The sequence below is a fragment of the Methylotetracoccus oryzae genome, assembly GCF_006175985.1.
Classification (GTDB): domain Bacteria; phylum Pseudomonadota; class Gammaproteobacteria; order Methylococcales; family Methylococcaceae; genus Methylotetracoccus; species Methylotetracoccus oryzae.
Genome location: NZ_SRSH01000006.1, coordinates 1 through 115343, shown reverse-complemented (window position 1 = coordinate 115343; position 115343 = coordinate 1). Strand labels below are relative to the sequence as shown.

102 protein-coding genes and 2 pseudogenes (1 of these 104 running past the window's edge) are annotated in these 115343 nt (G+C 63.7%); 45 read left to right on the top strand and 59 right to left on the bottom strand.

Annotated features, from left to right (window positions below; translation table 11 throughout):
* A protein-coding gene (gene hflD / locus BWR02_RS07905) for a high frequency lysogenization protein HflD (protein ID WP_139557211.1) crosses the window boundary here: on the top strand, positions 1-247 show its final stretch. Its footprint begins 374 nt before the window's first position; 247 of the gene's 621 nt are visible here — the last part of the coding sequence; the start codon falls outside the window, past its left edge; it ends in the stop codon at positions 245-247.
* 28 nt (positions 248-275) lie between these two features.
* On the opposite strand, the gene BWR02_RS07900 is transcribed toward hflD, so the two are convergent.
* On the bottom strand, positions 276-653 hold the full coding sequence (locus BWR02_RS07900; RefSeq protein WP_139557210.1) for a 4a-hydroxytetrahydrobiopterin dehydratase: 378 nt from the start codon (positions 651-653) through the stop codon (positions 276-278).
* Positions 654-810: 157 nt separating this feature from the next.
* On the opposite strand from BWR02_RS07900, the gene BWR02_RS07895 reads away from it, so the two are divergent.
* Positions 811-1071: a hypothetical protein gene (locus tag BWR02_RS07895; RefSeq protein ID WP_139557209.1), complete on the top strand. Its 261-nt coding sequence runs from the start codon at positions 811-813 to the stop codon at positions 1069-1071.
* Positions 1072-1123: 52 nt separating this feature from the next.
* Here BWR02_RS07895 and BWR02_RS07890 read toward each other — a convergent pair whose 3' ends face one another.
* Entirely contained in the window at positions 1124-1345 is a 222-nt protein-coding gene (locus tag BWR02_RS07890) for a CstA-like transporter-associated (seleno)protein (protein WP_139557208.1), read from the bottom strand.
* A gap of 318 nt (positions 1346-1663) precedes the next feature.
* Here BWR02_RS07890 and BWR02_RS07885 point away from each other — a divergent pair, with 318 nt between their 5' ends.
* On the top strand, positions 1664-1855 hold the full coding sequence (locus BWR02_RS07885) for a hypothetical protein (RefSeq protein WP_139557207.1): 192 nt from the start codon (positions 1664-1666) through the stop codon (positions 1853-1855).
* 40 nt (positions 1856-1895) lie between these two features.
* Here the strand turns inward: BWR02_RS07885 and BWR02_RS07880 are convergent, their stop codons facing one another.
* The 5 genes from BWR02_RS07880 to orn form a co-directional block, all read right to left on the bottom strand.
* Positions 1896-3116 (bottom strand): ABC transporter permease, encoded by a 1221-nt coding sequence (locus BWR02_RS07880; protein WP_236102034.1) that lies wholly within the window; start codon positions 3114-3116, stop codon positions 1896-1898.
* On the bottom strand, positions 3113-3814 hold the full coding sequence (locus BWR02_RS07875; protein WP_139557206.1) for an ABC transporter ATP-binding protein: 702 nt from the start codon (positions 3812-3814) through the stop codon (positions 3113-3115). The genes BWR02_RS07880 and BWR02_RS07875 overlap by 4 nt, the downstream gene beginning before the upstream one ends.
* 2 nt (positions 3815-3816) lie before the next feature.
* On the bottom strand, positions 3817-4971 hold the full coding sequence (locus BWR02_RS07870) for an efflux RND transporter periplasmic adaptor subunit (RefSeq protein WP_139557205.1): 1155 nt from the start codon (positions 4969-4971) through the stop codon (positions 3817-3819).
* Positions 4972-5177: 206 nt separating this feature from the next.
* Positions 5178-5471: a zinc ribbon domain-containing protein gene (locus BWR02_RS07865; RefSeq protein WP_139557204.1), complete on the bottom strand. Its 294-nt coding sequence runs from the start codon at positions 5469-5471 to the stop codon at positions 5178-5180.
* Between the two features lie 217 nt (positions 5472-5688).
* A complete protein-coding gene (orn, locus tag BWR02_RS07860; protein ID WP_139557301.1) occupies positions 5689-6234 on the bottom strand; it encodes an oligoribonuclease in 546 nt (181 codons plus the stop codon).
* A gap of 130 nt (positions 6235-6364) precedes the next feature.
* Between orn and BWR02_RS07855 the strand changes: the two genes are divergently transcribed.
* The 5 genes from BWR02_RS07855 to BWR02_RS07835 all read left to right on the top strand — a co-directional run bounded on the left by BWR02_RS07855 (position 6365) and on the right by BWR02_RS07835 (position 13271).
* The gene (locus tag BWR02_RS07855) at positions 6365-7606 is read left to right on the top strand and encodes a M48 family metallopeptidase (RefSeq protein ID WP_139557203.1); all 1242 of its coding nucleotides are present in this window, start codon (positions 6365-6367) and stop codon (positions 7604-7606) included.
* Between the two features lie 26 nt (positions 7607-7632).
* Complete coding sequence (gene rsgA / locus BWR02_RS07850) at positions 7633-8574, top strand: ribosome small subunit-dependent GTPase A (RefSeq protein ID WP_236102032.1); 942 nt, start codon at positions 7633-7635, stop codon at positions 8572-8574.
* A gap of 453 nt (positions 8575-9027) precedes the next feature.
* Complete coding sequence (locus tag BWR02_RS07845; RefSeq protein WP_139557202.1) at positions 9028-9726, top strand: hypothetical protein; 699 nt, start codon at positions 9028-9030, stop codon at positions 9724-9726.
* Between the two features lie 681 nt (positions 9727-10407).
* The gene (locus tag BWR02_RS07840; protein WP_139557201.1) at positions 10408-11091 is read left to right on the top strand and encodes a hypothetical protein; all 684 of its coding nucleotides are present in this window, start codon (positions 10408-10410) and stop codon (positions 11089-11091) included.
* 107 nt (positions 11092-11198) lie between these two features.
* Positions 11199-13271: a hypothetical protein gene (locus BWR02_RS07835; protein WP_139557200.1), complete on the top strand. Its 2073-nt coding sequence runs from the start codon at positions 11199-11201 to the stop codon at positions 13269-13271.
* 183 nt (positions 13272-13454) lie between these two features.
* Here BWR02_RS07835 and BWR02_RS20830 read toward each other — a convergent pair whose 3' ends face one another.
* The 5 genes from BWR02_RS20830 to gcvP form a co-directional block, all read right to left on the bottom strand.
* Positions 13455-17573, bottom strand: a complete 4119-nt coding sequence (locus tag BWR02_RS20830; RefSeq protein WP_162560069.1) for a hypothetical protein — start codon at positions 17571-17573, stop codon at positions 13455-13457.
* Between the two features lie 113 nt (positions 17574-17686).
* Positions 17687-20287: a bifunctional diguanylate cyclase/phosphodiesterase gene (locus tag BWR02_RS07825; protein ID WP_139557199.1), complete on the bottom strand. Its 2601-nt coding sequence runs from the start codon at positions 20285-20287 to the stop codon at positions 17687-17689.
* A gap of 243 nt (positions 20288-20530) precedes the next feature.
* Positions 20531-20785, bottom strand: coding sequence for an SWEET family sugar transporter (locus tag BWR02_RS07820; RefSeq protein WP_139557198.1), 255 nt, complete (start codon positions 20783-20785; stop codon positions 20531-20533).
* Between the two features lie 93 nt (positions 20786-20878).
* Entirely contained in the window at positions 20879-22993 is a 2115-nt protein-coding gene (locus BWR02_RS07815; protein WP_139557197.1) for a polysaccharide deacetylase family protein, read from the bottom strand.
* Between the two features lie 130 nt (positions 22994-23123).
* Positions 23124-26027, bottom strand: coding sequence for an aminomethyl-transferring glycine dehydrogenase (gene gcvP, locus BWR02_RS07810; RefSeq protein ID WP_139557196.1), 2904 nt, complete (start codon positions 26025-26027; stop codon positions 23124-23126).
* A gap of 196 nt (positions 26028-26223) precedes the next feature.
* On the opposite strand from gcvP, the gene BWR02_RS07805 reads away from it, so the two are divergent.
* A complete protein-coding gene (locus tag BWR02_RS07805) occupies positions 26224-26658 on the top strand; it encodes an NUDIX domain-containing protein (protein WP_139557299.1) in 435 nt (144 codons plus the stop codon).
* 28 nt (positions 26659-26686) lie between these two features.
* Positions 26687-27121, top strand: a complete 435-nt coding sequence (locus BWR02_RS07800) for an arsenate-mycothiol transferase ArsC (protein ID WP_139557195.1) — start codon at positions 26687-26689, stop codon at positions 27119-27121.
* A gap of 87 nt (positions 27122-27208) precedes the next feature.
* On the opposite strand, the gene BWR02_RS07795 is transcribed toward BWR02_RS07800, so the two are convergent.
* Positions 27209-27910, bottom strand: coding sequence for a phosphoadenylyl-sulfate reductase (locus BWR02_RS07795; protein WP_139557194.1), 702 nt, complete (start codon positions 27908-27910; stop codon positions 27209-27211).
* A gap of 431 nt (positions 27911-28341) precedes the next feature.
* Positions 28342-28587, bottom strand: a complete 246-nt coding sequence (locus BWR02_RS07790; RefSeq protein ID WP_139557193.1) for a hypothetical protein — start codon at positions 28585-28587, stop codon at positions 28342-28344.
* A gap of 384 nt (positions 28588-28971) precedes the next feature.
* Here BWR02_RS07790 and BWR02_RS07785 point away from each other — a divergent pair, with 384 nt between their 5' ends.
* Together BWR02_RS07785 and BWR02_RS07780 are read left to right on the top strand one after the other, a co-directional pair.
* The gene (locus BWR02_RS07785; RefSeq protein WP_139557192.1) at positions 28972-30171 is read left to right on the top strand and encodes an FG-GAP repeat domain-containing protein; all 1200 of its coding nucleotides are present in this window, start codon (positions 28972-28974) and stop codon (positions 30169-30171) included.
* Between the two features lie 91 nt (positions 30172-30262).
* Complete coding sequence (locus BWR02_RS07780; RefSeq protein WP_139557191.1) at positions 30263-31141, top strand: aldo/keto reductase family protein; 879 nt, start codon at positions 30263-30265, stop codon at positions 31139-31141.
* A gap of 84 nt (positions 31142-31225) precedes the next feature.
* Here the strand turns inward: BWR02_RS07780 and BWR02_RS07775 are convergent, their stop codons facing one another.
* On the bottom strand, positions 31226-31852 hold the full coding sequence (locus BWR02_RS07775) for a Crp/Fnr family transcriptional regulator (RefSeq protein WP_139557190.1): 627 nt from the start codon (positions 31850-31852) through the stop codon (positions 31226-31228).
* Between the two features lie 103 nt (positions 31853-31955).
* Positions 31956-32582 carry a Crp/Fnr family transcriptional regulator gene (locus BWR02_RS07770; protein WP_139557189.1) on the bottom strand — a complete coding sequence of 209 codons (627 nt, stop codon included), beginning with the start codon at positions 32580-32582 and terminating at the stop codon, positions 31956-31958.
* A 400-nt stretch (positions 32583-32982) separates the two neighbouring features.
* Here BWR02_RS07770 and BWR02_RS07765 point away from each other — a divergent pair, with 400 nt between their 5' ends.
* The 5 genes from BWR02_RS07765 to BWR02_RS07750 all read left to right on the top strand — a co-directional run bounded on the left by BWR02_RS07765 (position 32983) and on the right by BWR02_RS07750 (position 36027).
* Entirely contained in the window at positions 32983-33228 is a 246-nt protein-coding gene (locus BWR02_RS07765) for a hypothetical protein (protein WP_139557188.1), read from the top strand.
* Positions 33229-33288: 60 nt separating this feature from the next.
* Positions 33289-33564: a hypothetical protein gene (locus BWR02_RS07760; protein ID WP_139557187.1), complete on the top strand. Its 276-nt coding sequence runs from the start codon at positions 33289-33291 to the stop codon at positions 33562-33564.
* A gap of 329 nt (positions 33565-33893) precedes the next feature.
* Positions 33894-34043 carry a hypothetical protein gene (locus BWR02_RS20825; RefSeq protein ID WP_162560068.1) on the top strand — a complete coding sequence of 50 codons (150 nt, stop codon included), beginning with the start codon at positions 33894-33896 and terminating at the stop codon, positions 34041-34043.
* Positions 34044-34164: 121 nt separating this feature from the next.
* Positions 34165-35415, top strand: a complete 1251-nt coding sequence (locus BWR02_RS07755) for an SIR2 family protein (RefSeq protein ID WP_139557186.1) — start codon at positions 34165-34167, stop codon at positions 35413-35415.
* Positions 35416-35550: 135 nt separating this feature from the next.
* A complete protein-coding gene (locus BWR02_RS07750) occupies positions 35551-36027 on the top strand; it encodes an ecotin (RefSeq protein ID WP_139557185.1) in 477 nt (158 codons plus the stop codon).
* 115 nt (positions 36028-36142) lie between these two features.
* On the opposite strand, the gene BWR02_RS07745 is transcribed toward BWR02_RS07750, so the two are convergent.
* From BWR02_RS07745 to BWR02_RS07730, 4 genes are all read right to left on the bottom strand, one after another.
* Positions 36143-37705, bottom strand: coding sequence for an Ig domain-containing protein (locus tag BWR02_RS07745; protein ID WP_162560067.1), 1563 nt, complete (start codon positions 37703-37705; stop codon positions 36143-36145).
* A gap of 451 nt (positions 37706-38156) precedes the next feature.
* Positions 38157-38789 carry a glutathione S-transferase family protein gene (locus tag BWR02_RS07740; RefSeq protein ID WP_139557183.1) on the bottom strand — a complete coding sequence of 211 codons (633 nt, stop codon included), beginning with the start codon at positions 38787-38789 and terminating at the stop codon, positions 38157-38159.
* A gap of 49 nt (positions 38790-38838) precedes the next feature.
* A complete protein-coding gene (locus BWR02_RS21445; RefSeq protein WP_268921404.1) occupies positions 38839-39303 on the bottom strand; it encodes an SOUL family heme-binding protein in 465 nt (154 codons plus the stop codon).
* A gap of 12 nt (positions 39304-39315) precedes the next feature.
* Positions 39316-40098 carry a class I SAM-dependent methyltransferase gene (locus BWR02_RS07730; protein ID WP_139557182.1) on the bottom strand — a complete coding sequence of 261 codons (783 nt, stop codon included), beginning with the start codon at positions 40096-40098 and terminating at the stop codon, positions 39316-39318.
* Between the two features lie 671 nt (positions 40099-40769).
* Between BWR02_RS07730 and BWR02_RS07725 the strand changes: the two genes are divergently transcribed.
* Entirely contained in the window at positions 40770-41546 is a 777-nt protein-coding gene (locus BWR02_RS07725; protein WP_139557181.1) for a DJ-1/PfpI family protein, read from the top strand.
* Positions 41547-41745: 199 nt separating this feature from the next.
* Here the strand turns inward: BWR02_RS07725 and BWR02_RS07720 are convergent, their stop codons facing one another.
* Positions 41746-42987 carry an ATP-binding protein gene (locus BWR02_RS07720; RefSeq protein ID WP_139557180.1) on the bottom strand — a complete coding sequence of 414 codons (1242 nt, stop codon included), beginning with the start codon at positions 42985-42987 and terminating at the stop codon, positions 41746-41748.
* Between the two features lie 747 nt (positions 42988-43734).
* Between BWR02_RS07720 and BWR02_RS07715 the strand changes: the two genes are divergently transcribed.
* On the top strand, positions 43735-44469 hold the full coding sequence (locus BWR02_RS07715) for a sulfite exporter TauE/SafE family protein (RefSeq protein ID WP_139557179.1): 735 nt from the start codon (positions 43735-43737) through the stop codon (positions 44467-44469).
* Positions 44470-44867: 398 nt separating this feature from the next.
* On the opposite strand, the gene BWR02_RS07710 is transcribed toward BWR02_RS07715, so the two are convergent.
* The 5 genes and pseudogenes from BWR02_RS07710 to BWR02_RS07685 all read right to left on the bottom strand — a co-directional run bounded on the left by BWR02_RS07710 (position 44868) and on the right by BWR02_RS07685 (position 52450).
* Positions 44868-46424: a class I adenylate-forming enzyme family protein gene (locus BWR02_RS07710; protein ID WP_139557178.1), complete on the bottom strand. Its 1557-nt coding sequence runs from the start codon at positions 46422-46424 to the stop codon at positions 44868-44870.
* A 210-nt stretch (positions 46425-46634) separates the two neighbouring features.
* Positions 46635-47600 (bottom strand): hypothetical protein, encoded by a 966-nt coding sequence (locus BWR02_RS07705; RefSeq protein WP_139557177.1) that lies wholly within the window; start codon positions 47598-47600, stop codon positions 46635-46637.
* Positions 47601-47846: 246 nt separating this feature from the next.
* Entirely contained in the window at positions 47847-48236 is a 390-nt protein-coding gene (locus BWR02_RS07700; protein ID WP_139557176.1) for a hypothetical protein, read from the bottom strand.
* 1197 nt (positions 48237-49433) lie between these two features.
* Positions 49434-49571: pseudogene (locus BWR02_RS21535) on the bottom strand (helix-turn-helix domain-containing protein); the annotation flags it as partial.
* 827 nt (positions 49572-50398) lie between these two features.
* The gene (locus tag BWR02_RS07685) at positions 50399-52450 is read right to left on the bottom strand and encodes a copper amine oxidase (RefSeq protein WP_139557175.1); all 2052 of its coding nucleotides are present in this window, start codon (positions 52448-52450) and stop codon (positions 50399-50401) included.
* Between the two features lie 399 nt (positions 52451-52849).
* Between BWR02_RS07685 and BWR02_RS07680 the strand changes: the two genes are divergently transcribed.
* Together BWR02_RS07680 and BWR02_RS07675 are read left to right on the top strand one after the other, a co-directional pair.
* Positions 52850-54229, top strand: coding sequence for a sigma-54 dependent transcriptional regulator (locus BWR02_RS07680; protein ID WP_162560066.1), 1380 nt, complete (start codon positions 52850-52852; stop codon positions 54227-54229).
* Positions 54230-54984: 755 nt separating this feature from the next.
* Positions 54985-55428: a hypothetical protein gene (locus BWR02_RS07675; RefSeq protein WP_139557173.1), complete on the top strand. Its 444-nt coding sequence runs from the start codon at positions 54985-54987 to the stop codon at positions 55426-55428.
* A gap of 112 nt (positions 55429-55540) precedes the next feature.
* On the opposite strand, the gene BWR02_RS07670 is transcribed toward BWR02_RS07675, so the two are convergent.
* Entirely contained in the window at positions 55541-55930 is a 390-nt protein-coding gene (locus BWR02_RS07670; protein WP_162560065.1) for a hypothetical protein, read from the bottom strand.
* A 56-nt stretch (positions 55931-55986) separates the two neighbouring features.
* On the opposite strand from BWR02_RS07670, the gene BWR02_RS21760 reads away from it, so the two are divergent.
* Entirely contained in the window at positions 55987-56205 is a 219-nt protein-coding gene (locus BWR02_RS21760; protein ID WP_521615333.1) for a winged helix-turn-helix domain-containing protein, read from the top strand.
* A gap of 249 nt (positions 56206-56454) precedes the next feature.
* On the opposite strand, the gene BWR02_RS07660 is transcribed toward BWR02_RS21760, so the two are convergent.
* The 5 genes from BWR02_RS07660 to pap all read right to left on the bottom strand — a co-directional run bounded on the left by BWR02_RS07660 (position 56455) and on the right by pap (position 62276).
* Positions 56455-57873: a mechanosensitive ion channel domain-containing protein gene (locus BWR02_RS07660; RefSeq protein ID WP_139557170.1), complete on the bottom strand. Its 1419-nt coding sequence runs from the start codon at positions 57871-57873 to the stop codon at positions 56455-56457.
* A 16-nt stretch (positions 57874-57889) separates the two neighbouring features.
* A complete protein-coding gene (locus tag BWR02_RS07655; protein WP_139557169.1) occupies positions 57890-58132 on the bottom strand; it encodes a hypothetical protein in 243 nt (80 codons plus the stop codon).
* A gap of 68 nt (positions 58133-58200) precedes the next feature.
* A complete protein-coding gene (gene rsmG, locus BWR02_RS07650; RefSeq protein WP_236102030.1) occupies positions 58201-58845 on the bottom strand; it encodes a 16S rRNA (guanine(527)-N(7))-methyltransferase RsmG in 645 nt (214 codons plus the stop codon).
* Positions 58842-60716, bottom strand: a complete 1875-nt coding sequence (gene mnmG, locus BWR02_RS07645; protein ID WP_139557168.1) for a tRNA uridine-5-carboxymethylaminomethyl(34) synthesis enzyme MnmG — start codon at positions 60714-60716, stop codon at positions 58842-58844. Before mnmG ends, rsmG begins: the two co-directional genes overlap by 4 nt.
* Before the next feature lie 87 nt (positions 60717-60803).
* On the bottom strand, positions 60804-62276 hold the full coding sequence (pap, locus tag BWR02_RS07640; protein ID WP_139557167.1) for a polyphosphate:AMP phosphotransferase: 1473 nt from the start codon (positions 62274-62276) through the stop codon (positions 60804-60806).
* A gap of 307 nt (positions 62277-62583) precedes the next feature.
* Here pap and BWR02_RS07635 point away from each other — a divergent pair, with 307 nt between their 5' ends.
* Together BWR02_RS07635 and BWR02_RS07630 are read left to right on the top strand one after the other, a co-directional pair.
* Positions 62584-63513: an SPFH domain-containing protein gene (locus BWR02_RS07635; RefSeq protein WP_139557166.1), complete on the top strand. Its 930-nt coding sequence runs from the start codon at positions 62584-62586 to the stop codon at positions 63511-63513.
* Positions 63510-63992, top strand: a complete 483-nt coding sequence (locus tag BWR02_RS07630; protein WP_139557165.1) for an NfeD family protein — start codon at positions 63510-63512, stop codon at positions 63990-63992. The genes BWR02_RS07635 and BWR02_RS07630 overlap by 4 nt, the downstream gene beginning before the upstream one ends.
* Positions 63993-64056: 64 nt before the next feature.
* Here BWR02_RS07630 and BWR02_RS07625 read toward each other — a convergent pair whose 3' ends face one another.
* Positions 64057-64398: an HvfA family oxazolone/thioamide-modified RiPP metallophore gene (locus BWR02_RS07625; RefSeq protein WP_139557164.1), complete on the bottom strand. Its 342-nt coding sequence runs from the start codon at positions 64396-64398 to the stop codon at positions 64057-64059.
* Positions 64399-64646: 248 nt separating this feature from the next.
* On the opposite strand from BWR02_RS07625, the gene clpB reads away from it, so the two are divergent.
* The 9 genes from clpB to BWR02_RS07580 all read left to right on the top strand — a co-directional run bounded on the left by clpB (position 64647) and on the right by BWR02_RS07580 (position 75466).
* Positions 64647-67226, top strand: a complete 2580-nt coding sequence (gene clpB, locus BWR02_RS07620) for an ATP-dependent chaperone ClpB (protein ID WP_139557163.1) — start codon at positions 64647-64649, stop codon at positions 67224-67226.
* Between the two features lie 121 nt (positions 67227-67347).
* Entirely contained in the window at positions 67348-68040 is a 693-nt protein-coding gene (gene phoB / locus BWR02_RS07615; protein ID WP_139557162.1) for a phosphate regulon transcriptional regulator PhoB, read from the top strand.
* Positions 68041-68047: 7 nt separating this feature from the next.
* The gene (gene phoR / locus BWR02_RS07610; RefSeq protein WP_139557161.1) at positions 68048-69448 is read left to right on the top strand and encodes a phosphate regulon sensor histidine kinase PhoR; all 1401 of its coding nucleotides are present in this window, start codon (positions 68048-68050) and stop codon (positions 69446-69448) included.
* Positions 69449-69591: 143 nt separating this feature from the next.
* On the top strand, positions 69592-70878 hold the full coding sequence (locus BWR02_RS07605; RefSeq protein ID WP_236102028.1) for an OmpA family protein: 1287 nt from the start codon (positions 69592-69594) through the stop codon (positions 70876-70878).
* A gap of 174 nt (positions 70879-71052) precedes the next feature.
* Complete coding sequence (locus BWR02_RS07600) at positions 71053-72153, top strand: substrate-binding domain-containing protein (RefSeq protein ID WP_139557160.1); 1101 nt, start codon at positions 71053-71055, stop codon at positions 72151-72153.
* Between the two features lie 4 nt (positions 72154-72157).
* Positions 72158-72655 carry a DUF1499 domain-containing protein gene (locus BWR02_RS07595; protein WP_139557159.1) on the top strand — a complete coding sequence of 166 codons (498 nt, stop codon included), beginning with the start codon at positions 72158-72160 and terminating at the stop codon, positions 72653-72655.
* Between the two features lie 17 nt (positions 72656-72672).
* A complete protein-coding gene (gene nadC / locus BWR02_RS07590; RefSeq protein WP_236102026.1) occupies positions 72673-73521 on the top strand; it encodes a carboxylating nicotinate-nucleotide diphosphorylase in 849 nt (282 codons plus the stop codon).
* Positions 73522-73596: 75 nt separating this feature from the next.
* Positions 73597-74373, top strand: coding sequence for an exodeoxyribonuclease III (gene xth / locus BWR02_RS07585; protein ID WP_139557158.1), 777 nt, complete (start codon positions 73597-73599; stop codon positions 74371-74373).
* Positions 74374-74449: 76 nt separating this feature from the next.
* A complete protein-coding gene (locus BWR02_RS07580; RefSeq protein ID WP_139557157.1) occupies positions 74450-75466 on the top strand; it encodes an isocitrate/isopropylmalate dehydrogenase family protein in 1017 nt (338 codons plus the stop codon).
* Between the two features lie 21 nt (positions 75467-75487).
* On the opposite strand, the gene BWR02_RS07575 is transcribed toward BWR02_RS07580, so the two are convergent.
* Positions 75488-77701: a primosomal protein N' gene (locus tag BWR02_RS07575; RefSeq protein ID WP_139557156.1), complete on the bottom strand. Its 2214-nt coding sequence runs from the start codon at positions 77699-77701 to the stop codon at positions 75488-75490.
* 399 nt (positions 77702-78100) lie between these two features.
* On the opposite strand from BWR02_RS07575, the gene BWR02_RS07570 reads away from it, so the two are divergent.
* Positions 78101-78646, top strand: coding sequence for an HNH endonuclease (locus BWR02_RS07570; RefSeq protein WP_236102024.1), 546 nt, complete (start codon positions 78101-78103; stop codon positions 78644-78646).
* A gap of 38 nt (positions 78647-78684) precedes the next feature.
* Here BWR02_RS07570 and BWR02_RS07565 read toward each other — a convergent pair whose 3' ends face one another.
* The 3 genes from BWR02_RS07565 to gap are packed head-to-tail and all read right to left on the bottom strand — an operon-like array spanning position 78685 to position 82234.
* Positions 78685-79683, bottom strand: a complete 999-nt coding sequence (locus BWR02_RS07565; RefSeq protein ID WP_139557154.1) for a class 1 fructose-bisphosphatase — start codon at positions 79681-79683, stop codon at positions 78685-78687.
* Between the two features lie 32 nt (positions 79684-79715).
* The gene (gene pyk, locus BWR02_RS07560) at positions 79716-81212 is read right to left on the bottom strand and encodes a pyruvate kinase (RefSeq protein WP_236102022.1); all 1497 of its coding nucleotides are present in this window, start codon (positions 81210-81212) and stop codon (positions 79716-79718) included.
* Between the two features lie 8 nt (positions 81213-81220).
* Complete coding sequence (gene gap, locus BWR02_RS07555; RefSeq protein WP_139557153.1) at positions 81221-82234, bottom strand: type I glyceraldehyde-3-phosphate dehydrogenase; 1014 nt, start codon at positions 82232-82234, stop codon at positions 81221-81223.
* Positions 82235-82623: 389 nt separating this feature from the next.
* On the opposite strand from gap, the gene BWR02_RS07550 reads away from it, so the two are divergent.
* Positions 82624-84960 (top strand): Lon protease family protein, encoded by a 2337-nt coding sequence (locus BWR02_RS07550; protein WP_139557152.1) that lies wholly within the window; start codon positions 82624-82626, stop codon positions 84958-84960.
* Between the two features lie 19 nt (positions 84961-84979).
* Here the strand turns inward: BWR02_RS07550 and rpiA are convergent, their stop codons facing one another.
* From rpiA to BWR02_RS07535, 3 genes are all read right to left on the bottom strand, one after another.
* Positions 84980-85657 carry a ribose-5-phosphate isomerase RpiA gene (gene rpiA, locus BWR02_RS07545; RefSeq protein WP_139557151.1) on the bottom strand — a complete coding sequence of 226 codons (678 nt, stop codon included), beginning with the start codon at positions 85655-85657 and terminating at the stop codon, positions 84980-84982.
* Positions 85658-85839: 182 nt separating this feature from the next.
* Positions 85840-86895: a transaldolase family protein gene (locus BWR02_RS07540; protein ID WP_139557150.1), complete on the bottom strand. Its 1056-nt coding sequence runs from the start codon at positions 86893-86895 to the stop codon at positions 85840-85842.
* A 124-nt stretch (positions 86896-87019) separates the two neighbouring features.
* The gene (locus tag BWR02_RS07535) at positions 87020-87763 is read right to left on the bottom strand and encodes an aldolase (RefSeq protein ID WP_139557149.1); all 744 of its coding nucleotides are present in this window, start codon (positions 87761-87763) and stop codon (positions 87020-87022) included.
* 397 nt (positions 87764-88160) lie between these two features.
* On the opposite strand from BWR02_RS07535, the gene petA reads away from it, so the two are divergent.
* From petA to dhaL, 4 genes are all read left to right on the top strand, one after another.
* Entirely contained in the window at positions 88161-88757 is a 597-nt protein-coding gene (gene petA / locus BWR02_RS07530; RefSeq protein ID WP_139557148.1) for a ubiquinol-cytochrome c reductase iron-sulfur subunit, read from the top strand.
* Positions 88757-90142 (top strand): cytochrome b, encoded by a 1386-nt coding sequence (locus tag BWR02_RS07525; RefSeq protein WP_139557147.1) that lies wholly within the window; start codon positions 88757-88759, stop codon positions 90140-90142. Before petA ends, BWR02_RS07525 begins: the two co-directional genes overlap by 1 nt.
* A 57-nt stretch (positions 90143-90199) precedes the next feature.
* Complete coding sequence (locus tag BWR02_RS07520; RefSeq protein ID WP_139557146.1) at positions 90200-90922, top strand: cytochrome c1; 723 nt, start codon at positions 90200-90202, stop codon at positions 90920-90922.
* A gap of 117 nt (positions 90923-91039) precedes the next feature.
* Positions 91040-91672, top strand: coding sequence for a dihydroxyacetone kinase subunit DhaL (gene dhaL, locus BWR02_RS07515; RefSeq protein WP_139557145.1), 633 nt, complete (start codon positions 91040-91042; stop codon positions 91670-91672).
* Between the two features lie 6 nt (positions 91673-91678).
* Here dhaL and BWR02_RS07510 read toward each other — a convergent pair whose 3' ends face one another.
* The 5 genes from BWR02_RS07510 to BWR02_RS07490 all read right to left on the bottom strand — a co-directional run bounded on the left by BWR02_RS07510 (position 91679) and on the right by BWR02_RS07490 (position 97540).
* A complete protein-coding gene (locus BWR02_RS07510; RefSeq protein ID WP_139557144.1) occupies positions 91679-93700 on the bottom strand; it encodes a sensor domain-containing diguanylate cyclase in 2022 nt (673 codons plus the stop codon).
* 83 nt (positions 93701-93783) lie between these two features.
* Positions 93784-94773, bottom strand: a complete 990-nt coding sequence (gene dhaK / locus BWR02_RS07505; protein ID WP_139557143.1) for a dihydroxyacetone kinase subunit DhaK — start codon at positions 94771-94773, stop codon at positions 93784-93786.
* 131 nt (positions 94774-94904) lie between these two features.
* Complete coding sequence (locus tag BWR02_RS07500) at positions 94905-95669, bottom strand: glycosyltransferase family 2 protein (RefSeq protein ID WP_139557142.1); 765 nt, start codon at positions 95667-95669, stop codon at positions 94905-94907.
* On the bottom strand, positions 95666-96451 hold the full coding sequence (locus tag BWR02_RS07495; protein ID WP_139557141.1) for a lysophospholipid acyltransferase family protein: 786 nt from the start codon (positions 96449-96451) through the stop codon (positions 95666-95668). The genes BWR02_RS07500 and BWR02_RS07495 overlap by 4 nt, the downstream gene beginning before the upstream one ends.
* Positions 96452-96829: 378 nt before the next feature.
* Positions 96830-97540 (bottom strand): hypothetical protein, encoded by a 711-nt coding sequence (locus BWR02_RS07490; protein WP_139557140.1) that lies wholly within the window; start codon positions 97538-97540, stop codon positions 96830-96832.
* A 374-nt stretch (positions 97541-97914) separates the two neighbouring features.
* On the opposite strand from BWR02_RS07490, the gene BWR02_RS07485 reads away from it, so the two are divergent.
* Positions 97915-99267 (top strand): AMP-binding protein, encoded by a 1353-nt coding sequence (locus BWR02_RS07485; RefSeq protein ID WP_139557139.1) that lies wholly within the window; start codon positions 97915-97917, stop codon positions 99265-99267.
* Positions 99268-99273: 6 nt separating this feature from the next.
* On the opposite strand, the gene fabG is transcribed toward BWR02_RS07485, so the two are convergent.
* The 13 genes from fabG to BWR02_RS07420 form a co-directional block, all read right to left on the bottom strand.
* On the bottom strand, positions 99274-100005 hold the full coding sequence (fabG, locus tag BWR02_RS07480) for a 3-oxoacyl-ACP reductase FabG (protein ID WP_139557138.1): 732 nt from the start codon (positions 100003-100005) through the stop codon (positions 99274-99276).
* Positions 99998-100441, bottom strand: coding sequence for a hotdog family protein (locus BWR02_RS07475; protein WP_139557137.1), 444 nt, complete (start codon positions 100439-100441; stop codon positions 99998-100000). The genes fabG and BWR02_RS07475 overlap by 8 nt, the downstream gene beginning before the upstream one ends.
* Positions 100438-101229: a beta-ketoacyl synthase chain length factor gene (locus BWR02_RS07470; RefSeq protein ID WP_139557136.1), complete on the bottom strand. Its 792-nt coding sequence runs from the start codon at positions 101227-101229 to the stop codon at positions 100438-100440. The genes BWR02_RS07475 and BWR02_RS07470 overlap by 4 nt, the downstream gene beginning before the upstream one ends.
* Positions 101226-102407: a beta-ketoacyl-[acyl-carrier-protein] synthase family protein gene (locus BWR02_RS07465; protein ID WP_139557135.1), complete on the bottom strand. Its 1182-nt coding sequence runs from the start codon at positions 102405-102407 to the stop codon at positions 101226-101228. The genes BWR02_RS07470 and BWR02_RS07465 overlap by 4 nt, the downstream gene beginning before the upstream one ends.
* A gap of 308 nt (positions 102408-102715) precedes the next feature.
* The gene (locus BWR02_RS07460; RefSeq protein ID WP_139557134.1) at positions 102716-103309 is read right to left on the bottom strand and encodes a LolA-related protein; all 594 of its coding nucleotides are present in this window, start codon (positions 103307-103309) and stop codon (positions 102716-102718) included.
* Positions 103296-104183: a lysophospholipid acyltransferase family protein gene (locus tag BWR02_RS07455; protein WP_139557133.1), complete on the bottom strand. Its 888-nt coding sequence runs from the start codon at positions 104181-104183 to the stop codon at positions 103296-103298. The genes BWR02_RS07460 and BWR02_RS07455 overlap by 14 nt, the downstream gene beginning before the upstream one ends.
* A gap of 28 nt (positions 104184-104211) precedes the next feature.
* Positions 104212-104538, bottom strand: a complete 327-nt coding sequence (locus BWR02_RS07450; RefSeq protein ID WP_139557132.1) for a 3-hydroxyacyl-ACP dehydratase FabZ family protein — start codon at positions 104536-104538, stop codon at positions 104212-104214.
* Between the two features lie 69 nt (positions 104539-104607).
* Positions 104608-104868 (bottom strand): ApeE family acyl carrier protein, encoded by a 261-nt coding sequence (locus BWR02_RS07445; protein WP_129884951.1) that lies wholly within the window; start codon positions 104866-104868, stop codon positions 104608-104610.
* Positions 104869-104931: 63 nt separating this feature from the next.
* Complete coding sequence (locus BWR02_RS07440) at positions 104932-105972, bottom strand: chorismate transformation FkbO/Hyg5 family protein (protein ID WP_139557131.1); 1041 nt, start codon at positions 105970-105972, stop codon at positions 104932-104934.
* On the bottom strand, positions 105953-107338 hold the full coding sequence (locus tag BWR02_RS07435; protein WP_139557130.1) for an NAD(P)/FAD-dependent oxidoreductase: 1386 nt from the start codon (positions 107336-107338) through the stop codon (positions 105953-105955). The genes BWR02_RS07440 and BWR02_RS07435 overlap by 20 nt, the downstream gene beginning before the upstream one ends.
* Before the next feature lie 90 nt (positions 107339-107428).
* Positions 107429-108037, bottom strand: a complete 609-nt coding sequence (locus BWR02_RS07430) for a hypothetical protein (protein ID WP_139557129.1) — start codon at positions 108035-108037, stop codon at positions 107429-107431.
* Positions 108038-108250: 213 nt separating this feature from the next.
* Positions 108251-108811, bottom strand: coding sequence for a DUF3124 domain-containing protein (locus BWR02_RS07425; protein ID WP_162560064.1), 561 nt, complete (start codon positions 108809-108811; stop codon positions 108251-108253).
* Positions 108812-109272: 461 nt separating this feature from the next.
* The gene (locus BWR02_RS07420) at positions 109273-110796 is read right to left on the bottom strand and encodes a hypothetical protein (RefSeq protein ID WP_139557127.1); all 1524 of its coding nucleotides are present in this window, start codon (positions 110794-110796) and stop codon (positions 109273-109275) included.
* Positions 110797-111752: 956 nt separating this feature from the next.
* Between BWR02_RS07420 and BWR02_RS07415 the strand changes: the two genes are divergently transcribed.
* The 5 genes and pseudogenes from BWR02_RS07415 (at position 111753) to BWR02_RS07395 (ending at position 115079) form a co-directional block, all read left to right on the top strand.
* Positions 111753-112382, top strand: coding sequence for a FecR domain-containing protein (locus BWR02_RS07415; protein WP_139557126.1), 630 nt, complete (start codon positions 111753-111755; stop codon positions 112380-112382).
* Between the two features lie 120 nt (positions 112383-112502).
* Positions 112503-113000: a hypothetical protein gene (locus BWR02_RS07410; protein ID WP_139557125.1), complete on the top strand. Its 498-nt coding sequence runs from the start codon at positions 112503-112505 to the stop codon at positions 112998-113000.
* 63 nt (positions 113001-113063) lie between these two features.
* A complete protein-coding gene (locus tag BWR02_RS07405) occupies positions 113064-113975 on the top strand; it encodes a HAMP domain-containing protein (protein ID WP_139557124.1) in 912 nt (303 codons plus the stop codon).
* Positions 113891-114139: pseudogene (locus BWR02_RS21635) on the top strand (diguanylate cyclase domain-containing protein); the annotation flags it as partial. The gene BWR02_RS07405 and the pseudogene BWR02_RS21635, both read left to right, overlap by 85 nt.
* A gap of 28 nt (positions 114140-114167) precedes the next feature.
* Positions 114168-115079, top strand: a complete 912-nt coding sequence (locus BWR02_RS07395) for an EAL domain-containing protein (RefSeq protein ID WP_139557123.1) — start codon at positions 114168-114170, stop codon at positions 115077-115079.
* Between the two features lie 49 nt (positions 115080-115128).
* Here the strand turns inward: BWR02_RS07395 and BWR02_RS21250 are convergent.
* The coding region (locus tag BWR02_RS21250) for a hypothetical protein (RefSeq protein ID WP_236102020.1) at positions 115129-115343 on the bottom strand (215 nt) is incomplete at its 5' end.

Sequence of the window (115343 nt, the reverse complement as noted above, 5' to 3'; positions counted from 1 at the left end):
CGAGGTGCTGGCCGAACTGGCGGAGCTCTACCAGAAGACCATCAGCGAGATGCGGCCCAGGGTCGTGGTGATGGGCGAGGAACGCCACCTGCGCAATACGGCCAACGCCAACCGCATCCGCGCCTTGCTGCTGGCCGGGATCCGTTCGGTCGTACTGTGGCGCCAGTGCGGCGGCAGCCGCTGGAAAATCCTGTTGTCGCGGAGCAGCTTCCAGCGAACTGCGCGTTGGTTGCTGAAGGACCTTTAGGCACCGCCGCTTCGCCCGACGCTGCCGGTCAGTCGTATTTGACGTACTTGAACCGCGGATCGTCCGGCGTTCCCTCGAAAATGCCGCCGCTGTCCTCGCGGGCATGCCACTGGACGATTTCCTCGATCTTGCGCGCCAGCGCGAAGTCCTTGTCGGTGATACCTTTAGCCGAATGCGTCACCAGCTTGACGATGACGAAGGCATAGGACACCGTCAGATCCGGATGGTGCCACGCGGCCTCGGCCAGGTGACCCACCGTGTTGACGACCATCAGCGTCGCCTTCCAGCCGCTCGTGCGGTATTTGCGCCGGATCCAGCCGTTCTCGTAGGTCCAGTGCGGCAGTTCCTCCGCCAGACGCTGCTGAATCTCGGAATCGCTGTACGTTTTCGGCTGCTCTGTAGTCATGACGCGCTTCTCCTCCTCAGATTCCGGTTACCGTCCCATCCGCCGAGCCGCTCTTTCCGCAAAACGACGACCCGCCTTTACACCGAGCGCCGGTGAGCGCTAAATAAGACGGGCCGCATTCCGACTGCGGCATGTACCATCGACGGAGGACATCATCATGGACATCAACGACGAAATCGCCAAACTGCGTGACGGGCTGCTGCAACAGCGCGACGAGCTGCTGGTGCAACTGAATCTGGCCAAACTCGAAACCAAGGACGAATGGGAGGCTATCGAGTCGAAACTGGAACAGTGGCAACTGCATGCGAAGGGCGCTCTGGAAGAAGCCAAGGATGCGTCCGAAGACATCCACGCGAGTCTGAGCCTGCTCGGCGACGAGATCAAGGCCGCCTACGAGCGGATCAAGAACCGTCTCTAAACCGCTGCTGCCCTGGACGGACATGCGAGACGGGGCGCGTGGCCGACCCCAGTCAGCAGCACCGGTTGATGCCGTCCCACTTGCGCTGCGTGCGCTGCCGGAAGAACTCGCTGCGACTCAACGGCTGACCGCCCTGAGCGGCATGATGCGCCTGCCAGTGGCGAACGTACACCACATAGGCCCGATCTTCGGACAGCCATCGCGCGGCACGATGCACCGCCGCAGTTGCACGCCTTACGCTCCTAATCCACCGGCTCAGCGTCGCTCTGATCATCGCGGGAGTCTAGACCAGCGATATCGCGGGCCACAAGTATCCGCCGCTCCGTCTCCCGGCCAGTGCCGCGACATCGGCGCTGTGGTGGAACCCTGAGCGCCATCAGGCCATCGAAATACGCAGGGGATAACGATGGGGGCGACGCAGACACCGCCAGCTTCAAACCGACTCGCCGCGGTCCTGCGCGGACAGTGTTGCCGTCGGGAACCGGCTTTTCGGCTGCAGCCATCGGAAGCGCCGATCAAGCGCGACAAACCCCGTGCCGGACCGGTTCGACGCACCGGCGATCAATCACCCACCAGCGAGTGAAATACGCGTATGTTCTGGCTCTTCAACTACTTTGCCCTGTTCCTGGCGGCGACCATCGGCATCGTCGTGTTCGACGACAACCCAACCGGCGTCTCGCCGCAGGAATGGGTGCTGTTCGCGGTGATGCTTTACGCGGCTGTCTCGTTCGTGAAGTGCTACCGGGAAATGGTGGGGCGCAGCGAGGAGCCGGATCGCGACTGAGCCCCCCGAACGCCCCGGACCTTGGCGCGACGGTGCCCCGTTACTGGTAGCGCAAGGCCTCGATCGGATTGAGATCCGCGGCCTTCCGGGCTGGATAGAACCCGAAAAAGATCCCGACCGCTGCCGCAACGGCAAAGGACAGTCCGATCGACCAGGGTGTGATCACGGTCGGCATCCCGAGCGCCGCCGCCAGTGCATGCGTGACGCCGATGCCGAGTCCCACGCCGATCAGGCTGCCGGCCAGCGATATGAACAGCGCCTCGAGCAGGAACTGCCACAGGATGTCCCGCCGCCGTGCACCCACGGCCACGCGGATGCCGATCTCGCGCGTCCGCTCGGTAACCGACACCAGCATGATGTTCATGATGCCGATCCCGCCGACCAGCAGCGAAACCGAGGCGATAGACCCCAGCATGATCGACATGATGCGCGTGCTGGCCGCCGCGGTCTCGGCCAGCGCGGTCAGGTTCCGTACCGTGAAGTCGTCTTCCTGACCCTCCCGGATCCGGTGGCGCTGTCGCAGCAGCTCATTGATCTCCCGCTCGGCCCGGACCATCGCGTCCTCGGACTTCGCCTGGGCGATGATGAAGCGCACGGTTCCCGGAAAGCGGTTGCCGAACAGCTTGCGCTGAGCGGTCGTCAGCGGAATGACGGCTGTATCGTCCTGATCCCGTCCATCGAGACTCTGACCTTTGGGCGCCAGGAGCCCGATCACCGTGAAAGGCACGTTCTTGATGCGTATCGTCTTGCCAACCGGCGACGCCGGTCCGAACAGATTCGTCGCCGCGGTCAGTCCCAGCAAGGCGACCCGGCTCGCGGACCGCACGTCGACTTCGGTGAACGGCACGCCCTCGGCCAGTTGCCATGCCCGTATCGTCAGAAATTCGGGCGTCGTGCCCGTCACCGAGGCGCTCCAGTTGTTCGGGCCGGAGACCATCTGCGCGGCTTCGATGACGGTCGGAGCGGCAGCCGCCACGCTCGGCAACTCGCCGATCGCTTCGGCATCGGCGCCGGTCAAGGTCGGAATCGTGCCGAAACCCATGCGCGTCCCGCCCGAGGTCGAGGCGCCCGACAGGATCACCAGCAGGTTGCTGCCCATCGAGGCGATCGCGCTGCTGACCATGGACTGAGCCCCTTGGCCGACCGCCAGCATCACGATCACCGCCGCAACGCCGATGATGATCCCGAGCATGGTCAGCGCGGTGCGGAGCCGGTTGGCTCGCAGCCCCCGCAGTGACTCGGCCGCCAGGGCGGCGATCACGCCAGCGGCTCCGTGGCGGTATCCTCGACGATCCGGCCGTCGCGAAAGCGGATGCGGCGGCGGGCATAGGCCGCGATATCCGCCTCGTGCGTCACGATGATCAGCGTGATGCCGTCTTCGGTGTTCAAGGTTCCAAACAGTCGCATGACATCGACGCTGGTTTCACTGTCGAGATTCCCCGTCGGCTCGTCAGCCAGCAGCAGGCGTGGCTGGTTGATCAAGGCCCGAGCAATCGCGACACGCTGCTGCTGCCCCCCGGACAGCTGGTTCGGGCGCCGCGCGCCATAACCTTGCAGGCCGACGCGCCCCAGCAGCTGCTCGGCGCGTCGATGGCGCTCGCGCCGCGGCACACCCGCGTACAACAGGGGCAGGGCGACGTTGTCGAGGACATCGATACGGGGCAATAGATTGAAGCTCTGGAAAACGAAGCCCAGCAGCCGCAGGCGCACCGCGGCCAGTTCGTCGACATCGAGTTCGGCGATGTTCCGGCCTTCCAGCACGTAGTCGCCGCTGCTCGGCGTGTCGAGACAGCCCAGGATGTTCATCAGCGTCGACTTGCCCGAGCCGGATGCGCCCATGATGGCGACGAAGTCACCCGCCGCAATCCGGAGGTCGACCCCATGCAGCACGGGGACTGGCGGGGCATCGCCCACAGGGTACGCCTTGGTGACGCCGACCAGCCGGATGAGGTCATCCACGCTCAGAACATCCGGGTGGGCATCCGGCCACCCGACCCGCTCTTGCGGTCCGCGCCGATCTCTTCGATCACGAGACCATCGCCCTCGCGCAGGTCACCGGAGACAAGCTCCGCTTCGCGCCCGCCGAAGATGCCGATCCGGACCGCGATGGGCACCGCCTTGCCATCGATCAGGCGATAGACGATACGTTCGTCTCCCTTCACGGCCGGTAGCGGCACGTCACCCGCCGTGCCGGGGCGAAAGCGCAACGCCGCAAGGGGCAGGCGCAAAGTGCCCTTCCGCTCGGCGATCCGTATCGTCGCGACGGCCGTCATGCCGGGCAACAGCAACCGCTCGGCATTGTCCACCGTGACGACGACGTCGTAGGTCACGACATTCTGCTGGATGGTCGGGTTCATCCGGATCTGCCGGACCACCCCGTCGAAGTTGCGCTCCGGGTAAGCGTCGACGGTGAAGCTCACGGACTGGCCTACCCTGACCCCGCCCACGTCCGCTTCGGCCAGGCTGGTATCGATCTGCATGCGCGTCAGATCCTGGGCGATCTGAAACAGCACGGGGGTCTGGAACGTCGCCGCGACGGTCTGGCCGACATCAACGTTGCGCGAGATCACGATCCCGGAAACGGGCGAGCGGATGACCGTGTAGTGCAGATTGGTCTCATCGAAAGCGACCTGCGCCCGCGCCCGTTCCAGTGTCGCACGGGCGACGTCGACGGTCTTCATGGCCGTGTCCAGCTCCGCCTCCGCGAGGAATTTCCGGGCCACCAAGGCCCGGGTGCGCTCGGCGTTGCTCTCCGCCAGACGCAGATCCGCCAACGCACTGGCGACATTCGCCCGGTTCTGGCGCAGCTGCGCCTCGATCAGTCGGGGGTCCAGCTCGGCAAGAACCTGTCCCTCCCTGACCCGGTCGTTGAAGTCGGCGTGCAGGCGCTGGATGCGCCCGGAGATCTGCGTGCCGACGTTGACGAGGACCACCGGATTCAAGGTCCCGTTCGCCGAGACGGTCTGAAAGACATCGCCCCGCGTGACGGGCTCGGTGCGGTAACGGAGCGCCTCGCCACGGTCCTCCTGCTGTCGTCCGGCATAGTAGGCCGCCGCCGAACACAGCACAGCGACCAGCAGCCAGGTAAGCGACCAGCCGCGCCGCGCGGCCTTCATGGGGCGCGCCGATACACCGCGCCGGAAATCGCGGCCGCTCCTTCAGCGGGTGAAGACACGAAGCTCAAATCCGGTGAATCAGCCATTGCATCGCCGGCTGTGGCGGCGTAATGCAGGATCGGAGCGGTGAGGCGGGACGGGCAACAGCCGTTGCTCGATTGGAAATGTCGGCACCGGGAACGTGAGCGACCGCGCTGCCGAGTACCTCAAAGGCCCAGCATGACAGCCAACATCAGCAAGCTCATGAAGACCGATACCGTCATCAACACGGCGCCTTGTGTCCGCCGTGCCGGATTCCGAAGACCCAGAAAGCCGAAAACGATCCCGACAGGGGGCAGGAACAAGGTCGCGGCAATCAGGCCGGCCATCATGCCGAAGCTCCAGGCACGCCCGGAATCGACCGGCACGCCGGCAACGGTCAATGGCTCGACCGGCCGCCGACAGGATGTACAGATCACGGCATCGTTCTTGAGCTTCTTTCCGCAGTACCGACAGAACATGCTGCTACCTCGATCCGGGTGCTGTCTCTTGCTTATTCATGGGTGGTGCGTTCGGGATCGTCGTCAGGCCGGACCCGGCACGAGGCGGCCGATGCCAGCTGCGCCGCGCGTCAACCCGAGCCATAACCCATCGTGAGTCGCCGCTGCGCAGCATACCGGAACCTCGAAAACCGCGCTATCGGTGTTCCGCACGGGCTTGGGGCTAACCCTCGCCGTGCTAGTAACGCAGAAAAACCTGCCGGTAGTACTTCAGCTCGGCTATCGATTCCAGGATGTCCTCGAGCGCCTCGTGGCTGCTGCTCTTGCGGAAACCGTCCGCAAGATGGGGCGCCCAGCGCTGCACCAATATCTTGATCGAGGACACATCGAGATTCCGGTAGTGGAAGTGCGCTTCCAGCGACGGCATGCAGCGCGCGAGGAAGCGCCGATCCTGGCAAATGCTGTTGCCGCACATGGGCGAAGCGCCCTGCGGCACCCAACGCGACAGGAAGTCGAGCGTCTTGCGCTCGGCCGAACTTTCGTTCTCGCGGCTCGCACGAACGCGCTCCAGCAATCCCGACTTTCCATGCTGACGCTGGTTCCAGTCATCCATGCAGGCCAGCGCGGACTCGTTCTGATGCACCGCCAGCACGGGGCCATTGGCGAGGATGTTCAGCTCCTGGTCCGTCACGACCGTGGCGATCTCGATGATGGCATCCCGCTGGGGATCCAGCCCGGTCATCTCCAGATCGATCCAGACGAGGTTTTGCGAGTGATAGGGCATGGCGGTGGTCAGCTCAAGATCCTGGAGCGTGGGTGCTGTCAGCACGAAAGACCGGGCGATCCGATGCTTGTCACGCATTCTACCAGAGGCTAACCTGTCCGACTTTACCGGTCTGCGTAGCGAACCTCATATGAATGGCTTCACTGTAATTTTTCTGGCCGCGCTGGCGGCGGCAGTCGCCATCGAGGCCTGGCTGATGCGGCGACACTTGGCGCATGTGCGCGCGCACCGCGGCGCGGTGCCCGCACCCTTCCGCGACCAGATTGCTCTGGAAGCCCATCAAAAGGCCGCGGACTACACGCTGGCCAAGGGGCGCGTCAGCCAGTGGTCCCGCTGGCTGAGCGCCGCCACTTTGCTGCTGTTCACGCTGGGCGGCGGGATCGAATGGCTGAGCTCCGTGTGGGTCGCGATGGCCGGCAGCGGGATCGTCGCGGGTATCGGTGTGATTTTGTCCACGCTGCTGCTGATGCACCTGATCGAACTGCCGGTTTCGGTCTATCAGACCTTCTCCGTGGAGCAGCGCTTCGGCTTCAATCGCACGACGCCGGCCCAGTACGCCAAGGACATGCTGATGCAGGCGGGTCTGTCGATCGCGCTGGGTGCGCCGCTGCTCGCGTTGATGCTGTGGGTCATGGACCGTACCGGCCCTTTGTGGTGGCTCTGGGCCTGGGCCATTCTGATGGGCTTCTCGATCCTGATGAGCTGGGCTTTTCCGACCTTCATCGCCCCGCTGTTCAACAAGTTCACGCCGCTGCAGGATCAGGATCTGAAGCACCGGATCGACCATCTGCTGGAACGCTGCGGCTTTCTGAGCAAAGGGGTGTTCGTGATGGACGGGTCGCGCCGCTCCGGCCATGGCAATGCCTATTTCACCGGGATCGGCAACAACAAGCGCATCGTATTCTTCGACACGCTGCTGTCCACCCTCGATCATGACGAAGTCGAGGCGGTCCTGGCGCACGAGCTCGGTCACTTCAAACTCAAGCACGTCCTGAAGATGCTGATCGCCAGTTCGGCCATCAGTTTTTCGGGCTTTGCGCTGCTGGGCTGGCTGGCCGGGCAGGGCTGGTTCTACACCGGACTGGGCGTGTCGACACCGTCGCACGCCGGCGCCTTGCTGTTATTCCTGCTGATATCCCCGGTCTTCACCATTTTCCTGCAGCCGGTGACCGCCTATTTTCAGCGCCGGCACGAATTCGAAGCGGACGATTTCGCCGCCGGCCAGACACGGGCTTCCTTTCTGATCAGCGCCTTGGTCAAGCTTTATCGGGATAACGCCAGCACGCTGACGCCCGACCCGCTGTATTCCGCGTTTCACTACAGTCATCCGCCGGCCTCGATCCGGATCGCGCACCTTACGACGAAGACCTAGGGGCTTCCCTCCCGGTGTCCCGTGGAGTGATCGAGCGAGCGGCCCCGACATTACCCGGGGACGCCATCGGGCTGGTGATCGCCCATCTCGGCAAGAGCCTCGCCGTCGAGACCGCGCGCGGCGAGTTGCTCGTCTGCCAGAGCCGGCGTCGCATCATCGACGTCGCGGTCGGAGACCGCGTGCAGGTTGAAGCCACCAGTCCCGACAGCGGGGTCGTAACGGCCGTCCTGCCCCGCAGCACCGAGCTGTTGCGGCCGGCGCGTGGCGGCCGGACCCGTACGGTGGCCGCGAATATCCAGCATGTGTGGGTCGTCCTTGCCGTCGCGCCGGAGCCCGATTTCCTGCTGGTCGACCAGATACTCGCCGTCAGCGAACACCGCGGTATCGCCGGCGGCCTGCTGATCAACAAGGTCGACCTGGGGGGCGACCGCACGCGTCTGGATGTCGAAGTCCGGAACTATGCCGCCGCCGGCTACCCGGTGCTGGAAGTCAGCGCCCGAGCAGGAGTCGGCCTCGCCAGTCTGCAGCAGCGACTGCACTCGACCTGCAGCATGCTGGCCGGGCAATCGGGGGTCGGCAAGTCGTCGCTGACGAACGCGCTGATCCCTGATCGTTCGCTGCGCGTCAACGAACTGTCCGCCAAGAGTGGTCTGGGCCGCCATACGACCACCACGGCCACTCTTTATCACTTGCCCGGCAGCGGCGACCTGATCGATAGCCCGGGTGTCACGGTATTTGGCCTCGCGCAGATGAACGGCCGCGACATTGCCCACGGCTATCGCGAGTTCCGCGACTTCATCGGCCGCTGCCGCTTCAACGACTGTCGACATCTCGACGACATGGGCTGCGCCGTCCGCGAGGCGGTCGCCGCGGGACACCTCAGTGAGGCGCGCCACGCTCGCTATCGGAAGTTGTTGGAGAAGGGGGTGTCCGCCGCCTTCCTGACCTCGGCACAGCCGCCCGGCTGACCTTACCGCGCCGACCCGCAGCACCCGCAGCGGCCCGGTGCGGCAAATGCCGCACCGGGCCGTGTCAAATCGCGGTGCGCGCCGCATGCCGTCACGCTCCCCACCCGTATTTTCAGTACCTTACGGATTGGCACGCTGTCTGCGTTAACTGCCGGGACGACGCCAGGACGGCGCTCAATGACACTGTCGTCCGCGCCACTCACCACGAGTAGGCATCGACGGCCTACAGGACGAAGCTAGGCCACGGATGGAAGTTGGACCGCAGCAGGGCCCGGACGCCCTAACCAAAGGAAGACGGGGCTCGCCCCAAGGCGGGTCCCGGTTCCGCAAACCCCACCCAGACGCTCGATACAAACGGACCGCCGGGTGTCGGTGTGAGGCGCCGTGTCAGGGGGCAAGGCACGGCTCTAAAACCCACTTCAACCAACAGCCATACAGTTTCGGAGTCCCTTGATGTCCCAGACCATCGCAAAGTTTGTCAGTGCCAGCATCCTTACCGTAAGCGCGGCCACCCTGCCGGGCCTTTCAACCGCAGGCACCAGCGTCGTGTTCGGCGATCCCAAACCCAATGTGCCCGAGACGGACTGCAACGGTATCAGTTACGAATGGACCGTAACCCTCGGCAAGCCCGCGCGCGCCGGCTTCGTCCACCATGTTGGCGCCAAGAGCTGGAACGAGCCGCCTCCGTTCTATACCCCGCCCGAAACCGGCTGGACCCATACGTCCAACTTCGTGGCCCTGGAACTGAAAAAGGCGGCCAAGGTTCGTATCGAGATCTCCCGTCAGCAGGGCGTTCTGATGCCCACCATCATCACCGATCCGACCTCGGGCAGCCCGGCCATTGGCTACAATCTCGCCGGCAGCAAGCTGTTTCCGGCCTTCTCGATCTGGAAGGGATGGGAAGAAGAGGCCTGCGAATACACGGCGCATCGTTACAACAATGCCGGACCCATCGCATGGGCACCCGCGCTAGAGTACGTCGCAAATCAGCCGAATAGCGCCGGCTGGACCACGGCAACGCTGGTTCGCTCGCTGCCTGCCGGTAAGTACACGGTGGCCATTGGCGGCGCCAACGTCTCCTTCTGCTCGCCCACCGACGCGGCCTGCTACGGCGGTCGGCAAGGCTACCGGGCTTCGATCTCCACCGAGTGACCACTTGCCGGTAGCGCGGGCGCCGGACCGCTGCCGAAGGTCCTGATACCCGGACGGCCAGCGCGCGAGCTGGCCGTCTCGCTCGGATAAGCGGGGGAATAGCGTGAAGAGCCCCTCGGGAAGCACGCGGCGAATCGAGGAAATCTCGGCACGCCGGCCCTGCGGATCCCTTCTTTCCGTCGCTGACGGAACGCCGCGCGATCCTCTGACAGGATACCGATGCGCCCTCGCTGCCCACTCGCCCTGAGGCATTTCCCGCACTGGAATGTGGGAAATACCCAAGCGCCGGCGCAGCGAATCCAAGTAGGCCACTGAAATCGCAAGACTCAGCCTTTGGCACGCTGCATGCTGACGCATGGTGTCGCAGTTTGAGGGATCAGCTGCGGATAGCGCTTTGATCTCGGAGTCGGCGCCGCCGACGCCACTAAGGAATGGGTCTGAAGCCAGGGACTGGTGCGGCACCCACACCTCAAGGATTTCTGCTACGGAAGGAAGAGGGACCGCAGCCGGGCCGGGATGCCCTTGAGTTTCTGCTGCATCGTCGCGTTAGCCAGGATCGGCTTGGCGGATCGCGCCCAGGGCCAGATCGCCACCGTCGCTTCCGGCATACCTGACGATGTCAGTCTTCGTAAACCAAGGAATAACTAGCATCCAAGCGATGCACTTACTGGAGCTTCCCGCATGTCATTGAATAAGAGTTTCCTGCTCACGGCAGGCCTGCTGTCGGCCAGCGCCTTCGGCTTTTCCGGCACTGCCGCGGCCAACACCGTCGCGTGGATCACCCCGACCCCCTATGTGCCGGGCGTCTGCACCGGGATTGGCTACGAATGGGCTGTCACGGCCAGCCAGCGTGCTTCGCTGAGCTTCGTCCGCCGGGTTGGTGCCAAGAGCTGGAACGAAGTGCCTCCGTTCTACGTCGCGCCGGAAACCGGTTGGACCCACACCTCCGACTGGGTCAAGTTCGAGTTGACGCAGCCGGCCACCGTACAGATCAAGATCGCGCGTCAACAGGGCGTGTTGTTGCCCAGCGTTGTAACCGATCCGGTCAGCGGTGCGACGTCGATCGCCTACACCACGGCGGGCGACCAACTGTACCCGGCGCTGTCGCTGTACTCCGGTTGGGAAGAGACCGGCTGCGAGGATCACCGCTACAACAACAGCGCCAACTTTGCCTGGGCGCCTTCGCTCGATTTCATCGCCAATCAGCCGAACACCGCCGGTAAAGCGACCGCCGTGTTGACCAAATGGTTGCCGGCCGGCAAGTACAGCATCGTGATCGGCGGCGCGAACGTGTCGTTCTGCGCAGAGACCGACACCTGCTACAGCGGCTTTCACGGTTACCGCGCCCAAATCATTACGAAGTAAATCCGGTCCTGCCGTTCACGGCACGATCTAACGCCTTTTTGTCGGCCGGTTCTCAGGGAGGGGGGGGCCGGCCGCATTTTTGTTTGAGGCTCACGATGATGTCCCCCATGAACACTCAGCCGATGCGCGCAGCCGCTCGCCCGACACGCGCCCTTATCGGTTTCTCCGTCCTTGCTCTGGCCCTGCTTGTCGGGGCACTTCGGCCGTCCACGCCCGAGGCCCCGCGCATGATCGGGATGGCCGACCTGGACACGCTTTACCAAGCCTACGAACGCTGGAGCTCAGCGCGCGATCGCAGCGCCGCTCCGACCGCGTTCCGGATTCCTTTGGGGTACTCCAAGGCCTTCTCGCCGGTCTACACCGAGGCCAAAGGTCTCCTGAAAGTCGATCGGCAGAGCGGCCAGGTCAGCCTGTCCGTGTCTCACTTTTCGCGCGACGGCGCCTACCGCCTCTGGTGGGTAAGCAACGAGCCCGGCCCCCACCGTTCCATCCGGCCAGAACAGGGTGACCGGTTTCTCGATGTCGGCCGCTTCGTCGCCCGGGACGGGACGGCGCAACTCGAAACCACGTTGAGCCCCGAGCTGATTGCCAGCTTCAAGCTCGATCTGGCCGTAATCACGCCGGACACCGCGAAGCCCACCGACGGATTGATTTTTGGCGCGCCCAGTGCGTTCGAGACGCTGCGCCAGCGCGAGTTTCTCGGCGAACTGACTCGCCAGCGGACAGCCGCCGACTCGGATCCCCTGCGTGCGGTCGAGATGCTGTTGCCCGGCAAGGCCGTCGCCACCGGTCGCGCTCTCGACCTTGGCAGTGTGCTCGGCGAGCGCGTGGCACGCGGCCGCGACCTGTTTCTGAACGAGACCTTCGACGGGAACGGCCGAACCTGCGGGACCTGCCATCGCCCCGACAACAATCATACGATCGACCCGGCCTATATCGCCAAGCTTCCGCCGCATGACCCGCTGTTCGTCGCCGACACGAATCCGGCGCTGAAGAAACTCGAGAGGCCCTGGCTGCTCAGGAAATTCGGGTTGGTTCTGACCAACATCGATGGCTTCGAAGCCGACAAACCGCCGATCATGCGCAGCGTGCCGCATCTGCTCGGCCTATCCAACTCCATCGCGGTCGAGGAAGAGGACGCGGGGATGACCGCTCAGGCGGTGGGTTGGTCCGGCGACGGCGCGCCCGCCCCCGGCTCCTTGAAGATGTTCACTGCGGGCGCAATCATGCAACACTTTCCGAAGACGCTCGCGCGGGTTCCGGGCCAGGACTTCCGGGAAGCCACGGCCGAAGAGCTGGAGGACATCGAGTTGTACATGTTGTCGCTGGGCCGCGGTCCGGGCGAAGAGTTGGACCTGAAGACCCTGGTATTCAAGTCGGAGTTCGTCGAAAAGGGCAAGCTGATCTTCGACACGAAACAGAACGCCAAGGACCCGGTTACCGGCGAGATCGTGCATGGCACCGGCAACTGCAATGGCTGTCATGAGAATGCCGGCGCCAACAGTTCGACCACCAAGGCGAACCCGACACGCGACACCGGTATCGAGAACCTGCCCGACCACCCGGCCCGGCTGGCCCAGCCGAACATGGCTTATGACGGCGGCTTCGGCACGCTGCCGAACACCTGCGGGCCGGACGATGCGCGTGGCGCCTGTTTCGGGGACCACCGCTTCAACACGCCCTCGCTGGTCGAGGCCGCGGACACCGGTCCTTTCTTCCACAACAACGTCGTGAACACCATCGAGGAGGCGATCGCGGTTTACAACCAACCGGCGTTCAACAATTCGCCTGGCGCACTGACCTCGTCCGGCGCCGATCGGACCGTGCTGCTCGACCCGGACTCGATCAATGCCGTCGGTGCCTTTCTCCGCACGATCAATGCCCTGGAGAATCTGCGCAGCTCCGACAAACTCGACCAGCAGGCGCAAAGTCTCAATGGCTATGCGGCCCGCGAGATGATCCGCCTCGCAGCGGCCGAGACGCAGGACGCGGTTCAGGTGCTCCGCAAGTCACCGACCGGAATCTATCCGGACGCGCTGGCCTTGCTGCAGCGAGCCCTGTATCTGGAGAAGAAGGCCCATGAGTCCAAAGACGTTCCGGAATGGTGGCGCGATCGGCAAGTCCGCACCGCGATTTCCCTGAAGGATCAGGCGCGCCAGCTGATGGTGACGACACCCTGACCGACAGGGCTGCGGCAAGGACGCCGCTCCCGGACTGGTCAACGGCCGGCGTTGCCGGCCACGCAATGCGCCCCGCACAGGGTGGTGACCGTAGTCCGGTCGCTGCCCTGGTGCACAGCCTCAAGAGACCGGGCGCGGCCTCAGCCAGGCTCCGTCCAGACCTGATACTTGCCGCCAGCCATTTCACCCCCCCGGTGGCTTGCCCTCAAGCCATGGATCCTCGTCCACGGATGGCGTCCCCGGGCGCGGGGCCGTCGCCTCTGCGCTCCGTCGCCACAGTCCGCCCGCCGTGTAACAGGCCCAGCCCCAACGCAGCCAGTGCAACAGCGCGGCCGCCAGCCATAAGGCCCATGCCAGCATTGCCACTCGATACACCCACAGCGGAACCGACAACATCCAGGCCTGTGGCGGTGTCGCCGCACTGCGATCCTGATACCAGTGCAGCGAAGTCGAAGTCGAGGCATTCCCGGCAATCTGCATGTCCGGATAACCGAGCAAACCCTGCTGCACGGCCAGGCCCAAAGTCAGCAGCGCTGCCAGCGTCAAGGCCGCGAGGCCTGCCTGGATGGCATTGAACCGTCTATCGCTGAGCATCGACCCGCCCACGGTCGCTCGGCGACCCAAGGCCAGCAGCCAGATCACCACGATGAAGCCCGCAAGCAGGGGAATCTGGCTCAGGCCGATCAGCAACAGCAACCAGTTTGCGAACCCCAGCGGTGTCCACGGGATCCGACCCAGGCCAAACGCGAGTACCGCGACCACGGCCAGTATCCCCCAATACAGCACCGCGGGGCCCCATTGCGGTCCGCCCAACAACAACAACCAGCGGTCCTGGCCCAGTTCCACGTCGATACGGTGGTTGACACTAGACGCACCGAGATCCACCACCGGCGTCCGGAGCAAGCCCTTCGGTGCGGATTCCACACGCCAGTTCAGGGCAAATTGCTGTCGGCCCGGATGCACCGGCAGCGTCACCACGCGACCTTGTTGCCGCAGCGGTTGCACCGCGCCGTCGACAGTCGCCGACAACAACTGCGCGCCCTCTGGCAGTTGCACGCGATGCTGACTGCCCTGGGCGCTGCGTAGCGTCAGGGCGAGGACGCCGTCGAGTGCTCTCCGTCCGGGGCGAATCTCCAGACGGCTGGCATCGATGGTGAGCGTATTCCCTGGCGCTGCCAGGGGTCGCACCAGATGGATGGTCACCTGTTCCCCCGCCCAGGGCTGCCACTCCGGCAACCAGTTGCCGCCTGCGTCCCGATGGTGGACCACGGCAATGCCGGAGGTCACGACGTGCCACATCGGACCCGCATCGAGCTGCCAGGTCTCGACCCACTGTCCGGTCTCGGGCGCGCGCAGCCGTATCTCGTCGCGCGGGCTCAGGATCGAAGTCCATGCGAGACTGTCGATGCCCGGGGGCAAGTTGACGATGGCTCGTCCGTCCCGAACGCGGACCCCGGCCGTCGTGACGGCTTCACCGTCGAGCAGAGGAACCTCCAGCGCGATCGACTGATCGCTGGGCGACCGCCGCATGACGGTCGTCTGCACCCGCCAGTCCAGACCGACCCGCAGCAGGCGCGTGACCTCGACGAAGGGTTCCAGCGGACCGGGCAACAGCGACTCGCCGCCCGCCTGGCTCCGCTGGCGCAGCAGGCGCAACTGCGAGTCCGGGGTTCCGTCCTCGCGTACGCCCTCGACCGCCCACCCGATGCTGCGGACCTCCACCAGCCGCGGCACCAGCGGCAAGGTCAGCGCCACCTGCTCCCGCGCCGGCAGCCGGCCCGCGAGGGTGAGTTCATGCCGCCCGGGCTCGACCGCAAGGCGCAGGCTGCCGTCCGGCTCCCGCACCATGGCCTCGACCGGCTGCCCGTCCAGGGTCGCGGTCTCCGGCATCCACTGCCCCTCCTGACCGGGCACGGGCACGCTGACCCGCTGTTGCGCGTGGAGGTCCAGGCTCTGCGTCAGCATGTCGCCGCGGATATCGAGCCTCAGTCGGGCGATGTCCGCACAGGACGGCAGGCAATCGGGAGCTTCCAACAGGCCCCGGGAAAGCTGCTCGAGGACATCCGGCGGCGGAAAATCCGCGCGGGATCCCGGCACGAAGCCAAACATCAGAGGGATGAAAAGCACCGGCGCCCCCCACCGCGGACGGGGCGTCAGGCCGGCCAGGCGCAGGCCCAGCGCGATCAGCAGAATGACCCGTAGTAGATTCAGAACAAGATTCATCGCGGGAGACAGCAGCACCAGGCCGAGATTCTGACCGGCTACCACTGGCCCGTTCCAGCTCAGCTGCACCGACCTCCACTGCCAGCGCGGCACACCAGGCCCGGTCTGGGTAATGGCGCGGGGATCGATGTCATCGCGCGCACTGGCCGGAGCCGGCGGCTGGGCCAACCTCGGCTCCGCAGACCGCTTGACCGCACGCGAGGCGTAGTCCGAAAGCGATGCCATGGGCGACGGCGCCGCCTCATCGCTCGCCGCTGCCACCGCGGCTTCCTCTTCCATGGACTCCATGGGCGGCGCAGCAGCCCGCTCGACACCCTCGCTCCCGGCAGGCTCGCTGTCCGGCTGCCGCCAGGGCTGCTCCAACTGCGGGTAGAAGCCCCAGCGCACCTGATCGTAGGCGAAGGGAATGGCGAGCAAACACAGCAGCGCGAACGAAGCGGTGCGATAAATCTTCAGGCCCGTGGCGAGCCGGCCTTCCGGAACCAGACGAAGCAGCGCGATGGCGACCAGCAGGTTGAGCCACAGATACCGGGGGGCTCCGGGCTCCTGCCACAGCAACGCCAACCCGAGGAGCATCAGCACACCGGCCTGCGGAGTCCATAGACGCGCGGCGGCCAGACCGGCGATCAGAACCACGAAGAGGTCCAGCAGCGTCCAGCGGCCAACCCAGGTATCGGGTGCGTTGTCGACGCCGGTGGCGACCAGCAGTCGCCACCCCGGCGGCAGGTTCAGGCGCGCCTGCACGCGCTGGAAATCCTGCGCCCATCCGGTCGCCGGGAGTTGCGCCCCAAGCCCGTCGAAGCGGCTGTCGGCCGAGAGCTGCAGCGCCCCGCGGCGCACCTCGACGCCCTCCGCCCCCCCCTCCGCGAGCCGGGTGATGGGTTGTGGCTCGTCACCAAGACTGACCCGCCCCAGCCGCAGCGCCGTATCGGCATCCAGCCGCCAGTTGCGTGTCATCGAGCCTGAAATCCGGTCGGTCACCGTGTACCCGCCACCGTCGAAATCCAGCCACAAGCTGCGATCCAGTTGCAGCCGATCCGGCTCCGGCTCGGGATCGCCGCGGCGCAGGGTCTGGATTTCCATCGCCTCGCCCGCCGCCATCCGATACGCCGGCAGACTCTGCCACTCCTGCGGCACGTTCGTCTGCCGCGGGTCGATGGCCACCGGGCCCTCGATCTGTACGAGTCGCAAGGCGTTGCGCGGATCGAAGCTCCAGACCTCCTGTTGCGACCAGGGCACGACCGCCTCGGGCAGTCGCAACTCGGCCGTCTCTCCCGAGAACCGGCTGGTCACGTCGAGGTTCCACGATCCCGGACGCAGTTGCAGACGCAGCCGTCCGTCGGGCTCGACCCGCGCCGGCAGGGGACTGTCCAGCGACAACGGAATGGCACCGGGAAGGGTGGCGCCGACCAGCACCGCGTCGCGCGGCACGCCCGCGACACGCAGCACGATCCGCGTCACGACCTGCAGCGGGCGTTCATCGACGATCCGGCGGAAGACCTCCACCTCGACGCGGTTCTCCGTCGCTTCCGGCGCGGCCGCTGCGGCCGAGGTCCGCAGCCACAGCTGACCCTGGTCCTTGAAGGCGGGGAACGGCAGTTCGTTGCCGTCGACGGTCACGCGCAGCAGGCCCGTCGAGCGGGGCACGGTCAGCGTCTCGGGCAGCCGCTCCCAGCGAAAGCTGCCCGATACACGGTGCGTGCCGGCGTCGAGCCAGACCCGCGGCTCCCCCTCCGCAGCCGTGACGACCAGGGGCCTTCCGGACTCGCTGACATTCTGGGGCCAGTGGCCAACATCCCCGGGCAGCGGGCTCCAGCCCGCCGCGTACAGACGCAATGCCGCCTCGAAGCGCCCACCCTGGGCGTTCAACTCCAGCGCCAGCCGCCCAGGCCAGCTGCAGCGGCGATCGTCCCACTGGTCGAAGAGGAACGGGCAGATCCGATCTTCGTGGCCGCGGAGCACCCAGGAGATCCAGGGCTTGAGCGGTTCGGGTACCGCCTCGGACGTCAGCGGACCGGCGACGGCCGCCGCGGAGAACAGCCAGAGCGAGACCAGCGCGAAACGAACGTGTGCGGCCATGGCGGAATCCTCCCTGCCGGCGGCGAAAGTTGACGGGTTTGCACTCTAACCGCCGGCGGCCGGGCCGACAAGGCACCGATCACGGGGCCGCGGGTCCCGACGCCGACCGCCGGTCAGGCGTGGGGCGGCACCGGCAGGCGATCGTCCCGATAAGGCCAGTCCCGCAGCAGTTTTTCCACTTCGCCGGCATCCATCGCCTGGCTGTAGAGAAAGCCCTGCGCCTGATCGCAACCTTCGGACTTGAGGAAATCATGCTGCGGCTCGGTTTCGACGCCCTCCGCGACGACCTTGAACTGCAGGCTATGACCCAGCGCGATCACGGCGCGCGCCACACCGGCATCGTTGGTGTCGTGGGGCAGGTCCAGAATGAAGCTGCGGTCGATCTTCAGCTTGTCGACCGGCAGACGCCTGAGATAGGCGAGCGACGAGTAGGCCGTGCCGAAGTCGTCGATTGCCAGAGTCACCCCAAGCTCCCGCAGTGCCACGAATTGCTCGGTCGTCGACACCGGCTGCTCCATCACGAAACTTTCGTTGATCTCCAGCTCCAGCAGAGATGGCGGCAGGCCGGTGGCCTCGAGCACACGGCTGACACTCCCGTACAAGGTGCCGCGGAGAATCTGCGGCGCGGACACGTTCACCGCGATGCAACCGAACTCGATGCCGGCATCCAGCCACGCCCTGGCCTGCCGGCATGCGGCGCGCAGCACCCAGTCGCCCAGCGGGATGATCAGACCGCTCTCCTCCGCGATATGGATGAAGCGGGCCGGCGGGATGAAACCTTTCGTCGGGTGATTCCAGCGAACCAGTGCCTCCACACCGACGATATGCCTGGCGCCGAGATCCACCTGCGGCTGGAAATGCAGCACCAGTTGTTCGAGCTCGATGGCCTGCCGCAACTGCGCTTCGAGGACGACGCGGTCGAGCGCGGCGGAGGTCATCTCCTCCGAGTAGTACCAGTAGGCATTGCGCCCGGCATCCTTGGCGCGATACATCGCGGCGTCCGCGTTGCGCAGCAGCGACTCGGTCGTCAGCGCATCCTGCGGATAGATGCTGATCCCGATGCTGGTCGACACGTAAAGCTCGTGTTGCTGGACCCTGAACGGCTCGCGCAACACCCCGAGCAGTTTCTCCGCAAGAACCGCGGCGTCCCGCCCGTCCTTGAGCCCCTCCATCAGGACGGTGAACTCATCGCCCCCGAGGCGCGCCAGCGTATCGTCACGGCGCACGGCTGACCGGAGCCGCATCGCCACATCCCGCAGCAATTGGTCACCCGCGCTGTGCCCGAGGCTATCGTTGACGTGCTTGAAGCGATCGAGATCCAGGAACAGGAGGGCCAGCCTGAGGTTTGAGCGCTGGGCGCGCTGGATCGCGTGATCGAGACGGTCCCGGAACAGCAGCCGATTCGGCAGCTCGGTCAACACGTCGTGGTGGGCCAGGTGCTCCAGTTCCTCCTGGGAGACCTTGAGCGACGAGATGTCCGAGAAGACTGCGACATAATTGACCGTCGAACCGCGTCCGCCGGCAACCGCGCTGACCCGCTGCCACAACGGATAGCGCTCCCCGTTCTTGCGGCGGCTCCAGCTTTCCCCCTGCCAACGTCCGCTGGCTGCAAGCGCAGCCTTGCGCGTTGCGATCGCCTTCTCGTCCCCCGGGTCCGCGTCGAGCAGGCTGCGGTGCCGACCGATCACTTCACTGGCAACGTACCCGGTGATTTCCGTGAAGGCCGGGTTCACCGACAGGATCAGCCCGTCCGAGTCGGTCACCATCACCCCTTCCTGCATGCTCTCCACGATTCCGGCGGCTTGCAGCAGACTCGCCTTCGCTCGCCGCCGGTCTGCGGCCAGGATCGAGACGGCCAGACCGGACGTTAGCAGAAGCATGCAGTAGAGCCAGAACCGCAGCAGTCCGGTGTCGGCCAGATCCGCCGCAAAATCGCCCCATCCCGAGCGGGTGCAGAACCAACCGATCACTACCACCCCCATCAGGGCGAGGCTGACCGTCCGCCGGCTGCACCGCAAACCGACGATCGTCACGAGGGGGAAGAGCAAACCGGCGCCGTAAAACGCCAGGGACGGCAGCGGCCAGTGCGCAAAGGCTTCGACCGCGCCGAGGAGCAACAGCGCGCACCAGATGAGCGCCTCGGTGCGTGAACAGGAGGCCCACTGGAACGGGCTTACCTGCGCCAACAGCGCGGGCGTGAAGGTAGCGATGCCCAGGACCTGCGTCATCCAGCCGGCCAGCCAGACCCTCGGTTGCGCCTCAGCGCCCGTTACCAGCCCCAAAGCTACCGCCAGGAAATCCAGCGAAACACCCAGCGCGGAGCCGGCCGCCGCCGCGGCCAACCAAACGCCGAGATCGCGCAGTTGTGCTGCCGGCCCTGCCAGCCCCCTTGAAAGGCGTCCGATCAGGCGCGCTGTCAGGAAGCTACCCAGCGCGGCCCCGGCGGCGGAGAGCATGGCTGCCGGCCAGATCAGCCCGTCGATGAGGCGGGCCGCGAACGCGCCCAGCGCGATAGCCGGCCACAACCCCGGACCCAGCACGAGCAGCGACGCCACGGCCAGGCCGCTCGGCAAGCCCAGCCCGACGACGGACTCGCCGATGTTCTCCGGCAGCGCACCGTACGCCGCAACGACGAAGTAGCAAAGCGCCAGTACCATCAAGCGCGTCGCGGCACGGACCCGGTCTGCCGTTTCGGCCGAAAGCCCGCGGCTCATCGCTCGACCCTATGCGACCGGGACTTCGAACAAAGCGACTCACGGTCATTCCACTTCATGCCATTCAGCGCCTCGTGCGCAGGTCCAGTGTCCATCCATCTCCACCCGCCGCCAACGACCCAGGCCGCCTGGTATGCCGAACGCCCATCGAATTGTGCAAGCCCCCAAAATCCGCCGCTCCGCACGGCATTCTACGCTCAAACGGAAAATCCGAAGCTCAGCGCGGCGGCACCGCGGGTCCGTCTAGCGGAAGTACAGCTTCATGGCCAGAATCGCCAGGGCAAGCACGAAGGTTACGCCGTTGGCCACGATCACGGGCGTCGACTGGATTACCACCCCGTAGACGATCCATAGCGCCACGCCGAGGCTGAACAGCAGAAACATGACCAGGGAAATGTCCTGGGCCGAACGCGTGCGCCACGTTCGAAGCACTTGCGGTATGAACGCACAGGTGGTCAGCGTGCCGGCCGCCAGGCCGAGCAGGTCGATCGCTTGCAAGGTGACACTCCGCGAGAGTTTGGGGATAGCACCGGGGCTCCGGGTGTCACCCGGAGCCCCGCTGAAGGTTTGCGCTGCGGGACCCAATACGGCCTAAGGCAGGAAAATCCGCTCCAGGCTACCGCGCGTGAGGTTGCCACGCGCGTCTTCCGCCAGCACGTAGTAGCGCGTGTCGCCCGCCCCGGCTGGGAGCGGGGCCGTGAAGTAGCGTGCGGTGATGGCGGCATCGGTCTGTGTCGGGTAAAAGCCCCGGTCCTGCATGGGCAGGACCGTCTCCACACCGGCGCTGCGCAAGACCAGATTGACCGACTTGAGGCCGCTCACGTCCGCGACGAAGGTATGCACCGTCCCCTCGCGCGGCGCGTCGAGCAGGCACCCCTGTCCCCAGCGCTGTCCGCCGGGATTCTCAGGCGTGACCCAGGGCGGGAACACCGTCGGGCCGGTGTGATCCCGCCCACCCGACACCAACGCATCGATGGCGTCGCGGACCAGCGAGTACCCCAGATTGGCCGCATTCGTTACCTGTTGATCCCAGACCTGCTGCCCGGTCCAGTACCAGTAGCAACTGGTCTCGGCCGTCAGCAGCAACCGCGACACCTCGGCCAGCCGCGGATGTTCCGGCATCGCGTCTTCGAGCGCGTGCACGATGTTCTGGAGCGCCGTCAGCACGGCCCACGAATTCAGGTCCGGGGAGTAGGGCTGATCGTAACGGCTGAACCACTTCATGAACTGCGGATCGCCGTTGTCCGCTCCGGCCCAGGACCCGGGCTCGATATGGACGGTGCGCTCCGGATCAGGCGGGAAGCGCATCAGGTAGTCGTCGACGGTCGACAGCTCGAAGCGCGAATCCTGCTTCAGCCATTCGACCAGCCGGCCGGTGTTGTGGTGGTAGTAGCTGTCCGCGCCGCCGCCGTGATTGTCACCGTCCGAATGCAACAGAAAAAACGGCGGATGCTGCGGATCGTAGCTGCCACTTTCGACGATGCGGTTGTAGACCTGTCCGAGCACGTCCGGGTACTGCAAGGCGCCGAAGCCGCCGCGCGCGTCCTCGTTGCCGATATAGCGCTCGGCCGGCACCGCGACGATCCGATGGACGTTGCCGTCCGGGTCTTCGTAGCCGACATACTCGGGACGCAACAGCGACGGCGAAATCTTCGAGCCGGCCCAGATATTGTTGAGCTGCAGCCAGTCGTGGACGGGCGGATTGACCTGTTCGGCACGATTCGGCGGCAGCAGGCCCTCGCCGATGCCGGCATATGGGTAGTCGCGGCAGGCGCGGAACCGATGGATCGAGTCGTAGATGACCGCCGTGACGCCCGCCTCCAGCAGCGCCGGGATCATGCGGACATGAAACGCCGTCTCAGGCGGGAACAGCGTGGTCGAGGCCTCGACGCCGAACGCGTCGTGGATGATCCGCCGATGCCATTCGATCTGTCGCACGATATCGCGCGACGGGATCAGCGGCATCAATGGATGAAAAAAGCCGAAGCCGCTGAACGCGACCCGCGGGTGGCCGAGTTGGGTTCGCGCGTGGGCGATGGCGCGCAGGGACTCGTTCCACCCGGCGAAGCGCCCGCCGCACAGGCCCTCGACCCCGCAGCGCTCCAGCTGCTCGATCAGCGACCCGCTCCAGCTGGTCGATAGGCCCGCATGCGGCAGGCCGCCGTCGATGTACTGCCGCACCGCGGCCGGGACGAAATCGGTGTAATTGCCGCCGCGGGAACCGAAGATCGAGTCCTTTTCACCGTCCCAGTAGTAGCGGTCCGTCGTGTTGTAGTAGGGCTGGTGCATGTGCTTGTGGATGCCGAAGTACAGCTTCACGCCCTCCACGGCCCGGGCGACCGGCACCGCCGGTCCCGGCGCGGTCAGCACTTCGATGTCCCGGTACTGCTTGATCCAGTCATCGCCCGCGGCCTGAGTCAGATCGCCGCGGCGACAGCCTTCGATCTGCACCGTGATCCGGCCCGGCCCCGCGACGCCCGCGGGAACATGGGCCACGTAGTTCCACAGTCCGCCGGCCTGATCGAGCAGCGCGATGTTGTCCCCCTTGACCAGGACCGGCTCGCTGCCGCCATAAAGTATGACTTGAGGAAACGGAATTTCGCCGTTGGTGCTGAAGCTGATGTCGAAGGCCGGGCTCGCACCGGTACGGTCGCATTCCAACCGTGCCGGGCAGTCGATCTGCACGAACCGGGTAAAAACCCCCATGGCTGACTCCTTGGACGTGTGCGGCCGTGCCGGTGGCCGCTTCATGACAGGCGGCACCTAGCTTAACAAAACCGGATCGCGCCGAATGCGCCGCCGAAGGGTAAAGGTCCCGGTTGGCTCTGCGGGCCGTTCAATCGTCTGCATAAGCCGCGAGCGGCGGGCACGTGCAGACCAGATTCCGGTCGCCGTGCAGGTTGTCGATGCGGCCGACCGGTGGCCAGTACTTGTCGACCTGCGGGTCCGTCAGTGGAAAACACGCGCGCTGCTTCGAATACGGCCTGTCCCAGCGCTCGGCCACCAGCAGCGCCTGGGTGTGCGGTGCGTGCTTGAGGACGTTGTTCTCGCGATCGGCCTCACCCCGCTCGATCTCGGCGATCTCATGCCGAATCGCGATCATCGCGTCGCAGAAGCGGTCGAGTTCACGCCGGTCCTCGCTTTCGGTCGGCTCGATCATCAGGGTATCGGGCACCGGGAACGACATCGTGGGAGCATGGAAGCCGTAGTCGACGAGCCGCTTCGCGACGTCATCCACGGTGATGCCGCTACTCGCCTTCAGATGCCTGAGGTCGATGATGCATTCATGCGCGACCAGCCCGTTCTTGCCCGTGTAGAGGATCGGGTAGTGCGGTGCCAGACGGGCCGCGACGTAGTTCGCGTTCAGGATCGCAACTTGCGTGGCCCGTGTCAGTCCCGCCGCGCCCATCATGACGATGTAGGCCCAGGAGATCGTCAGGATGCTCGCCGAGCCCCAGGGCGCGGCCGACACCGTACCGATGGTCGCCTTGCCGGCCGCGGCCGGATTGACGCCCTCGACGACGGGATGATCCGGCAGGAACGGCGCGAGGTGGCGGCGGACGCCGATCGGCCCCATGCCCGGACCGCCGCCACCATGCGGAATACAGAAGGTCTTGTGCAGGTTGATGTGCGAGACATCCGCGCCGATCTGCGCCGGCTGGCAGATGCCGACCAGCGCGTTCAGATTCGCCCCGTCCATGTAAACCTGGCCTCCGTGCCGATGCACGATCGCGCAGATGTCGACGATGGCGGCTTCGAAGACGCCGTGCGTGGAAGGATAGGTGATCATCAGCGCGGCCAGCCGGTCTCCGTACTCGGCCGCCTTGGCCTCGAGATCGGCGACGGAAACGTTGCCGTTCTCGTCGCAGGCCACGACCACTACCTTGAAACCCGCCATCGCCGCGCTGGCCGGATTCGTGCCGTGCGCCGAGGCGGGGATCAGGCAGACGTCGCGCTGCGCCTCGCCGCGGCTCCGGTGGTAAGCGCGGATCACCAGCAGCCCCGCATATTCGCCTTGCGAGCCGGCGTTCGGCTGCAGCGAGAACGCGTCGAACCCGGTGATGGCGCACAGCATCTCCTCGAGCTCCTCGAACAGCTGCTGATAGCCCTGGGTTTGGTCCAGCGGCGCGAACGGGTGCACCGATGCGAACTGATGGTAGGTCACCGGCAACATCTCGGTCGTCGCGTTCAGCTTCATCGTGCACGAGCCGAGCGGGATCATCGCGCGGTCCAGCGCGATATCCCGGGCCGCGAGCCGGCGGACGTAGCGAAGCAGCTCGGTTTCCGAGTGATGGATGTTGAAGACCGGATGCGACAGGAAGTCGCCGGCGCGGAGCAGTCCGTCGGCCAGCGCCGGCTCGACCTCCGCGTCCAGCGCATCGATGTCCAGCGTGGCTTCCGAGCGCGTGGCGAACACGCGCCACAGCGCCGTCAGCTCATGGCGCTGCGTGGTTTCGTCGAACGAGATCCCTAGATGATCGGCATCGACCAGCCGCAGGTTGATCCGCGACTCGCGCGCGCGGGCCGCGATGCGCCGGGCCTGTCCCGGCACCCGCACGGTGATTGTGTCGAAAAAGGTCTCCGTGAGGACCTCGAAACCCAGCCGCCGCAACCCTTCCGCCAGAATTGCCGTCATCCGCTGCACGCGGCGCGCGATCGTGCGCAAGCCCTGCGGCCCGTGATAGACGGCGTAGAACGACGCCAGGATCGCGGGCAACGCCTCGGCCGTGCAGATATTGCTGGTCGCCTTCTCGCGGCGGATGTGCTGTTCGCGCGTCTGCAGCGCCATGCGCAGCGCCGGCCGGCCATGGCTGTCGACCGAAACGCCGATGATCCGGCCCGGCGTCGAGCGCTTGTAGGCATCGCGCGTTGCGAAGAACGCGGCATGCGGCCCGCCGTAACCCATCGGCACGCCGAAACGCTGGGAGCTGCCGACGACGATGTCGGCGCCCATTTCTCCCGGGGGCTTCAGCAACGTCAGCGCGAGCAGATCGGTCGCGACGCAGAGTAGGGCCTGATGACGGTGCGCGGCCTCGGCGATCGGCTCCAGAGAGCGAATCGAACCGCTCGATCCCGGGTACTGCACCAGTACACCGAAGGCGCCACTGGCTTCGAAATCCCGGTAGGGGTCGCCGGTCACGATCGTCAGTCCCAGCGGCTCGGCGCGGGTTCTCACCACGGCGAGAGTCTGCGGGTGGCAATCACTGTCCACGAAGAACACCGAGCCCGGGTTCTTGCCGACCCGTCGCGCCATCGCCATGGCCTCGGCTGCCGCCGTCGCCTCGTCGAGCAACGATGCATTCGCGATCTCCATGGCGGTCAGGTCCATGACCATCTGCTGGAAATTCAGCAGCGCTTCGAGCCGGCCCTGGCTGACCTCCGCCTGATACGGCGTGTAGGCCGTGTACCAGCCAGGATTTTCCAACACGTTGCGCTTGATGACGGCCGGCATGATGGTGCCGTAGTACCCCATGCCGATCATCGAAATGAAGATCCGGTTGCGCTCGCGCATCTGCCGGAGATAGCCGATCGTCTCGCGCTCGTTCATCGACTCCATCGGCAGCGGCGGCATCGTCGCTCGAATCGCATCGGGAACGGCCCGGTCGATCAGGTCGTCCAGCGAGGCGGCACCGGTCAGTTCCAGCATCTGCGCGATCTGGGCCGGGTCCGGGCCGATATGCCGGCGGATGAACGCGGTGCGCTGCTCCAGTTCGATCAGGGTCGGGCGATGTTCAGACATGGCTCACGGCAACTATGGCGGTTTCGGGCACGCCGCAAACGGGGTGCGGCGCGGTATCATTCGGCCACGCGAAGCGGACGCCGCGTGGCGCCTTCCGCCGCGCAGCTTATCGGGCCCCGACGGCTTTGACAAAGCCACCGGGCGGGAAGCGCCCACCGGCCCGATCGACCTCACGATCACCTGCCCGGACAACGCCATGGCCAAGCCCGTCACGCCGCTGCTGGCAGCGGATGCGATCATCGAACTGATCGACCAGCCCGGACGCCCCATCGTGCTGATCGAACGCCTGAATCCGCCCTTCGGCTGGGCGATTCCCGGCGGATTCGTGGACCTCGGCGAGTCGATCGAACAGGCGGCCATCCGGGAAGCCCGCGAGGAAGTGACGCTGGATATCCGGCTGATCGCGCTGCTTGGCCTCTACTCGCAACCAGGGCGGGATCCGCGCGGCTCCACCGCATCGGCGGTATACGTCGCCGAAGCCTCGGGCTGGCCTCAGGCGGCGGACGATGCCAAGAGCATCACCGTCGTCACGCTGGACGCGCTGCCGGAACCCCTCGCGTTCGACCATGCCATGATCCTCGCCGATTATCGGATCTTCCGGGAAACCGGGCAGACCGCGCCGCTGCGGTGAGTGCGGCGGCACAAGAGGCACCGGACCCATGCCGCGGCGCGTCCTGTTTCTGTGTACCGGCAACTACTTTCGCAGCCGCTTCGCGGAACTGCTGTTCAATCACTTCGCAGCCGCCCGCAGCCTCGCGTGGACGGCCGAATCGCGGGGTCTCGCGCTGGACCTCAGCACCGACAATGTCGGGCCGATCTCACCGCATACCCTCCGCGGCCTGGTCCAGCGCGGCCTGCCGCCCCCGGATCCGGCGCGCTTCCCGCTACCGCTGCAAGAGCGCGATCTGCTGAACGCCAGCTTGATCGTCGCCCTCAAGGAAGCGGAACATCGCCCCTTGCTCGTAAGCCGGTTTCCGGAATGGGTTGATCGCGTCGAGTACTGGCAGGTGCACGATGTCGACTGCTCGCGGCCCGAGGACGCCCTGGCCGAGATAGAACGGGCGATCCCTGTCCTGCTGGCGCGGCTGGACTAGGCGGCGAACGGCGCAAACAACCGCCGATCGGAAAGCGGGCGCTGCGCCCGGACCCGCCGACCAGGCGGACGCCCGGAGCGTGCGCATTTAAAGATGCAGGCCGCATTCGGTCTTCGGTTTGCCCACCCAGCGCCCGCTACGCTCGTCCCCGGGACGGGTGCAATGGCTGCAACCGATGGACAGGTAGCCCTTCGCGACCAGGGGATGAAAGGGCAACTTGTGCTCAACGATGTAGGCGTCCCGCTCCGCCTTGGTGACATCCAGCATCGGATTGAACTTCAGGATGCCGCGCCGTTCCTCCAGGAAGTCCAGCCCCGCGCGGTGTTCCGTCTGCCAGCGCATCAGGCTCGACACCCACACATGGTAGTTTTCCTTCAACGCCTCGAGGGGCTCCACCTTGTTGATCGAGCAGCAAAAGTCGGGATCCGACTCGTACACTTTCTCGCGCACCGTGTATTCATGCTTCCAGTCCTCCGCCCGCAAATCCACGACTTTCAAATTGAAGAGCTCCGTCAGGTAGGCCTTGTAGGCCAGCGTCTCCGGGAAATGAAAGCCGGTGTCGATGAAGGTGATCGTCTGGTCGGGACGAATGCGTGAAATGATGTGCAGAAAATAAGCCGAGGTCGCCGCGAATGACGAGGTCACCAGCACCTTGTCGGGATCGAAATCGTTGTAGAGCTCGCGAATCCGCGCTTCGAAGTCGAGCCGCGCGTAGGCGCGGTTCAGCAGGCGGATATCCTCGGCTGACAAGCCGGCCGAGTTGCCGGGTTTTTCCAGAGCGATAGCCATGTTCGACAGAATTACCTAAGTGGGTTCCGATTGAGGGCAGCCGGCCAGCGCTGCGTCCGCCGCAGCGTGGACCGTCCTCTTCCGTTTGGTCGCACAGAATAACGCAATGGAAAATTCCGAGACAGAATCATTTAGCCCTTCGTTATAGCGGAAGACTCTAAAGGCGCGCCATCAGGTTTTGCGCCGCCGTTTCGGGCTGCCCCCCCGGCAGCGGAGCGGTCCGAACCCGGTGCGACCGGACCCGCATGTCGAGCCACTCGTTCCGGCGTCTGGAGCCAGACGCGCCAAAGCGTATTCCTATGCCCTGGCGGGTGACATCTGCTCGCCTCCGCGCTGGCCTGGAAGTCCATTCCAACGGCTGTGCCCATCTCCCGGTGAGCTTTGTGCAACGGCCCCGGCTCCGCGACCCGGGCTGGCCGACCGCGGCCCGGTCAGTTCTTTTTGTGTGACTTGTGCTTACCCTTCGAGTTCGCGGATTTGTTGGCGTGCTTCGATTTGTTCTTGCCCTTGTGATGATTGCCGTTGCCGTCGTCGAAAACGGAGTTCACCGCATCTTTCGCGACCCCGGTCGCGGCCTTGCGCGCGGCCTGTTCCGCGATGTTCTCCACGCCGAACGCGTGGACCAGCCCCGGGCTCAGTGCCAATGCGCCCCAAAAAACCCAACTCGCCTTCTTCATCAGTCTCTCCGTTGATCCATGCCATGACGCAAAGGCGGTGCGGCCGTGTCGAGGGACACGTCCACCCGCTCGGGCTAGTCTATCGCTCTGCACGAAAGTCGTGGAGTGGCTCGCGCACTGGAAGCGCAGCACCACGGCGCCGCTCAGGCTCACCGCACCGATCGATAGAAAGGCCTGCCTTGGGCTGTCAGCTAATTTGACAGTCGAACACCATTGCAAATGGCAAGGCCATGAAAATTCTTTTGTTATTGTTCGACTGGAACGGGTGGTACAGGTCTTGCTGCTGTCAGGGGAACTCTGATTCGTTCGGAGCCTCCCGCGATGCGCCTCCGCTGTATCGCGGTCGCCTGCACAATCTGCCACGCTTGAGATAAGGAGCAACATGTGATTTCAAAACCCGCCAAGTCCAAGGCTTCGAAGCCGTCAACCCTCATACTTCTCGGCATTAATCTGATGGGCGTCGCAGGCACGGCTGCCGCGGGGAATTTATTCGGCACGATGTCGACCGCCGGTACCGCGACACGTCCTCACTCCATTCGTGTCGGGGACGTCAACCGCGATGGAAATCTCGATGTCGTCGTGGCGAACGGCTTCAGCGCAAGCGTCAGCCTCCTGCTGGGCAACGGCGACGGCAGCCTGCAACCCAAACAGGATTTCCCGGTCGGGCGCGGCCCCAAGACCGCTGAACTCGGCGACCTCAACCACGATGGACACCTGGACCTCGTCACCGCCAACCAGAATTCGCGGGACATCAGCGTTCGACTCGGCAACGGAAGCGGCGCCTTCGGGGAATTGGTCACCTATCCGAGCGCCGTCGAGCATCCGCATGAAGGCGCGCTTGGCGACCTCAATCACGATGGCAAACTCGACGTTGCAGTCGTCGGGAATTCCTCCTATGTCGCCGTGCGTCTGGGAAGGGGTGATGGCTCGTTTGCGGCCGAGACAACGTATGCGACCGGCAACACCTTACGCTCTGTCGTCATCGCCGACCTGAACAGCGACGGGTACAACGATATCGCCACTGGGAATATGGGCAGCCGAAGCATCAGTGTGTTGCTGAATGACCGTGCCGGCGGCTTTCAGCCCCAGGTGCAATATCCTGCCGGTGGGCGGGTCCACTCCGTTCGCGCTGCGGACCTGGATCACAACGGCTCGCTCGACCTCGTAACCGCCAATCAGACGAGCAATTCCATTAGCGTGTTGCTCGGAAACGGCAACGGCACCTTTGGACCACCCGCAACGCAAGCTGCCGGCATCATGCCGGTTTCGATCTTCCTGGGCGATGTCAACGTGGACGGCAACGCTGATATCCTGGTCGGCAACGGGAACAACAATTACCCTGCGCCAATCAACTTAGACAGTGGGAACACGGTCAGCGTCTTCCTCGGCCAGGGGAATGGCACGTTTAAGCCCAAGGACGACTACGCCGTGGGCGTCTCGCCCTGGTCGGTCTTCGCGGCGGATCTGAATTGCGACGGGGCACCGGAACTCATGGCAACCAGTTACTGGGAAGCGAACATCTCGATCGGACTGAATGGCCTGGGATCGCAGGTGCCTTGCGGCGCACGCGCATCACTGCCGTGACAGGCACGCTGATGGGTTGATTACTTGACGGGTGCCGAGATCGGGGCCGATAACGTCCTCGATCATGGCCAGCGCGAGCGCGGAGGTGAAGATGCGGGTTCCAATCGATTTTTCCGTCTCCGCGTACGGCGTTCGGGTCCCCCGGATCGTCTACGGCACCGCCTGGAAGGGCGAACGGACGGCGAATTTGGTCGAACAGGCCGTCAGCATTGGGTTTCGCGGCATCGACACCGCCTGCCAGCCGAAGCATTACCATGAGATGGGAGTCGGGGAGGGCCTGGTGCGCGCCCTGAGATCGGGGCTCACACGCTCCGACCTCTATCTGCAGACCAAATTCACCCCGCTACAGGGGCAGGATCCCGCACGAGTACCGTACGATCCCCGCGCGAGCCTGTCCGATCAGGTCGCGCAGTCGTTCGAGCGCTCGCTGCAGAACCTGCGCACCGAGTATCTGGATGGGTTGATCCTCCACTCCCCGCTGCCGGACCCGCAGCAACTGATGGAGGTTTGGCAGGCGATGGAACGCCTCTTCGACGCGGGCGGCGCCCGGCAGATCGGGATCAGCAACTGCTACGACGTGGACCAGCTGGATCAGCTCTGGCAGGCCGCCCGAATCAAACCGGCGATCGTGCAGAACCGTTTCTACGCCGCGACCGGATACGACAGTGAAGTCCGCGCGCTCTGTCGGCGCTGCGACATTCTGTACCAGAGCTTCTGGACGCTGACGGCAAACCCGCAGGTACTCGCGCACAACAGCTTGCAGACACTCGCCGCGCACTATCGGCGCACCCCCGCTCAGATCTTCTTCCGATATCTGACCCAGTCCGGGATCATCCCGCTGACAGGAACCACGACAGCGGCCCACATGCGGGAAGACCTCGAAATCTTCGGGTTCGCACTCCGGGACAGCGAGTGCGAACTGGTCACACAGTGCCTGGATCAGGCGAGCTCGCTGGGCGATACGGCCTGACCGGTCGTCAACACGGCGCGAGACCTGCCCGGAGGAGACGAAGCGCGACCTGAGGCGCTCGCGGCCTGCACCGGGCCGCCGACGTCAGAACCGCGCCGGTAGGCGGCGGTCGATATAGATGCGCCGGTTCTCGACGCGAATATAGCCGCCGTCCGTCAGCTCCTTGAACACCCGGCTGATCATCTCGCGCGAACACGCGACCCGCTCGGCGATCTGTTGCTGTGTCAGCGGCTGCTCGACGACCCTCTGCCCATCCCGTTCGACGGCGAGTTCCAGCAGGAGGCGAGCGACACGCCCATAGACATCCATCAGCGCCAGGCTGCGAAGCTCCTCGGTAGCCAGGCGTAGGCGACCGATCAGCCGCACGACGAGGTCGAAAGCCGCTCCCGGATCGTTTTTCAGGTGTTCCTTGAAGGACTGCTGGGTCACGTAAGACATTGTGCAGGGCTCAAGCGTCGCCACCGAAGCGCTGCGCACCCCCTCGACCAGCGCCAGTTCACCCAGGTAATCGCCGGGGCCGCAGATGGCCAGCACGACTTCGCGGCCATTGTCGTCGCTCAGGTAAACCTTGACCCGGCCGGAGAGAATCACGTAGAGCGCATCGGACGGATCACCCTGGGTGATGATGACCGTGCCTTTGGGGTAGCGAACCGTGTGACCGGATTCGGCCAGAGCCCTGGCAATCAGTTCACGACTGTTGCTTTCCGTCACGGCGCGGGCTCAACGACGCAAACGGACGAGCGGTGGGTACCGGGGCGACACCCGGCTTGCGCCGGTCGGCTATGCCCCGCGGCAGATGACCATCGACCGGACATCAGAATCGCGACGGCAGGCGCCGCTCGATGTGGATGCACCGGTTCTCGATGCGGATATACCCGCCATCGGTCAGTTCCTTGAACACCCGGCTGATCATCTCCCTCGAACAGGCGACCCGCTCGGCGATTTGCTGCTGCGTTAGCGGCTGCTCGATGACCTTCTTGCCATCGCGCTCGACCGCCATTTCGAGCAACAGGCGCGCGACGCGCCCGTAAACATCCATCAGGGCCAGACTCCGAATCTCCTCCGTGGTCCAGCGTAAGCGCCCGATCAGGCGCACCACCAGATCGAAGGCGGCATCGGGATCGTTTGCCAGGAACTCCTTGAAGGACTGTTGCGAGACGTACGAGAGCGTGCAGGGCTCGAGCGTCGCGACGGATGCACTGCGCACGCCCTTGTCCAGCGCCAGCTCCCCCACGTAATCGCCGGGACCGTATTCCGCGAACACGACTTCACGTCCGCTGTCGTCGCTGAGATACACCTTGACCCGACCCGAAATGATCACGTACAGCGAATCGGACGGGTCGCCCTGAGTAATGATGACGGCGCCCTTGGGGTATCTGACGACGTGTCCGCAGTCCGCCAGCAGCTTGGCGATCTGCTCTGCGGTTCTGGTTTCGGCCATAGCGCTCGCTTTTCCCATTCCAGATGTCAGGTAGATCGGACGGGCTCGCGACCGCGCGGCGACGCGACGCGCAGCCTTCAATCCTGAAGACACACCGTTCAACACTGATTTCCTTCGGAGAATGCGCGGGGACTGACACGCTGTCAACCCGGCCGGTGCGGGAAAAGAACGTCTTGCACTACGCGCGGGTCGATCGGGCGGGTAGCGAGGTCTATGGGAGTCCCGACCACCATTGTGCAGAGCGTCACGTCGAAAGCGTGAAAAGTCACACAATCGATGCGCAGCACCTCACTGCATCGGGAATCGGCTGCAGGCAATCTATCCCCAAGCCCGACGAGGTGGAACAAGTCCTCCCCGGGGCGCGAACAGAACCACATCATCCAGATTGGAGACCGAAAGCATGAACAGCAACCACCGTATCGTTCTTGGTGCCGCATTGGCCATCGTCACCCTGACCCATCTGTCGTCCGCCTCGGCCATGGGCCGATCCACCGCCCCTACCGCCGGGGATCGCTCGGTACCCGTCGAGTTCAGCGCATCATCCGCCGGCGCGGCGGTGAAGTTCCAGGTCGAAGCGTTGCGCAAGGAACTGGCGGAGATTCGGGCCCAGCTCGCCACGATACAGCAGCTTGCGTCGAACGACTGATTCGACCGCCGATTCACTGAAGACTGCCTACCTACCCGAGAAAACGAACAGGAACACACCATGAAACACGCGAACACCACCTTGTCTTGCCTCGTCGCGATGATCGGCGGCACGGTCCTGGCCCTGTCCAACATTGCCGAAGCGAAAGGCTATTCCCCGGTGGCCACAACCAGCACCACCGAACGCCAGGAAATCGAACGTCGGCTGACCCAGGTGGAAGAGCACCAGCAGCAAATGGAGCAGGCACTTCAGGCCGAACTGCGGCGGCTGCAAGCCGAGTTGAAGGCGGCGAAGGTAGAGCAGCTCGCGAAGAGCGCGGCATCGACCAACGAGTAACAGTCTCCCGAATGCGTCATTGCCCCGTGCGAGGCCCGTCCCCGCGGGGCGGCGGGAGGCCGGGACGCGACCCGCGTGTTGGCTGACCCGGCGGTAGCGCCAGGACTCCTGCAAATCTCTTGCCGAGGCCCGATCCCGCGATCGTTCGGGCGACGAGCAAACCGGTAGAGGCAGAATGGAAACGACCGGACTACCGTGAAAATTACCGATCGCGCCGGGTGAAAACCTACAGCGCCCGCCCCCCGGCTCCGGCACGCTATAGTCACCCCTGGCGGAGAGCATCTGGCTCTCCGCCCAGGCGACGCCACCGTGTTTCAGGAGCGAGTCGCATGAACCCTTTTCACAGACGCATCATCCTCGCAGCCGCGCTCGGCGTGGTCGCGATTCTTTCGCACGGCACGGCCGGGTTCGCCGTCCCGAGCCCGGCGAGCATGGCCAGACCGGGCTCGACGCCAGAGCCGACGAAAGCCATCCCGTAGGCCCTTTTCAAGATCGCCAAGGCCACCATCGGCGGCGCATTCCAACGGCTCCACTGCCCGCCTATCATGCTTGGCGGCCCACGGGGTTCTCTTCGGATCGAGAAAGTCAGGAGGTGACGACATGACCCAAGCTGCGGTCCTCTTTGGTGCCGGCGCCACGAAGGCGCTCGGCGGGCCTCTGACCGACGAGATACTCCCGCATGTTCTGGGGGTTGGGGCTTGCGTCTACTGTGGGAAAGCCCGGGAGGAATTTCCTCAGGACCGGACGGAAGATCACCTCGAAGTCGACAAATTCCTGCGGCTGGCCTTCAACGTTCCCGATGTCGCCAGCGAACGCCGCATCGACGACTACCCGCACCTGCCGCTGCTGATGACGCTGATCGACCAGAGCATCGCGAAGAACGAACCCCTGATTCCGGGTTACGGACGGGGACGGCTGCAGCGCGTGCGCTTGTCGATGCTGACGGTGATCTACGACTCCCTGATCTACCAGGAAAAGCGAAGAAACGCCGAGATGGTGAGGAAGGTCCTCCACAGGGACAACCCCTACCGCAAGACGCTGAGTTACATCGCAAGCGATTTGTCGAAAGAGTGCGGGGGTCGGCCGCGCTCCGCCTACGACTACCTCACGACCGGCGATCTCAAGCTCATCACGACCAATTACGACACCTACATCGAAAACACGCTGTTCGCGTTGCAGCATGCGCAGGGCGACGCAAGCCTGCGACCGGTCGATTACGGATGCCAGCCCGAACATCTGGTACCAACCGCCTACACCGATTTCGACCCGGCCGAGAGCCGGCATTTCGGCAGTCTGTACAAGCTGCACGGTTCGATCGCCTGGGGGTACTGCTCGTCGTGTCGCGCGCTCTACGACGGCATGACCGATCTCGCCACGATGGTCATCCAGAGCCTGACCGGGGCGCCGGAATCCCAGGATGAGGACCCGTCTCAAGCCCGTGAGTTTCGCCACACGGGCAATAACCGGGGCGGCTTTTCGTGTCGCCGTTGCGGGTGCGACGTCGGCTTCTTCATGGTTGCGCCGTCGATCCACAAGGAATACGAGAACGTCCATATCTCCCGGGTCTGGGATGAAGCCGAAACTGCGCTGCGGGAAGCGGAGCACTGGTACATCGTGGGCTACAGTCTGCCGGCGGACGACTTCGAGATCGCCCGACTCCTGATGCGCGGCCTGCGCATGGGCTTGCAGAAAAATGGCGAGAACGGGCGAAATGGCAAGCGGATCACCGTGATCCAGAAAAAGGCCAGTCCGGACACGCGCTCCCGCTACGAGCGCCTGTTCGGACAGAAGATCAGTTATCACAACTCCGGCTATCCGCCGCGGGCGCGCGCTGAGAAAGAGCCCTCCTGAAGCCGGAAGCCTTCCGTCGCGGTCATTGGCCGCACCCGGTTTTGGGGGTACAGTCTGCGCGCAGCGCCGCCGGGCCTCTCGATCCCGCTGGCCACGCACGGCACGTTCGCGCCCCGACTTCTGACGGAGAGGAAAATGCTCAAGACCGCACTGACCGCAATGCTGCTGTCGCTTTTCGCGACCGCCCAAGCCTGGGCTGCAGACCCCTTGCAAGGCTTCCCGCCTGCAGCGAAAGGCTTCGTTCGCCATGTCCTGCAACTGGCGCCACAGGACGACGAATCGGCCTACCAGGTCGAACTGCAGGTCGGAAAGACGGTCCCGCTGGACGAGCGGAACCGCTACTTCTTCGGAGGAAAGATCACCGAGGAAACCATCAAGGGCTGGGGATATACCCGTTACGTCCTCGGCAAACTCGGGCCCATGGCCGGCACACGTATCGCCGTGGACCCGAACGCCCCCACGGTTCCGCGCTTCGTGAAGCTGGGCGGCGAACCCTATCTGATCCGCTACAACAGCCGCCTGCCGGTGGTGGTCTACACCCCGGACGATGTCGAAGTGCGTTATCGGATCTGGAGCGCCGGAACCGAGTTCAAATCCCTGGAGCCGGGTTGAGGCACACCGGTGCGCGTTGCGTGCCCGGCTCCGGCAGCGTCTCGGCGATCGGAGAACAGGCTAGCCCCCCGGCCGGAGTCCGGAGGAAGCCATGCAGCACGCTCTGGGAGGCCCGTCAGGGAACCACGACCAACGTCAGGCTCTTGGTGGTAACGGCACCGCTATCGTCCTGAACCTGGATCGTAGGATGATAGGTGCCGCGCGACCCTTTGGCAGCCTTGCCCAGGATTACACCGTTCGCATTGATTCGAAGACCCCGTGGTAGATCCGTGGCTTGCCAAGTGTACGGCCGGTAACCTCCGCTCGCAGGTATCCTGACGCGGTAGCTGTCACGTACACCAGCCGTGGGCAACACCGACGTCCTGATCACCGGGGCACCAACGATCTTCAGCGCGTAGGTTTTGTCGACTACGTCGCCATTGGCATCGGTAGCACTGACCGTGAAAGTGAACTTGCCAGCCTTGCGCGGGGTACCCGTCAGCATGCCCGAAGTCGGGTTTAGCCGAAGGCCGTCGGGCAGCGATCCATCCGTAATGGTCGCAACATAAGGTGAATTGCCGCCGATGACGAGCCGACGCCTGGGGAAAGGCTGCGACCGGTCGCCGTCCTGAAGGTGTTCGATCAAACCCAGTGGGGCCTGCGGATCGAATTCCACCATCTGGGCACCAATGTATTCCCCAAGGACCGGGAGCGGTTGACCTGCGGCATCCTTACATTCGGGTTTCAGCTTATCCAGCTTCTTCTGGGTCCAGTTCTCGGTCCAGGTATCACACAGGGCTTCATTCGATTCGGGATCGTAAGGTCCGGCATAGCGATAGGATTCGTAACGTCGGGTGACCACCTCGTCGCCGTTTTTGAGAGGTTCCTGCTGACCCTGGTGAGCGTTGCGTTCACCGTCCGGTTTGTTGAACTCCTCCTGCAACAGTTCGAATTCGACCTCGACTTCGTCTGGCTCATTGTTTTTCCAGTTCTTGTCATCCGCCTTGGCGGGATCGTCGGACACGAGGTCTTCCAGCTTCACGCGATTGTTGTTGTGGGTCGTGGTGCTGATTTCTTTCACGAAAACCGCTTCGCCAAACTCCTTGACCGGGTTCTCCGGCCGCTCCGGCGCTCTGACTTCGGCTTGGACCACGGCCGGCGCATTGACGGCCGGCTGTGGTGGTATGTAGGTCCACGTTGGAGTCGCGACGTTGACCGAGGGTCCGCGTACCAGGTTTCCCGCTCCATCGTCGACCAGCCAGAAATAATGCACGGGCCCGGAACCATAATGGCCGACGCCGAAGTGCTCACAGCCCTGGTTCACACCGGGGTTCGTGCACTGGTGCCCGTCGGTCGGCTTTATTGGATTCTGGGGATCGGGTATCGCAGTGTAAGCGGTATAGCGACCCGCGGCATCCTTGGCACTCGCGTAGCGGATGACCACTTTCGGATGCAGCGGATCACTTCCGTCCTCGGTGATTTTGGGGGTGCCGTAGTGGTTGTAGTCGTAGGTGTACGTGACGGAAGAGCTCCGCGCATCCTCGATCTCGATCTCGAAGCCGTGTGTTTCCTGACCGGTGTCATTCACACAATCAAAATTGCTGAGGCTTCCGTAAGCGGTGCTCGCACTGGCAAGCGGCATCGCCCCGCAGAGCAGAGCGACCGAGCAAAGTGGTTTTACGTAATATCTGTGGTTCATCGATTTCTCGTTTGTCATGTCAACCAAGTCGACGCGGTAGCGCGGTAGCGCATGGCTATCTCGTGAAATGCAAGTCATCTGCTTCGAAATACCGTCACGCGGACCCTCTCGCAATTCACGGCGGGCAGCACGCAGGCGCCTGGTGCTGATCAGCCCAAATACCCAGCCGAACAGCGTTCCGAGCAGAAGCCGTGCCGTTTTCGATTAAGTCGTTCAAAGGGCGCACAACACGCTGCGTTACACGTCATCCATCGCGGACGGGTGTAAAGCAACCTGACGCACTCGGTCTGTTCTCTCCGCGTCCAGCCACCGGCCCGTGAGACGTACCGACGATCCGGAGCGGCGGAGGCTGCGGCCCTTACCTTTCCGTCAACCGCATCCGGTCATTCTGGCGCTGGTCTGTCAGCGGCGTAATTCTCCCGACGCGCAATGTTCCCCGTGCCAACCCAATTCAGGATGCTGCCACCGCGGCCGCTTCGCGCTGCCGGGCCCGCTCCAGCGCCGGACGTGACAGCGTACGTTCCAGGTAGCGCATCACGCGGGGAGAATCGGGCAGAACCTGCCCCTTGCGCGCCCAGTTCAGCGTGAGGGCAGCCAGGATATCCGCGGCGGTGAAACCATCGCCCAGCAGATACATCCTGTCGCCCAGCCCCTTTTCGAAGACCCTGAGCGCCACATCGAATTCCTTCAGGGCCGTGGGCTCGATTTGCGGCACCCGCCAGTCCGCAGGCAATGCGAAGCGGTGCTTCGCGATGGTCCAAAGCGGTTGCTCCAACTCGCCGATCACGAAGAAGCACCACTGGTGGTACTTCGCCCGCTCGGCCGTGCCGGGTGGCGGCGTCAGACCGGATTCGGGGAAGCGGTCCCCTATGTACGTGCAGATCGCGGCCGATTCGGTCAGCGTGAGCCCGTCGTCCACCAAGGCAGGCACCTTGCCGCCCGGATTGACCGCCTGAAAATCCGGGGATCGGCCTCCGCCCTTCGGCAAATCGACCGCGACATAGGCGTACTCGGCGCCAGCCTCTTCCAGGGCCCAGGCGGCGCGGGCGGAGCGGGTCTGGGGACAACCGTACAGTGTCATCATTGGGGTATCTCCGACAGTTTGCTTGGAGAGCGTTCGAGCCGGCGGCTCGTCAATGCCTTTCAGATGGGACAAGCCCTTCCGGCGCGACTTCCACCAGCACCTCGTTGCGCCGCAAGAACCAAAGCGTGAACGGTGAGTTGTAGCGGGCAAACACCGGTAGTCCCACCGGCTGCAATCCTGCCGCCCTGACGGCTTGCAACAGCGCCCTTTCGTGTTCGCGATAACGCGCCTCCGACCACGTTCCGGAATAAGTGCGAGCCGCCATCACCCGCGCGTCGATCCGTCGCAGCCTGACGCGTGAGTCGGTCGGACGCGGCAAGGTCTCCAGTGTATAGCCGGAGGGCATCATGAAGGTGAACGTGTACGAGCCCGGCGCATCGACCCGCGGACGTAACGGTTCACGCCTCGCCCTCGCGGGAGCGGGCGGGGAAGCCGAGAAACGCCGTGAATCCGTCCCTGGCTCGGCCGCGGGTTCCCGCCCGCAGACGGCCTCGCCCTCCCAGCCCGCTTCCACCACCAAGCCAGGTTAGGGTGAATGGTTACTACCGGCAGCCGGCTTTCGGGCTACTCGCACGACCAGCGGCCAGACGATGTGGCGCTTGACTTCGGGCCCGCCCCAGGCTGCCCACAGGTCACCACGAATCAGGTCCAGAGGATCGGTGCCGACCGCTGCGTGGTAGGCTGCCGCCGCCGACCAGGTGCCGAGATAGCCGAGCAGCTTTTCGAGCGGCCATGCCACACGCATCGCGAAAGCCGGTGCACCCAATTCGGGAAAGGGCAGGCACACGGAAGCGTAGCGCTCATCGACCAAAGCCCGTTCCGCCGGCCAGTATGGTCCGACAATCTCCTGGTAGTAGCGCTGAACCAGGGTGTTGGTCGCCGGATCTCCATCGATCTGCAGCGGCCCGTAGCTCCACACGGCCAGCACACCGCCGGGTTTCAACACACGGGCACACTCGGCGAAGAAGCGATCGATCGCAAACCAATGCAGGGCCTGCGCCACCGTGATCAAATCGGTCGACTCCGCGGCGAGCCCCGAGGACTCCGCCGCGGCCACCCGGTATTCGATGCCCGGCGTCGGCGGCGCACGTCCGATCTGCGCCGCCGAGGCATCGGTTGCTATGACGTGTTCGAAATGGACGGCGAGGTCGCGCGCCGCCTGTCCGCTGCCGGTCGCACAGTCCCACGCCAATCGACGGTCGGGGGCCGTACTTGCCAGCCACGCGTAGAGCGCCGGCGGATAGGTGGGACGGCAATCGGCATAACGGGCCGCAACCGGCGCAAAGCGATCAACGAAACCTTCGGTCAAGGGACCTCCCACCTCCTCTGATGCTGACGTTCAGCCAGCGGACCGAAGCACGCCGGCCCCGAGTCATCGAACTGGACCCATCCTGCGCGGTGGCACGTACCTGCGGCACTATAGAAGGATGCTGGTCCCGGCACGTCAAGCCCATCGCTCGCTGGCGATAGCGACCCGCGCCCGCCCGGCCCATCATTCCGCTCACTCCGCGATATTTCTACCTGCCAGCATCTTACCTTCCGTATCGATAGCCGCCGGATAATCTTGCCGGAACCCAGGCCTGCCCACCTGTCCTTTCATTTGGACTCAAGCCCCATTTCCTCCGGTCCGTTGCGGGATACGACCGATATCACGTCTATCTCTGGGTGATATCGCTCACCGCTAGCTAAATCAGGTCGACCTATTCCTCGTCAAGCGTTCGCCGTCGAGCTCCGGAAACCCGCGTTAGTTCGAGGCCGCACGCCCAAAGCCGATTGACAAAAAAATTATGGCATACCCCTTGCTTATGCCATTCGGCCCGATCGTGATACGCCGTGTCCGAGAGACATCGATTGACTATTCGGCTCACTCGAACTGCCAACCGCAGATGTTTCGGGCACCGATCCCGGGTGTGGTGTTCGAACAGCAGGAAGGCATACCGATCGGTCCATCGAGTCCATTCCCCACCTATTTCAATTCCTATGAATATTTTCTCCAGAACCCTGTTTCTATTCATGTTCCTTGTTTTCTCCGGCGCGGCGAGTGCCAACTTGTCGCTGACCGAACTGCTGAGCAAGAAACCCAATCCGAACGTCAATGTGAACGGAATCGGCATCTACGTCTACGATGGCATGAACCCCACCGATGCCTTGGGTCCGTTTCAGGTTTTCCGCACGTCAGGTCTGAACGCCTTCCTCGTGGGTAAGCACAAGGGCGAGATCGTTGCGAATAACGGCCTCAAAATCGTCGTCGACAAGTCCATCGACGAAGTCAACCGCCTCGATATTCTTGTGGTTCCGGGCGGCGCGGGCGAAACGGCCATGGAAACGATGGATCCGGCGACCCTCGCCTGGATCAAGATGATCGACGCGAACACCATTTATACCACCAGTGTCTGTACCGGCGCCTGGATACTCGGTGCGGCCGGCCTGCTCGAGGGAAAAAAGGCTACCACCAACTGGTATCGTGCCGACGAAATCCTGACGAAGTACGGCGCGCAGTTTCAACAGAAGCGTTATGTGATCGATGGCAAATACATCACATCCGCGGGCGTAACGGCCGGCTTCGACATGGCGCTGAAAATCGTCCTGAAGCTGTTCGGTAAGGCCTACACGCAGGCGGTGATGTTGGACCTGGAATACGATCCGGCGCCACCGATCGAAGGCGGTTCGGTCTTGAATACCCGGCCGGACGTTTTCGCAGCCATGCGTGAAATGTACGACTACTTCCTGCTGGGTTTCATCAACAGCATCCCGTAGGCTGGCTGCCAAGCGGTCTCACCGCTTTGGTTCAGGGGCGCGGCGGCATTACCCGCACGGGCACGCCGCCGCCGTCCCGTCCCTCGCATGACTCAAACCAGTGTGCCGTCTGGCGCGCCCATGCCAACGGCCTTGCCGGAAGCAGAACCCGAGTCGGGGTGCTGGATTGTCAGGGCCGACCGCTGTGAGGCAGGGACGGTTATCTCCAGGGCACCGTGATCACAAAGCAAGCGCCCTGATCGCCCGGGCCGCTCTCTGCCCAAATATGCCCGCCGTGCGCGCAGACCACCAAGCGGCAGAAGTTAAGCCCCAGCCCGTAGCCGCGACGGTTCCCCTGTTCGTTGGCGTCGCCCCGGATGAACCGGCCGAAAATTCGCTCGCGCTGTTCGGGAGGAACGCCCGGTCCGGTATCCGTAATAGCCAACCGGAGATCGTCCAGTTCTACGGAAGCCGTGAGGGTGATGTGTCCTCCGCCGGGTGTGAAACGGACCGCATTGTCGAGGATGTTGGAAATGACGCGCTCGAACAAGCCCGGATCCACGTGCGGGCGGGGAAGCTCCTCCGGAAAATCCAGGGTCACGGTCAAATGCGCCGCATCGAGCAAGGGTCGAAGCCGATCGAGCACCGTGCGCACGACAGCGGATAGATCGGTCGGGGCCGGCCTGAACTGCAGAGCCTTGGCCTCGATCTGAGAAAGCTCGACGATGGCATCGACCAGCTGCGCGAGATGCTGACAATTGGCCTCGATGCTTCGCAAGGAGGTACGTTGCTCCTCCGACACAGCGCCCGGAACTCCCTCTGCCAGCAGAGTCGTCGACAGCGATATCGCATGCACCGGATTACGCAAGTCGTGCAGCAACATCTCCAGCGTCTGTCGCCACAGTCTCTTTTGTGAGCGCAGCTCGTCGCAGTCGGCAATGAGCTGGCTGACTTCCTCGGTCAATCCGTGCGCCTGGTCCCACGTGCTACCCAGAATTTCATCCGTGACCCGCAGTCGATGGCTGAGGCGGCCCAACAACTCCATGTTGACGTTCCCCCTTTGAAAGAGGATTTGCAGGAACTCGTCCCGATCGAGTCGCTGCAGTTCCGTCGGTTCCAAGGCAATGGCGGTGGCGGATCGCGGCAATCGTTCCAGCACGGCCATTTCGCCGATGAGCTCGCCGGCACCGCGATGCGCCAGAACGACAGGCGCCTCAACCTCGCCCTTGATGATGGCGACAGTTCCGGTCTTGAGCAGGTAAACCGAATCGCCCGGTTGACCTTCCCGGCAGACGATCTCCCCCGGATCACAACGGATATGCGTAAGGGAGGCGAGTCCGGGCAGGTCGAAGAGATCTTCGGACCGAAATGCCGCTGAGCCCCTGTCGCTGCGGCACTCCGGAGGTTTGAGTGGCCGCAGTTCGCGAAGTCGAAGGAGCCGATCGGGTGTTATCTGGGGCACGGCCTAGTCCTTGAAGTCATTCCGCCCGCTTTCGTTTAGGGCGGACCGTAAAGGCTATGTGAATCTCCCGAGGCTCGGCACGCTCCCCCCAGATGCGAGGCCTTGCCCGGCGTTCATAAGCACAGTCTGCTGAGTTCCAGCTGCATTGGCAATACGTGATCTTCCTTAAGAGAACACCCCACCATGCTCTAAAGGAATGCCCACGTTGATAGTGGGGGTAAATGCGCAGACACTGCCAGGTACCTCTTTTTGTGCCCTCGTCACGCGACATCCGAAAAAAGCCCCGGCATTTCGATCGCGATTGCCCCAACGCGATTTTCCCATAGCATCCTTAGGGTTTTTAACGTCGCGTTTGAATAACACAAAGAAAAGGACCCATCTGCATCCCCACCTAAGGCTGGACTTTATCGCTATCTGTTTGCGAAAACTGGCGGGACATCCCAGTCTCCGTCAGGAACCGAAAAGTGGCGAGACCCTTCGTCCAGGGTCACTCTCGGGGAAAAAACCCCCGCGGAAGAGCCGTCTCCCTGGCATTGCCATCGGTAAGCGCGTGATAACCTATGCTTCCAGCCCTATTTATTCCTACGTCAAATTGGCTGGAAGCCACGACTGGCGTGCCCTTCACCGTATACTACACGCGGGCCGCATTAAGGTCGCCCGGACTGGCGTTGGGCGGCGCAGGCCGCGCGCCGTTGTCGCGTTTGGTTGATCCCCGCCTTCTGTTGGTTCCGACAGATCTCATCACCGATGCCTGAGACCGCGCTCATCTGCCTCAGTCTCGCAGCCATCTCGTTGTTGTACGGGAGCGTGGGACAAGGAGGCGCCTCCGGCTACATCGCCGTCATGGCGCTTTGCGGCTTCTTGCCGGAGACGATCAAGCCCACCGCGCTGGTGCTCAATATTTTCGTGTCGACGCTGGTCGCAGTGCGCTTCTGGGTGGCCGGACAGGTCTCGTGGCGGCGCCTGTGGCCGTTTGTTGTGGCCTCGGTTCCCGCCGCGTTTGCGGGAGGTTACCTGACGTTGCCGTTCAGGTCGTTCAACCTGATCCTGGGCACACTCTTGCTGATTGCGGGCCTGCCGATGATCGGTCGTCGCGGCCCGCACGGCATCACCGCAACGCGGGCACCGCATCCGCTGCTGGCGATGTCGGCCAGCGGCACCATTGGCTTATTGTCCGGACTGACGGGCATGGGGGGCGGGGTGTTGTTGTCACCGCTGCTGCTGTATTGCCGCTGGTGTCACGTTCGGGAAGCGTCCGGGTTCGCCAGCAGTTTCATTTTGCTGAATTCGCTCGTCGCTCTCATGGGCTATTGGACGACGGGCAGCACGTTACCCGCTGACTGGTCCCTGTTGGCGCTGTCGGCGGTGTTCGGTGGCGCCATCGGTGCCGAGCTTGGGTGCCGGTATCTCTCTGAAGCGGTCATCTGCCGATTGCTAGGCGTCGTGCTGGTGATTGCGGGCGCTCGCCTCATCGCGTTCTAGAGCGCGACGCTGATCGGGCCAAACTGGGTCCAATACGGGGTCTCCCATTAGCCAGCCGGTTCCAACAGTCGAAGCCAAAAATTTTGCCTTTTCATATGCATAGCCCACAGTCCCGCTCGACATCCACTTCGCACCCGTAGCTTCAGTTCCGTAATTCAGTGCGTAGGCGTCGGATGAATCGTCCACACCACTCGCCCATCCTGGATCAAGGCGCGGCGGTGAGTGCCCTCAACGTCTGCCCCTGGCACCAGGCGCCCCAGCGTATCCTGGTGCCATGCCGTGTCGAAGGCGTGTCTACACAGCTCTTGTAGCTCGATCACGCGACCGTCCACCCCTCAAGTGGCTCGCGGCACAAGCGAATGATGTCCATCCAGGGCTCACCATAAAGCCTTGGTATGTCACCGACTCACCTGACCGGGAGTAGCCCCTACAGCGCCTTCGCCCTGCAGCAGCGCAAGCAACCGATGCCGGTCGACCTTGCCGACCGGATTCAGAGGCAGCTCCGGCAGAAAATGAATGCGCTCGGGGGTCTTGTAGGACGCGATACGCTCGCGACTGAACTGGCGTAGCTCGTCCTCGCTGGGGCTGGGATGATCGGCATCCAGCATGACGCCCGCGACGACGATCTGACCCAGACGTGCGTCGGGAAAGCCGACGACGCCGACCCGGAGCACGGCCGGATGCTGCGCGATGACCTCCTCCACCTCCAGCGGCGAGATGTTCGAGCCACCGCGTACGATGATTTCCTTGCGCCGGCCGAGAAACCAATAAACACCGTCGGCGTCCCGCCGGGCCAGATCGCCCGTATGCAGCCAGCCATCGACGATTGCGGCCGCCGTGGCTGCGGGATTGTTCCAATAGCCTACCGTGAGGGCAGGACTGCGGATCAGGATTTCACCCTCGTTGCCATCGGCAACTTCCTGTCCGTCCGGATCGATCAGCTTGACACTGACCTCGGGCGCGGGCCGTCCGATCGAGCCGGGCACCTTCGAACCGAAGGGCGGGTTGTTGATCGATCCCAGGCACTCGGTCATGCCCCACACTTCGCTGATTTCCAGCCCGCTGCTCAGGTGGAAAAGTTCCTGTATGCGTTGCGGCACGATGTCGCCACCGGCAACGACGCTGCGCAGCGACCGCAAGTCGGCCGGCTGGTGTTCGAGATGGTCCACCAGATCCGCTAGCACCGCGGGCAACATCACCAGCCGGGTACACCCGTGCGCCCGTATCGCCGCCACGGTCTCGCCCGGTGTCGGCGCATCGAGCAGCACGTTGGTGCCCCCGAGCGCCAGACTGGGCAGCAACTGGGTCGACAAGGCGGCCGCGTGCGCGAACGACAGCGTGATCAACTGGATGTCCTGCGGATCGAGTTGCCAGGCCGCGGTCTGAATGCGGTTGCTGGCCGACAGCGTCCCGTGGGTGTAAACCACGCCCTTGGGCCGGCTGGTGCTACCGGAGGTATAGAGGATCGCCGCCGGCTGTTCCGGACCGAAGGCGGCGGGCGGGGGCATGCACTCAGTCGGCCCCATCAGCGCATCCCACAGCAAGGTGCCGGGCGGCGCGGCGTCCGTACCGACGACGTGGCAGTTCCTCACGCCGAGCGCGGCCAGATCGAGCGACTCGACTTCCGGCCAGCGGCTGATATGGACCGCCAGATTGCTGGCCCCGGCATCGACCAGTGCGTGCGCGACTTCGGGCGCCTTATAGCGCGCGTTCAACGGCACCGCGACGGCGCCGAGCTTGAAGCAGCCCAGGTAGCCGAACGCCAGCTCGGCGCAATTGGGCATGAACAGGGCGATCCGATCTCCGGGCTGGACCTGCCGGCGGCGCCAACCCTCGGCCAGACGGTCCGTGGCGGCATCGAGCTCGGCATAAGTCCACCGCCGAAGCCCGTCGATCAGCGCGACCGCCGAGGGCCGGCTGCGGCAAGCCTCGACCAGCAAAGTGGCCAGTGTCATCGCGTTTCCTCCGGAAGTCTGATGAAAATGGCGTGCAGCCGTTGCGCAGTAGGCCTTACGGGCAGCCTGCCGGAAATCCGAAAAGCCGTGGTCTGTTGCCGGTTTCTTCCATGCAGAAATGGCGTCGGATTGCCCTCACACGTCTCTCACCTAACGCGCAATGGAACTTTGCACCCTTTTCCCTCGTGTCGTATCGACCGACAGCCTGGATCAAGGCAGCGCCGGCAACTGCCGGCATGCGCCTTGATCCAGTTCGCCCGCCTCCCAGATCGCCGACGGATCCACGAGTTCCTGATGCAAGGCTTCGGACTCCGGAACCTGGACACAGCGGCAATTGGCTTCCTGCAGGGTTACATTCCTGAGCAGGTACTCGGGAACCACCGAGCGCTGCAGAACGACCGCCGTGTACAAGGCCTTTGTCGACGCTTCAGGGGTAGAACTTCCCCATATCGTGAAGCCGAGACCGCTGAACGCGTTGCCGATGCTGAAATCGTCCCACAGGGCATTGCGGCGCGCTTCCGTCCTGAAAAGCTCCACCGCCAAGTTCAGGGTTTCCTTGAGGCCGCGGGTGTAAACCAAGAACCTTCGGTCCTGATAGCGCTCCGCCACGGCACAGAGTTCCTTCTCGCCTCGCGTCAGCGTGCCCGCCGCGCAATCACCTAATTCGCTCTTGATAACCGGCAGCACCTTGGGCCAAGTAGCGAGGATTGGATCCGTCCTCGGCAGGTCGCTCGGTAAGGGCCGACAAACCATCACGCCGAGATCCTGGCCTGTGCGGTAGTTGTTGCCAACGAAGTGGACCACTGCATCGACTGGGGCCGGCGGGTTCAAAAATGAGCTGACCGTGAAAAAGGCCCGCTTCGCTCGAGGCTTGCCCAGCGTCGTAATCTTCAGGCCCGGAGGAACCCAGATGAGTCGGAGGAAATCATGGAAATCGCCGGCCCGGGACCGGCGAGTCACGGTTGCCACGTTCTTCTCAGTCGTTCCCTCGCTCGACGGGACACGACTTGCATCCTCGAACTCGCTGACGAAGCCTGCTGCCTCCCAGCCTTGGGACAGATCGTCAGCCCGTGCCGTCTGTTGCCCGCCACCCAGCGTCACCACAGTCAACAGGGCCACAGCGCCCCGCGCCCACTGGCCGAGTAACCGCTCCTTCTCTCCGCGTTTTGATCGCATTTCCAGCCTCCTGCTTTCAAAACCCATGACTGTCTCGCCGACGATAACCAGCCGTGACATCTCATGCACCCTTACACCCGCCCGTCGGTCTGCGTACTGACTGCCAGGATAGATATCGTGCCTGTGTATAGCGGGTATCGAGTGCGATTCCTATCTGAGCAAAACGCGCGGCATTACCACGCAGCAATCAACCTTACCGTTACCCTAAACGCTACCAAGGACGCGCAGCGCCGGCAATCGCCAGCATTACGAACGGACCCACTTCATCTCGCGGAGAGCCGCCAGTAACTCGGGGCGCATGATGAACTGGAAGTGGCCTGTCTCTGGTTCCACGTTGCCTTCGACGGAATACGAAAGAGCGGTCCACCACATTGGTGAACCGTCCTTCCGCTTGGGTGGGTTGTAGTTCAGGAACCCAGCCAGGTTGCAGGCCAATATGCCGTACTGGAGGTTTGCTGCGTTGAAGTTATCATAGCCGGCCGCTTCCGCAAGCTTCGTCGCAGTTATGGTGCCATCTTGCGAGTGACCTTGTGCACGAAGCATCGCCAAGTGGCCATCTGGCAAGCTCTTGTCTCGCAGGGACAGCAGTGCCTTCTTGTACTGTTCTGTGGTTGCGATTGAGCTGTTTTCCGCCACGGTCACGCTCCCTCTGTTTGGGGTGTTGTGAGGCCTAACGCCAGGTTACGCCGCCCCGGCCGTACGGCTAGGCGAAGAGTCAGAAATCAATAGGAACACAATACAATTAGGTGACCGACCGCGGTTATTCCGTTGATAAGCGACCGTTCTGAGGGCCATTTTATACATGATGCCAGCGCCTTTCCGATACGACGATCCGAAAGGCGATAAACCGTGTTCTGTTTCCGGATTCCACTACATAGCCACGAAGGCTGCGGCAGCAGCGAGCAGATTCAAAAACAGTTGGACTGCAAAATATGTCACAAAGGGAAACGTGATTATCAGAGCTAACGCTTTAAAGGGCGACACTCCTTTTCCTGGCGGTGATGGAGGAGTTTGTGTGTCTAATGCTGTTGGTAGCGGTGGCAAGAGCCTATGAAAGATAAGAAGACAAGTCTGTAGCACGTTCAGTATTGAAAGCGAAGCGGTAGCTAATAGGGCCGTTGCGCCAGTGAATTTAAGTTCCGTCGCACTCATTTGTAGCGTGCCTAATCCGAACGGAACCTGCCAGCTCCGTGCTCCTTCAACTTCAGCGCCCCGCGAGAGAACCCAGAGTGCGTAGACAAGCAGTGCACCGCATATTGCGTAGTTCCTGACATTGTCAAATATAAGCTTAAGAGACGTAGCGGACTCTGGCATCAGGAAAACGCGTAGCTTGTGCAACATATCCTTTTCCGAGAAAGTGGCTTTATGAACCGCAAGTCGCTTGATTAGCGCAATCGCAACAGGGGACACGCAACAGGGGACAGACCACGGTTCTGCAGTTGATGACCTACCGATCGGAGGGCGGTTTGATACATGATGCATGCGCTTCTAGAAACGCTGAGTCAAAAACTGAAAAGCCGTGGTCTGTTCCCGGTTTTCCAACGCGAACCCCCGGGGAAACGGAGTCAGGTTGCTTTTCTGCGCCATCATTCGATTTCCTCGGCAGCCCTTGGGGAACCATCTTGGCCCATGGGCCCGCCATCACCTCGATCTCTTCCTGGAATATACTCGATCCGACTGCTCACTTCTCCTTGTTCAAACGCGAGCGTATCGCCTGGAGATCATGGGCCGCAGCGGTTGTTCGAACAGCTCGCGATTAACCATTGTGCGGGACACGGAACTCGCAGGAAATCGGTGACCCTTCTGAAGGGTTGGGCGGCTTTCTCCGCATGCTTACTTGTGGCCCGCCACAGCAAGCAGTGCCTTGGGATTGGTGCTGGCAATGGCGAGAAGCGTGCGAGCTGCGCCGCTAGGCTGCTTGCGGCCTTGCTCCCAGCCTTGCAGCGTCCGAACTGACACACCCATGAGCGCTGCGAACTGCGATTAGGACAGGCCCGTTTTCTTGCGCGCTTCAATGACAGGCAATGACACAACCCTGACCTGGCCAGCCTTCATTTCGCGCACGGACTCGAGCAGCTCTGCAGCCAGGTCTCGCTTTGCTTCGTATGCCGCCAGTTCCCTGGCATTCAGAGGTTTACTCTTCGAGGACACGACGGATCTCCTTCAACTTTGGACCAGTGAGGTTGTCAGTCCTGGTGTTGGCATACAGGGTGAGCAAGACGACCTCACCTTCGGCGTTCCGAGTGGAATAGATCACCCGGACACCACCCGACTTGCCCGAACCTGCTCGACCCCAGTGCACCTTACGAATGCCACCGGATCGGGCACAACATCTCCGGCAGTAGGGCGCTCCGCGATGTAGGCGCCGAAAGCGCCTCATTCTTCCTCAGTCCAGTAGAGCGGCTACTGCTTCTGGAAGAGCGGGGTTTCGACGACGGTAAGCATTACTAGACTATACGCCCAGGGCGCATAGTCCTCTAGCGCTCATTGATCCGCCCAAGGTCCGGCAGACACCCGTGACTCTTGACACGGGTAGCCTACTTAGGGAGTGCCATGGAATCTCTTGTACACCACGCCCTCGGTACCTGATGACCGGAGACCTGTCAGCCAAATTCGCGAGTTCCATCAGGGCCTTGGAAGGAAAAACAACGTACCCTTCAACGGGGCTCTAGCGCACAAAAGAAACCCCGGCTTCACAGCCGGGGTTGCCATCATCCCTCACTTTCAGACATTCGCCGCAGCCGAGCGAGGGCGCTCTCCCAACGCCCTTGAACCCGCCGCGCCGCCCTAACGATCCATCACTTCGGCAGATTCAGCGCCGGGTTCCGCCGGAAGAACCCGTAAGGCGTCAGGCGGAATGCCTGCACGCTTTCGTTGTTCATGACCGGGTGTTGTTCGATATCCGGGATATGGGTCAGCCCGGAGGAAATCCACAGCACCACGTCGGTATCCGCGAGCGCTTCGCCGTTGGAATACTGCGGCAAACCTTCGCCGGCCTGTCCCTGATTGGGGTGGTCGCCGGTCGCGAACATTTCGTCTTCCTTATACTGGGTAATCCACAACGGGTAATCGACGAAGGCCGCACGCTGGCGAGCGGCGAAATTGGGCGATGCGTACGGCACCGCGACATCGCCCGCATAAAGCGTATAACCGGTCGGCGAGCCCAGCCCATTCTTCGCCGTGCTGCTGACGACCTTCCAGGTACGCGTCCGGTCGATGTTGATGTCGCGCTTCGCCGCATCCTCGTTGCCCAGCACGCGCTCTTCGCTGACGAAGGCGTTGTCGAGGTCCGTCGGGGCCGACTTGACGTTGCTCTCCAGCGCCCGGTTGGTCGGGCCGTCGATGTCCATGTCGATACGGAAGTTGAAGAAATGCTGGTGGTTCGGCGCCGCGACCAGCGCCTTGCCGGCGTCCGTCGACTTGTTCCTGTCCATGGTGCGGCCGTAAGCCTCCCCCTCTTCGAAGCTGTTGACGCCCTGGTTCAGCGTCGTCCCGGTCGCGTTGACCCGCGCTTCCAGTGAGCCGTCCAGTCGGAAAATGTATTCCACGCCGTAGATGTAGTTGCCGATCCAGGCGCTGGACGTGAGAACGAGCTCGCGAGCCTTCCGGCTGTCCTGTACGACGGACGTGGGATCGACGCGCTTCCACAACATCCCGCCGTCGCGCTCATACAGCGCGATCGAGTTCGGAATCACGTACGAACCCCCGACGTCATCCGCGATCCGGGCATGGAAGAACTCGGCGTTGCTTGGCACGTCGCCTTTGTCTGACAGCGGGTTCGCGTAGCGCCCCATGCCGTATTCGCCGATGTCGAACGCGGTGCGCCAGACCCAGTTCGTGTCAGGCAGACCATACGGCACGAAGATCTCGGTCATGCTGATCCGGTAGGCCACGGAGCGCACGGCACCTTCTTCCTCCTGACCGATCGTGTAGAGCACGAGCCCCTCGCGCGGCAGCATCGCAAAGCGGAAGTGCCAACCCTGCCACGTCACCTCGTTACCGCAGACCTGATAACCGGGGCCTTCAGGCTGCTCCACCTTCAGGGCCTTCAAGGGCTCCCGCTCGGCGCTCGATGCATTGCCGTTGTAAACCGAGACGGGCGCGACCACCGTGTCCGTCACCTGCAGGATCTTCAAGCGGTTCATATCGACCGCGACCACGACACCCTCGATCGGCCGGTCGTAGGGGTTGGGCTTGGTACCGCGATAAAACGAGAGCACGCGCATCATCCGGGTGCCTGGCGGAAGCGGCTTGCCCTCCCGGTCGGTCGCAATCGGGATATCGCCGCCCGCCCAGATGTCGAGGTACACGTCATCCGGGTCGATGCCCCGCTTCCGTATCGCGGCCTGCCATTCGGCATCGGCGGTCACCAGCGGACCCACATCGCCGTACTCGCTTCCGTACGTGGCAGGCTGGACACCTATCGCATAGGTGCGGAAGCTGACGATCTGTCCGGACTTCAAATCGACCACCGCATCCTGCAGGCGGTTCTGCTTGCGGTCGTACATCTCGACGAAGGCTTCGCGCCGGTAGCCCGTCTCGCCCGGCCGAAACGCCAGCACCTCGCCTTTCGGCGGTTCCTTCAGCACCACCGTGGGGAAAAATGCACCGGAAAAGGTACGCGGGTCGCCCTTGACGATCTGCACGGCGCGCTCGATCTCCCCCTTCGTCAGCGGCGTCAACGGGTTGACGCAGGTCCTTGCCGCGGATGAGGTCCGGGACGCCATGTCATCCGCACCCCAGAGCTCGCGCGCCGCCAAGCGCGGCGAGAAGTGCTTCCCGGGTGCCGCCGCAGCCTGCACGTTAGAGGCAAGGAGAGATAAAGCCGCAATGGGCAAAAGGTGTCGCATCGTGAATTCCCAAGTCAGTTGGTAGGGTGTTCAGGATGCAGTCAGCAAAAAGGGCACCAAAACCTTGGCCGAAGCCTCGGTAAGGTCGGCTAGACCCGCGGATTCGGATCCTAAGCCCTGAGGGATAGGTATTGTTTCCCATAGCCGGGAGCCTTCCAGTTCACTACCATGCCTTAGACGGCGCTTGGGGGGCGCGTAACCGGATTCGACGCGAATGCCGTCCATCGCACCCGACAGGGAAGTCGCCGAGAGGGACTGCGATCAAACATCCGGGCATTCAAATCATCTGCATGATTCAGCGCGCCGCGCCGCAAGCTCCGGTGCGCACTGGGCCTCCCCACTTTCCGCTCTGCTTCACTTTGGCGGCCTTCCCTGCGCCGCCACGGAAGGATGGTTCCAATGAATAACGCCATGACACTGGGCATTGCAGCGCGCACACCCGTGACTCGCGGTAGGGTGTTGCTGATCGATTCGCGGCTCGGAGAGGAGGCCGCGAACCTGACTGCGCTCCTGCAGCGTCACGGCTGGCAGCCTCTGTCGGTCGACCAACCGGCGATAGCCCTCACCGCGGCTGCCGCCGAGGCCTGGGCGGTCGGAATCTTCTACGTCGGGGATTGGCCGGTCCGCGAACTGAAGATCTGGCTGCACGACCTCCATGACGCGAACCCCGGCCTGTTCTGGATCGCACTGACGAAAGCCGATCGCGAGTTGGACAGCCGCTTGCGAGATACCCTGGTTTCTCACTTTTACGACTTCCACCGGTTACCCGTCGACCCCGGTCGTCTCCTCGTCACCCTCGGACGCGTCGCCGGATTCGCTCGCTTGTTGGAGCCGATGCGGCCTCCCGATGATCCCGACCACGGGATCGTTCACCGCAGCGTCGAGATGAAGCGGGCGCTCGCGGACCTACGGCGCTGCGCCGTCGCCAAAGCACCGATCCTGATTACCGGGGAAACCGGGACCGGCAAGGAACTTGCAGCAAGCTACGTTCGCGAGATGTCAAGTCGCGCCGCAGGGCCGTATGTGGCGATCAATTGCGGCGCCATACCCTCGATGCTCATTCAGTCCGAGCTGTTTGGCTACGAGAAAGGCGCCTTCACGGGAGCCGACAAACGAAAACCGGGCCGCATCGTGACCGCTGACGGAGGCACGCTGTTTCTCGACGAAGTCGGCGAGTTGCCGCTGGAATTGCAGCCCAACCTGCTCCGGGTCCTGCAGGAAGGCCTGCTCGAACCCGTCGGCGGTGTCGATTCGGTGCGTGTCAACGTCAGAATCATCGCCGCCACGAATGTCGATCTGGAAGCTGCCGTTGCCGGACATCGCTTTCGGCAGGATCTCTTCTTCCGCTTGAGCGTACTCACTGTCAACCTGCCTCCACTTCGCAGCAGACCCGATGACATCGAACCACTCGCCTGGCACTTTCTGCGCCTGTACTCCCCCGAGGCCTGCCACCCCATACACGGCTTCAGCCAGGATGCCCTGGGTGCGCTGCAGCGTCACCACTGGCCCGGCAATGTCCGCGAACTCAGCAATCGCGTTCGACGCGCCGTGGTGCTTTGCCAAAGCCGCTTGATCGAACCCCGGGATCTCGATCTGGAAAAGCGCAAACTCTCCTCAGTTCGGCAAACACTCCAGGAAGTTCGTGACCTGGCTGAGAAAGATGCCGTACATAACGGCTTGCGGCATACCGGTCAGTGCGTCTCCGCGGCAGCCCGTCTGCTCGGCGTTTCTCGCGGGACGCTCTACAAACTCATCGCCAAGCATCAGCTTCAGGCATAAGCTCCCCCCGCGGCGTAATCCCCTTGGCGATGTTGGTTTAGACACGGAAAGGGGACCGCCGCCTCATAAACCTATCCCCTAAGTGCGGCGAACAGTTCCCCAGCCGATTCGGACACAACTTGTGAGCCGCCAGGTACATCCCGGACGCATTCCGGGAAAGACTACCGGCGAACGCATTCCCTAAAGGGACCGAAGCGCCATCCGACTACTCACGCCTCGCGTCCTTCCAGTTGTCCAGAATCCACTGGGGCCCGCATGTGCAATGCCTGCGCGGCGCATTCTGTCACGTAACTCCATTCGCACCGTAGCCCGAGTTAATTGACGCCCTGGCCAGACTGTGCATTTTTCTCTACACCCTGTAGGGGTTTTTTATTCAACTGATTCAGGCAGTTAGTACCTAGATCTTCATGAATGTTCAGGATGGTGAACGCCTCATCATCACAGCCTGTTCTGAAAACAGAACAAAACGGTGTTCCCAAGGGAGCAACACCAAAAATAGATATTTTTATTCAACAGCTTATTAATATGGCACATTATTCGCTGTGCATTAGTCGCGATCTGCTGAGCGAAGCCAGACCTGATGGAAAACAGTCTGCGCCACGCATGCTGGGATGTTTTTCGAGACCCCAAAACCCCTGAGTGGCTCTCTCCGGCGCGTGACTACAAGGCATCGCTCTAGGTTGATTGTTGATGAAGTTCGCACGCTTTCTTCACGGCAAAGCCATTCTTGGCAGTGTTGAATGGGAGTTCAAACTATGAACACGAAATTTCTAACAGCGGCCCTGCTCGCTGTATCCACCGCCGGCATAACGACTACTACGTCAGCCGCAACTATCTATAATACGGCGCCACTTTTTGCAGGAACAACTCAATCTAATGCCGTATGTTATATCTACAACGCTGGAGGACCTTTCGGCGGATCAGTGCACTTCAATAATGGTTTCTCACGTATCGGAAGCCTGTCAGGTAACATCGTTACAGATGTGGTGACTGGATTGTCACCGGGAAGCAATTGCCCAGGAATCTTCGGTCCCGGGCTGCCTCCGGGCCGGGCCTGCTATGTCCTGGGCCCCATCGCAAATAATGCGGCGCACACCTGCCGGGTATACGTCACTGAAAACAATGCAAATTTGCGGGTCAACCTCGAAATCCGCGACTCCAGCGGCGACGTGCTGCAGCATATCGATGGCCAGAAGTAATTATTGGCGTCGATCTCATAGATAGGCCTAAGGTCCCGAAGTGCGTGCCACTCGCCTCGGGACCTCCCTTCGCCATTGAAACAGGTCGCGGCGGATCCGTCGTGCCACCTCGCTATTTCACGTCCAGCTCATGCGTGAAATCCAGATCAAACACGAAGGGGTTGGTGAAACTGCCCTTGAAGTTCATTGTGTGCGCCCCTTTCGTCAAAGGCTTGAGCATCACGTAGATCGCGTCGTCGGCTCCCAGGTAGTTCCCAGCCTTGATCTGGGGTTCACCAAACGCCTGATACAGGTTCTTGTCGGGAACGATGGCGGGGTACACGGCCGACTGCACGCGGAAATCACGCTTGAGGTTCACCGCCAGTGGCTTGCCGTCCAAGGTTAGCCGCAAGCCGTGGTGTTGCTGCTGATCGTTGCCAACTGGCTCTTCATCTGGGCGATGATGGCGCCCGCGCTGAAACACCACCCGTTCTTTGCTTCTCCATGCGGCGCACGCGACCACCAAGGGTTGGGCTGCGGGTCTTACGCTGCTGATGCCGTTCTGTCACTCCGAACGGCATGTTGGGCGCAATGACCGAGGGTAAGGAAAGACAAATCCCGTTCGATTACCTCTCGGCGGAAATCTTCACACATCTTCCCGGATCGCGGCAGAGGTCGCTCGTGACACTGTCGGTCTTGCCGCGAATGAAGGTCCAGTCGGCTCGCGCACTGAGTGGCAACGACGACAGCGAAGATCTGCTGGCGACGCTACGCTCCGCCAGCATCAGGAAACGATAGACGGCTTCGGGCACTACGCCGGTTTGCTGGCGGCACAGGGCTTTCCCGGACCGGGAACCCACATTGCGACACTGCATGAGCAGCTATCCAGATGGCCACGATCTGGCAGAGCACCACCGCCGGTCTGACCAGCCAAGGAACAACTCGGACCGCACGTGCAGCAAACTCCGTGTCGATACGGCGCCCACAGCGCATGGCAGGACCCGTTCCGGGAACACCGGGCCCATGCCGTGCAGCTACCGTCGCCCGTTAGTCTTGAGTCCCGAAAAATCTTGTCAGCCGCTCCCGCAGCCAGGTCACCGGGTTGGCGACGCGGTCATCGTCCAGCACCCCGAGTGCGCGCAGCGATTCGCGGCAGAGCTGCACCTGCTCCCGCCGCTTGTCCATTTCGTCCAGAACCACCTGTTTCAGTCTCGGGTACCGCTCCAGCAGATAAAGAAAGCTCTCGGGCGGGATCACGAACAGCGACGTCCTTTCGACGGCACGGAGCGTCGTCGGATACGGCATGTTCAACAGCAGCGGCAGCTCGCCGAAGAACTCCCCCTCGCGGAAAGTGAACACCCGGCGGCTGATCTTGCGGTTTTCGTAGAAGGCGTCGATCGCCCCGCACAGCACGATGCAGAAGGCATGCTCGCGCTCGCCCTGATTGACCAGAATCTGGTCCGCCTCCAACTCCCGGCGCTGGCCCATTTCGATCAGACCGCGGATCTGCAGTTCGTCGAAATTCCGAAAGTACGGTAAGGAGAGCAGTCGGGCGCGGAGCGTTCGCGGCGGCACGGGCAGCGCCTCGTTCGATTCGCGCACCGGGGTGTCCGGGATTCCGACCCAGCCGTCGCTCTGGCGTTGCGGCACCCTAACACCGTGCAGGCGGAAGTGGTACTCGATGATGAAGTTAAGCGAACTGTGGATACTAAGGCTGCGATCGATCCGGTCGACCCAGACCCACAGCAGGAATTCGAGACCGTACTCGCCGAACTGCCGAAAAATGACTTTCGGTGCTGGTTCGCGCAGGACGGCTTCCTCGGCAAACGCGGACTGGAGCAGCAGTTCGGTGACGAGGACCGGATCGGTTCCGAATTCGACCTGCACCGGGATATCGATGCGGCCGCGCCGGCTGCTATAGCTCCAGTTCTCGACCGAGTGGTTGGTCAGTTCGCTGTTCGGGACGATCAGCTCGGAACCCCGGAAGGTGCGAATTACCGTGGCGCGGATCGAGATCTCCTGGATGAGGCCCGTCTTGCCGTCGAACTCGATCAGGTCGCCGACCTTCAGTTTGCGCTCCCCGAGCAGGGTGGCGCCGCTGGCCAGGTTTTTCGTCAATTCCTGCAGGCCCAGTCCCACACCGATGCCGAGGCCGCCCGCGAGCATCGCCAGATTCGCCAGGTTCAGACCCTTTGCCTGCAGGACGAGCACGGTGCCGGTCACGGCGACGACGAACCCGACCAGTGCGGCGATCACCTCCCGGTTGGCCTCGCCGATGCCGAAACGCCGCAACAGCCGGTTCTTCAGCAGGCGCTTCGCGCCATGAGTGACCAATGCCACCAGGCACAACAGCAGCGCCGTTTCCAGCAACCAGGACAGGCTGACGGGCTGTGTGCCGAGATCGAACAGCGGCGCGTCCAGCCCCGCCATCAAACCATCCACCCAGGATTGGAGCGGCGGCGTCACCGCTTGCTACCCGCGCTCAGCGCAGTGGCTGCCCGTTTTTGATTGCGGTGTGGATATCGTCCAGCTTCCGCTGCATGCGCTCCGTCGCGAGGCCGTTGTGATAGGTCATCAGCATCAGTTTCACCGAAACCAGGAACACGCCCGCTTCCAACAGCAAATCGTGCGTGAAGCCCTTCGCGAACAGGGCGGCGATGAACAGGACCAGCGTGATGGCCATGACGGCCAGGGTTCCCGCGTCGAAAGGCTTTCCGGTTTCCATCTCTCGCTCCACAAGGTTGTTTGAAGTACGTCGCGGACAGCATGCAGGGCGTCACTCGGCCCGTCCGGCTAAGCGGGCGGCGATGGGTTCGATTCCGTCATCACCACCAGATGCCGCTCGGCATCGAGTCCCGGAACGACCAGTGCGACCGTTTCGAGCCGAGCAGCCGGCAGGGTTTCCTGCTCGATCTCCCGGGCTCGGCCCTTCATGGCGAGTATCGCGCCGTCGGCTGCCAACAGGCGGGCGGTCTGCGACCAGATGTCGCTCAGCGACGCATAGGCACGCGCGACGATCACATCGAAAGGTTCGCGCGGCGCGTAATCCTCGATCCGGGAATGCTTGCCGGTGACATTGCGCAGGCCGAGCGCGATTGCGGCCTGCAGCACGAAGCGCACTTTCTTGGCGGTACGGTCGAGCAGGACGAACTGCCGCTCGGGAAACAGCACGGCCAGCGGAATGCCCGGCAGACCGGCGCCGGTGCCGACATCCAGCACGCGCCTGCCGCGCAGGTGCGGCCACAGGCTCAGGCTGTCCAGCAGGTGTAGACGGACGATGTCTTCGGGACGATCGATGGAGGTCAGGTTGTAAACATTGCCCCAGCGACGCAGCAGGGCCAGGAACTGCAGCAGTTGCCCGATCTGTTCCGGAGTGGGATCGAGCCCGAGTTCCCGCGCGCCCGACGCTAGCTGTTCCGCCAGATCCTCGTTCGTCACGCGCTCAGCTTGCGTATGTGCACAATCAGCAGCGTCACCGCGGCCGGCGTCATGCCGGGTATCCGCGAGGCCTGACCGACCGTGGCCGGCTGGCGCTGGTGCAGCTTTTCGCGCACCTCGTTCGACAGTCCGACCACATTGCGGTAATCGAAACCGGCCGGCACGCGCCAATGCTCGTAGCGCCGCGTGCGCTCGATCTCGGTGTGCTGCCGATCGATATAGCCGGCGTACTTCGCCGCGATCTCGACCTGATCCTTGACCGCAGCGTCGAATTCCGCGAAGAACTCCGGAAACTGTTGTTCCAGGTGCGCGACCGTGACATCCGAACGCTTCAGCAAATCCCGCAGCAGGCTGTCCTGCGTGGCCGCCGCCCCGCCCGGTTCGTCCGAAGGCTGGAACTCGGGCAGCGTGTAGCGAACCCGCTCGCTGTCGACCCTCTGCTGCAGCCGCTCGATCTGCGCGCGCTTGCGGTCGAACAGCGCCCACCGTGCGTCGTCAACGAGCCCCAGCGCGCGACCCTGCTCGGTCAGCCGCAGGTCGGCATTGTCCTCGCGCAACAGCAACCGGTATTCGGCCCGGCTTGTGAACATGCGGTAGGGCTCGGCGGTGCCGCGCGAGATCAGGTCGTCGATCATCACGCCGATGTAGGCCTGATCCCGCGTCGGGCACCAGGGTTCCTGACCGCGGGTCTGACGCGCGGCGTTGAGACCGGCGATCAGACCCTGAGCCGCGGCTTCTTCGTAGCCCGTCGTGCCGTTGATCTGGCCGGCGAAGAACAGTCCGGAGAGGGCCTGCGTCTCCAACGAGGGGCGCAGCGCGCGCGGATCGAAAAAGTCGTATTCGATCGCATAGCCCGGGCGTGTGATGTGGGCCTGCTCGAAGCCGCGGATCGAGCGGACGAATTCGAACTGCACGTCGAACGGCAGGCTGGTCGAAATGCCGTTCGGATACAGTTCCAACGCGTCCAGGCCTTCGGGCTCGACGAAGATCTGGTGCGAGTCGCGATCCGCGAAGCGGACGACCTTGTCCTCGATCGACGGACAGTAGCGCGGGCCCACGCCCTCGATGACACCGGTATACATCGGTGAGCGATCGAGACCGGACCGGATCAGTTCGTGTGTGCGGCCATTGGTGCGGGTGATGTAACACGGCACCTGCCGCGGGTGGTCGGCCCGCGAGCCGATAAACGAAAATACCGGCACCGGCTCGTCGCCGGGCTGTTCCTGCATGACCGAGAAATCCACGCTGCGCCGGTCGATGCGGGGCGGCGTGCCGGTCTTCAGGCGCCCCACCGGCAGTTGCAGTTCGCGCAATCGCTGCGCCAGCGAGTTCGACGGCGAGTCGCCGGCGCGGCCGCCTTCGTAGTTGCTTTCCCCGATGTGGATACGGCCGGCCAGAAAGGTGCCGGCGGTCAGCACGACCGCGCGCGCGGCGAAGCGCAGACCCATCTGCGTGACCACGCCCGCGACGCGATCGCCTTCGAGGACCAGATCGGCCGCCTGCTGCTGGAACAGGTCGAGGTTCTCCTGGCGCTCCAGCCGCTGCCGCACCGTCGCCCGGTACAAGGCGCGGTCGGCTTGGGCCCGTGTCGCGCGCACCGCCGGCCCCTTGCTGGCGTTCAAGGTGCGGAACTGGATCCCGGCGCGATCTGCCGCCTGCGCCATCCAGCCGCCCAGCGCATCGATCTCGCGCACCAGATGACCCTTGCCGATGCCGCCGATCGCCGGGTTGCAGCTCATCTGGCCGAGGGTCTCGATGTTCTGCGTCAGCAGCAGCGTACGGGCACCGGTACGGGCCGCCGCCAGCGCGGCCTCGGTGCCGGCGTGGCCGCCGCCGATCACGATGACGTCGTAGTGGGTTGCGTAAAGCATGGGGTCGCTTGGGTCGGAATCCTATCTAAGGCGATGAATCATAGCGGAAACGGCTTGATCGGGCGAGTCGCCGGGAGGGCTGCCCGCTCACTTCAGCGCCTTCTCGTAGGCCGCGCAGATCAGCCGCAGCACCTCGATCCGCGCGTGGTACTTATCGTTCGCCGGGATCAGATACCACGGCGCGAACTCGGTACTGGTCCGCGTGACCATTTCGTCGACCGCCGCCTCGTATTCGCCCCACTTCTCGCGATTCCGATAATCCTCCTCGGTGATCTTGAAGCGCTTGTAGGCCGTCAGCTTGCGCTCCTCGAAACGCCGGTGCTGCTCTTCCTTGCTGATGTGCAGCCAGAACTTCAGCAACACGATGCCGCGATCGGTCAGGTCTTCCTCGAAATCGTTGATCTCGGTGTAGGCGCGCATCCACTCCTGAGCCGTCGCAAAACCTTCGACCCGCTCGACCAGCACCCGCCCGTACCAGCTGCGGTCGTAGATCGTGACCTTTCCGGCCCGTGGCAGGTGCCGCCAGAAGCGCCAGAGGTAATGGTGACTCTTCTCCTCGTCGGTCGGTGCCGCAATCGGGATTACGCGGTAGTTCCGCGCATCGAGGGCGGGCGTGATCCGCCGGATGACCCCGCCCTTGCCGGCCGCGTCCCATCCCTCGAACAACAAAATGCTGGAGCGCTTCTCGGCCCTTAGCCGCCGTGTCAGCTGGCTGATCAGCCCTTGCAGCCGCGCCTTCTCCTTCTGATAGGTTTCGCGCTCCAGGCGTTGCGAAAGATCGAGCGAGCCGAGCAGGCTGGTCTCGGTGGCAGACCGCGGTACCGCGGTCGGCAGCGCCGGCGCGGCAGCGTGGGCCGATAGCCGGCTCGCGAGCCGGTCGATCAGGTGGTGCGCCACCGTCAGGCGCCGGTACTGCGCGTCGTAACCGTTCAGGATCAGCCACGGCGCGTCGGGTGTGCTGGTCTCCCGCAGCGTTCGCTCGGCGACTGCAATGAAGCGGTCGTAGAGCTTCAGGTGTTTGCGATCGACGTCGGTCACGCGCCAGCGCGTTTCCGGATTCTCTTCCAGCTTGTCGATGCGGCGCCGTTGCTGCTTCTTGCTGAGGTGCAGCCAGAACTTGACGACCAGCGCACCGTCCTCGGTCAACGCCTTCTCGAAACGATTGATCCGCGTCAGTTCGGCATCGAGCGCAGCGTTGCCGATCCGCTCGTACAGGCGGTCGGCCATCGGCGGACCATACCAGGCGACGATGTGCAGCCCGATACGACCGCGTTCCGGCAAGGCCAGCCAATAACGCCAATGCGCGGGGCGTTCCCGTTCCTCATCCGAAGGTTCGCCGTAGGCCGTGGTCCGCATGTAGCGCGGATCCAGCCACTCGTTCAGCACATGGACCAGGTCACCCTTGCCGGCGGCATCGACACCGGCCAGCAACACGATGACCGGGATGCCGGCGGCCTCCACCTGGAGCTGCAGTTCGAGCAAGCGGCTCCGGAGATCCGGTAGCGCGTCGACGTAGGCCGCCTTGGAGACACGGTTCTTCAGTTCCGCCAATTCAAACATCGCGCTGCGCTCCGGAAAACCTGTTGAAAAGCGCCCCTAGGATACGGGGATAAATTGTCGAAGAATCAGACCGCGGCCTCGGCATCCGACTTATCCACAGTCGTCCCACATCGGACGGGCTGCTTGTCCCCAAGGTAGCGGGTCGCTCATCGTCTTGACTCAGATCGAGAAAAGCACCTTATCCCAAGAAAACGGGCGCGGTAACAGCAACCACGAACCTTTAAGAAAGAATTCTTACTATGACGAGGCTGCGCTACCCGCGGATAATGCGCGAGGTTGACATCGCCACTGCCCGGAGATCATCGCCATGAGCGGCTTCACGTTATTCGTACTCGTCCTGCTGGCATTGGCCGTCGCCATCGTCGTGCTCGGTGTCAAGTTCGTGCCGCAAGGCCAGGAATACACCGTTCAGCGCTTTGGCAAGTACACCACCACCTTGCCACCGGGCCTGAACATCATCGTGCCGGTCATCGACCAGATCGGTGCGAAGATGAACATGATGGAACAAGTGTTCGATGTGCCCTCGCAGGAGGTCATCACCAAGGACAATGCGATGATCCGGGTCGACGGTGTCGTGTTCTATCAGGTCGTCGACGCGGCTCGCGCTGCGTACGAAGTCACCAACCTCCCGCTGGCCATCATGCAGTTGACCATGACCAACATCCGGACCGTGATGGGTTCGATGGATCTGGACGAACTGTTGTCCAAGCGCGACGAGATCAACATGCGCCTGCTGACCGTTGTCGATGACGCAACCACGCCTTGGGGCGTCAAGGTCACGCGGATCGAAATCAAGGACATCTCACCGCCGCAGGATCTGGTGGATTCCATGGCCCGCCAAATGAAGGCCGAGCGGGACAAGCGAGCCGCGGTACTGGAAGCCGAAGGTCACCGACAGGCCGAGATTCTCCGGGCGGAAGGCCTGAAGCAGGCAGCCGTGCTGGAAGCGGAGGGCCGCAAGGAGGCCGCGTTTCGCGATGCGGAGGCGCGTGAGCGGGCGGCAGAGGCCGAGGCGCGAGCAACGCTCGCCGTGTCCGAGGCGATTGCGAAGGGCGATCTGCAGGCGGTCAACTACTTCGTCGCACAGAAGTACATCGACGCGCTCGGCAAGCTTGCGGCCGCCGACAACAGCAAGGTCATCCTGATGCCGCTGGAGGCGAGCACGGCCATCGGTGCGGTGGGCGGGCTCGCCGAGCTGACTCAAGCCGCTTTCAAGAAGACGGAGCCGTCCCGATGACGCTCCCGATCGTCTTCTGGCACTGGTGGGCAGCCGGTGCGCTGCTGCTCGTCGTGGAGTTGCTGTCGCCCGGCATGTATTTTTTGTGGATGGCCGAGGCGGCGCTGCTGACCGGCGCCCTGCTGTGGGCCTGGCCGGATCTGTCCTGGGAGTCGCAACTGCTTACCTTCTCGGTACTGTCGGTCGCCAGCATCGTGCTGGCCCGGAAGCTGCTGACGCGGCATCCGATCGAATCGGACAGGCCGCTGTTGAACCGGCGTGCCGCCCAGCTCGTGGGTCGCATCTGCGTGCTGCCGGAGCCCATCGTCAATGGCGAGGGGAAGATCAGGATCGACGACTCGATGTGGCGCATACGCGGGGCGGATGCTCCGGCCGGGGCACGGATCCGCATCATCGGAGCCGATGGCGTGATGTTGCGGGTGGAGGCGCTGGATGGGGAAGTTCGTGGGGAGGGGCAGGTGCGTCAGGCGACCCGCTGATACCGAACCGGCAGTATCGCCTTTGCGGCGCCGACAGCGGCGCCGCAATCGGCCGACGAATGGATCAGTTGGTCTTCGTTTCGGGCGCGGGTGTCGCCGGGGCCATGCCGGCGCATTTGCCTTCCATCGCCTTTTTCTGCTGCGCTTCCTGCTGCTTCATCATCTCCTGCATCCCGGCTCCGCACTTCATTTCGGGCGCCTTCATCATCTGGGCACCACATTTGCCTTCGCCGCAGGTCATTTCTTTGGCTTTCGTTTCCTCGGCCACCTGCAGCAGGTAGCCCGACGACAGATCCTTGAGGGCAAACGGATCCCGCTCTTCAGCGACGGCGGCCGTCGTCAGGGACGTGACGATGGCGGTGCCCAGCACGCTCGAGAGCGGCGACTTGTTGAACTTCTTCTGCATGCTTCTTCCTCGACAAATGAAATGAAAAATCTCCGATGACGGGCAGCGTTTTTGTAATCCGGCCTGCGTTAGACCGTTGCAAACTCGAAAGTTGCGCCCACCCTCTCCCTAGGCAACCCTGAGCTTGGCGATGTTACACAGTTTCGTTTCGGGATCGAAGCCCGCCTCGGTCGGCGCTGCTTGAAAAGCACCGGCGCCAGCCTCAGAACTGAAATCATCGTGCTTTCGCCAATAAAGAGATTCCCACCATGAGAATGGACAAACTGACTAGCAAATTTCAGACAGCCCTGGCCGATGCGCAAAGTCTCGCGCTGGGCAACGATCATCAATTCATCGAGCCGCTGCACGTGGTCATCGCGCTGATCGACCAGGAGGGTGGCACGGTCAAGCCTCTGCTAGCCCAGGCCGGTGTCAACGTGAACCAGTTGCGCAGTGCGCTCGGCGCCGCGCTGGAGCGCATGCCCAGCGTGCAGGGTGTCGGGGGAGACGTGCAGGTCTCCAGCGATCTGGCCAAGCTCTTGAACCTGTCGGACAAGCTCGCTCAGAAGCGCGGCGACAGCTACATCAGCAGCGAGGTGTTCCTGCTCGCCTGTCTGGACGACCGCGGCCAGCTCGGTGAGCTGTTGCGCAAGAACCGCGTTGAGCGTGCTCCGCTCGAGATGGCTATCGAAGCGGTGCGAGGCGGACAGAAGGCCGACGATCCGAACGTCGAGGAACAGCGACAGGCGCTGAAGAAGTACACCATCGATCTGACCGAGCGTGCCGAGTCCGGCAAGCTCGATCCGGTGATCGGGCGCGACGACGAGATTCGACGCACGATCCAGGTACTGCAGCGGCGCACCAAGAACAATCCGGTGCTGATCGGTGAGCCCGGCGTCGGCAAGACGGCCATCGTCGAAGGTCTCGCCCAGCGCATCGTCAACGGCGAGGTGCCGGAAGGCGTCAAGGGCAAGCGGCTGCTGGCGCTGGATATGGCCGCCTTGATCGCCGGCGCGAAGTTCCGCGGTGAGTTCGAGGAACGCATGAAGGCGGTGTTGAATGATGTCGCCAAACAGGAAGGCAAGATCATCCTGTTCATCGACGAGTTGCACACGATGGTCGGCGCCGGCAAGGCCGAGGGTGCGATCGATGCCGGCAACATGCTGAAGCCGGCCCTGGCGCGCGGCGAGCTTCATTGCATCGGGGCGACGACGCTGGACGAGTACCGGAAATACATTGAAAAGGACGCGGCACTGGAGCGCCGTTTCCAGAAGGTGCTGGTCGATGAGCCGTCGGTCGAGGACTCGGTGGCGATCCTGCGCGGATTGAAGGAACGCTATGAAGTTCACCATGGCGTGACGATCACCGATCCGGCCATCGTCGCGGCAGCCCTGCTGTCGCATCGCTATATCACGGACCGTAACCTGCCCGACAAGGCGATCGACCTGATCGACGAGGCGGCCAGCCGGATCCGGATGGAAATCGATTCGAAGCCCGAGGAGATGGATCGCCTCGAGCGCCGCCTGATCCAGCTGAAAATCGAGCGCGAAGCCCTGAAAAAGGAGCACGACGAAGCGTCGCGCAAGCGCCGTGAGGCTCTGGAAGAGAACATCGCCGAGGCCGAGAAGGAGTTCGCCGATCTCGAAGAAGTGTGGACCGCGGAGAAGGCGGCGCTGCAGGGGACTGCCTCGATCAAGGAGAAGCTCGAAAAGGTCAGGCTGGACCTGGAGACGGCGCGCCGCTCCGGCGATCTCGCCAAGATGTCGGAACTGCAGTACGGGCAGATTCCGGCTTTGCAGGCCGAGCTGGAACGGGCCGAGAAGGCCGAACACGCGGACAACCGGCTGCTGCGCGACAAGGTCACCGACGAGGAGATCGCCGAAGTCGTGTCGAAATGGACCGGCATTCCGGTGGCGAAGATGCTGGAGGGCGAGCGCGAGAAACTGCTGACGATGGAAGCCAATCTGGGTCGGCGCGTGGTCGGACAGAACGAGGCGATCAAGGCGGTCAGCGATGCGATCCGCCGGGCGCGCGCCGGACTGGCCGATCCGAACCGTCCGAGCGGCTCGTTCCTGTTCCTCGGCCCGACCGGCGTCGGCAAGACCGAGTTGTGCAAAGCCCTGGCGGCCTTCCTGTTCGACACCGAGGACGCGATGGTCCGCATCGACATGTCGGAGTTCATGGAGAAACACTCGGTCGCGCGGTTGATCGGTGCGCCCCCGGGATACGTCGGTTATGAGGAAGGTGGTTATCTGACCGAACTGGTGCGCCGCAAGCCGTACTCGGTGATCCTCCTCGATGAGGTCGAGAAGGCGCATCCGGATGTGTTCAATGTATTGTTGCAGGTGCTGGACGACGGGCGGCTGACCGATGGCCACGGGCGGACGGTGGATTTTCGGAACACCGTGATCGTGATGACCTCGAATCTGGGTTCGTCGCGCATCCAGGAACTGGCTGGCGAGGCGAACTATGCGCAGATGAAGGCGGAGGTCATGGAAATCGTGACACAGTATTTCCGACCCGAGTTCATCAATCGCGTCGACGAAGTCGTCGTCTTTCATCCGCTCGCGAAAGAGCAGATCCGGGCGATCGCCGCCATTCAGGTGGACCACTTGCGGAAGCGTCTGGAGGGCAAGGGCTTCGGTTTGGCCGTCAGCGACGCGGCGCTCGAAAGGCTCGGCGCGGCGGGCTTTGATCCCGTCTACGGTGCGCGGCCACTGAAGCGAGCCATCCAGCAGAAACTGGAAAATCCGATTGCGCTGGCCATTCTCGCTGGGAACTTCGCCGACGGTGATGTAATCTCGGTCGACGTGTCGGGAGATGAGTTCACGCTGAGCAAGGCAGCCTGACGAGTGGCGGCGGCCGTAACGGAAAACGGTCGCCGCCGACCTTCGGCGTCTGCACTGTCATCGATCCTTAATATGCAGCACTTACGATCGGGGCTTTTTCGTAGATCCGGAGCTTTTGAGGATGTCCGAAATCAACGTGCTGGTGGTTGAAGACGATGACGCCATTCGTGAAATGCTGGTGATGGTGCTGGAACAGTCTGACTTTGCCGTGCGGGCGGCACCGGATGCGCATCAGGGTTTGGCACTGATGCTGGAGCAGATGCCCGACCTGATCCTGCTCGACTGGATGCTGCCGGGCCTCAGCGGTGTCGAGTGGGCCCGGCGACTCAAGAAGGACGAAAGCTTCGGTGACATACCGGTGATTTTGCTGACGGCGCGCGGCGAGGAGGAAGACCGGGTGCGAGGCTTCGAGGTCGGTGCCGACGACTACGTCACGAAGCCGTTTTCCACCCGTGAACTGGTCGCGCGGATCAAGGCGGTGCTTCGGCGCAGCGGCCGGCTCGGGAAGTCCGGACGCATCGATGTCGGCGGTATCGTGATCGATACCGATGAACATCGCGTTGCCATCGAACAGGCCGCCGTGAACCTGAGCCCCACCGAGTATCGCTTGCTCGAGTTTTTCCTGACGCACCCCGACAAGGTTTACAGCCGCAATCAGCTGCTCGACCAGGTCTGGGGTCGCAGCACGTATATCGAGGAGCGGACCGTCGACGTCCACATCCGTCGGCTGAGGAAGATTCTCGCCGAGCATCAACGCGAGGAGATGATTCAGACGGTCCGCGGTTTCGGCTACCGGTTCTCGGCAGCTTACTGATCGGCCTATGTCTTCTGCCTGGCGGGCCGAGCTATTCTGGGTTGTTCTGCTCGTCCTCGCCCTGGCCTTCCTGGTTAGGCTCAGCGGGAACTGGTTTTTCGCGACCAGTGTCTGCGCACTGATTTATCTGTTCCGGCACCTTTTCTTTATCAACCGTCTGCTGCACTGGTTGCGCGGCGGCAAGAGCGGCGACTTGCCCCAGGCGGATGGCATCTGGGAGGAAGTGTTCTATCTCGTGTTCCGGGTCCGTCGCCGGAACAAGCGCCGCAAGAAACAGCTGCTCCGGATGCTCGACCGTTTCCGGACGGCGACGGCAGCGCTGCCCGATGCGACTGTCGTACTCGGGCCGCGCAATGAGATCGACTGGTTCAACGATTCCGCCAGCCGCTTCCTGGGGTTGCGACGCCCTGATGTCGGCCAGCAAATTGCCAATCTCGTCAGGAATACCCGGTTCGTCACCTACTTGAGCGACGCGGACGCCGGGCCGACGATCTCGATACCCTCTCCCATCGATGACACCCGCGAGCTGGAGGTTCGGGTCGTGCCCTATGGCGACGAGGACTTCCGTCTGATGGTGGCGCGTGACGTGACCGAGCTGAAACTGGCGGAAAGGGTCCGCAGCGATTTTATCGCCAACGTCTCACACGAATTGCGTACGCCCATCACCGTGATGCGTGGGTACATCGAGGCGCTGTGCGACTCCGATTCAGCACTGCCCGAACGCGAGCGCATGATTTTCCGCCGCGTGGAGGAGCAGACGAACCGGATGCATGAGCTGATCGAAAGCCTGCTGGCATTGACCCGGCTGCAGTCCGGTCTGCAGCGGAGTACCCCCGAGACGATCGATGTCGCCGAACTGCTCGACGGGATCTGCCAGGAAGCGGAAGTTCTCTTCGGGTTCAATCCCAAGCTATCCACCGCGATCGACGCTGCCTGGGGTGTCCTCGGTGACGGGAACGAGTTGCGCAGCGCGTTCTCGAACCTCGTGATCAATGCCATGAAATACACCCCGGAGGAGGGTGCCGTCACGGTGACCTGGAGCGGTGACGAGAATGGCGCACGACTCGAAGTCAGCGACACCGGCCCCGGCATAGCTCCGGAGCACCTGCCCCGTCTGACCGAGCGCTTCTACCGTGTGGAAGTGCCGGGCGTTCGCAGCAGGAGTGGTAGCGGGCTCGGCTTGGCGATCGCGAAGCATGTCCTGAACCGACATGACGCCACGCTGCAGGTCGAAAGTGTTGTAGGAAAGGGAAGCCGCTTCATCTGTTGCTTTCCCGGCAAACGACTTGTTGCATTGCCCCCCCATGAACCCGCAGCGTCGTCGACAGGGGTCTGCGCAGCGTCGGACGAAGAGTTTGTCGACAGAGACCCGGACTGTGCCAGGCCCGCCCCGGATTCTGCACGATGACCGATTCCAAGGGCTCCGACCATGAAATTTCGTTGACAACGCAAAAAAGGGAGTGACGCCCCCTTGATTTCTTCCAGCCCCGAGAATAGTATGGTGTTGCTCAATTCGTCCTTGTTGTTGTTTTTTGGTGGAAGGAGACGGTAATGATTAACAAGAATCTGTGCGCATTTGCGCTAATAGGTCTAGCCGCCTCCGGGGTTCAGGCCGCGGAGTACGGACAGGATACGATGGCGATGGGAAGCGGCACCGAAGCGGTTGCGCCCGACACCACGATGACGGCTGCCACTGATCCGGCAGTCGCGGATCCGATGGCGACGGCGACCGAAGCGGCCCCGGCCGCCTCCGATACCGCTGCAGCGGCGATGACCTCGACCTACACCTGCCCGGACGGCACCTCCGTACCGTCGGCCGACTCGCGCTGCGTCGATGATCGCTGGTACTTGTCCCCGTTCGGCACGTTCATGCAGCCCGGCGGTGACCGCAAGGCCTTCGGCGGCTGGGGCGGCGGCATGGGCATCGGCAAGATGATCAACGAATGGTTGAACCTCGAAGTCCGCGGCCTGTGGATGAACTACTCGAACAACATTCGTGCTGTCGGTGGTCAGACCGACCTGACCGGCGGTACGGTCGACGCGCTGTTCTTCTTCGACCGCGACGTGTTCTCACCCTACTGGGTCGCGGCTGTCGGTGGCGTCAATGAAAGCTGGCGTTCGGCTCACGGTTTCGGCAACCAGTCTGCGCAGTTCCTGTTCCAGACGGGTGTCGGTGCGACGGTGGAACTGGCCGACAACTTCCTGCTGCGCGCTGACGTGCGCTACCAGTTGCAGACTGCGAACAGCCGCACTGTGACGAACCCGTTGACCGGCAACGGACGTACCTTCGGTAATGACGTTTTCAACGATCTGGTCGTGAATGCGGGCTTCGTGATTCCGCTGGGCGAGAAGCCGGTGCCGGTGGCGGCGGCAGCGCCGGCGGCGGTTGACGACTGCTCGACGAAGGATTCGGACGGCGACGGCGTCAACGACTGCGACGACAAGTGCCCGGGCACGATGAAGGGCGCCAAGGTCGACGAGTACGGCTGCTTGGTCCGCATCGAACTGCGCGGTGTGAACTTCCACTACGACTCGGCGGAACTGACCGAGACGGCGAAGGGCATCCTGGACGAAGTGTCGACCGGTCTGATCGCCTCGGGCGAGACCAAGGACATCGAAGTGCAGGGCCACACCAGCACCGAGGGTACCGACCAGTACAACATGAAGCTGTCGCAGCGTCGCGCGGCGTCGGTGGTCGACTACCTGAAGATGAAGGGTGTGCCGAACAACCTGTACCCGAAGGGCTACGGCGAGATGTACCCGAAGGTATCGCCGGACCGCACCGAGGAAGAGCGTTCGGTTAACCGTCGCGTGGAACTGGTCTGGATGGGCGAATAACGCCTGACGGGTCAGGACAGAATCAGGCCCACGGAAGGGCCCGGACAAACCCGCCGCTCGGCGGGTTTGTCTTTTGTGGGGACTTGTGTTTGCATTCCTGCGCGGAGGCCTCGGCGACCGCTTTGCCTGACCGGCTTCGTGCAGCGACTGAATTCAGACTGACTAGAGGACGTAATGAACAACGCCGGAATACTCAAGATCGCGGCTGCGCTCGGCGCGGCATTGGCTCTGTGCACTCAAGGCGCCATGGCTCGCGACTATATCCACATCGTGGGGTCTTCCACCGTCGCGCCTTTCTCCAAGGCGGTCGCGGAACAATTGGGCACAGGTGGCACCGAAAAGGTTGGAAAGAAGGGGACGAAGAAAGCGGTTGCCGGGCTGAAGTCACCCTGGCTCGAGTCCACCGGAACCAAGGGTGGCATTCAGTTGTTCTGCGAGAGCAACAGCGAGGATTCGGTGGATATCGTCAATGCGGTTCGCCGCATGACCAAGCGGGAATATGAGCAGTGTCGCAACAACGGCGTCAACGAGATCGTGGAAATCGCGATTGGCCGTGACGCAATGGTTTTTGCCCAGTCGGCGAAGAGCCCCGCGATGAATCTGACGCGGCGTGACTTGTACAACGCGCTGAGCCGGATGATCCCGAGTACCGACCGGAAACTGCATTTGAATACCAACAAAACGTGGAAGCAGATCAACGCAGCGCTGCCGGACCGCAAGATCGAGGTCATCGGTCCCCCCGCGAATTCCGGCTTTCGCGAAATCTTCCAGGATATGGTGCTGGAACCGGGATGCGACGGTTTTCCCTGGCTGTCGGCGCAGCGCGCCACGATGACCCAGGACTACAAGAAGGCCTGTCAGGACGTTCGCACGGATCAGGCCTACATCCAGGTGACGGTCAATGACGACCTGGTCGTGCGCGAGCTGGTTGGCAACGACCATGCGCTCGGACTGGTATCCTACAGCCTCTATCTGCGCAATAAGGACAAGCTGTCAGCCCTCGAAATCGACGGCGTGGCGCCGAAGTCGGACACGATCACGTCCGAGCTGTATCCTCTCTCCGGCGAGCTGTACATCTACGTCAAGAAGTCGCATCTGGACTATATCCCGGGCTTGGCGCGTTTCATTCAGGAGTTCACCAGCGAGCGCGCTTTTGGCGACAAGGGTTACCTTGTCGTGAAGAACGGGCTGATTCCTCTGGCGCAGGTGGATCGCAAGGTCTCGACCGACATCGCCAAGACCTTCGCACCGATGATGACTGAGCCAACGGAGTGACGCGATGAAGGCACGGCGCTGCGGCGGCTTGCGGCAATCGACGGGCGGGTTTTTCCGGCCGCGTCACCTGCCGGGGGCGGCGGCAGCGCTGGGACTCGGCCTCGCCTCTGTCACGATGGCTGCCGCTGAAGCGGGTCGCATCCAGGCTTGTCCGGCGACACCGAATTGTGTGTCGAGCAGCAGTCGGTCAGACAGCCATTATGTCCGGGCCTTTTCCTTCGAGGGTGACCCGGACGCCGCCTGGGCCAGGCTGAAGCAGGCCGTGCAGGGGGAACCGGGCTTGGCGGTCGTCGAGGACAGTTCAGTTGATCGCTATCTGCGCCTGAAGGCGACCAGCCGGGTGTTTCGCTTCGTTGACGATGTCGAGTTCCAATTGCTGCCGGCCAGCAAAATGATTGCAGTGCGCTCCGCATCGCGCGTCGGCTATTGGGACTTCGGTGTCAATGGTCGCCGTGTCGAGCGGCTGCGCGAACGCTTCAACGCTTCGGGCGAAGCCCGCTGACGAGGCGTTACGTTACCGTGGAGACCCACATCGAACCCCTCACCGTCGATCCTGGGCAAATCGCCTCGCTATTGGCCGAAGATGTGGGCACGGGCGACGTGACCGCATTGATCGTGCCGGCCACGGCCACCGCGTCGGCGACGCTGACGACGCGCGAAGCGATGGTTCTCTGCGGCCGTCACTGGTTCGATGCGGTGTTTCGGCACTTGGATCCCGAGCTGTCGCTGGTGTGGCAGGCCGAGGACGGAGATGAGATCCCCGCGGAACGGGTGTTGTGTCGCCTGTCCGGCAATGCGCGGGCCTTGCTGACCGGCGAGCGCACGGCCCTGAATCTGTTGCAGACCCTGAGTGGCACCGCTACGCTGGCGCGTTCCTATGCGCGTGCCGTGGCCGGTACCGGTGTCAAAGTCCTCGATACCCGCAAGACCGTCCCCGGACTGCGGCTGGCGCAGAAGTATGCGGTGCGCTGTGGCGGTTGCCACAATCACCGGCTCGGGCTGTTCGACGCCATTTTGATCAAGGAAAACCATATCCTGGCCTGCGGCTCGATTGCGCAGGCCGTGCGGGCGGCTCGAGCGGTCGCTCCGGGCCTGTCCGTGGAAATCGAGGTCGAAACGCTGGATGAGCTTGATCAGGCGCTAGCGGCAGGGGTGGAACGGATATTGCTGGATAATTTTGAAATTGACCGGATCCGCCAGGCCGTGCAGCGTACGGCGGGCAGAGCGGCGCTGGAAGTCTCGGGGAATCTGTCGCTGGAGACGATCCGGCCATTGGCTGAAACGGGCGTCGACTACCTTTCGGTCGGTGCGTTGACCAAGAATGTTCGTGCCGTGGATTTGTCCCTGCGCATCGATCTCGATCTCTGAATGTGGCTGGTGCGATGGCGGGGACTTGTTCCAATTTAGTGCAGACACGGCGCTGATCGGAGCACAGCGGCGAACGTGAAGATTGCGACCTGGAACGTAAACTCGCTGCGCGTGCGCTTGCCGCATGTCCTCGCGTGGCTGGAACGGCATCAACCCGACGCCTTGGCCTTGCAGGAAACGAAGGTCGCGGACCCGGAGTTCCCGGTAGCGGCGTTTGAGGCTATCGGCTATGGCGCGGTCTTCAGCGGGCAGCGCACCTACAACGGTGTGGCCGTGCTCAGTCGCAGTCCCGCGCTAGCCTGCGTGACGGACCCTCCTCAACTCGTCGATGACCCCCAACGGCGTGTTCTGGCCGTGACCGTCGACGGCGTGCGCATCGTGAATCTCTACGTACCGAATGGCAGCGAGGTCGGTTCGGAGAAGTATGCGTACAAGCTGGACTGGCTGGCGAAGATGCGATCGTTCCTGGAGGATGAGTTGTCTCGCTTTCCCTCACTGGCGGTCGTCGGCGACTTCAACATCGCGCCGGAAGATTGCGACGTCTACGATCCGGAAGCCTGGCGCGAGCGCATTCTGTGCAGTACGCCGGAGCGCGAAGCCCTCCGCCGCTTGAGTGCCCTGCCGCTGTCCGACGCCTTCCGTCTGTTCGACCAGCCGGAGGCGAGCTATTCGTGGTGGGACTACCGCACCGCGGCGTTCCGACGCAACCAGGGCCTGCGGATCGATCTGATCCTGCTCAGCGACGCGTTGAAGCAGCGGGTTAAGGCGTGCGCGATCGATGCCGAGCCGCGCAAGCTGGAGCGGCCATCGGATCATGCACCGGTCTGGGCGGAACTTGCGGCTGGCCCATGACGGAAACCCGGCTCGAGAACCCCTCACGGTCCGGCACTTTCTACCTCCCTATCCTCGTTCAATCTGGAAAGCACCTATGCATCATGTGACACTCATTCCCGGCGACGGCATCGGCCCCGCGATCGTCGATGCGACTGTTCGGGTCATCGAAGCTGCCGGCGTCCGGATCGACTGGGATCCGCAAGTGGCCGGCATGGCGGCGGTCGAAAAGCATGCGACGCCGCTCCCGGATGAAACACTGGAGTCGATCCGGCGCCACCGCGTGTGTCTCAAGGGACCGCTGACGACGCCGGTCGGCGGCGGCTATCGCAGCGTCAACGTGACCTTGCGTCAGGCCTTCAATCTCTACGCCAATGTGCGGCCGGCCCTGTCCTTCGAGGGCATGGACGACCTGCCGTTTCCGCATGTGGATCTGGTCACGATCCGCGAGAACACCGAAGGTCTCTACGCCGGCATCGAGCACTTCATCAAGGTCGATCAGGAGAAAATCGCGGCAGAGAGTATCGCGGTGATCACGCGCAAAGGCTCGGAACGGATCATCCGTTACGCGTTCGACTTTGCACGTCAGTCGCGACGCAAAAAGGTGACGCTCGTCCACAAGGCGAACATCCTCAAATGTTCCTCGGGACTGTTCCTGGAGATCGGGCGCGAGGTGGCCAAGGACTATCCGGACATCGAGTTCGACGACCGCATCGTGGATGCCTGCTGTATGCAACTCGTCATGAAACCGGAGATCTTCGACGTCATCGTGACGACGAATCTGTTCGGGGACATTCTGTCGGATCTGGCGGCGGGCTTGGTGGGAGGCCTGGGCCTGACGGCCGGCGCGAACATCGGGACCGACGCTGCGCTGTTCGAGGCGGTGCACGGCAGCGCCCCGGACATAGCCGAACTGGGCATCGCCAACCCGACCGCGACGATCATCGCCGGTGCGATGATGCTGCGGCATCTGGACGAGCCGGAGGCTGCCGACCGGATCGAACAGGCCGTCCGGGCGGTGATCAAGGAAGGCAAAACCCTGACGCCGGATCTGAAGAAGGGATCCAAGGACGGCACCAACGCGATGACCGACGCGATCATCGCTCGACTGTAAAGGTAAGGTACGGCGGCCGACTCAGTAGCAGTCGATAGGGTCGACATCCAGCGACCAGCGTACCTTGCACGCGCGCGTCAGGCCGGTTAGATGCGGCTGCAGTTGATCGAGCACGGCGTGCAGTGCGGGTCGCTCCCGACTTTGCAGTAATAGTTGATAGCGGTGCCGGCCTGACTGGCGCAGCATCGGCGCAGGAGCCGGGCCGAGCACCTCGATCCCGTGCCCGCAGCAAGCGAGGGCGTGCTCGCGCAGACGCGTCAGAAAGCGCTGCGGTACCTCGCCGTCGATTGCTTCGGCCCGCCACACTGCAAGGTGGCCGAAGGGTGGCAGGCCCGCCGCTCGACGCTCTTCCAGCGCCAGGGTCGCAAAACCGGGGTATCCCTGGTCGATCAGCGTCTGCAGTAGCGGATGTTCTGGGTTCCGTGTTTGCAGCAGAACCGTGCCGGGCTTTTCGGCGCGTCCGGCGCGTCCTGCCACCTGCACGATGAGCTGGGCCATACGCTCGCTTGCGCGGAAATCAGTCGCGAACAGCATCGCGTCGGCATCGACGATTCCTACCAACGTGACGCGAGGAAAATGGTGGCCCTTGGCCAGCATCTGCGTTCCGATCAGGATGTCGACATCCCCGGAATGCACGTCGGCGAGCTTTTCCTGAAGGCTTCCGCTGGTCGCGGTGCTGTCCCGATCGATCCGCGTGAGCCGGGCGGCCGGGAATAGTTCCTCCAGAGCCTGCTCGATCCGTTCGGTACCCATCCCCAGGGGACGCAGGTCGCGGCCCCCGCAGGATGGACATCCCCGCGGTACCCCCTGCTCGTAGGCGCAGTGGTGACAGCGCAGGCGGTTTTCCCGCTGGTGGATCACCAGTCGGGCGTCGCAGGCGCGACACTCGGCGACCCAACCGCAGTCGTTGCAGATCAGGGTCGGTGCATAGCCCCGCCGATTGATGAACAGCAAGGCCTGATGCCCTTCGGACAGCGTGCCGTCTATCGCATCGATCAAGCGGCGCGACAGACCTTCGACCAGGCGTTGTCGCCGCACATCAACCAAGCGCAGCGGCGGGGCGGCAGCGCCGCCGGCCCGATCCGGCAATCGCAACCGTCGATAGCGCTGCCGCTCCGCGTTCCACAGGCTCTCCAGGCTTGGGGTGGCCGAGCCCAGCACAATGGGAACGCCGAGGTCTCGGGCACGCTTGATCGCGACGTCGCGTGCCGAGAAGCGAAACCCGTCCTGCTGTTTGTACGATGCCTCATGTTCCTCATCGACGATGATCAGCCCTGGTCGCTGCATCGGGCAGAACACCGCCGAGCGTGTGCCGAGCAGTATCGGTGCGGCGCCGCTCTGCAGTGCCATCCATGACTGGAGGCGTTCGAGTTCGGACAGGCGGGAATGGAAGACCGGGACGTCGCGGCCGAGCCCGTTGACGAACCGCTGTTCGATCTGGGGCGTCAGGCTGATTTCCGGCAGCAGCAGCAAACACTGCTCGCCCCGCTCCATCACCCGTCGTACGAGACTCAGATAGACCTCGGTCTTCCCGCTCCCCGTCACGCCCTCGAGGAGGAAGGTGGCCGATCGCCCGAAGGTTTCCGCAACGGCATTGACTGCGGCGACCTGGGCCGGGTTGAGCTTCGGATCAGGGTGACTTCTCACACCCTCCGGAGACGAAGCCCACGCGTCATCGTCCGGCTGTTCGCAGTGGCAGGCGAGGCCTTTCGCAATCAGGGCCGGGGCCGCTCGTCGCCAGCCCGGCAACGCCGCCGCCAAAACGGACTCCGCGAGCCGATGGCCATTCGCCTCCTGCAAGGTCCGTAACAACAGGGCTTGACGCGGCGCGCGGCTTAGCGTATCCAATGGAAATCTTATGCCAGTCTCGGTGAGCGCGAGGTATTTGACGGATGCGACCATGGGTGAACGGCCCTTCCGGAGTAAGACCGGGAAGGCTGTCAGCAGCACTTCACCCAGGGGATGGTGGTAATAACGCGCCGCCCACGTCAACAGTCCCAGGTCCTCGGTACGAAGCAGCGGTGATTCGTCGAGGACTGCGGCCGCGGTTCTAAGTCGAGCGGGCTCCACATCCGAGCTGTCGACGATGTCGAGCAGACACCCGACAAGGGATTGCACTCCGAAAGGGACCCTGATGCGGCAGCCCGGTTGCGGCGTCGGTGACCCGGGAATCGGCAGGTAGTCGAATACTCGGTAGAGCGGGACCGGGACCGCAACGCGCCAGATGGTTGTCAATGGCTGACCGGTTCGGGTCGACGCCCCGCAGTCGTGACAGTCATGTCGGTTTCCGAACGCTGGATGGCGTTATCCACAGATTCTGTGGATAAGTCTGTGGGTTGGGGTTTAGGAATCGCCGGGAGCCGTTGTCGCGCATGTACCTTCTTATTACTGTAAAAAATTTCGACAACAATAACGGCAAAACGAGAAATCAAACACTTGAGCTGGCGCGAAGCCACTGAAGCCTGCTCGATACGCCAACCCCGCGGACTTGACAAGCGCGCAACGGCACTTGTGAATAACTCGCTCGTCGACGTTGTCAAAGGCTTGACGAATCCGTAGCTCAACACCTTGCGATTTTCCGGAGGGAATATGTTGGTCTGTCAGTTCCAGGTACTTCGCACCGATAGTTCGGGGATGCCTCTCGAATGGATCGGTTACCAGGAGGCTGCGAAACTCTACCATCTGGAACAGGTTGCCTATGCTTGCGGCTCGGTGCTCTACGAATTGCGCGGGGGGATCAACGCGCGTACGGGGTGCCGGAGCCTGATAACGGTCAACTCGATCATTGCAACCCATGGACATCCGCATACCGGCTACAAGGTGGACTCCGGCTATGTTCCCCCACTGAATAATCCGGCCCTGTTTCGGCGGGATGGCTACCTGTGCCTCTACTGCGGGCAGCGCTTCCGCCATTCCGAATTGTCGCGGGACCATGTCCGGCCGATCAGTCGCGGTGGCGCAGATCACTGGAACAATGTGGTTACGGCCTGCAAGCGCTGCAACAACCACAAGGCGGGCAGGACACCGGAACAGGCGGGTATGGAGTTGCTGGCAATCCCTTTCGCGCCGACGCATGCCGAGTACGTTTATCTGCAGGGTCGGCGGGTGCTGTCGGACCAGATGGAATTCCTGCGGGCCCACTTCCCTCGGCGAAGTCCCTTGCACCAGCGGTCGAGTTGACGCGCGCGGATCGCGGATCCAGGCGCATGTCGCGTCCCTTAACGGTGATAGCCGACGACCCGTTCGACCTCGTTCCTTGACCCCAGTATCAGCGGCACGCGCTGATGAATCGCGGTGGGCTGCAGTTCCATGATGCGCTCGCGTCCGTTCGAACTCGCGCCCCCGGCCTGTTCGACGATGAAGCTCATGGGGTTGGCTTCGTACATCAGCCGCAGATGACCGGACTGTCCACCGGGGCGGCTGTCGGACGGGTACAGGAAGATCCCGCCACGCGTCAGGATGCGGTAAACCTCGGCCACCAGCGAGGCGATCCAGCGCATGTTGAAGTTCTTGTCGCGCATGCCGGTTTCACCGCGCACGCATTCATCCACGTACCGTTGAACCGGCGCTTCCCAGAAGCGCTGGTTCGACATGTTGATCGCGAACTCCCGCGTATCCTCGGGAATCCGGATGTTCGGATGAGTCAGGATGAACTCTCCGACATCGCGATCGAGCGTGAAGCCGTTGACGCCATTCCCGGTGGTCAGCACCATGATCGTCGTTGGCCCGTAGATGCAGAAGCCGGCACTGACCTGTTTAATGCCCGGTTGCAGGAAGGTGCTTTCGGTGGGAGTCTCGCAGTGGTCCGGACAGCGCAACACCGAGAAGATGGTGCCAACCGAGAGATTCAGATCGATATTGGACGATCCATCGAGGGGATCGAAACAGACGAGATAATTGCCGCGCGGTAGCGCCGCAGGAATCGGAATGATCTCGTCGTTTTCCTCAGAGGCCATTGCCGCGAAATGGCCGGTCCATTCCAGCGAGCCCAGGAACAGCTCATTGGCGATCAGATCCAGTTTTTTCTGCGCCTCGCCCTGGACATTGCTCGACCCGGCCAGACCCAGGTTGCCGGCCAGTGCCCCGCGATTGACCTCATGGGCAATGGCTTTGCAGGCGGCCGCGATGTCGTTCAGCAGCAGCGTGAACTCGCCACTCGCGGCCGGTGTCTTGCGCTGTTCGTGAATCAGGAACTGCGTCAGCGACTCCCCGCGCATCCTGGATCCTGGGCCTTGTCCGTCGCGCCGGGTCAGCCGGTTTCGGAACGCTGCGGGGCAGCGGCCAGCACTTCCGAGATCCGGGCGATCTTCATGGCGTTGGTGCCACCCTTGACGCCGGTCAGGTCGCCCTTCGTCAGGATGACCAGATCATCCGGCTTGGCAACGCCCAGAGCCATCAACTGCTCGACGATGGCGCGGTTCAGCTCGGCGTGATCGGAGGTGTCGTGGTGGAAGGAGATGGGGTAAACACCACGGAACAAAGCGACCTTGCGGCAGGTCCGTTCGTGCGGCGTCAACGCGAAGATCGGAATGCCCGAGCTGATGCGCGACATCCACAGCGGCGTGGAGCCGGTCTCGGTCAGGGCACCGATGGCGCAGACCTTGGTATGGTTGGCGGCATACATGGCCGACATGGCAATCGCTTCGTCGATCCGGTGGAAATGTTCGTCGATCCGGTGATCGGACTGCCGGGCGCGCGGGTGTTTCTCCGCTTCGAGGCATACGCGGTCCATCGCGGCGACGGCCCGATCCGGGAAACGCCCGCTGGCGGTCTCGGCCGAGAGCATCACGGCGTCGGTGCCGTCGATCACGGCATTGGCCACGTCAAACACTTCGGCGCGGGTCGGCTGCGGATTCTGGATCATCGACTCCATCATCTGTGTTGCCGTGATCACCACGCGATTGCGGGCGCGTGCCATGCCGATGAGCTGCTTCTGCACCCACGGCAGCTGCGCATCGCCGATTTCCACGCCAAGATCGCCGCGCGCGACCATGATGGCGTCGGAGACATCGATGATCTCCTCGATGACCCCGGGATGTAGTGCTTCGGCGCGCTCGATTTTCGAGACGATGGCGGCATCGCCACCGGCCTTGCGCAGCAAGGATCGTGCTTCGCGGACATCATCCGCGGTGCGGGGAAACGAAATGGCGAGATAATCGGCCCCGATCTCGACCGCGGTGAGGATGTCGGCGCGGTCCTTGTCGGTGAGGGCGCTGGCGGAAAGGCCGCCGCCCTTCTTGTTGATGCCTTTGTGATTGGAGAGTTCGCCGCCGATGACGACCCGGCAGGCCACGCGGCTGCCCTTCACGGACTCGACCTCGAGTTCGATCAGGCCGTCGTTCAACAACAGGCTGTCGCCGGCCTTGACATCCGTCGGCAACTCTTCGTAGCAGCAGCCCACCTGGGTATCGTCACCGGAATCGGCGGGCAGGGCCGGGTCGATCGCGAACGGAGCGCCCGGCTCGAGCTGGATCTTGCGATCTCCGCTGAATCGGGCGATCCGAATCTTGGGCCCCTGCAAATCGACCAGAATGCCGATGTGGCGTCCCAGTTCCTCAGCAAACTGCCGGACCAGGTTGGCCCGGCGCAGATGCTGTTCCGGGGTGCCATGAGAAAAATTCAGGCGAACCACATCGACGCCGGCCTCGAGAACGGAACGCAAAGCCGCCGGTTCATCAGTCGCGGGTCCAAGGGTCGCAATGATCTTGGTGCGTCGCATCCAGTTCATCGAGGTATTGGTGATCATCGGCTTTCTCAGGCCTTCATCAGCGCGATGGTGGTGTCGAGCATCCGGTTCGAGAACCCCCACTCATTGTCGTACCAGGAAAGCACCTTCACCAGCGTGCCGTCCTTGCTGACCTTCGTCAGCGTGGAATCGAATACGGACGAGGCGGTCGAGTGGTTATAGTCCATCGACACCAGCGGCAGGGCGTTGTATTCCAGGATCCCTTTAAGTTCGCCTTCCGAAGCCGCCTTCAGGATGCCGTTCACTTCATCCTTGCTCGTCGGCTTAGCTGCAACGAACGACAAGTCGACCAGCGAAACGTTGATGGTCGGCACGCGGACCGCGAAGCCGTCGAGTCTGCCGTTCAGCTCCGGCAGCACCAGACCGACCGCCGCGGCGGCACCGGTCTTGGTCGGGATCATCGACATGGTCGCCGAACGGGCGCGGCGCAGGTCCTTGTGGAAGACGTCGGTCAGCACCTGATCATTGGTGTAAGAATGAATCGTGGTCATCAGACCGTTCACGAGACCGATCTTCTCGTGCAGCGGCTTGACCAGCGGCGCGAGGCAGTTCGTCGTGCATGACGCATTCGAGATCACCGTGTCGGTGCTCTTCAGCGTTCCGTGGTTGACGCCGTAGACGATGGTCGCATCCACGTCTTCGCCGCCCGGCGCCGACAGGATGACTTTCTTGGCACCGGCGCTGATATGCGCGGAGCACTTCGCCTTCGACGTGAAAATGCCGGTGCATTCGTGCACGACGTCGATGCCCAGTTCGGCCCAAGGCAGCTTGGCCGGGTCACGTTCTGCCAGAACCCGGATCCGATCGCCGTTGACAATCATGTAATCGCCATCGACCGATACCTCACCGCTGAACCGGCCGTGTACGGTGTCGTACTTGGTCAGATGCGCGTTGGTGTTGGCATCGCCCAGATCGTTGATCGCGACGATCTGGATCTCGCTGGTGCGCTTGTTCTCGTACAGAGCGCGAAGAATGTTTCGCCCGATACGGCCGTACCCATTGATAGCCACCTTGATCGACATACGCGTCTCCCGGTTTAGTGAATCAGTGCCTTAGAAGAAGAAAGCCGGCGCGTGGAGGAGGGAGCGAGCCGGGCAGCGGAAAACGGACCAGGACAGGGAAGGCCCGGACGTGAAGCCCGGGACTGAGGATTCCCCTACCGACAGCGTTGACCGACCGACTCTCAAAATGCGCCAGAAAACCCGAATTTAGGACGCGAATGGTAGCAAGCCGGCGGGTCCGGCGTCCAGTTCTTGCGATGCCCCGGGTCCGGCGATAGCGTATCCGAGAACGCCCTGACGGGAATCCGGCACAATCGTAGCCCATTGCGGTTGCGACCCGGATCGTGGCCGCGAGGGTCTTGCGCCGCCCTGCCGTCGTCCTTTTAACTCAACCCGCTACGGGGAGCCTCATGCCCTTATCGCCGCTGCCCCCGGATGATCTGATACCGCCGGCCGAAACGCGGCGCCTGCCCTTCGTAACGACAGCGGAGCTCGAGGCTTGGGAGGGTCCGTTGGGGCATCGCCGCGCCATCGATGCGATCAGCCTGGCGGTGGCGATGCCGGGTGAGGGCTACAACGTGTTCGTCATGGGCGAGCCGGGGACGGGACGGCTGTCGCTGCTCCGGCAGCAGCTCAGGGCTGCGGCGCAGGGTCAGCCGTCTCCGGGTGACTGGCTGTACCTGAACCGTTTCGACGAGCCGCGCGAGCCGGCGCCGCTCCGCCTGCCTCCGCGTCAGGGCAGTGTCCTGGCAACCGATATCGAGGAGCTGATTCATGCCGTCATCGCGAACCTCGCCGCGGTCGCCGACAACCCCGCCTATCAGCGGCGCCGCAGCCGCACGATGCGTGTTCTCCAACTCCGCTGTGACGCCGTGCTGGAGCGGGTTGCAGCAGGGGCGAAGGCCCTCGGGGTGGCCGTACTGCGCGATGGCGAGGCCTTGTCGTTCGCGCCGCTCCAGGACGGTCGCGTGGTCGAGGATGCCGCCCTCACGGCTGCCCAGCGCGAACAGTTCCAGGCCGCCTCCTGCCAGGTCGAGACCTCACTGGGCGATGCGCTGGTCGACCTGCCCCAGTGGCGCCGGGAGCGCGACGAGCAACTGCGCGCCTTGGCGTCTGAAGCGATTGCCAATGCCATTCGCTCACCGCTGGGCGTGCTCGTGGAGAAGTACCGCGCATTCGACGGTGTCACCCGGCACCTGCAGGCCATCGAGCGGGATCTGTGCCGCGCGCTGGCGCCCCGACTGAACGACGAGAACGAGCCGGACCGCGAAGCCCCCGGCGCGGATTGGCTGCGCCGGCGTTACACGCCCCGCGTCCTGGTGAGCCACCCACCGGACTGCGGCGCGCCAGTGATTTACGAGCCGAATCCGAGTTTGTCGAATCTGTTCGGGCGGATCGAGTTCGCCAGCGAAGCGGGTACGCTGATGGCCGACCATCACCTGATCTTCCCGGGCGCCCTCCATCACGCCAACGGCGGATTCCTGATACTCGAGGCAGCGAAGGTGCTCGAGGATCCCGCGGTGTGGTCCGCACTGAAGCGAGCCCTCAAGAGCGGTTGGTTGCGGATCGAATCGTCCTCCGCCGAGCAGGGCGGACCGGCCGTCGCGACGCTGAGCCCCGCCCCGCTGCCGCTACGGGTCAAGATCGCACTCCTGGGACCACACGACCTTTACTACGAGCTCCGGTCGCTGGATGCGGAGTTCCCCGAATTGTTCCGCGTGCTGGCCGAGTTCGATGGGTACTTCCCGCGTGATGGGGGCTTTACCTGCAACTACGCCAGGCTGCTGAAGACCTTGACCGAGGCGCAGGGGCTGCCGCCGCTGACCGCGCCGGCCATGGTGGCCCTGTGCGACTTCAGCAGCCGCGTGGTCGCGCATCGTCGCCGGCTCTCGCCGCATATCGCGCCGATGGTCCAGGTCGCACTGGAGGCAGACTTCGAGCGCCTCCGCGCAGGCGCCGCCCGGATCGAGGCTGCCCACGTGCGCGCCGCGCTGGCGGCGCAGCGCGAGCGCACAGGGCGCGCCGCCGAATACCTGCTCCGCGATATCCTCGACGGCATCGTGCTGATCGATACTGACGGTGTGGCCGTCGGTCGGGCCAACGCACTGACACTGGCCGAGATCGGCGATGCCCGGATCGGCATGCCGGCGCGCGTCAGCGCCACTGTCTGTCCCGGTGCGCGCGGGGTGGTCGATATCGAGCGTGAAGCGGAGCTGGGCCAGGCCATCCATTCGAAGGGCGTCATGATCCTGGCGGGGTATCTCGGGCAGAAGTATGCGCGGCGCTTTCCGCTGGCGATCTCCGCCAATCTCGCGCTGGAGCAGTCCTACGGCTACGTGGATGGCGATTCGGCCGCGCTCGCGGAGTTGTGCGCGTTGATCTCCGCCCTGACCGGCATCCCGCTGCGCCAGTCTTTTGCCGTCACCGCGTCGATCAACCAGTACGGCGACGTTCAGGCAGTCGGCGGTATCAATGAAAAAATCGAAGGATTCTTCGACCTGTGCGCGGCGCGCTCACTAAACGGCGCTCAGGGAGTCCTCATCCCGTGGGCCAATCGCGACAATCTGGTGTTGCGCGATGACGTGGTCGGGGCCGCGCGCGCCGGATTGTTCGGAGTGTATCCGGTGCGGACCGTCGATGAGGCGCTGGAACTGCTGACCGGCAAACCCGCACTTGCGATCAACGAGCTCGCCCTGGCCCGCCTGGAAAAATACTCTGCCCTGTCCCGCGACACTCTGCGCGATTGAGCGCGACGCCGGAGCGATTCTATGGGTACCGCTCCTCGATCTGTCCGTCGGCTGCAATCAGGACTGCGCTGGTCAGCCCGCGGAAGATGCCATGTTCGACGACGCCCGGTGTGTCGTTCAGGGCCGTATCGAGCTCGGTGCAGTTCATGTCCGGGGCAAAGTGCATGTCGAGGACCAGGCTGCCGTGCGACGTGACCGCCAGGCCGTCACCGGCTGCATTGGGCCGCAGATCGCCGCTGCCGCCCAGGGCCTCGAGGCGCTGCTTGACCAGTTGCCAGGCGAACGGCATCACCTCCACCGGGATCGGGAACCGCTCGCCGATCCGCGCGACCAGCTTGCTGCGGTCGACCATGACCAGGAAGCGGTCGCTGCCGCGGGCCAAGAGTTTCTCCCGCACCAGATCCGCGCCGCGACCCTTCAGTACGGTCAGGTCCGGGGCGACTTCGTCGGCGCCGTCCACATACAGTTCGAGCCGGCCGACGTTTTCGATGGCCGTCACCGGCAGGCCGTGTTGCCGTGCCTTGATCGCGCTGATCACGGAGCTCGCGACGGTCATGAGCTCGAGGTTTTCCTCGCGCTGCCGGCGCGCCAGTTCGGCAATGAAGCAATTGGCGGTCGAGCCGGTACCCAGCCCGATGAGCATGCCCGCCTCGACCTGTGCCGCGGCGCGGCGGGCGACGAGTTCTTTATCGCTCATAAATGTAAGGGAATTCAAATACCTTTGACTTTATGCCTGGCAGACGATGCGCCGCCCATGGCGCCTTGTCAAGCCGGGTCCGCGGGCGTTTCGCCCAGGGCTCCCTGGAATCGTCACGCGGCCGGCGGCAGGCGACGAACGGCTCGACGCCGTGCCGTGCCCGCGTCCGGCCATGCAATGGATCAGACGGCTTCCGTTTCGAGGCTCTTATGTTTTTTGGCGATCACCCGCAACAGCGCCTTGTGCGGCTCGGCGAATTTCGCGGTGCCCTCGTCCATCAGGACGGCTTCCAGCCTTGCCGGGTCGACCCTGGCGTCGATCTCGTCCAGGACCGACCGCTCCGGCAGCTGATCGACCTGGCGCGTGTAGGCCTTTCCAAGCGCATCGACCGCCTCGTTCGTGGCGGGCGGATTGGTCTGGATGTCGCTGCCGGCCAGCGCCTCGACGTACTTGTCGGGGGGATCCTGCGGCCGCTTGGTGCCGGTGCTCGCGAAGACGATTTCCTGCTGCAGCGGCAGCTGCTTGTCTCGCCAGAATTCCTCATTGAGCCGCCACAGGCGCTTGACGTTGACGATGCCCACCAGTCCCTGCGCCGCCGGGCTGAGCTCGGGCACGTGTTTTTCCGTGTACACGTCGACCCGCGACACGAAGATGCTGTAGACGCTCTTGAAATGTCGGAAGTCACCGCGGCGCTGCGCGCCGCGCCAGATCGCATCCCGCGCGATACGGTACTGGCGCTCCGAGAAAATCAGCGTCACGTTCAGGTTGATTCCGGCTGCAGCGAGTTCCTCCAGTGAATCGAGCCCGGCCGCCGTCGCGGGGATCTTGATCAGCCGGTTGACGTGACCGCGCCCCCAGTGCTTGCCGAGTTCGACGTACTCGCGGACCCGCCGTTCGTGCGGTGGTCCGAGTTCCCGGTCTTCCAGCAGCGGATCGAGCTCGAAACTGACATAGCCATCGTTGCCGTGCGTCTCTTCCCAGACCGGCAGGAAGACGTCCTGAGCGCGGCGGACCAGGTAGTCGGTCATCTCCCACAGGATGGCCGCATCGTCCATCCGCTCGTCGATCAAGGCCCGGATGTGCGCATCGAAGCGGCCGGTGTTGATGATGTCGGCGATGATGATCGGGTTCGAGGTGGCCCCAGTCGCTCCGAGCGCCCGGTTGCGCTCGACGAGGTCCGGGTCGATCGAATCGAGCCAGAGTTTGGTGCCGGATTGGATCAGCGATTGCAGAGACATGGCAGCCTCCTGTTCCGGTCGGGAACGGCAGGTTTACGTTGCCATGTGTTAGACACGAACCGCCCGCGACAATTCACCCGCACCGTTCGCTATCGAAACGGCCTGGCAGCCGGCACGAGGCCGATCAGCGCCGGTACGCCCCTCCGGCCGCGTCCAGCCGCCGCTTCTGTGCCGCGAAGTGGCGTTCGATGTAACCCAGCTCGAAGCGTTCGTAGCGCGTCTGGGACGCCACCTGCTCGATCAGTACCGGGTCCAGAAGGGCCAGCGGCTGCCCGCTGCTCATGGCAAGGAGTTGCGTCTGCGCGGCCCGCTCGACGAAGTACAGGTCGTCCCAGGCCTGTGCCACGGTAGGCGCCGCCGTCATGACCCCATGATTGCCGAGGAACAGCAATTCCGCCTGGCCGAGGATACTGGCCATGCGCTCCCCGACCGAGTCGCTCAGCGCCACCCCATCGTAGTCGGTGTCGTAGGCCACCCGGCCGTGGAAGCGGCAACTGGTGTGCAGTGCCCATTCCAGCCGTCCGCCGCGGAGCATCGTCAGTGCGGTCGCATGCGGCTGGTGGGTGTGCATCAGTACACGGGCGCGAGGCACGCGGCGGTGGATCGGCGCGTGAATATGGTGAGCGGATGCGGCGGGTTCGCCCTCACCGCGGACGACTCGGCCCTCGAAATCGCAGACGATGAGGTTCGACGCGGTGATCTCGGAGAAATGCAGCCCGAAAGGATTGACCAGGAAGTGGCGATCGTCCGGAAGGACGGCCGAGAAATGGTTGGCGATGCCCTCGTGCAGATCGTATTCGACCGCGAGATGGAAGGCGGCAGCGAGATCCAGCCGTAGCTGCCATTCGTCCGGGCTGAGGTTTACCATGGGATTGCGGTCTCGCGAGTTCGGAAGGTGCCGAGCGCTTCGGCCGGCTCCCACGGTGCGGCAGTGTCCGGGAAGTGTCAAGCAGCAGGCGGGTCGGTGCCCGCCCGCCGCGTGCAGCGGAACGCGAGGCATCTCGGCGGGTCTCAGGGTGGCGGTGACGACGCCATTGACCGCCTGTCGCGTCGGCGACTCGCGTCTTGGCATAAGCGCCTGTTATGTCGGCTTCTGCCGAAAGGACCGGTGCCGGATGCCCGCTCCCGTTGCGTCACACGGCTTTTGCCCCGAATTCTCTGCCTTGACCCATCCGGCAATCTCCAACACAATCCGTCACGGAATTCGGGCCCGGGAGCCCGGGAAATAACATAGAGAGCGGCGTGAAATTCAGCGGAGTTGATGCATGACCGACGATATCGATAACAGGAAACGACGCTTCCTGACGCAGAGCGCCGCTGTCGTAGGAGCCATAGGCGCAGGGTTCGCCGTCACGCCGTTCCTCGCCTCGATGCAGCCCAGTGCCAAAGCGCGTGCCTCCGGCGCGCCGGTCGAAGTGGATATCAGCCGACTGGAGCCGGGGCAGCTGATCCGCGTGATGTGGCGCGGCAAACCGGTCTGGGTGCTGCGGCGCACGCCCGAAGCCCTGGCGACGCTGGCCGAGGTGCGCGACAAGCTGCTCGATCCCGATTCCGAGGAATCGGATCAGCCCGAGTACGCGCACAACGAAGCCCGGTCGCTCAAACCCGAGATCTTCGTCGCGGTTGGCGTCTGCACTCACCTGGGGTGTTCGCCGACGTATCGGCCCGACCAGCGGCCGGCGGATCTGGGTCCGGACTGGCTCGGTGGTTTCTTCTGTCCCTGTCACGGCTCGCTGTTCGACATCGCCGGTCGGGTCTACAAGGGCGTTCCCGCCCCGAAGAACCTCGAAATTCCCCCTTATCGCTACCTGACTGAGAGCCTGCTGTTCATAGGCGGCGCCAACGAGGAGGAGTCCGCGTGATGTGGAGCGAACGAGCAAGCGCATTCATGGCCTGGGTCGATGAGCGGCTCCCGGTAACGAAGTTCTGGAACGATCACGCCGCGAAGTATTACGCGCCGAAGAACTTCAATTTCTTCTATTTCTTCGGGTCGCTGGCGCTCCTGGTGCTAGTCAACCAGCTCGTGACCGGCATCTTCCTCGCGATGGCCTACAAGCCGGACGCCACGCTGGCCTTCGACTCGGTCGAAATGATCATGCGCGACATCAGCTGGGGCTGGCTGTTGCGCTACATGCATTCGACCGGCGCGTCGGCCTTCTTCATCGTCATTTACCTGCATATGTTCCGCGCGCTGTTGTACGGCTCGTACAAGAAGCCGCGCGAACTGATCTGGCTGTTCGGCATGGTGATCTTCGTGCTGCTGATGGCCGAGGCCTTCATGGGCTATCTGCTGCCCTGGGGACAGATGTCCTACTGGGGTGCGCAGGTGATCATCTCGCTGTTCGGCGCGATTCCGGTCATCGGCGAGGATCTGGCGCTATGGATCCGCGGCGACTACGTGGTGGCGGATGCGACCCTGAACCGCTTCTTCGCGCTGCACGTCGTGGCAATCCCGATCATGCTGCTGGCGCTGGTGGTTTTCCACCTCGCGGCGCTGCACACGACCGGCTCCAACAACCCGGACGGCGTCGAGATCAAGAAGCTGAAGGGGATGGACGACATCCCGTTGGACGGCATTCCTTTCCACCCGTACTACACCGTCAAGGATCTGTTCGGTGCCGGGGTGTTCATCATCCTGTTCGTGCTGGTCGTTTTTTACCTGCCGGAGGGCGGCGGATTCTTCCTGGAAGGCCCGAACTTCGAGCCGGCCGATCCGCTGAAGACGCCGGAGCACATCGCGCCGGTCTGGTACTTCACGCCGTTCTATTCCATCCTGCGCGCCGTGCCCAGCAAATTCGGCGGCGTCGTTGCGATGGGTGCATCGATCGTCGTGCTGTTCCTGCTACCGTGGCTCGATCGTTGCCGCGTTAAGTCGATACGCTACCGCAGCCCGGTCTACGGCATTCTGCTGGGCCTTTTCGTCCTCGCCTTCTTCGGGCTCGGCGTGCTCGGTACGAAACCCGTGAGTCCCCTGAACACGATCCTGGCGCGGATCTTCGCGGTGATATATTTCGGCTTCTTCCTGCTGATGCCGTGGTACTCGGCGAAGGAGAAGACCTTCCCGGAGCCGATGCGGCTGGGCGAAGCCGTCGTGCCGCTGGCGAAGCGCCGCGGGCGTCACTGGGACCTCATCCGGCAGGGCCTGGCTGCGATTCAGAATTCTGCGATTTTCCAGAGCATGATCCTCAGGGTCGTCGTCGGATTCATCGTTTTCTTCGTCCTGCTCGATTTCCTCTTCTATTTCTGACCCCAGAGTGATGAACTCGGAAGTCACACTAGGCAACCTTTTAGGGAACAGCAACTCATGAAAAGGCTCCTGGCGGTCACGCTGGCCGCGGTATCCCTAACGGTGGGGGCAAGCGAAGGGCTACCCCCGATTCAGAGCGTGGACATCGACGTGTTCGATCGCGATTCCGTGCGGCGCGGTGCCGAGTTCTACGTGAACTATTGCCAGGGCTGCCACTCGCTCAAGCACATTCGTTACTCACGCCTCGCCGCGGATTACGACATCAGCGACGAGATCATGAAGTCGAACTTCCTGCTCGGCGAGCGCAAGATGCATGAAACCCTGCAGAGCGCCATGAAGCCGGAAGACTCCGAGAAGTGGTTCGGCGCACCCGCGCCGGATCTGTCGCTCGCTGCGCGGGCGCGGGGCGCGGACTGGATTTACAGCTATCTGCGAGGCTTCTACCTCGATCCGTCGCGTCCGACCGGCGTCAACAATCTTTACCTGCCGAATGTCGCGATGCCGAACGTCCTGGGTGGGTTGCAGGGTCTGCAGCAGCCCGTGATTTCGCACGAGGGTGGGATGGAATTCGTGGAGCGGCTCGAACTGGCCAAGCCGGGTTCGATGACCCCGGATCAGTTCGACGAAGCCTTGACCGACCTGATGAACTTCCTGGTCTATGTGTCCGAGCCGTCCATGCTGCAGCGCCTCCCGCTGGGCAAGTACGTGCTCGGTTTCATGTTCCTGCTCACCTATCTGCTGTATCGCGTCAAGAAGGAATACTGGAAGGACGTGCACTAGCGTCCGAACGCGCGAAGGCGGGGCGTTCCCACCCCGCCGGATTGCCTGAGCTCGCGTGCCGGGCATGAGTCGGGAAGTCCGGGGTTGGCGGGCCAACGGCAGCGAGGGTGTCGGTCGATGGAAAATCAGGCGAAAGCGCTTCCTGCGATGATCCGCGCCATCGATGGCGCGATTCGGGCCAACGGGGACAACGTCACCCAGCTCGATCAGGCCATCGGTGACGGTGACCATGTCTTCAATCTGCAGCGCGGTATCGAAGCCCTGCTTCCGCTGTGCGATGAGCTTGCCGGGAGTGCCTGGCATGCCGCGTTCAAGACGATTGGCATGACGGTCATGAGCACGATCGGCGGTGCCTCGGGCTCGCTCTATGCGACGCTTTTTCTGGGCATGGCCAAGTCCCTGCAGGGGCAGGATTCCAGTTTCCTGAGCTTCGCCGAGGCCTTTCGCAGCGGCGTCGAAGCCGTCAAGGCGCGCGGCAAGGCCGATGTCGGCGAAAAGACCATGCTCGATGTGCTGGTGCCGGTATCGCGGGTCCTCCTGGACGGAGCCGCCTCGTCGGCGCCCATCGACGAGGTGCTGCGCGAGGCTTGCGCGGCGGCCGATGCGGGAGTCGAGACGACCCGGGACATGCTGGCAACGAAAGGCCGGGCCTCGTTTCTCGGCGAGCGGGCGCGGGGGCATCTCGATCCCGGCGCCAAGACTGCGCAGTTGATGATCTGCGCGGTCTGCGGTGTTCTGCTCTCGCCCTGAACGCGATCATCCCGCGCCGCCAGCAGCGGATATCGGTGTCGGCGGGGTGGGGGCTGCGAAGCGGTGCATCCGGTTGCGGCCCGTCCGTTTGGCGATGTACATGGCCTGATCGGCGTGGCGCAGCAGTATGTCCGCGGTGCTTCGATCAGGCGGGCTCAGGGTGACGCCGATGCTGCCCGACACGAGGACGGTTTGCCCATTGGGCAGCGCATAGGGCCGCGATACGCTTTCCAGTGTCCGCGAGAGGATCTTCTCGCACTCCTCCCACCCACGCAGTCCAGCCAGGATGATCACGAACTCGTCGCCGCCCAGACGGCAGACGGTGTCGTGTTCGCGCACCGAGGCCTTCAACCTGCGGGCAACTTCGCACAGCAGCAGATCGCCGGCTTTGTGGCCATGCGTGTCGTTGACCGGCTTGAAGTCATCCAGATCGAGATAGGCCACCGAGACCAGCGAGTCGTCCCGCCGCCCCCTGGCCAGCGCCTGCTCGAGACGGTCCAGCAGCAGGGCGCGATTGGGTAGGTCTGTCAGCGCATCGAAGTAGGCGAGGTGCTCGATGCGTTCCTGCTGGGTCTTCCGATCGGTGACATCGGAAAACAGATCGATGAAATGGCTGATCCGGCCGCTTTCATCCCTGACCGCGCTGACCGTGGCCTGCACCGCGACCAGATCGCCGCTGCGGTGCCGGTTCCAGATTTCCCCGCGCCAGACGCCCTCGTTGACCAGGGTTTGCCAGAACTCGCGGTAGAACGCGGCATCATGCACCCCGGACTTGAGCATCCGGGGATTTTTCCCGAGCACTTCATCGCGCGGGTAGCCCGTGATCTGGGAGAAAGTCCCGTTGACGTCGATGATGTTGCCGGAGGCATCCGTGATCACGATGGCTTCCTGCGCATCGTGAAAGACCGTCGCGGCCAGACGGAGCCGCTCCTCCGAGGCTTCGCGTTGCGCCCGGGCCGTGGCGATGCGATACCCCATGAACGCCAGCAGTCCCGACACCAGCAGTCCGCCGAGCGCGATCAGCTTCCCGCGGTCGTCGAGAAAGGCGAGCAGCGTCATGGACCGTATGGGAACGAAGGTCAGCGTGACGGAATGGTCCGCCAGCGCGATCTGTTCCTCGACCCGGTGCTGGAACTGCGCCAGCTCTGCCCGCCGCAGCTTGGGCTCGACCCGTACCTCGCTCGCTTTCCTGGACTCGTGAACGTACACCGCCCGCGCGTCCGCTCGGTCGGTATCGAAGGCATAGACATGCTGGCCCAGGTGGGATGAGCGCGAGAACACCGCCTCGAACAGGTCGCGATAGCGATAGGTCCCGCAGATGAAGCCGGCGAGCAGGCCGACGCGGGTTTCGGGCGTCACCGGAGGGAGTCCGCTGCGGTAGATCGGAGTGAGCAATCGGAACGCATGGCCGCCGGCTTCGTGCGGCACGTCGGCGAAGGTCGTTCGGCCCGAGGCCGCCGCTCTCTGAGCGGCCGCGGTGGCAGACGGATCGCTGGACAGGTCCAAACCTGGCGCGCTCAGTTCGGTGCGGACCGGTTCCGCGTAGCGGATGGCCAGCTGGTATGGTGCAGTGGCGTTCTGCGCTATGCGCACCGGTTCTGTCGACGCCGAGAAATGGGTATTGGCTGCCCCGTAGTCTTTCCGCAAAGCGCGCTCGAAGCTCTTGCGCTCGGCCGGCGATACGCGCTGTAGGAGTGCCATCGACAAGCGGGCGGTGGCGGTGCCCGCCTCGGTCTGTCGCACGAAGTTCCGAAACTCCTCGGCATCGATAACTCCCGACGCTGCAAACAGCGCTCCGACGCCTTGCTGCCGGGTCAGCTCGACGAGATAGAGTGTTTTGACCTGTTCCGCCCGCTCCCTCGCGTTCGCGGCGAACTCCTCGAGGTAGATGGTCCGGTTGGTCCAGCTGTTCCAGGCGCAGAAAGCCGCAGTCACCAGCAGGCCGACCAGACCGTAGTTGAGGCCTGCCAGCGGCGCGAGCCGCCGATGTTCCGGAGCGGGCGGCCTAGACGGTTGCGATGCAAGCATCGACAGCACTGCCGGCTCGGTTCGGATTGAAGGCGATGTGGGCCGGTGGCCTTTCGGGTTGCACTGGGTAGGGCGTATCGGTATCAGCAGCCCCAACGGAGCGATGCCGTGTGGACCGGCGCATCCCACAGGCGGAGCAGTTCGTCATCGAGCATCGTCAGCGTGATCGAACAGCCGGCCATGTCCAGTGACGTGGTGTAATTGCCCACCAAACTGCGAACGACCGTCACGCCACGCCCGGTCCAGTAGCGGCAAGCCTGTTCGTAGACCAGGTAGAGTTCGAGCAGGGGGGTCGCGCCCAGCCCGTTGACGTGCAGCAAAGCGGTCTGGCCAGCTGCGGGTTGCAGTTCGTGGTGGATGGCTTCGGCGAGCAGGGCGACGATCTCCGAGGCGGTGCCGAGCGCACGGCGCTCGCGGCCGGCTTCGCCATGGATACCGACGCCGACTTCCATTTCGTTGTCCGCCAGCGCGAACATGGGTCTGCCGAGGGCTGGCACGGTGCAGCTCGTCAACGCAACACCCATGGACGCGGTGGCTTGCACCACCCGATCGCCCAGAGCCTTGCAGGCAGCCAGGTCGGCGCCTTCCTCGGCCGCTGCGCCAATGATCTTCTCGACGATCGTCGTCCCGGCGACGCCGCGCCGACCGGTGCTGTGATTGGCCGGCAGCGCGACGTCGTCGTCAACCACGACGGTCGCAAACGGGCAATCGAGCATCTCTGACGCCATTTCGAAATTCATGATGTCGCCGGCGTAGTTCTTGACGACGAACAGCACGCCGCCGCCCGATTCGACCGCGTCCGCCGCGGCGACCATCTGATCGGGCGTTGGTGATGTGAAAATCTGTCCCGGGCAGGCCGCGTCGAGCATGCCGAGGCCGACGAACCCGCTGTGTAGCGGTTCATGTCCGGAGCCGCCGCCCGAGATCACCGCGACCTTGCCAGTGTGGCCGGCTACCTTGCGCCGCAGGAAATGGGGGTGATCGTTGAGCGCCACCAGATCCCGATGGGCCAGCGCGAAGCCGCGCAGGCTGTCTTCGAGCAAGGACTCGGGGCGGTCGATCAGCTTTTTCATGGTGGAGCCTCCGGCTCGGTTACGCGGCGTTGTGGGTGTTTACCACACTCGGCATTGTCCCAAAAACCTGCCAGCTGTGCAGGAGTCCAGCCAGCGTGCAGCAGGACCCGTGCGCGACGGTTGGGGTACGGTCAGGATCCCGTCCGAAGGAAGCGGCGCGCGACCAGCATCGGCCACCGCACCAGCCATTCGAGCATCAAACGGATGTGCATCAGCGTGAGCAGCGTGTTGTCTCGCCCGTAACGGAAGTGCGAGACACCACCCTCCGCCGCCGACAGGTAGCGGACCGGTGCCGGAAGGTTGACGGTCGGCACGCCGGCCCAGCTGAGACGAACCGCGGCTTCGGGGTCGAAATCGAAGCGGCGCATCCAGCGGGTCCGGTCCATGAGCGCAAGCAGCGGCGCGATGGGGTAGATGCGAAAGCCGAACAGTGAGTCCGCTGCGCCGGCGCCGAGCGTCTCGAGCCGAACCCAGGCGTTCGATATCCGCCGCCCACGCACGCGCAACGCGGGTGCCTCGGCGCCGAAGACCGGAACGCCGGCGATGAGCGCCTGCGGCGCGGCTGACGAACGGTCCATGAATTCCCGGATCTTCGACGGCGGATGCTGCCCGTCGGCATCCATCGTCAGCACGTGGGTATAGCCCTCCGCCGCGGCCAGCCCAAGCGCGTGATGGATCGCGGCACCCTTGCCGCGGTTCTCCGGGAGGGCGAGCACGCGGACGCCCGGGTCATTCGCGGCCTGTGTGGCAAGGCGCCGGGCGCTCCCGTCGGTGCTGCCATCGATGACGATCCACACCGGGCTCCATTCGGCGCGGGCGCGCCGGACTGTGTCGAGCAGCAGGTCGCCGGTGTTGAAGCTGGGGATGACCACGACATGCGTCGCCGACGGCGTCATGGCGGCGGCTGCGCCCGTTGGGGTCGGCTCTCCAGGGTCGAGCGCATATAGTCCTCGACGCGCGTCCGCAGGCGCCCGGAGTCGTCATCGTGGGGAAATTGCATCCCGAGCTCAACACGATAGTGGATCGGGAATTCAGGTTTGCGAAACAGCGGCCAGCCGCGGCACAGATAGGCGCTGTCCGACCGGATGAACGCTGTCTGCACCGGCACCCGAGCCTGCTTCGCCATCAGTGCGAAGTTGCCCTTGAACTCGTTGAGCGGCGGTGTCTGCGTTCTTGTCCCCTCCGGGAACACCAGCAACTGCCGGCCGGAAGCCAGGGCTTCCCGCGCCCGCTTCATCATCTCCATGGGATGGTCTGCGCGAATATAGCCGGCCAGGCGGGCGCCGCCTCCGAGGAACGGGTTGTCCAGGATCTGCGCCTTCATGATGCAGACGACACGTGGCAGGCGGGAAACGATCAGTACGGCATCGAGCAGTGAGGGGTGGTTCGCGACGATGATCAGCGGCCGTCCGCGCAGCCGGTCCAGGGCGGACAGATCGCAGTGCACGATCCGGCTCAGCTGCAGCAGTCCGACGAAGAAGCGGAACAGGGCCATCATGACCCATTGCCCGACACGGTTCGCCAGGTCGCGAGGCAGGACCGCGCCAACCAGCGGGCTGATGGCGGTGTAGATCAGTCCGCCGGTGCCGAACACGAGCAGCGCACCGTACAGCACGGCCTGTTCGTAGGCGGATCTCAGCAGTTTCGGCAAGGTTCGAACGGAGTGACTGATGCGCATGTCTTTCTGCGGGAGGTCGGAAGCCAGTGCGAAATGGCGTCCCGGGGCAGCAAAAGAGTACCCCTTTTTTTACGCGCTAGGCACCCTCGGCGGGCTCAAGGCATGGCGCGCCGTGCCCTGCGGGAGCGGGGATAAAGCGATGTCAGCAACGAAAGCGTTGGCACGAGGACTACGGCAACACGCCTTGGGCTGATCTGCCGTGGGCTGCCGTTACGGGCGGTGGGTGTCGCAAGCCGGGGTCAGCGGCGGGCTCGGGGCGTCCCAGCCGAGTCATCGACGACGTCGGCGGGATGCTGTGGGGAACCTGGGCATTCCGCTTTCCCGCGGCCCAGGTCCCGGCTGATGTCTTTAGCTTCCGTGAATCAGGCAATTTCGGTCTTACGGAGCAGGCGGAGTCGGCAGCGGAAGGATCGGGCCTTTACGGATGTCGAGCTTGAACGGGAACACCCCCGTCGGCCCGGCAGGTCCACAATCCTGGCTGTTGCAGCTTCCGCCCACGGCCAGCAGATACTGTCCTTTGGTCAGCGTCTTGGAGAACGCGGCGGTGCCCGGCATCACGTAGGACAGCGTCGGGGTGCCCTTCTTCACCGTCTCGCCGTCACAGTTGATGAACGGCTGGTCGCCGGCATTCGCGTAGCCGACGAAGGCGATCGCGCCATCCCCGCCCGGCGTCTGTGGCTTCAGAAAGATGCTCGATCCTTCGAGGCTGACCTGGTTGTATTTGTGCGAAAGATGGTTGGCGCCCACGAAGCTGCCGTTGGTCTTCCACATTGAGAACGCGGGCTTCAGCCTCTCATCGCCCGAGCTCAACGTTACCTGCACCGTGGCGTAGTATGGTACCGTCACCGTGTACCAACGGGTGTTGTGGGCCCAGCCGCAATTCGGCGTCAGGCCGTTCCAGCCGTCCCAGGCGTAGTTCGGCGCAGTGCCCTCGAACTGAATGGCCGTCGGCTGGCCTTTCAGAGTACCCAGATCCACGATGACCTGGCTCCCGGGGATCGCCATCGCCGCTCCCGAGGCAACTGCAAGCGCTGAGCCGGCCATCAGAGTCGTGATCGCGTGGCGTAGTCCGCTGTTCATCTTTTTCATGTTCATACCTCTACTTTCGTTTGATGTCTGAATATTCCCGCTGCCGCATGGCAACGCGGTCCTTCACCACGGAAAGAGCCGCAGCGCCCGTGATCGCGCCGAGCTGTATTCGGCCGATCGTCGCGCCAGACCCCCGGGCACATACACAGCAACTATCGCGCCATAAGGATTTCCTAACATCCATGCGGGTCGAAGGGGGATTCGCCCGCGACCCGCTGCGGCAAATGCCGCAGGGTGCTGTGGTATTTCCCTGATTTTTTCGTGTGGTCACCTCGAAGTGAGAACTGACGGACCGCGTTTCGCCGGCCGGAATGCGCGCCTAGGGGCTGTCCTGCCGACCGCGTCTGGCTCGACGGTCATATCCTGAAAGCAGTATGAGCCTCGTCGAAGGGCCGTCTGCCCTGTTACCCGACAGTCGCCTCGACTGCCCGATTGCGGTTTGTCACGGCGAAACCCTTGCGGCCGAACGCTTCCTTGGCGAAGCGGTCGCGCTCGCCGAGCGTCTGCCGACGCGTTCGTGGGTCATCAACCTTTGTGCGAACCGCTACCATTTTCTGCTGATGTTCGTCGCTGCATTACTGCGCGGACAAGTCAGCCTGCTGCCGCATAACCGCACGGCGGCGGCGGTCCGCACGCTGGTCGACGAGTACCCGGACGCTTATGTGGCCTGTGATGAGGAGCCGCCGGATGCCGGTGCCGTGACGTTCCTCGTCGGCCGGCCCGTCCGATGTCCTCGCGAGGCGCCGAATCCGCTGTTGGACGGGAGCCGGCCGGTCGCCCTGGTCTTCACGTCCGGTAGCACCGGCAAGCCCGAGCCGCACGAGAAGACCTGGGACATTTTCCGCCGCAGCGTCGATCTGATCGCCGAGCATCTGGGCGTCGCTTCGAGTCAGGGCCATGCCACCGTCGCCACGGTGCCCGCGCAGCACATGTATGGGCTCGAGACCACCATCCTGCTGCCGCTGCGCTCCCGGTGCGTCCTGACCGACCGGCCGGCGTTTTACCCGGCCGATGTCCAGTCGGCCCTGGCGGCGCTGCCGGCCCCGCGCATGCTGGTCACGACCCCGATTCACTTGCGAGCCTGTCTGGCGTCCGGCATCGCGCTGCCGCGGGTCGACCTGATCGTCTCGGCCACCGCGCCCCTGCCGGTGGAACTGGCGCGGACCGCCGAGGAGCGGTTCGGCGGGGTGCTGAGGGAGATCTACGGTTTCACCGAGGCCGGATCGGTCGCTACCCGCCGGACCAGCCGCGACGATCGTTGGACGCTGTTTCGGGGCCTCGAACTGGATGGCGTCGATGGCGGGTTACGTTTGCTCGCCCCCTACTTGAAGGGTCCGGTGCCGCTGCAGGACCGCCTGGAGTCGACCGGCGGCAATCAGTTCCGATGGCTGGGGCGCCTTTCGGACCACATCAACGTGGCCGGAAAGCGCGCCTCCCTCACCGCGCTGAACGCAACGCTGCAGGCCCTTCCGGGCGTCGAGGACGGCGCCTTCTTCGTGCCATCGTCCGCAAGTAACGAGGCGGCGTCGACCCCACGGCTGATCGCGTTCGCCGTCGCGCCGCGACGAACCCGCTCGGAACTGTTGGCGGAACTCCGCCAACATCTCGATCCCGCATTTCTGCCACGACCCTTGTTCCTGGTCGAGGGCTTGCCGCGGCAGGAGAACGGCAAGCTATCCCGCGAGGCGCTGGAGGCCCTCGCGGAATCCTGTCGACGTCGGCGCTGAAGGGACTCAGAGCATCCCGCCGTTGATCGAAATGACCTGGCCGCTGATATAGGCCGCCCTGTTCGACGCCAGGAACCCGACCAGACCGGCGACTTCCTCCGGTTCGCCGGCGCGGCCCATCGGCACGCGCTGCTTGAGCTTTTCCGCGGGGAACAGGCCCTCGGTCATCGGACTCCGGATGATCCCGGGGGCGACGACGTTGACGGTGATGCCGCGTGAAGCGACCTCCAGCGACAGCGACTTGCTGGCCCCGATCAAGCCCGCTTTTGCGGCCGCGTAATTCGCCTGACCGCGGTTGCCGGCCAAGGCGGCGACCGAGGCGATGCTGATGATGCGTCCCCAGCGCGTGGCCATCATCGGCAGCAGCAGCGGCTGGGTCACATTGAAAAACCCGTCCAGCGACACGTCGACGACGGCGTGCCACTGCCGCTGTGTCATCCCCGCCAGTGGCGCGTCGTCGTGAATCCCGGCATTGTTGACCAGCACCTGGATGGGCGCTTCCTCCGCGAGCGCGCCCAGCAGCGTCGCGGTCCGGTCCGCATCCGTCACATCGAACAGCAGTCCATCCGCTCGCCCTCCGGCGGCACGAATGCCATCGATGAGATGGTCGAGCGCCGCAGGGTTGCGATGAGCCTGGGCGAAGACATGCCAACCCGCGGCGGCCAGTTCGCGGCAGATCGCCCCGCCGATCGCACCGCTGGCGCCGGTCACCAGCGCATGTCGTGTCGGGCTATTCATGGTGTGCCGGTCGTTTGGGAAAAAGGATGGACAGGCGGCCATCGAGCAAGGCTGCCCCCGCCGCAGCGATGGAGAAATCGTAAACCAGCCCACCGTGGTCGGCGAGTTGGCGCTCGGCCTGGATGATCAAGTCCTCCGGGACATCGTCGAGCCGCGCGCGTGCCAGCTGCAGTCGCCTGATCCCGCCCAGGTAGCCGGGTACCGCAGCAGCGCCCTGTACGCTTGCCCCCAATGCGGCATGCAGCGCGATGGCCTGCGCCGCATACTCGACACCGCAGACCGCATGCAGGCGACCCGCTACGGCCAGCGGGTTGGCCGGGTCGCGGTGCGAGGTCGCGCTGCAGCGGATGTACCCGGTATCCCATTCGAGGACTTGGTCAAGCAGGCACATCGGGCCGGCGTGCGGCAGCAGCTGCGCGAACGCACTGCGCTTCATTGGGCACACGAGACGACGACGCGGAGCAAACCCGGTCCGCTACAGGGCAGATGAATCAAGGCCGATGGCTCCTGCCGCGCGATGGCCGCGAGCAAGGGGAGTGCGCGCGCCGCCGGATTGCCGGCGCGCATCCGCTCGAGTGCCCGGTCGGACATCACGGTCGGTTCGCACCCGCCCGAGTCGTCGAAGCCGACGCTCAGCGCGATCGGACCCTTGCCGGAGGTCAGCCGCAGCGCCACCGCGAAGGGACACGACAGGGGCCGAAAGGGCGCGATCGGGAACGGTGGTGGCTGATCGAACGCCACCAACAGCACCTCGCCCGGGCCCTCGGCCAGCAGCGCGGACGCCTCGATCAGACCGGCGGCGAAACTATCGTCGTAGCAGGCCAGACTGGTCGTCGGCCGGTGCGAGCCGGAGGCGATGCTCCAGTAGCCGGACGCGGCGTTGTGGACCGAGTTGTGGAACTGCGTCGGTGATACCGCGCGCTCGGGTTCCGCGAGTTGGGTGAAGATGAGATCGCAGACATCGACCTCGCCGCCCGAGGACGCGAAAACGCTGGGGATGTCCCACCGCGAGCGGTCCGGGCCGGCAGCCTCCATGGCGGCTTCCAGTGCCAGGCGGGTCACGGCGGTCGCGCGTCGTCGCTCCGGGCCGCTGAGCGGGCTGCGACCACTTGGCTGGTACTCGGCGGGAACGTAGTGCTGTTCGCCGCGCAACACGGCGCTGGCCTGCTGCCAGTCGGTCAGGCCGGGCGCGCTGATGCCGATGCCGGCCACCTGAAGCCTCATCGGCGGAACAGCAGCGTGGCGTTGCTGCCGCCAAAGCCGAAGGAATTGCAGAGCATGTAGCGTACTGCTGACTCACGGTTGTCGAGCAGTATTCGGCACCGCAGACGAGGGTCGACTTCCTGCGTCTGCAGCGTGCCCGGCAGCAAGCCGGCATCCAGGCTCAGCGCGGCGATGATGGCGTTGACCACGCCGGCGGCACCGAGCGTGTGGCCAGTCCAACCCTTGATCGAGCTGCACCCGACGCGCTCTCCCAACAACGAGGCGATGGCGCAGTCTTCGGCGGCATCGTTGGCGAGTGTTCCGGTACCGTGCAGCAATACGTGGTCGACCGCCTCGGGACATACTCCCGCCCGCTGCAGTGCGTCCTGCATGGCCAGTCGCGCGCCCGCGCCTTCCGGATGCGGAGATGACATGTGGTAGGCATCGGCGCTCTCGCCGTATCCGATGAGCTGGACGCTTTGCCCTGCGTCGCTTGCCTTTTCCAACAGCACGAAACCGGCCGCCTCACCGATCGAAATCCCGTCGCGACGGGTGTCAGCGGGTCGGCAAGGCCTGGCCGAGGTCAATTGCAGCGCATGGAAGCCATGCAGCGTCGTTCCGCAGAGCGAGTCGACGCCGCCGACGACGGCTGCGTCGCAGAAGCCGGCGTCCATCAGGCGGCTGGCGCTGGCGAACGCCTTGGCGCTGGACGAACAGGCGGTCGAGATCGCTGTCGCGGGCCCGCCCAGGCCCAGGCAGCGCCGCGTGAAGTCAGCAACGGAGAAGGTGTTGTGCACCGTCCGATAGCGAAAGTCCGGCGGCAGCGCCCCCGAGGCCGCGTCGCGGCGGCGATACGCGGATTCCGATTCGAGGATGCCGGACGTGCTGGTGCCAACGATCACGGCGATGCGGTCGCGACCATACAGCGCGGCGGCCGCGGCGACGTGCTCGGAAAAGTCGTCGCCCTCCAGAGCCATCGCGGCGAGGCGATTGTTGCGGCAGTCATAGGCGCTCAGCGGGGCCGGTAGCGGCCGGTCTTCGATGTCGGGGACGCGACCGATCCAGGTGTCAAGTTCGATCTCGGGGAAGTCGCAGGGACGCAAACCTCCCTGCCGCGAACGTAGCGCGGCCAAGGTGGTTTCGGCCCGGGATCCGATTGCGGAAACCAGCGAGTAGGCGCTGACACGGAGGGGGGTCATGCGACGCGTAAGTGTTCACGCCTGCGACTCGCGGGAGCGGACCGGGAAGCCGAGACACGCCGTGAATCCGTCCCTGGCTCGACTGCGGGTTCCCTCCCGCAGACGGTCTCGCCCTCCCGGCCCGCTCCCGCCGCCAAGCAAGGGGGGTGAATGGTTAATGCGACGCGCCCGCTGTGAAACCAGTCGGGCTGCGCCGGGCGGGGTCTGGCGCGGGCATCCATTGCTGGCGATTATGCCGAAACCCGGGGCATTTGTCCCCGCCGGTCCTCTCGGCCCGCAGCCGGCCCCCGCGCTGTCGGCCGGTCCGGTCAGCGCTCCGGCTCGATGCGGATCTCGGACCGGTCGCCGTTCGCTTCGTCGATCCTGATCGACTCGATACGTGGGCCGCTGCCATGCACATAGACGACCCGGACGATCTCCGCGTAAGCGGCGTCGCGAGGAACCAGGGTCAGCACCCAGCGCCGCTCGGACCCGCCGAGCGTCGCAGTGAAGAGGCGCCTGAGGGTTTCCGCATCGCCGGTCAGGGGGGCCCGGATGCTCTCGATGGCCGCGAGCAGTGACGGATGATCCGACAGATGAACCGTGCGCGGTGAATCGGCGGAGCCATCCTCTATGGTCAGTCGGTCGCCGTCGATCCGCAGCGCTTCCTTGCGCGGTGCCAATAGCTGTTTCTCGAGGACGTCGGGTCGTCGGAAAGACAGACGCCCCGACGACCTGAGCGGCACCGCGACGATCTTCAGGGTACGGATCTCGCTGAACCGCGCAGTGCCTTCCGTGCGGGTTGCGAGCGTGCCGAGCAGGGCGTCGAGATTCCACGTCCGGGGTGGAGCGGGGTCGGCTGCCCAGGATGCGGCGCTGAGCAACGCGAGGGCCAGAGCCAGACGTCGGTTAGGTCGAGCCATCCCAGAAGTCATAGAAGTTGAACCAGTTGTAAGGCGATCCGCGGCATAAATCCTCGAGGCGCCGGGCATACTGCTGAACGACCTCGGCATTCGTCGGCAACGGCTCGGCGCGGAAATCCGCGAGCAACTCGAAATGCACGGCGTATTCGGCATCGCCGCTATGCGTGCAGGCGAACAACAGCAGCGGTACCCGAAACAGCCGGGCGAGTCTCGCCGGGGCTTCCGGAAACCAGGCCGGACTGCCCAGAAATTCGCAGGCGACACGCTTCTCATCGCGCATGCTGCGGTCGCCGAGCAGAGCCACGCAGCCGCCCGCCTCCAGGAATGCGGCGACGTCGATGAAGGTGTCGGGCCGGCCCAGCGCGATGATGCCGTCGCTCAGCGACGGATTGATGCGGCGAAAGAGGCTCATGATCCGGCTGGCGTTCTCGGGATACATCAGCGCACGGATCGACAGCCCCTTGTCGACGACGGCCAGCGTACGCAGCAGGTCGACACTGCCGTAATGGGCGCCCACCAACAGACAGGGCTGGCCGGTCGCGATGAAGCCTTCGAGCAGTTCGAAGCCGCGGACATCCAGGCGGAACAAGGACGCGCGTCCCGCGTAGACGAACAGCCGGTCGAGGAGGGTCTGTGCGAACGTGTGGTAGTGCCGAAACAGATCGCGCGTCCGCGGCGGGCGGGTCAGGACGCGTGCCAGGTACTGCCGGGATGCGGCGCGCGCAGTGCCTGAGAACACCAGGAAGTAGGCCGTGATCGGGTACAGCAACGCGCGGGCGACCGGGCGTCCGACATGCAGTGCGATCCAGACGATCGTATTGATCCAGAACGTGTTGCTACGTTCTCGCTGCCGCAGCCAGTGCGGTGCGGTCATCGCTGTCTCTCCCGCCCCCGCGACCGGCTCAGCCGCTCGACGCGGAGGTGATGTCGCCGTGGGCGGCGACCCGCGGCCCGACGCGACATTCGAAGCGATAGCGTCCGGGTCCGAGCGCTTCGATCTCGATCGAGCAGCTGTCGCCGGGCCGCAGCGGCGCCAGAAACTTCACGTTCGCAAGACCCATCGGTGCAGACATACCCTCACTTTCCTCCAGCAGCTGGAATACCCGCTGCAGCAGGGATACGCCGGGCAGGAGCGGGTCACCCGGGAAATGGCCGGGGAGTGCCGGGTGGTCCGGAGCCACCGAGAAACGGGCCCGGGCAATGGGTACGGACGACTCGGTCATGGGCATGCCAGGGGGCGGGCCCGAATCCCGCACGCAGCGGACAGCGGCGAGCACAGGGGGCTCCCGCGCAGGGCCTCAGGCCGCGATGCGGCGTTGCTCCACCGTTTCCGCCAGATTGCGCAAGGACGCAAAGGTGCGCACGGTGTCGGGGTCTTCGGATCGGATCTGAAAGCCATAGGACTTCTTGATGGCGACCGAAAGTTCGAGCATGTCGATCGAGTCGAGACCGAGGCCTTCACCGTACAGCGGGGCCTTCGGGTCTATCGATTCCGCGTCGACTTCGAGGCCCAGCGTCGCAACGATCAACCGGGCGAGTTCGAGTTCGAGAGGACTCATAAGGTCATAGCAAGACGAAGATTACGGCACGCGGTCCGGGGTATCCCGCCACGGACGAACGGCTCAAGCCAGCAAGTCGATGATACCTTCGATTTCGACCAGGAGCGAGCGGCGGCAGATCTCGCCCTGCAGGAAAAGCCACTGGACATCCGGCCGCAGCGCGCCGCTCAGTAGCGCTTCGGCCGCGGCCAGATCGGTCTCGTGCCGGAGGTAGACCGTCAACAGCGTGCCTGAGCCGGCGTCCTGCAAGCTCAGGCCCAGCGGCTGGAGCAGCGCGTCGAGGTTGCGCAAGGTCTCCTCGACCTGCTGCTCCAGCCGTCCTGCGTGCCGGCTGCGGTGCCCCCGGATGCTGGCGGTCCCGGAGACATGCAGGCACGGGCCGGCAGTGTTGGGAATCATCAGGGCGCGGGAGAACGCCGGACTCCTGGGGCCGTACTCTGGCGGGTAGCGGTACGCCTCGTCCTGGCGGATGTTGGACAGTGTCGATCCGGGGCTGCGGGTCGTCAGGAAGGCGACCCGCAGCCCCGGCTGTCGGGTGCCGATCGCGCAGGCTGCTGGCAGCGCCGCATCGGGGATCCGCCCCCACGCATCCAGCGCCTCCCGGCGGCCGATCGAGAACGCCTGGTAGACCTCGAGGCCGTTCGGCGCGGCATTGATGTCGGGCAGATAGTGCCAGACGCGGCTGAGATGCGGGAAACCAAGCTCAGCCGACACGCGAAGCAGTGTTCGATAGACTTGGTAAGTGGCTGCGCCGATGTCTGGCGCCGTTGCCGTAGGGTCGGCCAGAACGCCGAACAGGGTCTCGCCGTCGTTTCGACACGTGAGGTCGCCAATGCGTAGGGCTTCGGTCGGCGCTCGGCCCAGCAGCACGATGCAAGCCGGATCACGGGTCAGCGGGCTCAGCGGTACGTCGCAGATGGGCCACGGAGTGGGCGCCGCGGGGTTTCGACCATCGGCATAGCGCAACACGCCGAGGATGCGAGCGCGTTCCCCGGCGGCGAGGCGTTCCAGATCGCGATCGGCCAGCAGACGCCAGGTGCGTGCGCCGTTCGATGCCGAGACGAGCAGCGGTTTGCGGCGCGGGCTAGCGGGAGTCTCCGGCATGGGTGGCGGATTCCGCGCGGAGTTCAGGGCCGTCCACGTTTCGGCGACGCTGACGGTAGGCCGCCAGATTGACGCGGGGTGCGGCAAGAACGTGGAGGTAATAAATGACCCTGAAGAGACTCAGTCTCGCATGAATCGAGGTTTTGCCGAACAGATCCCCCGCCAGCAGGGACACCATGGCATCGCGGATCCGGAACATGTTCCGTGGATTCGTGACCAGATGCCGCATCGCCGGCGTGGTGATCCGGTAGATGAACCAGGAGAAGGTCTTCAGGCCCCGCTTCAGACGGCGCTGATGTGCGGCCAGGTGGGCCGTCGCGCGCGCGGGTTCGCGCAGCGCAGCGTCCACCGCGTCGGCGCCGGCAAAGGCCCCGCTCAGTGCGAAATGGACGCCGGTCGAAAATACCGGGTCGATGAAGGCGAACGCGTCGCCGACCATCAGATAGTTGCGGCCGTACATACCGGTGGACTGGTAGGAATAATTGCCGGTGGCAGTCACGTCGGAAACCAGTTCGGCCTTCGCCAGCCGCGCCTGAACCTGGGGTTGCAGGGCGATGGTCGACAGGAAAAACTCATCGACCGGCACTCGTCGGCTTTTCAGGTAGTAGGGCCAGCAGACCGCGCCGACGCTCATGATGTCGTCGCGCAACGGGATCATCCAGAACCAGCCGTGCTCGAACCAATAAATGCTGATGTTCCCCTCGGCCCGGCCCTCGCGCCGCTGGGCGCCCCGGAAGTGCCCAAAGATCGCTGCGCTGTTGTGCTGTTTGTTACGGGTCTTGGTGGCCAGACGGGTTGCCAGAAACGTGTCGCGTCCGGTGGCATCGACCAGAAAGCGGGATTGCCAATGGGTGGCCTGGCCCGATGGATCACGCGCAACCAGCCGGCAGCTGTCAGGAGCATCCAGCTCGACCGATTCGACGCGCCATCCCTCCTTGACTGCGACCCCATGCGCGGCCGAGTTGCGCAGCAGCAGCTCGTCGAATTCCGAGCGCCGGACCTGGAAGGCGTAGGGTGGGTTCGGGTCCAGGGCTTCGGCAAACGGGAACTCGACAAAACGGCCGTGTTCGCTCGACCAGAACTCGGCGGCGTGTTTGGTGACACCGATCCGGGCCACGTCGTCGAGTACGCCCAACTGTTCCAGCAGGGGTAGCGTTCTCGGCAACAGCGATTCCCCTATGTGGAAGCGCGGGTGGCGGTCCTTCTCGAATTGCACGACCGTCCAGCCTTTGTCGGCGAGGCGCGTAGCGACCGCCGAACCGGCCGGTCCTCCGCCGATTACGGCGACGTCGAAATTCGTCAGATGGGGTGCCGCCGCCTGGGCGGGCCGTCCGGCGGGAACGGGACCATGATCTTCAGTGAACATGTGCGCCTCCGGATGACGGCTGCATCGAACGGCATCCGCGGCGCTCAAGACGCCGCGAGTCCACGAACCCTTCCTGTGACCAGATGGGCGTCACTTCGAGCATCGCGTGCACAGCGCCTCCTGAAACCCGCCGTCCGCTGCCACCGACATCAGGGCGCGGTCGAGCGCGTGATCGACGGTTTCGCGGTATGCTTCAGCGCTGCCGTGATGCCCGTAATTCTGCGCGGTGCCGGTCTTCCGCTCGGACCAGCAGGTGCGTCCCTGGCCATCGAGGACGGTAGCGTCGATGACGACTCGCGCATCGTAGCCAGCGTTCACGTGCACGTTTTCGTTGATGAGGACCTGATACAGGCTCAGCGTGACGACAGGGGCACCCGCCGTGGTGGTCCTGACCCCGGATTGCCGGAATATCTCCCGTGCTGCCGAGCGCACCCAGCCTGTCGGGTCGCCGGTCAGGCTGATTGGCTGCGGTGCCACCGCTCCGCCTTCCAGTGTTCTTTTCCCCACCACGGACCCCGGCAGCCCGTTCTTCGCGACGACCGATGAGGCTACCGCGCAGCTTTTGACGAGCGAAACTTCCGACGGTTCGAGCATCGACTTGTAGGCCGGGGAGAAACTCGTCGGTGCAATCGACTTCTGCGCGCAGGACAGGATCAGGAAACCGACGCCTGCCAGCAGTGCGTTCGCGCGATGATGCATGGCCTTGTCCTCCGAGGGATCCAACCGTTCGCGGGATCATAACGGAGGGGGCCAGCGGTGCGCAAAGGGGGCGAATGGCCCGGTCAGCGGCGGCCACCCGCTCCCGGAAAACGTCCGTCGAGTCACTACGGGGATGCTACGGCTCGTATCACGGCTTGCTGCGATACTAAGACGATAAGCCAGGATGACCCCTTACGAAAGTTGCCTTGGTCGCTAGGGGCGTTCTTCAAGAATCTCGGCGGTGCTGGAGAACGAGATACCGGTTGTCGCCGCGGCGCCGATCATGACGGTCTCGATGTGCGGCGGCGATACGGCTTCCGCACTTTCCCAGGCAATCAAAAAGCTGGCCGCCGTTCCCCCCGATCGGTCTGCGCCGCTGATCACATAGTCGGTCGCAGCCATCGGCGCCAGCAGCCGCGGTTCGTCCAGGTAGGAACGGACGAATCGTCCCGCCGTGTCGAAATAGTCGACGCGGGTAATCTTCACCGGGTTTTTGCGATCGGTGTTGCGGACGGTGACGGTCGCCGACAGGTTCAGCGTATGCCGCCGATCGCCATAGGCGATTTCCGAATAAATCGGCACATAGAGCAGCTGGCTGCGTGCCAGATGCGTTCGAGTCTCGCCTGCCGCAACTGCCGCATCGAACGACAGTGCGGCCCACAGCAGTGCCAGCGCCTTTAGAGCACCTGGCTGCGACCGGCAGTGCTCCCGTTTGGCGAAGCCCAACGGGCCGCGGGCTGTGATGGTTACAGGCGGCACGTGCCGGCCGGTCATGCGATCCCTGAACCGGATGATGGCAGCGGTTCGTGCGGTCCGTGGTCTAGCTCCACCGATAATCGTCATGGGCGCCTGAATGAGATGAAGTGGGTGAGCGGGCCGGGGCCGGACAGACTCCCGTCGGCGACACTTTGGTGCCCGCGCTTTCCGCGCCATTAGACAGCAAAAGAAACTGGACCACCAACGGGTGCCCGCGCCGCAGGTTCGGGGGTCTCAGGAAGGTGATGCGTCGCCTTCGACGCTCGTGTCTTGCGGCGCACGAGGGCATTCGTCGGAGACTGACGCCTGGAAGCGACGTCGGCTTTAGGTGTCAGCTGTTTGGCTTGAGCGCAATCATCTGCTCTAACCCCAGCGTGCAGCGGAAACACGGCCTTGGCGGCAGTAAACCTCGAACATCGCTCCGAGGCGCCGCCAGACGGGAGGCGGCGCTGGGGGAGTGCAGTGTTTGAGAAGGTCTCTTAGAATCTCGCAAGCTTGAGCCGGATGCCCTGGCCCACGCGGGTGGAACAGATCAGCGTAACCGTACCATTCGCCCGACGGAGACAGCCGATGGCGTTGCCCGTCGTGGTATTGAACGCATCGTTGGCGTAGACGGCGCTTGCGACGTATTCGTTGGGTCTGAGTGTAATCGTACCCGTCGTTCTCAGGAAGACGGCATACATTTCCCGGTTCATAGGATTGCGAGAATACACCACGCTGGGTGAAGCATGACTGTTGGGGCTGTTGTAGGTCTGGGACGCCGGGTTATAGGTTCGCGCCGAAAGCGGAACCTCGGCGAGGTTGTCGAAATTGGGAACCGCCCGGATCAACTGAAGCGCATTATTGAATACCCAGGCTCCGTTGGTGTAGGTTTTGTCCACCGCCATTCCGACGACATAGCTGAACCAGGAACCCTGCCGCCCTGCGATGCCTGCAACCTCCAGGTGTTCCGACAGGAATTCGCCATAGGCTGGAAACTCGTTATGGGCCGTGCTCACATGCATCCGATCGGCGGGGATGAAGTTGCGGGGTGCGCCGTTGGCTTCATAGGAGAACGCGGGCTTGCCGGTTTCCGGATCCGTACTGTTCGCCCTTTGATCGTGCCCGGCCTGGGTTCCGCGCTCGAGATAATAGGCATCGAGTCTCAGGCTGCGGTCTGCATACCAGGCGCCGTATGTGGTGCCGGAGTTGCTGGTATTGATCTGGTACATGTTGGCCGCGACATAGTAAGGGAATCCCAGCGGTGAAGTCGCGCTGTGCAATGCGCTCGTAATGCGTTGGAGCAGGGCTTTTTGCCCTTCCTTCCAGGTGTTGTAATAACGTCCATCATGTTGCACATCCTTGTTTTCACAGCTGTTTCCTGGTGGGGTTCGGGCGATGTCGTCGAAGGTGGCGCCCGAGAAGCCTCCGTTGCGGATCGCGTTCGTGTAACCCTCGGCCAATCGCTCGACCACGTATCGACTCTGCAGGTTGGCGTAAGCCCAGATGCCACCGGGTGCGCTATCCAACGCGTGGAAGGCCGTCTGGAACTGCTCCTTCGTCACGGTGGGATCCAGGACGGGTTTCGCTGAGCTGCGGCTGCAACCGAAGACGGACAAGAGTTCCATGTCGGCCCGGCTCAGAGCGACGAGGTTGTTTACCGAGGTTCCCGGTCGTAGGAAATTACCACCGTAACCATTTTCGGCTTCCGATCGGTAGCGGACCCGGTCAGAGGAGAAGTCGAAAATAACCGGATAGAATGCCCCGTTGAGGTCCTTGGAAACGCCCAGATGGTCAAAGGCCGGATCATCTGCCACGCCCCGATTGACCGTACTGTAACCCATGGCAACCGCATGCCGTTCGGCGCGGGCCCAGCGACGATTCGAGCGCTGGTCGGACGAGTAAATCCGGCTCCAGTTGTGTATATGGTGATGCAGAATATCCTGAGGAGCCGTATGTCCTGCATCGGTAAATAGTGTCGCGAATGTCATACCGATGGCGAGGGAGGCGGTGCGTCGCATCATAGTCTTACCTTTCTCTTTAGGGGAGTCTGGGTTATTAGCCGACTTATTGGCTAAGTGGCCGCGGATAAGGCTTACCCAGCGGCGCGAATATTCTCGGGTTTCCGGAACGGCCCGGTTTTTGGCCGATAAACCTCACTGCGCGCGATTGGGGCCAGTGCCCTGCCGTATCGTGTTTCCTGTTGGCTTTTGTCGGCTTCAACGTTGACGCAGCGTATTGACTGGCTGGGTTCCCCGCACAAGTCGTGCCAGAAGGCCTCGTTCGCCTGATTTCGGGGGCTTGAAGGCTGGCGGATGACCCTTAGGGAAGAGAAAGGCGCCCAAAAGTGTCGTGCGGCGGCGACAGTGTCGGTGGCTGGATGTCTGATTGCAGCGACACCCAATAGAGCGGATGGCGATATCACTACGGATCCAGTGGCATCGCGCGTGTGGATTGCGGGTGGGGAAGGCGCTCAGTGAGCGCGGGATGAAAGCCGGCGGCTGATTTCAGCGCGGTTACGCTGTGTCCAGCGGTGGCTGCAAGCCTGAGTGCGACAAACGGGTACGTCGTCGGGTGGATAGCGCAGGTTGATGGCAAACCTGGGGCCCGCGGGCAAACCATGGACGCGTGACGCGGGTGGATGGAGTGGGCAAGGCCCTATGCCCGCCTGGGGAATTCATCCATTTACCTAGGAAAATCTCCCGTCTTTGTCCGAGCTTGCGGCCTATCCGAAAACCCGGTCATCACCGATTTCCATTTGTTCTGTAAGACAATATCCTCAGCTTGGCGCAGTGTGGGGAGTACGCCGGGCGATCCAGCTCATGGGGCCCGACCCCGGTCAATGCTCGTGATGAAGCTCGGTGACTGTTTTCTGGAGCCGATCGGTGCATTACGCAACGTGGGATTCGCGAGCCACGATCGGGAGGGGAGCAGATCATGACTCCCTTGCCCAAGCCAGAGCCGAAATCGAGTGAACGCAATGATCAGGACCATCGTCATGTCAGCCGCGCTGGTGCTGGTGACGGACGTCAGCCAGGGGGCGAATGCCTGTGAAGAGGCAGGTCAGGTGGTCAGTGTCGAGGGCGAGGTGACCATCCATCGCGTCGGTGAGTCGAAGCCTCGCAACGCCGTCGTAGAGGAACGTTTATGCGTCGGTGATTCGGTCGCGGTGGGCGGTGCAAGTCGCGCTGCGCTGAAACTCGTCAACAACGCCGTGCTGCGCCTCGATCAGCATACTTCGCTGCGGTTGGCTGTGGTCAGCGCCAATTCCCAGGATTTCACCTGGCTCGACGTGGCCCAGGGGCTGGTCCAGTCGTTCAGCCGCCAGCCGCAGCGCATGCGCATCGATACGAAAGCACTGCGCGCCATGATCCATGGTACCGAATTCGTGATCCGCGCCTCCGATCGGGACGCCGAAGTGACCGTAATGGAGGGTGAGGTGACGGTGTCGAACGAGGCCGGCGGTGGACGGCAAGCTGACGCAGGCCACCTTTTGCTATGTGGCCTCCGAGGGGGCGGACGTCACGGCCTCGTTCTCGCTGCCGGTTGTGTCGGGATTGCCGATGCTGGCTGCCACCTCGCTGGAGCCCGGTCTGCTGGGCGACCTTAAGATCGCCGCGACCTATGCGACGGGTTCGTGCATCTGCCGCATCACGTCGACCGGCAGCCGCGTCTGCTTCCCCACGGGTTGCTTCCGCCGCTAGCGCCTTGGCGCCAACCGAGCCCGGCCATGGCCACCGAATTCGAGCGTTGCGGTGCTGCCGCGCCGGACACGCCAGCCGAGACCCCGGAACGCGGGGGCCAGCTCGTGCCCGGCCCGCGGCCCGCGCCGTGGAATCCGTTCGGGGCGCTGGTGCGCGCCATTCGGCGGGTGGCAGTGTCTTTCGTGTCACTGCGCGTCGCAGTGCCAGGGTTGATCATCGCGCTCGCGGCCGTTCTCTCGCAGTACACGATAGACCGCTACCAGCGTTCCGCCGAGGATGTCGTGCGGGGCTATGCGGTCGCTCAAATGATGGACCGCATGTCCGCGCTGCAGGCGCAGATCGGCATGGCGGCGCAGTCGCGGCGGAACGACCGGTTCGAGTTTGCCCTGCCCCGGCTCGACGGCGTCACCGAGTCGGAGGAAACCTTGATCGCCGACACCCGCTCCCTGATCCTGACGGCTAGCGGTTCCGGTGCCGTCGGCCATTCGCTGCATGAGATCCTGCCGCGGGGCGTTGCAGCCTAGAACGGGGAGCCGCTACATGAGGTCGTGGAGCGGGTGCGACGGTCCGAGACCGGAGAAGTCCACGTGGCGGGGGCCGGACGGCTAATTTTCGGCTTTTCTCCGGCGTTCTTCGGCTCGCACCGGGTCGGTGTGGTGGAGCCCGAGCGGACGGGCGTCGTGATCATGCGGCGCGACTTGTCGCGGGATCTGAGCGCGGCTCGCGCGTCCGTGTTCAATCACACCATGGAGTCGGTCCAGTTGATCCTGGCGTCCGCCGCGGTCATCGGCCTGCTGATCCATTTCGGTTTGACGCTGCGGCTCAACCGTGTCGTCCGGGCCACCGAACGCTTTACCGCCGGGGATCTCGATCGACGGGTTCGCATCGGCGGGGTCGACGAGGTCGCGCGGCTGGGTCGAGCCTTCAACCGGATGGCCGAGCATGTGGCGGACACCCAGCGCAGCCTGGAGCATCGGGTCGAAGTACGCACGCTGGATCTGGCTCGGCTCGTCCGGAACCTGAAGCGGGAGGTCGCCGAGCGGCAGCGTGTCGAGCAGGCGCTGACCGACGAAAAGGAATTGATGCGGGTGACGCTGGCCTCGATCGGGGAGGCCGTCCTGACCACCGACCTGTCGGGCTGCGTCACCTATGTCAATCCTTCCGCCACGCTCCTGCTGGACGATCACAGTGAGTGCCTGGTCGGCCAGCACATGCGACAGATCATGCGCCTCATCGACGATCAGAGTTCCGACACCCAGCCTGATCGCTTGCTGTGTTTCCGCACGGGAACCGCGGACGACATCCGGACGGGTAGCGCGTCGCTGCTGCGTGGGGGGGGGCACGGCCGCTGCCGATCGATTATTGTGTCGCGCCCATACTTGAGGGCTCCGGTCTGCATGTCGGCACGGTCTGGGTGCTGCGGGACAACACCGAGGCGCAGAACGCTGCCCGCCGTCTCAGTTACCAGGCGTCGCACGATGCGCTCACCGGTCTTGTGAACCGCGCCGAGTTCGAGCGCCGGCTGGGCAACTTGTTGAAAGTCGGTCCGGATGACCGGACCCACTGCGCGCTGTATATCGATCTGGATCAGTTCAAGATCGTCAACGACACCTGCGGTCACGCTGCCGGCGATGAGCTGCTGCGCCAGATCAAGGATGTGCTGATGTCCCACGTGCGCCAGCACGACACCTTTGCGCGGCTGGGGGGCGACGAGTTCGGCGTGCACGGCCTGTTATGCGGCCAAGGAGCAGGGGCGCAACCGGGTCCAGGTGTTCAGCCAGGACGACTATGCGATGGTGCAGCGCCACGGCGAAATGCTGTGGGTACCGCGGATACAGGAGGCCTTGTCCAGCGATCGCTTCGTGCTGTTCTACCAGCCTATCGTGCCGCTTGCCGGCGGCCTGGAACAACACGGCGAGATCCTGCTCCGGATGCGCGACCGTGACGGCAAACTGGTCATGTCCTCGGCTTTCATTCCCAGCGCCGAGCGTTACAAACAGATGCAGGACATCGATCGCTGGGTCATTCGCCAGAGCTTCCGTAATCTTGCGCTGTGGCATGAGCTGAGCGCCGAGCCGCTGTCGCTGTCGATCAATGTGTCGGTGCAGTCGCTCAGCGACGAAGGGTTCCTCTCCTTCGTCGAGCGCGAGCTCACCGAGTCGAAAGTCCCGTTGGATTCGGTCTGCTTCGAGATTACCGAAACAGCGGTGGTGTCGAACCTGACCCATGCCAAGCAGTTCTTCACCCGGCTCAAATCGCGCGGTGCGCGCTTCGCGCTCGATGATTTCGGTAGCGGTCTCAGTTCGTTCTCCTATTTGAAAAACCTGCCCGTCGACTACCTGAAGATCGACGGCAGTTTCGTCAAGGATATGGCCACGGATCCGATCGATCGCGCGATGGTCGAGGCGATTCACCGCGTGGGCAACGTCATGGGGCTCGAGACCATTGCGGAATTCGTCGAGGACCACGAGATCGCGCAGAAGCTGACCGAAATTGGCGTGAACTATGGCCAGGGCTACGGCCTCGGGAAGCCTCGGCCGCTGGCCGAACTGTACGCTGGCGGACCCCTGCTCGACGCATCGGCATCCCGTTTGGCGCTGTGATCGGGTGCGCTGGCGCCTGATCCCACCCTACCGGCCAGCCTGTCGGTTTCTATGCCATCATCGATTTCCGGGCAGGCTTGCTCGGCAGGTTTCCGATCGTGGATACACTATTTGCCTCCCTGACAGAGAAATTGAAGGGGTTAAGGAGCCTCTGAACAAATGCGGCTGGTAAGCTATCGCCAACAGAGCACGTGAACGCGGTGACCGGATGAAACAGACGACCTTCGCCTCGCTGGCCTATGACCAGAAGAAGAAGCAGACCCG

What these genes read in the sequence shown, in the direction of transcription:
- BWR02_RS07900 (WP_139557210.1), bottom strand. Translation starts at nt 653, where the DNA reads ATGACTACAGAGCAGCCGAAAACGTACAGCGATTCCGAGATTCAGCAG.
- BWR02_RS07895 (WP_139557209.1), top strand. Translation starts at nt 811, where the DNA reads ATGGACATCAACGACGAAATCGCCAAACTGCGTGACGGGCTGCTGCAA.
- BWR02_RS07890 (WP_139557208.1), bottom strand. Translation starts at nt 1,345, where the DNA reads ATGATCAGAGCGACGCTGAGCCGGTGGATTAGGAGCGTAAGGCGTGCA.
- BWR02_RS07885 (WP_139557207.1), top strand. Translation starts at nt 1,664, where the DNA reads ATGTTCTGGCTCTTCAACTACTTTGCCCTGTTCCTGGCGGCGACCATC.
- BWR02_RS07870 (WP_139557205.1), bottom strand. Translation starts at nt 4,971, where the DNA reads ATGAAGGCCGCGCGGCGCGGCTGGTCGCTTACCTGGCTGCTGGTCGCT.
- BWR02_RS07865 (WP_139557204.1), bottom strand. Translation starts at nt 5,471, where the DNA reads ATGTTCTGTCGGTACTGCGGAAAGAAGCTCAAGAACGATGCCGTGATC.
- orn (WP_139557301.1), bottom strand. Translation starts at nt 6,234, where the DNA reads ATGCCCTATCACTCGCAAAACCTCGTCTGGATCGATCTGGAGATGACC.
- BWR02_RS07855 (WP_139557203.1), top strand. Translation starts at nt 6,365, where the DNA reads ATGAATGGCTTCACTGTAATTTTTCTGGCCGCGCTGGCGGCGGCAGTC.
- BWR02_RS07845 (WP_139557202.1), top strand. Translation starts at nt 9,028, where the DNA reads ATGTCCCAGACCATCGCAAAGTTTGTCAGTGCCAGCATCCTTACCGTA.
- BWR02_RS07840 (WP_139557201.1), top strand. Translation starts at nt 10,408, where the DNA reads ATGTCATTGAATAAGAGTTTCCTGCTCACGGCAGGCCTGCTGTCGGCC.
- BWR02_RS07835 (WP_139557200.1), top strand. Translation starts at nt 11,199, where the DNA reads ATGAACACTCAGCCGATGCGCGCAGCCGCTCGCCCGACACGCGCCCTT.
- BWR02_RS20830 (WP_162560069.1), bottom strand. Translation starts at nt 17,573, where the DNA reads ATGGCCGCACACGTTCGTTTCGCGCTGGTCTCGCTCTGGCTGTTCTCC.
- BWR02_RS07825 (WP_139557199.1), bottom strand. Translation starts at nt 20,287, where the DNA reads ATGAGCCGCGGGCTTTCGGCCGAAACGGCAGACCGGGTCCGTGCCGCG.
- BWR02_RS07815 (WP_139557197.1), bottom strand. Translation starts at nt 22,993, where the DNA reads ATGGGGGTTTTTACCCGGTTCGTGCAGATCGACTGCCCGGCACGGTTG.
- gcvP (WP_139557196.1), bottom strand. Translation starts at nt 26,027, where the DNA reads ATGTCTGAACATCGCCCGACCCTGATCGAACTGGAGCAGCGCACCGCG.
- BWR02_RS07805 (WP_139557299.1), top strand. Translation starts at nt 26,224, where the DNA reads ATGGCCAAGCCCGTCACGCCGCTGCTGGCAGCGGATGCGATCATCGAA.
- BWR02_RS07800 (WP_139557195.1), top strand. Translation starts at nt 26,687, where the DNA reads ATGCCGCGGCGCGTCCTGTTTCTGTGTACCGGCAACTACTTTCGCAGC.
- BWR02_RS07795 (WP_139557194.1), bottom strand. Translation starts at nt 27,910, where the DNA reads ATGGCTATCGCTCTGGAAAAACCCGGCAACTCGGCCGGCTTGTCAGCC.
- BWR02_RS07790 (WP_139557193.1), bottom strand. Translation starts at nt 28,587, where the DNA reads ATGAAGAAGGCGAGTTGGGTTTTTTGGGGCGCATTGGCACTGAGCCCG.
- BWR02_RS07780 (WP_139557191.1), top strand. Translation starts at nt 30,263, where the DNA reads ATGCGGGTTCCAATCGATTTTTCCGTCTCCGCGTACGGCGTTCGGGTC.
- BWR02_RS07770 (WP_139557189.1), bottom strand. Translation starts at nt 32,582, where the DNA reads ATGGCCGAAACCAGAACCGCAGAGCAGATCGCCAAGCTGCTGGCGGAC.
- BWR02_RS07765 (WP_139557188.1), top strand. Translation starts at nt 32,983, where the DNA reads ATGAACAGCAACCACCGTATCGTTCTTGGTGCCGCATTGGCCATCGTC.
- BWR02_RS07760 (WP_139557187.1), top strand. Translation starts at nt 33,289, where the DNA reads ATGAAACACGCGAACACCACCTTGTCTTGCCTCGTCGCGATGATCGGC.
- BWR02_RS20825 (WP_162560068.1), top strand. Translation starts at nt 33,894, where the DNA reads ATGAACCCTTTTCACAGACGCATCATCCTCGCAGCCGCGCTCGGCGTG.
- BWR02_RS07755 (WP_139557186.1), top strand. Translation starts at nt 34,165, where the DNA reads ATGACCCAAGCTGCGGTCCTCTTTGGTGCCGGCGCCACGAAGGCGCTC.
- BWR02_RS07750 (WP_139557185.1), top strand. Translation starts at nt 35,551, where the DNA reads ATGCTCAAGACCGCACTGACCGCAATGCTGCTGTCGCTTTTCGCGACC.
- BWR02_RS07745 (WP_162560067.1), bottom strand. Translation starts at nt 37,705, where the DNA reads ATGAACCACAGATATTACGTAAAACCACTTTGCTCGGTCGCTCTGCTC.
- BWR02_RS07740 (WP_139557183.1), bottom strand. Translation starts at nt 38,789, where the DNA reads ATGATGACACTGTACGGTTGTCCCCAGACCCGCTCCGCCCGCGCCGCC.
- BWR02_RS07725 (WP_139557181.1), top strand. Translation starts at nt 40,770, where the DNA reads ATGAATATTTTCTCCAGAACCCTGTTTCTATTCATGTTCCTTGTTTTC.
- BWR02_RS07715 (WP_139557179.1), top strand. Translation starts at nt 43,735, where the DNA reads ATGCCTGAGACCGCGCTCATCTGCCTCAGTCTCGCAGCCATCTCGTTG.
- BWR02_RS07710 (WP_139557178.1), bottom strand. Translation starts at nt 46,424, where the DNA reads ATGACACTGGCCACTTTGCTGGTCGAGGCTTGCCGCAGCCGGCCCTCG.
- BWR02_RS07705 (WP_139557177.1), bottom strand. Translation starts at nt 47,600, where the DNA reads ATGCGATCAAAACGCGGAGAGAAGGAGCGGTTACTCGGCCAGTGGGCG.
- BWR02_RS07685 (WP_139557175.1), bottom strand. Translation starts at nt 52,450, where the DNA reads ATGCGACACCTTTTGCCCATTGCGGCTTTATCTCTCCTTGCCTCTAAC.
- BWR02_RS07680 (WP_162560066.1), top strand. Translation starts at nt 52,850, where the DNA reads ATGAATAACGCCATGACACTGGGCATTGCAGCGCGCACACCCGTGACT.
- BWR02_RS07675 (WP_139557173.1), top strand. Translation starts at nt 54,985, where the DNA reads ATGAACACGAAATTTCTAACAGCGGCCCTGCTCGCTGTATCCACCGCC.
- BWR02_RS21760 (WP_521615333.1), top strand. Translation starts at nt 55,987, where the DNA reads ATGTTGGGCGCAATGACCGAGGGTAAGGAAAGACAAATCCCGTTCGAT.
- BWR02_RS07655 (WP_139557169.1), bottom strand. Translation starts at nt 58,132, where the DNA reads ATGGAAACCGGAAAGCCTTTCGACGCGGGAACCCTGGCCGTCATGGCC.
- mnmG (WP_139557168.1), bottom strand. Translation starts at nt 60,716, where the DNA reads ATGCTTTACGCAACCCACTACGACGTCATCGTGATCGGCGGCGGCCAC.
- pap (WP_139557167.1), bottom strand. Translation starts at nt 62,276, where the DNA reads ATGTTTGAATTGGCGGAACTGAAGAACCGTGTCTCCAAGGCGGCCTAC.
- BWR02_RS07635 (WP_139557166.1), top strand. Translation starts at nt 62,584, where the DNA reads ATGAGCGGCTTCACGTTATTCGTACTCGTCCTGCTGGCATTGGCCGTC.
- BWR02_RS07630 (WP_139557165.1), top strand. Translation starts at nt 63,510, where the DNA reads ATGACGCTCCCGATCGTCTTCTGGCACTGGTGGGCAGCCGGTGCGCTG.
- BWR02_RS07625 (WP_139557164.1), bottom strand. Translation starts at nt 64,398, where the DNA reads ATGCAGAAGAAGTTCAACAAGTCGCCGCTCTCGAGCGTGCTGGGCACC.
- clpB (WP_139557163.1), top strand. Translation starts at nt 64,647, where the DNA reads ATGAGAATGGACAAACTGACTAGCAAATTTCAGACAGCCCTGGCCGAT.
- phoB (WP_139557162.1), top strand. Translation starts at nt 67,348, where the DNA reads ATGTCCGAAATCAACGTGCTGGTGGTTGAAGACGATGACGCCATTCGT.
- phoR (WP_139557161.1), top strand. Translation starts at nt 68,048, where the DNA reads ATGTCTTCTGCCTGGCGGGCCGAGCTATTCTGGGTTGTTCTGCTCGTC.
- BWR02_RS07605 (WP_236102028.1), top strand. Translation starts at nt 69,592, where the DNA reads ATGATTAACAAGAATCTGTGCGCATTTGCGCTAATAGGTCTAGCCGCC.
- BWR02_RS07600 (WP_139557160.1), top strand. Translation starts at nt 71,053, where the DNA reads ATGAACAACGCCGGAATACTCAAGATCGCGGCTGCGCTCGGCGCGGCA.
- BWR02_RS07595 (WP_139557159.1), top strand. Translation starts at nt 72,158, where the DNA reads ATGAAGGCACGGCGCTGCGGCGGCTTGCGGCAATCGACGGGCGGGTTT.
- BWR02_RS07580 (WP_139557157.1), top strand. Translation starts at nt 74,450, where the DNA reads ATGCATCATGTGACACTCATTCCCGGCGACGGCATCGGCCCCGCGATC.
- BWR02_RS07570 (WP_236102024.1), top strand. Translation starts at nt 78,101, where the DNA reads ATGCCTCTCGAATGGATCGGTTACCAGGAGGCTGCGAAACTCTACCAT.
- BWR02_RS07565 (WP_139557154.1), bottom strand. Translation starts at nt 79,683, where the DNA reads ATGCGCGGGGAGTCGCTGACGCAGTTCCTGATTCACGAACAGCGCAAG.
- pyk (WP_236102022.1), bottom strand. Translation starts at nt 81,212, where the DNA reads ATGATCACCAATACCTCGATGAACTGGATGCGACGCACCAAGATCATT.
- gap (WP_139557153.1), bottom strand. Translation starts at nt 82,234, where the DNA reads ATGTCGATCAAGGTGGCTATCAATGGGTACGGCCGTATCGGGCGAAAC.
- BWR02_RS07550 (WP_139557152.1), top strand. Translation starts at nt 82,624, where the DNA reads ATGCCCTTATCGCCGCTGCCCCCGGATGATCTGATACCGCCGGCCGAA.
- rpiA (WP_139557151.1), bottom strand. Translation starts at nt 85,657, where the DNA reads ATGAGCGATAAAGAACTCGTCGCCCGCCGCGCCGCGGCACAGGTCGAG.
- BWR02_RS07540 (WP_139557150.1), bottom strand. Translation starts at nt 86,895, where the DNA reads ATGTCTCTGCAATCGCTGATCCAATCCGGCACCAAACTCTGGCTCGAT.
- BWR02_RS07535 (WP_139557149.1), bottom strand. Translation starts at nt 87,763, where the DNA reads ATGGTAAACCTCAGCCCGGACGAATGGCAGCTACGGCTGGATCTCGCT.
- petA (WP_139557148.1), top strand. Translation starts at nt 88,161, where the DNA reads ATGACCGACGATATCGATAACAGGAAACGACGCTTCCTGACGCAGAGC.
- BWR02_RS07525 (WP_139557147.1), top strand. Translation starts at nt 88,757, where the DNA reads ATGTGGAGCGAACGAGCAAGCGCATTCATGGCCTGGGTCGATGAGCGG.
- BWR02_RS07520 (WP_139557146.1), top strand. Translation starts at nt 90,200, where the DNA reads ATGAAAAGGCTCCTGGCGGTCACGCTGGCCGCGGTATCCCTAACGGTG.
- dhaL (WP_139557145.1), top strand. Translation starts at nt 91,040, where the DNA reads ATGGAAAATCAGGCGAAAGCGCTTCCTGCGATGATCCGCGCCATCGAT.
- BWR02_RS07510 (WP_139557144.1), bottom strand. Translation starts at nt 93,700, where the DNA reads ATGCTTGCATCGCAACCGTCTAGGCCGCCCGCTCCGGAACATCGGCGG.
- dhaK (WP_139557143.1), bottom strand. Translation starts at nt 94,773, where the DNA reads ATGAAAAAGCTGATCGACCGCCCCGAGTCCTTGCTCGAAGACAGCCTG.
- BWR02_RS07500 (WP_139557142.1), bottom strand. Translation starts at nt 95,669, where the DNA reads ATGACGCCGTCGGCGACGCATGTCGTGGTCATCCCCAGCTTCAACACC.
- BWR02_RS07495 (WP_139557141.1), bottom strand. Translation starts at nt 96,451, where the DNA reads ATGCGCATCAGTCACTCCGTTCGAACCTTGCCGAAACTGCTGAGATCC.
- BWR02_RS07490 (WP_139557140.1), bottom strand. Translation starts at nt 97,540, where the DNA reads ATGAAAAAGATGAACAGCGGACTACGCCACGCGATCACGACTCTGATG.
- BWR02_RS07485 (WP_139557139.1), top strand. Translation starts at nt 97,915, where the DNA reads ATGAGCCTCGTCGAAGGGCCGTCTGCCCTGTTACCCGACAGTCGCCTC.
- fabG (WP_139557138.1), bottom strand. Translation starts at nt 100,005, where the DNA reads ATGAATAGCCCGACACGACATGCGCTGGTGACCGGCGCCAGCGGTGCG.
- BWR02_RS07475 (WP_139557137.1), bottom strand. Translation starts at nt 100,441, where the DNA reads ATGAAGCGCAGTGCGTTCGCGCAGCTGCTGCCGCACGCCGGCCCGATG.
- BWR02_RS07470 (WP_139557136.1), bottom strand. Translation starts at nt 101,229, where the DNA reads ATGAGGCTTCAGGTGGCCGGCATCGGCATCAGCGCGCCCGGCCTGACC.
- BWR02_RS07465 (WP_139557135.1), bottom strand. Translation starts at nt 102,407, where the DNA reads ATGACCCCCCTCCGTGTCAGCGCCTACTCGCTGGTTTCCGCAATCGGA.
- BWR02_RS07460 (WP_139557134.1), bottom strand. Translation starts at nt 103,309, where the DNA reads ATGGCTCGACCTAACCGACGTCTGGCTCTGGCCCTCGCGTTGCTCAGC.
- BWR02_RS07455 (WP_139557133.1), bottom strand. Translation starts at nt 104,183, where the DNA reads ATGACCGCACCGCACTGGCTGCGGCAGCGAGAACGTAGCAACACGTTC.
- BWR02_RS07450 (WP_139557132.1), bottom strand. Translation starts at nt 104,538, where the DNA reads ATGCCCATGACCGAGTCGTCCGTACCCATTGCCCGGGCCCGTTTCTCG.
- BWR02_RS07445 (WP_129884951.1), bottom strand. Translation starts at nt 104,868, where the DNA reads ATGAGTCCTCTCGAACTCGAACTCGCCCGGTTGATCGTTGCGACGCTG.
- BWR02_RS07440 (WP_139557131.1), bottom strand. Translation starts at nt 105,972, where the DNA reads ATGCCGGAGACTCCCGCTAGCCCGCGCCGCAAACCGCTGCTCGTCTCG.
- BWR02_RS07435 (WP_139557130.1), bottom strand. Translation starts at nt 107,338, where the DNA reads ATGTTCACTGAAGATCATGGTCCCGTTCCCGCCGGACGGCCCGCCCAG.
- BWR02_RS07430 (WP_139557129.1), bottom strand. Translation starts at nt 108,037, where the DNA reads ATGCATCATCGCGCGAACGCACTGCTGGCAGGCGTCGGTTTCCTGATC.
- BWR02_RS07425 (WP_162560064.1), bottom strand. Translation starts at nt 108,811, where the DNA reads ATGACCGGCCGGCACGTGCCGCCTGTAACCATCACAGCCCGCGGCCCG.
- BWR02_RS07420 (WP_139557127.1), bottom strand. Translation starts at nt 110,796, where the DNA reads ATGATGCGACGCACCGCCTCCCTCGCCATCGGTATGACATTCGCGACA.
- BWR02_RS07415 (WP_139557126.1), top strand. Translation starts at nt 111,753, where the DNA reads ATGATCAGGACCATCGTCATGTCAGCCGCGCTGGTGCTGGTGACGGAC.
- BWR02_RS07410 (WP_139557125.1), top strand. Translation starts at nt 112,503, where the DNA reads ATGGCCACCGAATTCGAGCGTTGCGGTGCTGCCGCGCCGGACACGCCA.